This is a genomic window from Desulfovibrio mangrovi (assembly GCF_026230175.1).
GTDB classification, from domain to species: Bacteria; Desulfobacterota; Desulfovibrionia; order Desulfovibrionales; family Desulfovibrionaceae; genus Halodesulfovibrio; species Halodesulfovibrio mangrovi.
Genome location: NZ_CP104208.1, coordinates 1,205,717 through 1,321,059 on the forward strand (window position 1 = coordinate 1,205,717; position 115,343 = coordinate 1,321,059).

General features: G+C 55.8%; 107 protein-coding genes, 5 tRNA genes and 1 other RNA gene (2 of these 113 running past the window's edge). 66 read left to right on the forward strand and 47 right to left on the reverse strand.

The features are described 5' to 3' along the window. Nucleotides 1–342: the 3' portion of a hypothetical protein gene (locus N1030_RS05535; RefSeq protein ID WP_265828195.1), read on the forward strand. It extends 150 nt beyond the left edge of the window; 342 of the gene's 492 nt are visible here — the last part of the coding sequence; its start codon lies beyond the left edge, outside the window; it ends in the stop codon at nt 340–342. 93 nt (nt 343–435) lie between these two features. Here the strand turns inward: N1030_RS05535 and N1030_RS05540 are convergent, their stop codons facing one another. After that, nucleotides 436–1,008 (reverse strand): glycoside hydrolase family 108 protein, encoded by a 573-nt coding sequence (locus N1030_RS05540; RefSeq protein ID WP_265828197.1) that lies wholly within the window; start codon nt 1,006–1,008, stop codon nt 436–438. 322 nt (nt 1,009–1,330) lie between these two features. On the opposite strand from N1030_RS05540, the gene N1030_RS05545 reads away from it, so the two are divergent. Then, nucleotides 1,331–2,659 carry a Na+/H+ antiporter NhaC family protein gene (locus N1030_RS05545; RefSeq protein ID WP_265828198.1) on the forward strand — a complete coding sequence of 443 codons (1,329 nt, stop codon included), beginning with the start codon at nt 1,331–1,333 and terminating at the stop codon, nt 2,657–2,659. Between the two features lie 355 nt (nt 2,660–3,014). Beyond that, nucleotides 3,015–3,908, forward strand: coding sequence for a flagellin N-terminal helical domain-containing protein (locus N1030_RS05550; protein WP_265828199.1), 894 nt, complete (start codon nt 3,015–3,017; stop codon nt 3,906–3,908). 302 nt (nt 3,909–4,210) lie between these two features. Here N1030_RS05550 and N1030_RS05555 read toward each other — a convergent pair whose 3' ends face one another. After that, nucleotides 4,211–5,581: an amidohydrolase gene (locus N1030_RS05555; RefSeq protein WP_265828201.1), complete on the reverse strand. Its 1,371-nt coding sequence runs from the start codon at nt 5,579–5,581 to the stop codon at nt 4,211–4,213. 316 nt (nt 5,582–5,897) lie between these two features. Between N1030_RS05555 and N1030_RS05560 the strand changes: the two genes are divergently transcribed. Both N1030_RS05560 and N1030_RS05565 read left to right on the forward strand, forming a co-directional pair. Continuing rightward, complete coding sequence (locus N1030_RS05560) at nt 5,898–6,398, forward strand: hypothetical protein (protein ID WP_265828202.1); 501 nt, start codon at nt 5,898–5,900, stop codon at nt 6,396–6,398. Beyond that, on the forward strand, nt 6,395–7,468 hold the full coding sequence (locus N1030_RS05565; protein ID WP_265828203.1) for a hypothetical protein: 1,074 nt from the start codon (nt 6,395–6,397) through the stop codon (nt 7,466–7,468). The genes N1030_RS05560 and N1030_RS05565 overlap by 4 nt, the downstream gene beginning before the upstream one ends. A gap of 66 nt (nt 7,469–7,534) precedes the next feature. Here N1030_RS05565 and N1030_RS05570 read toward each other — a convergent pair whose 3' ends face one another. Then, nucleotides 7,535–9,688, reverse strand: a complete 2,154-nt coding sequence (locus N1030_RS05570; protein WP_265828204.1) for a RelA/SpoT family protein — start codon at nt 9,686–9,688, stop codon at nt 7,535–7,537. Nucleotides 9,689–9,692: 4 nt separating this feature from the next. Beyond that, the gene (locus tag N1030_RS05575; RefSeq protein WP_420842825.1) at nt 9,693–11,168 is read right to left on the reverse strand and encodes a peptide-binding protein; all 1,476 of its coding nucleotides are present in this window, start codon (nt 11,166–11,168) and stop codon (nt 9,693–9,695) included. On the opposite strand from N1030_RS05575, the gene N1030_RS17700 reads away from it, so the two are divergent. From N1030_RS17700 to N1030_RS05585, 3 genes are all read left to right on the forward strand, one after another. After that, nucleotides 11,167–11,523, forward strand: a complete 357-nt coding sequence (locus N1030_RS17700; RefSeq protein ID WP_420842826.1) for a hypothetical protein — start codon at nt 11,167–11,169, stop codon at nt 11,521–11,523. The two genes, N1030_RS05575 and N1030_RS17700, sit on opposite strands and share 2 nt — an antisense overlap. 112 nt (nt 11,524–11,635) lie before the next feature. Further along, nucleotides 11,636–14,839, forward strand: coding sequence for a DEAD/DEAH box helicase (locus N1030_RS05580; protein WP_265828206.1), 3,204 nt, complete (start codon nt 11,636–11,638; stop codon nt 14,837–14,839). 253 nt (nt 14,840–15,092) lie between these two features. After that, complete coding sequence (locus N1030_RS05585; protein ID WP_265828207.1) at nt 15,093–15,542, forward strand: hypothetical protein; 450 nt, start codon at nt 15,093–15,095, stop codon at nt 15,540–15,542. 107 nt (nt 15,543–15,649) lie between these two features. Here N1030_RS05585 and N1030_RS05590 read toward each other — a convergent pair whose 3' ends face one another. Both N1030_RS05590 and N1030_RS05595 read right to left on the reverse strand, forming a co-directional pair. Beyond that, entirely contained in the window at nt 15,650–16,159 is a 510-nt protein-coding gene (locus N1030_RS05590) for a 4Fe-4S dicluster domain-containing protein (protein ID WP_265828208.1), read from the reverse strand. A gap of 32 nt (nt 16,160–16,191) precedes the next feature. Beyond that, nucleotides 16,192–17,286, reverse strand: coding sequence for an FAD-dependent oxidoreductase (locus N1030_RS05595; protein ID WP_265828209.1), 1,095 nt, complete (start codon nt 17,284–17,286; stop codon nt 16,192–16,194). Between the two features lie 291 nt (nt 17,287–17,577). On the opposite strand from N1030_RS05595, the gene N1030_RS05600 reads away from it, so the two are divergent. From N1030_RS05600 to N1030_RS05615, 4 genes are all read left to right on the forward strand, one after another. Continuing rightward, the gene (locus N1030_RS05600) at nt 17,578–18,009 is read left to right on the forward strand and encodes an ACT domain-containing protein (protein ID WP_265828210.1); all 432 of its coding nucleotides are present in this window, start codon (nt 17,578–17,580) and stop codon (nt 18,007–18,009) included. A gap of 96 nt (nt 18,010–18,105) precedes the next feature. Then, nucleotides 18,106–19,581: an RtcB family protein gene (locus N1030_RS05605; RefSeq protein ID WP_265828212.1), complete on the forward strand. Its 1,476-nt coding sequence runs from the start codon at nt 18,106–18,108 to the stop codon at nt 19,579–19,581. 2 nt (nt 19,582–19,583) lie between these two features. Beyond that, on the forward strand, nt 19,584–21,488 hold the full coding sequence (locus N1030_RS05610; protein WP_265828213.1) for a molybdopterin-dependent oxidoreductase: 1,905 nt from the start codon (nt 19,584–19,586) through the stop codon (nt 21,486–21,488). 292 nt (nt 21,489–21,780) lie between these two features. Beyond that, nucleotides 21,781–23,040, forward strand: a complete 1,260-nt coding sequence (locus tag N1030_RS05615; RefSeq protein ID WP_265828214.1) for a (Fe-S)-binding protein — start codon at nt 21,781–21,783, stop codon at nt 23,038–23,040. 88 nt (nt 23,041–23,128) lie between these two features. Here N1030_RS05615 and N1030_RS05620 read toward each other — a convergent pair whose 3' ends face one another. The 6 genes from N1030_RS05620 to uvrB form a co-directional block, all read right to left on the reverse strand. After that, nucleotides 23,129–24,805 carry an NAD+ synthase gene (locus tag N1030_RS05620; RefSeq protein WP_265828216.1) on the reverse strand — a complete coding sequence of 559 codons (1,677 nt, stop codon included), beginning with the start codon at nt 24,803–24,805 and terminating at the stop codon, nt 23,129–23,131. Then, complete coding sequence (gene dapB, locus N1030_RS05625; protein WP_265828217.1) at nt 24,805–25,584, reverse strand: 4-hydroxy-tetrahydrodipicolinate reductase; 780 nt, start codon at nt 25,582–25,584, stop codon at nt 24,805–24,807. The genes N1030_RS05620 and dapB overlap by 1 nt, the downstream gene beginning before the upstream one ends. 134 nt (nt 25,585–25,718) lie before the next feature. Further along, nucleotides 25,719–28,208, reverse strand: a complete 2,490-nt coding sequence (gene ligA / locus N1030_RS05630) for an NAD-dependent DNA ligase LigA (RefSeq protein WP_265828218.1) — start codon at nt 28,206–28,208, stop codon at nt 25,719–25,721. Nucleotides 28,209–28,317: 109 nt separating this feature from the next. Next, nucleotides 28,318–29,055, reverse strand: a complete 738-nt coding sequence (locus N1030_RS05635; RefSeq protein WP_265828220.1) for a glycosyltransferase family 2 protein — start codon at nt 29,053–29,055, stop codon at nt 28,318–28,320. Between the two features lie 12 nt (nt 29,056–29,067). Then, nucleotides 29,068–30,123: a potassium channel family protein gene (locus N1030_RS05640; protein ID WP_265828221.1), complete on the reverse strand. Its 1,056-nt coding sequence runs from the start codon at nt 30,121–30,123 to the stop codon at nt 29,068–29,070. A 14-nt stretch (nt 30,124–30,137) separates the two neighbouring features. Then, nucleotides 30,138–32,156: an excinuclease ABC subunit UvrB gene (uvrB, locus tag N1030_RS05645; RefSeq protein WP_265828222.1), complete on the reverse strand. Its 2,019-nt coding sequence runs from the start codon at nt 32,154–32,156 to the stop codon at nt 30,138–30,140. A 166-nt stretch (nt 32,157–32,322) separates the two neighbouring features. Between uvrB and N1030_RS05650 the strand changes: the two genes are divergently transcribed. Continuing rightward, a complete protein-coding gene (locus N1030_RS05650) occupies nt 32,323–32,820 on the forward strand; it encodes a hypothetical protein (RefSeq protein ID WP_265828224.1) in 498 nt (165 codons plus the stop codon). A 71-nt stretch (nt 32,821–32,891) separates the two neighbouring features. On the opposite strand, the gene aat is transcribed toward N1030_RS05650, so the two are convergent. The 4 genes from aat to N1030_RS05670 all read right to left on the reverse strand — a co-directional run bounded on the left by aat (nt 32,892) and on the right by N1030_RS05670 (nt 36,964). Then, the gene (gene aat / locus N1030_RS05655; protein WP_265828225.1) at nt 32,892–33,596 is read right to left on the reverse strand and encodes a leucyl/phenylalanyl-tRNA--protein transferase; all 705 of its coding nucleotides are present in this window, start codon (nt 33,594–33,596) and stop codon (nt 32,892–32,894) included. A 94-nt stretch (nt 33,597–33,690) separates the two neighbouring features. Beyond that, on the reverse strand, nt 33,691–35,970 hold the full coding sequence (gene clpA, locus N1030_RS05660; protein ID WP_265828226.1) for an ATP-dependent Clp protease ATP-binding subunit ClpA: 2,280 nt from the start codon (nt 35,968–35,970) through the stop codon (nt 33,691–33,693). 2 nt (nt 35,971–35,972) lie between these two features. Beyond that, on the reverse strand, nt 35,973–36,287 hold the full coding sequence (locus N1030_RS05665) for an ATP-dependent Clp protease adaptor ClpS (protein ID WP_265828227.1): 315 nt from the start codon (nt 36,285–36,287) through the stop codon (nt 35,973–35,975). Nucleotides 36,288–36,364: 77 nt separating this feature from the next. Then, nucleotides 36,365–36,964 (reverse strand): class IV adenylate cyclase, encoded by a 600-nt coding sequence (locus N1030_RS05670; RefSeq protein ID WP_265828229.1) that lies wholly within the window; start codon nt 36,962–36,964, stop codon nt 36,365–36,367. 178 nt (nt 36,965–37,142) lie between these two features. Here N1030_RS05670 and crcB point away from each other — a divergent pair, with 178 nt between their 5' ends. Both crcB and N1030_RS05680 read left to right on the forward strand, forming a co-directional pair. After that, on the forward strand, nt 37,143–37,517 hold the full coding sequence (gene crcB, locus N1030_RS05675) for a fluoride efflux transporter CrcB (RefSeq protein ID WP_265828231.1): 375 nt from the start codon (nt 37,143–37,145) through the stop codon (nt 37,515–37,517). 58 nt (nt 37,518–37,575) lie between these two features. Next, the gene (locus tag N1030_RS05680; RefSeq protein WP_265828232.1) at nt 37,576–37,923 is read left to right on the forward strand and encodes a DUF190 domain-containing protein; all 348 of its coding nucleotides are present in this window, start codon (nt 37,576–37,578) and stop codon (nt 37,921–37,923) included. A 94-nt stretch (nt 37,924–38,017) separates the two neighbouring features. Here N1030_RS05680 and N1030_RS05685 read toward each other — a convergent pair whose 3' ends face one another. The 13 genes from N1030_RS05685 to N1030_RS05745 form a co-directional block, all read right to left on the reverse strand. After that, a complete protein-coding gene (locus tag N1030_RS05685) occupies nt 38,018–38,671 on the reverse strand; it encodes a nitrite/sulfite reductase domain-containing protein (RefSeq protein WP_265828233.1) in 654 nt (217 codons plus the stop codon). Nucleotides 38,672–38,696: 25 nt separating this feature from the next. Next, nucleotides 38,697–39,770: a protein-glutamate methylesterase/protein-glutamine glutaminase gene (locus N1030_RS05690; protein WP_265828234.1), complete on the reverse strand. Its 1,074-nt coding sequence runs from the start codon at nt 39,768–39,770 to the stop codon at nt 38,697–38,699. 4 nt (nt 39,771–39,774) lie between these two features. Further along, nucleotides 39,775–40,650 (reverse strand): CheR family methyltransferase, encoded by an 876-nt coding sequence (locus N1030_RS05695; protein ID WP_420842827.1) that lies wholly within the window; start codon nt 40,648–40,650, stop codon nt 39,775–39,777. A 50-nt stretch (nt 40,651–40,700) separates the two neighbouring features. After that, on the reverse strand, nt 40,701–42,824 hold the full coding sequence (locus tag N1030_RS05700; protein ID WP_265828235.1) for a chemotaxis protein CheA: 2,124 nt from the start codon (nt 42,822–42,824) through the stop codon (nt 40,701–40,703). 50 nt (nt 42,825–42,874) lie between these two features. After that, nucleotides 42,875–43,237, reverse strand: a complete 363-nt coding sequence (locus N1030_RS05705) for a response regulator (protein ID WP_265828236.1) — start codon at nt 43,235–43,237, stop codon at nt 42,875–42,877. A gap of 95 nt (nt 43,238–43,332) precedes the next feature. Next, nucleotides 43,333–45,057, reverse strand: coding sequence for a methyl-accepting chemotaxis protein (locus N1030_RS05710; protein WP_265828237.1), 1,725 nt, complete (start codon nt 45,055–45,057; stop codon nt 43,333–43,335). Between the two features lie 157 nt (nt 45,058–45,214). Continuing rightward, nucleotides 45,215–45,541, reverse strand: coding sequence for an FxLYD domain-containing protein (locus N1030_RS05715; RefSeq protein ID WP_265828239.1), 327 nt, complete (start codon nt 45,539–45,541; stop codon nt 45,215–45,217). A gap of 143 nt (nt 45,542–45,684) precedes the next feature. Further along, complete coding sequence (gene radA / locus N1030_RS05720) at nt 45,685–47,031, reverse strand: DNA repair protein RadA (RefSeq protein ID WP_265828240.1); 1,347 nt, start codon at nt 47,029–47,031, stop codon at nt 45,685–45,687. A 12-nt stretch (nt 47,032–47,043) separates the two neighbouring features. Further along, complete coding sequence (locus N1030_RS05725) at nt 47,044–47,838, reverse strand: DUF3426 domain-containing protein (RefSeq protein ID WP_265828241.1); 795 nt, start codon at nt 47,836–47,838, stop codon at nt 47,044–47,046. 60 nt (nt 47,839–47,898) lie between these two features. Beyond that, nucleotides 47,899–48,426, reverse strand: coding sequence for a hypoxanthine phosphoribosyltransferase (gene hpt, locus N1030_RS05730; RefSeq protein WP_265828242.1), 528 nt, complete (start codon nt 48,424–48,426; stop codon nt 47,899–47,901). A 28-nt stretch (nt 48,427–48,454) separates the two neighbouring features. Beyond that, nucleotides 48,455–48,922 (reverse strand): N-acetyltransferase, encoded by a 468-nt coding sequence (locus N1030_RS05735; RefSeq protein ID WP_265828243.1) that lies wholly within the window; start codon nt 48,920–48,922, stop codon nt 48,455–48,457. Beyond that, nucleotides 48,923–49,426, reverse strand: coding sequence for a TlpA family protein disulfide reductase (locus tag N1030_RS05740; protein ID WP_265828244.1), 504 nt, complete (start codon nt 49,424–49,426; stop codon nt 48,923–48,925). 19 nt (nt 49,427–49,445) lie between these two features. Continuing rightward, nucleotides 49,446–51,860, reverse strand: a complete 2,415-nt coding sequence (locus tag N1030_RS05745; protein ID WP_265828245.1) for a homocysteine S-methyltransferase family protein — start codon at nt 51,858–51,860, stop codon at nt 49,446–49,448. A 261-nt stretch (nt 51,861–52,121) separates the two neighbouring features. On the opposite strand from N1030_RS05745, the gene N1030_RS05750 reads away from it, so the two are divergent. From N1030_RS05750 to ispD, 37 genes are all read left to right on the forward strand, one after another. Next, nucleotides 52,122–53,192, forward strand: coding sequence for a sigma-70 family RNA polymerase sigma factor (locus N1030_RS05750; RefSeq protein WP_265828246.1), 1,071 nt, complete (start codon nt 52,122–52,124; stop codon nt 53,190–53,192). Between the two features lie 19 nt (nt 53,193–53,211). Continuing rightward, nucleotides 53,212–54,939 (forward strand): tetratricopeptide repeat protein, encoded by a 1,728-nt coding sequence (locus N1030_RS05755; protein ID WP_265828247.1) that lies wholly within the window; start codon nt 53,212–53,214, stop codon nt 54,937–54,939. A 1-nt stretch (nt 54,940) separates the two neighbouring features. After that, nucleotides 54,941–55,789 carry a hypothetical protein gene (locus tag N1030_RS05760; protein ID WP_265828249.1) on the forward strand — a complete coding sequence of 283 codons (849 nt, stop codon included), beginning with the start codon at nt 54,941–54,943 and terminating at the stop codon, nt 55,787–55,789. 33 nt (nt 55,790–55,822) lie between these two features. Continuing rightward, a complete protein-coding gene (locus N1030_RS05765) occupies nt 55,823–56,182 on the forward strand; it encodes a hypothetical protein (protein ID WP_265828250.1) in 360 nt (119 codons plus the stop codon). A gap of 22 nt (nt 56,183–56,204) precedes the next feature. Next, nucleotides 56,205–56,639 (forward strand): ribose 5-phosphate isomerase B, encoded by a 435-nt coding sequence (rpiB, locus tag N1030_RS05770; protein ID WP_265828251.1) that lies wholly within the window; start codon nt 56,205–56,207, stop codon nt 56,637–56,639. A gap of 9 nt (nt 56,640–56,648) precedes the next feature. Next, a complete protein-coding gene (cysS, locus tag N1030_RS05775; protein ID WP_265828252.1) occupies nt 56,649–58,106 on the forward strand; it encodes a cysteine--tRNA ligase in 1,458 nt (485 codons plus the stop codon). Nucleotides 58,107–58,113: 7 nt separating this feature from the next. Beyond that, complete coding sequence (locus N1030_RS05780; protein WP_265828253.1) at nt 58,114–59,580, forward strand: M48 family metallopeptidase; 1,467 nt, start codon at nt 58,114–58,116, stop codon at nt 59,578–59,580. A gap of 92 nt (nt 59,581–59,672) precedes the next feature. Then, nucleotides 59,673–60,212: an ATP-dependent protease subunit HslV gene (gene hslV / locus N1030_RS05785; RefSeq protein WP_265828254.1), complete on the forward strand. Its 540-nt coding sequence runs from the start codon at nt 59,673–59,675 to the stop codon at nt 60,210–60,212. A gap of 1 nt (nt 60,213) precedes the next feature. Then, nucleotides 60,214–61,134 carry a 4-(cytidine 5'-diphospho)-2-C-methyl-D-erythritol kinase gene (gene ispE / locus N1030_RS05790; protein ID WP_265828255.1) on the forward strand — a complete coding sequence of 307 codons (921 nt, stop codon included), beginning with the start codon at nt 60,214–60,216 and terminating at the stop codon, nt 61,132–61,134. 4 nt (nt 61,135–61,138) lie between these two features. Continuing rightward, nucleotides 61,139–61,214: transfer RNA gene (locus tag N1030_RS05795), tRNA-Gln, on the forward strand. A 50-nt stretch (nt 61,215–61,264) separates the two neighbouring features. Then, entirely contained in the window at nt 61,265–62,203 is a 939-nt protein-coding gene (locus N1030_RS05800) for a ribose-phosphate diphosphokinase (protein WP_265828256.1), read from the forward strand. Nucleotides 62,204–62,260: 57 nt separating this feature from the next. Continuing rightward, the gene (locus N1030_RS05805) at nt 62,261–62,866 is read left to right on the forward strand and encodes a 50S ribosomal protein L25 (protein WP_265828257.1); all 606 of its coding nucleotides are present in this window, start codon (nt 62,261–62,263) and stop codon (nt 62,864–62,866) included. 93 nt (nt 62,867–62,959) lie between these two features. Then, nucleotides 62,960–63,574: an aminoacyl-tRNA hydrolase gene (gene pth / locus N1030_RS05810; RefSeq protein ID WP_265828258.1), complete on the forward strand. Its 615-nt coding sequence runs from the start codon at nt 62,960–62,962 to the stop codon at nt 63,572–63,574. 84 nt (nt 63,575–63,658) lie between these two features. Further along, nucleotides 63,659–64,171, forward strand: a complete 513-nt coding sequence (locus tag N1030_RS05815) for a CarD family transcriptional regulator (protein ID WP_265828260.1) — start codon at nt 63,659–63,661, stop codon at nt 64,169–64,171. 240 nt (nt 64,172–64,411) lie between these two features. Next, nucleotides 64,412–65,881 (forward strand): transcription termination factor Rho, encoded by a 1,470-nt coding sequence (gene rho / locus N1030_RS05820; protein ID WP_265828262.1) that lies wholly within the window; start codon nt 64,412–64,414, stop codon nt 65,879–65,881. 435 nt (nt 65,882–66,316) lie between these two features. Beyond that, nucleotides 66,317–67,273, forward strand: a complete 957-nt coding sequence (hysB, locus tag N1030_RS05825) for a NiFeSe hydrogenase small subunit (protein WP_265828264.1) — start codon at nt 66,317–66,319, stop codon at nt 67,271–67,273. Between the two features lie 40 nt (nt 67,274–67,313). After that, nucleotides 67,314–68,792 (forward strand): NiFeSe hydrogenase large subunit HysA, encoded by a 1,479-nt coding sequence (gene hysA, locus N1030_RS05830; protein ID WP_338033327.1) that lies wholly within the window; start codon nt 67,314–67,316, stop codon nt 68,790–68,792. Between the two features lie 323 nt (nt 68,793–69,115). Then, complete coding sequence (gene hysD, locus N1030_RS05835) at nt 69,116–69,595, forward strand: NiFeSe hydrogenase maturation protease (RefSeq protein ID WP_265828267.1); 480 nt, start codon at nt 69,116–69,118, stop codon at nt 69,593–69,595. A gap of 617 nt (nt 69,596–70,212) precedes the next feature. Then, a complete protein-coding gene (locus N1030_RS05840; RefSeq protein ID WP_265828269.1) occupies nt 70,213–71,166 on the forward strand; it encodes a hydrogenase small subunit in 954 nt (317 codons plus the stop codon). A gap of 47 nt (nt 71,167–71,213) precedes the next feature. Continuing rightward, nucleotides 71,214–72,917: a nickel-dependent hydrogenase large subunit gene (locus tag N1030_RS05845; protein WP_265828270.1), complete on the forward strand. Its 1,704-nt coding sequence runs from the start codon at nt 71,214–71,216 to the stop codon at nt 72,915–72,917. A gap of 72 nt (nt 72,918–72,989) precedes the next feature. Next, on the forward strand, nt 72,990–73,484 hold the full coding sequence (locus N1030_RS05850) for a HyaD/HybD family hydrogenase maturation endopeptidase (protein ID WP_265828272.1): 495 nt from the start codon (nt 72,990–72,992) through the stop codon (nt 73,482–73,484). A 40-nt stretch (nt 73,485–73,524) separates the two neighbouring features. Then, the gene (locus N1030_RS05855) at nt 73,525–73,776 is read left to right on the forward strand and encodes a HypC/HybG/HupF family hydrogenase formation chaperone (RefSeq protein WP_265828273.1); all 252 of its coding nucleotides are present in this window, start codon (nt 73,525–73,527) and stop codon (nt 73,774–73,776) included. Between the two features lie 33 nt (nt 73,777–73,809). Next, the gene (locus N1030_RS05860; RefSeq protein WP_265828274.1) at nt 73,810–74,379 is read left to right on the forward strand and encodes an arylesterase; all 570 of its coding nucleotides are present in this window, start codon (nt 73,810–73,812) and stop codon (nt 74,377–74,379) included. A 15-nt stretch (nt 74,380–74,394) separates the two neighbouring features. Further along, on the forward strand, nt 74,395–74,871 hold the full coding sequence (locus tag N1030_RS05865; RefSeq protein WP_265828276.1) for a gamma-glutamylcyclotransferase family protein: 477 nt from the start codon (nt 74,395–74,397) through the stop codon (nt 74,869–74,871). A gap of 101 nt (nt 74,872–74,972) precedes the next feature. Then, a complete protein-coding gene (gene ileS / locus N1030_RS05870; RefSeq protein WP_265828278.1) occupies nt 74,973–77,795 on the forward strand; it encodes an isoleucine--tRNA ligase in 2,823 nt (940 codons plus the stop codon). 76 nt (nt 77,796–77,871) lie between these two features. Then, nucleotides 77,872–78,342 (forward strand): signal peptidase II, encoded by a 471-nt coding sequence (gene lspA, locus N1030_RS05875; protein WP_265828279.1) that lies wholly within the window; start codon nt 77,872–77,874, stop codon nt 78,340–78,342. Between the two features lie 24 nt (nt 78,343–78,366). Continuing rightward, nucleotides 78,367–78,636: a PLD nuclease N-terminal domain-containing protein gene (locus N1030_RS05880; protein WP_420842828.1), complete on the forward strand. Its 270-nt coding sequence runs from the start codon at nt 78,367–78,369 to the stop codon at nt 78,634–78,636. A gap of 10 nt (nt 78,637–78,646) precedes the next feature. Beyond that, the gene (ybgF, locus tag N1030_RS05885; RefSeq protein ID WP_265828280.1) at nt 78,647–79,708 is read left to right on the forward strand and encodes a tol-pal system protein YbgF; all 1,062 of its coding nucleotides are present in this window, start codon (nt 78,647–78,649) and stop codon (nt 79,706–79,708) included. A 26-nt stretch (nt 79,709–79,734) separates the two neighbouring features. Then, nucleotides 79,735–80,169: an NIL domain-containing protein gene (locus N1030_RS05890; RefSeq protein WP_265828282.1), complete on the forward strand. Its 435-nt coding sequence runs from the start codon at nt 79,735–79,737 to the stop codon at nt 80,167–80,169. A 21-nt stretch (nt 80,170–80,190) separates the two neighbouring features. Beyond that, complete coding sequence (locus N1030_RS05895; protein ID WP_265828283.1) at nt 80,191–80,721, forward strand: PilZ domain-containing protein; 531 nt, start codon at nt 80,191–80,193, stop codon at nt 80,719–80,721. Between the two features lie 51 nt (nt 80,722–80,772). Then, nucleotides 80,773–81,513 carry a protein phosphatase CheZ gene (locus tag N1030_RS05900; protein ID WP_265828284.1) on the forward strand — a complete coding sequence of 247 codons (741 nt, stop codon included), beginning with the start codon at nt 80,773–80,775 and terminating at the stop codon, nt 81,511–81,513. 160 nt (nt 81,514–81,673) lie between these two features. Beyond that, nucleotides 81,674–82,567: an NAD(P)/FAD-dependent oxidoreductase gene (locus tag N1030_RS05905; protein ID WP_265828286.1), complete on the forward strand. Its 894-nt coding sequence runs from the start codon at nt 81,674–81,676 to the stop codon at nt 82,565–82,567. 86 nt (nt 82,568–82,653) lie between these two features. Further along, nucleotides 82,654–82,729 (forward strand) — tRNA-Ile (locus N1030_RS05910). A gap of 109 nt (nt 82,730–82,838) precedes the next feature. Then, complete coding sequence (locus N1030_RS05915; RefSeq protein WP_265828287.1) at nt 82,839–83,840, forward strand: Nif3-like dinuclear metal center hexameric protein; 1,002 nt, start codon at nt 82,839–82,841, stop codon at nt 83,838–83,840. 59 nt (nt 83,841–83,899) lie between these two features. Beyond that, entirely contained in the window at nt 83,900–84,682 is a 783-nt protein-coding gene (locus N1030_RS05920) for a zinc ribbon domain-containing protein (protein ID WP_265828288.1), read from the forward strand. A gap of 9 nt (nt 84,683–84,691) precedes the next feature. Continuing rightward, an RNA gene (gene rnpB / locus N1030_RS05925) (RNase P RNA component class A) lies at nt 84,692–85,053 on the forward strand. A 190-nt stretch (nt 85,054–85,243) separates the two neighbouring features. Further along, nucleotides 85,244–86,437 (forward strand): 2-C-methyl-D-erythritol 4-phosphate cytidylyltransferase, encoded by a 1,194-nt coding sequence (gene ispD / locus N1030_RS05930; RefSeq protein ID WP_265828289.1) that lies wholly within the window; start codon nt 85,244–85,246, stop codon nt 86,435–86,437. A gap of 73 nt (nt 86,438–86,510) precedes the next feature. Here ispD and N1030_RS05935 read toward each other — a convergent pair whose 3' ends face one another. From N1030_RS05935 to N1030_RS05950, 4 genes are all read right to left on the reverse strand, one after another. Further along, nucleotides 86,511–86,858: a cytoplasmic protein gene (locus N1030_RS05935; RefSeq protein WP_265828290.1), complete on the reverse strand. Its 348-nt coding sequence runs from the start codon at nt 86,856–86,858 to the stop codon at nt 86,511–86,513. Nucleotides 86,859–86,901: 43 nt separating this feature from the next. Then, on the reverse strand, nt 86,902–87,756 hold the full coding sequence (locus tag N1030_RS05940) for a thiamine pyrophosphate-dependent enzyme (RefSeq protein WP_265828291.1): 855 nt from the start codon (nt 87,754–87,756) through the stop codon (nt 86,902–86,904). Between the two features lie 14 nt (nt 87,757–87,770). Beyond that, complete coding sequence (locus N1030_RS05945) at nt 87,771–89,456, reverse strand: 2-oxoacid:acceptor oxidoreductase subunit alpha (RefSeq protein WP_265828292.1); 1,686 nt, start codon at nt 89,454–89,456, stop codon at nt 87,771–87,773. Nucleotides 89,457–89,575: 119 nt separating this feature from the next. Further along, a complete protein-coding gene (locus N1030_RS05950; protein WP_265828293.1) occupies nt 89,576–90,085 on the reverse strand; it encodes a ferritin in 510 nt (169 codons plus the stop codon). Between the two features lie 260 nt (nt 90,086–90,345). Between N1030_RS05950 and N1030_RS05955 the strand changes: the two genes are divergently transcribed. Next, nucleotides 90,346–90,555: a dual CXXC motif small (seleno)protein gene (locus N1030_RS05955; RefSeq protein ID WP_265828294.1), complete on the forward strand. Its 210-nt coding sequence runs from the start codon at nt 90,346–90,348 to the stop codon at nt 90,553–90,555. A 67-nt stretch (nt 90,556–90,622) separates the two neighbouring features. Here N1030_RS05955 and N1030_RS05960 read toward each other — a convergent pair whose 3' ends face one another. Further along, nucleotides 90,623–91,291: a phosphoadenosine phosphosulfate reductase family protein gene (locus N1030_RS05960; protein WP_265828295.1), complete on the reverse strand. Its 669-nt coding sequence runs from the start codon at nt 91,289–91,291 to the stop codon at nt 90,623–90,625. Nucleotides 91,292–91,406: 115 nt separating this feature from the next. Between N1030_RS05960 and N1030_RS05965 the strand changes: the two genes are divergently transcribed. The 3 genes from N1030_RS05965 (at nt 91,407) to N1030_RS05975 (ending at nt 92,130) form a co-directional block, all read left to right on the forward strand. After that, entirely contained in the window at nt 91,407–91,838 is a 432-nt protein-coding gene (locus N1030_RS05965; protein WP_265828296.1) for a pyridoxamine 5'-phosphate oxidase family protein, read from the forward strand. An 85-nt stretch (nt 91,839–91,923) separates the two neighbouring features. Then, nucleotides 91,924–92,000 (forward strand) — tRNA-Arg (locus tag N1030_RS05970). A 53-nt stretch (nt 92,001–92,053) separates the two neighbouring features. Then, a tRNA-Arg gene (locus N1030_RS05975) sits at nt 92,054–92,130 on the forward strand. Nucleotides 92,131–92,246: 116 nt separating this feature from the next. Here the strand turns inward: N1030_RS05975 and N1030_RS05980 are convergent. From N1030_RS05980 to N1030_RS06020, 9 genes are all read right to left on the reverse strand, one after another. After that, complete coding sequence (locus N1030_RS05980) at nt 92,247–92,705, reverse strand: hypothetical protein (protein WP_265828297.1); 459 nt, start codon at nt 92,703–92,705, stop codon at nt 92,247–92,249. Between the two features lie 134 nt (nt 92,706–92,839). Further along, the gene (glpX, locus tag N1030_RS05985) at nt 92,840–93,823 is read right to left on the reverse strand and encodes a class II fructose-bisphosphatase (protein ID WP_265828298.1); all 984 of its coding nucleotides are present in this window, start codon (nt 93,821–93,823) and stop codon (nt 92,840–92,842) included. A 291-nt stretch (nt 93,824–94,114) separates the two neighbouring features. Beyond that, complete coding sequence (locus N1030_RS05990) at nt 94,115–94,669, reverse strand: OmpH family outer membrane protein (protein ID WP_265828299.1); 555 nt, start codon at nt 94,667–94,669, stop codon at nt 94,115–94,117. 141 nt (nt 94,670–94,810) lie between these two features. Next, nucleotides 94,811–95,992, reverse strand: a complete 1,182-nt coding sequence (locus N1030_RS05995) for a murein transglycosylase domain-containing protein (protein WP_265828301.1) — start codon at nt 95,990–95,992, stop codon at nt 94,811–94,813. A 23-nt stretch (nt 95,993–96,015) separates the two neighbouring features. After that, complete coding sequence (locus tag N1030_RS06000) at nt 96,016–97,668, reverse strand: SpoIID/LytB domain-containing protein (RefSeq protein WP_265828302.1); 1,653 nt, start codon at nt 97,666–97,668, stop codon at nt 96,016–96,018. An 84-nt stretch (nt 97,669–97,752) separates the two neighbouring features. Continuing rightward, a complete protein-coding gene (gene miaA, locus N1030_RS06005) occupies nt 97,753–98,676 on the reverse strand; it encodes a tRNA (adenosine(37)-N6)-dimethylallyltransferase MiaA (RefSeq protein WP_420842829.1) in 924 nt (307 codons plus the stop codon). A gap of 10 nt (nt 98,677–98,686) precedes the next feature. Continuing rightward, complete coding sequence (coaD, locus tag N1030_RS06010; RefSeq protein ID WP_265828303.1) at nt 98,687–99,199, reverse strand: pantetheine-phosphate adenylyltransferase; 513 nt, start codon at nt 99,197–99,199, stop codon at nt 98,687–98,689. Next, nucleotides 99,175–99,747 (reverse strand): 16S rRNA (guanine(966)-N(2))-methyltransferase RsmD, encoded by a 573-nt coding sequence (rsmD, locus tag N1030_RS06015; protein WP_265828304.1) that lies wholly within the window; start codon nt 99,745–99,747, stop codon nt 99,175–99,177. The genes coaD and rsmD overlap by 25 nt, the downstream gene beginning before the upstream one ends. Nucleotides 99,748–99,762: 15 nt before the next feature. Next, nucleotides 99,763–101,370 carry an MBL fold metallo-hydrolase RNA specificity domain-containing protein gene (locus tag N1030_RS06020; protein WP_265828306.1) on the reverse strand — a complete coding sequence of 536 codons (1,608 nt, stop codon included), beginning with the start codon at nt 101,368–101,370 and terminating at the stop codon, nt 99,763–99,765. A gap of 204 nt (nt 101,371–101,574) precedes the next feature. Between N1030_RS06020 and N1030_RS06025 the strand changes: the two genes are divergently transcribed. The 3 genes from N1030_RS06025 to N1030_RS06035 all read left to right on the forward strand — a co-directional run bounded on the left by N1030_RS06025 (nt 101,575) and on the right by N1030_RS06035 (nt 104,273). Then, a complete protein-coding gene (locus N1030_RS06025; RefSeq protein ID WP_265828307.1) occupies nt 101,575–102,231 on the forward strand; it encodes an LOG family protein in 657 nt (218 codons plus the stop codon). Nucleotides 102,232–102,235: 4 nt separating this feature from the next. Further along, entirely contained in the window at nt 102,236–102,787 is a 552-nt protein-coding gene (gene tadA / locus N1030_RS06030) for a tRNA adenosine(34) deaminase TadA (protein ID WP_265828308.1), read from the forward strand. A 193-nt stretch (nt 102,788–102,980) separates the two neighbouring features. Continuing rightward, the gene (locus N1030_RS06035) at nt 102,981–104,273 is read left to right on the forward strand and encodes an HD-GYP domain-containing protein (RefSeq protein WP_265828309.1); all 1,293 of its coding nucleotides are present in this window, start codon (nt 102,981–102,983) and stop codon (nt 104,271–104,273) included. 123 nt (nt 104,274–104,396) lie between these two features. Here the strand turns inward: N1030_RS06035 and N1030_RS06040 are convergent, their stop codons facing one another. Further along, entirely contained in the window at nt 104,397–104,972 is a 576-nt protein-coding gene (locus N1030_RS06040; protein WP_265828310.1) for a rhodanese-like domain-containing protein, read from the reverse strand. 406 nt (nt 104,973–105,378) lie between these two features. Between N1030_RS06040 and N1030_RS06045 the strand changes: the two genes are divergently transcribed. From N1030_RS06045 to N1030_RS06070, 6 genes are all read left to right on the forward strand, one after another. Next, nucleotides 105,379–105,474, forward strand: a tRNA-Ser gene (locus tag N1030_RS06045). 343 nt (nt 105,475–105,817) lie between these two features. Next, nucleotides 105,818–106,267: a GIY-YIG nuclease family protein gene (locus N1030_RS06050; protein WP_265828312.1), complete on the forward strand. Its 450-nt coding sequence runs from the start codon at nt 105,818–105,820 to the stop codon at nt 106,265–106,267. 306 nt (nt 106,268–106,573) lie between these two features. Next, the gene (locus tag N1030_RS06055; RefSeq protein ID WP_265828313.1) at nt 106,574–106,978 is read left to right on the forward strand and encodes a PPC domain-containing DNA-binding protein; all 405 of its coding nucleotides are present in this window, start codon (nt 106,574–106,576) and stop codon (nt 106,976–106,978) included. Nucleotides 106,979–106,983: 5 nt separating this feature from the next. Further along, nucleotides 106,984–107,577 carry an ECF transporter S component gene (locus N1030_RS06060; RefSeq protein ID WP_265828314.1) on the forward strand — a complete coding sequence of 198 codons (594 nt, stop codon included), beginning with the start codon at nt 106,984–106,986 and terminating at the stop codon, nt 107,575–107,577. A gap of 21 nt (nt 107,578–107,598) precedes the next feature. Next, nucleotides 107,599–108,399 (forward strand): energy-coupling factor transporter transmembrane component T family protein, encoded by an 801-nt coding sequence (locus tag N1030_RS06065; protein ID WP_265828315.1) that lies wholly within the window; start codon nt 107,599–107,601, stop codon nt 108,397–108,399. 72 nt (nt 108,400–108,471) lie between these two features. Continuing rightward, nucleotides 108,472–110,340 carry an ABC transporter ATP-binding protein gene (locus N1030_RS06070; protein WP_265828316.1) on the forward strand — a complete coding sequence of 623 codons (1,869 nt, stop codon included), beginning with the start codon at nt 108,472–108,474 and terminating at the stop codon, nt 110,338–110,340. 49 nt (nt 110,341–110,389) lie between these two features. Here the strand turns inward: N1030_RS06070 and N1030_RS06075 are convergent, their stop codons facing one another. Both N1030_RS06075 and N1030_RS06080 read right to left on the reverse strand, forming a co-directional pair. Continuing rightward, complete coding sequence (locus tag N1030_RS06075) at nt 110,390–111,466, reverse strand: hypothetical protein (RefSeq protein ID WP_265828317.1); 1,077 nt, start codon at nt 111,464–111,466, stop codon at nt 110,390–110,392. Nucleotides 111,467–111,942: 476 nt separating this feature from the next. Next, nucleotides 111,943–112,389: a Ros/MucR family transcriptional regulator gene (locus tag N1030_RS06080; protein ID WP_265828318.1), complete on the reverse strand. Its 447-nt coding sequence runs from the start codon at nt 112,387–112,389 to the stop codon at nt 111,943–111,945. Nucleotides 112,390–113,242: 853 nt separating this feature from the next. Between N1030_RS06080 and N1030_RS06085 the strand changes: the two genes are divergently transcribed. After that, nucleotides 113,243–113,509 (forward strand): hypothetical protein, encoded by a 267-nt coding sequence (locus N1030_RS06085; protein WP_265828319.1) that lies wholly within the window; start codon nt 113,243–113,245, stop codon nt 113,507–113,509. Between the two features lie 171 nt (nt 113,510–113,680). Here the strand turns inward: N1030_RS06085 and N1030_RS06090 are convergent, their stop codons facing one another. After that, a protein-coding gene (locus N1030_RS06090) for an ABC transporter substrate-binding protein (protein ID WP_265828321.1) crosses the window boundary here: on the reverse strand, nt 113,681–115,343 show its 3' portion. The gene runs 80 nt beyond the window's last position; only the last 1,663 of its 1,743 coding nucleotides appear in the window; the start codon falls outside the window, past its right edge — the gene reads right to left on this strand; it ends in the stop codon at nt 113,681–113,683.

Sequence of the window (115,343 nt, forward strand, 5' to 3'; positions counted from 1 at the left end):
TTTGCCGGACCGGAAGTCATGGTCATTGTCGATGCCGGCATCACAACCGAAGATAATGGCATTGCGTTTCAGGAATCCCAATTTGGCAGCCGCTCCACCATATTCGGCCTGCATGACGGCTATTCCGTCCTGACCGTTAATGGCGTCTCTTCGCTCTGTGACGGCAGCAATCCTTTCGCCCAGAAGCGCATTGCCACCAAATACTGCGAGACGCTGCCGCCTGACCAGGACAAGTGGGAATGGCGCAGGCTTGATCATGAAACCCTCATCAACGATGAAGGCAAAATCGGCATGCTGAACGCGCTAAGACAACGCAAGATGCAAACACTGAAGTTCCGCTAGACTATAAAAACGGCCCGACATATCGGGCCGTTTCTGTTTTCCGGACATCACTTCTATATCGCAACGGCTCCACGGCATGAATGAGGCGTAACGCTACCACCCCACCCGCTTTTCAAGCCAGCCGCGCACATACTTGCGCTTAACAGGATCTGTAAGCGCATTTTCCATGTACCTGACTCCCTGATAGCAGTTGAGACCGATGACCAAAGCCTGCCCGCGCCCTTTGTCCGTCAACGTCTTCATGGCTTCCACAGTCTTCGGGCCCAATTTGCCGTCTATGACCAGGTCGGGAAAATACTTCTGTCTGTCGTTCAACGCATTGCAAGCGGACTGCAAGTACCTGACAGTTGCCGAGAAAGGCAGGTTTACAGCCTGCTCAAAAAGCTCTGCAGCCAGATCCTGCGGGACCTTATCACAGGCCAACCTATCCCAGAACTCACGTTTGTAAAAATCGCGGCAGGCCGCATCCAGTTCTTCATTGACATCCAGCGATGCCGGGAAACCGGCCTTTCCCTTTGCTGCGTCAATAATACTCCAACCGCTCCAGCCGGCATGATAGCGTCTGGCAATTCCTTTATAGGTCTCACCACCAGCATCGTCCGGGTCGTCAACGTAGCCGCCTTCAATACCAATCAGCTTTACATATTCCTGATCAAAATCACTCATGGCTGCCCTCTCATATGATTACATAGTGTACCGGCATCAGGACCAAGCCCTCTGCACAACGATCTATATATCAGACCAGCAGGCTCCACTGTTATAATGACAAGTCGACTGAGTTCCGCACACACAACCGGGCGCGACAATCTAGCAGCACATTAGCGAAAATACGATTAATCCTTCACAAAATTCTTTCCAGAGGAAACAGACTCACAGTTTGCGCCCTGAAAAGTGCTGGACAACTCGAATATCAGGATATAAGGAAAACCGCATATACTTTTCCGGAGGCAAATTCCTCCATCAAGATCACTGCAACGGAGCGATACCCATGAACACCCCGTCACAAAACCAAAGCCCCAGCGGCATTGCGCTGCTGCCGCTGGCACTATTTCTTATCATATTCATCGGCACCGGTTCTCTGTTGACCATGCAAGGCGTGAGCATGGCCTTCTACCAGCTCTCCGCAGCGGTTGCCATTCTGCCCGCCATTGCGCTGTCCCTGATAATGGGCAAAGGCAAGCTGGAAAAGAAGATCGGCACATTCCTTTCCGGCGTTGGCGACATCAATATCATCACCATGTGCGTGATCTACTTGCTTGCCGGAGGCTTTGCCTCTGTAGCCAAGACCATTGGCGGGGTTGACGCCACGGTTAACATGGGCCTCTCCCTTGTTCCAGCTCAGCTGGTGCTGCCCGGTCTGTTTGTCATCTCCGCCTTTGTTTCCACGGCAATGGGCACCTCCATGGGAACCATTGCAGCCATTGCTCCCATTGCGGCCGGTGTAGGCGACCAGACCGGCATGTCCGCCGCCCTTCTCATGGGGGCGGTAGTTGGTGGCGCCATGTTCGGCGACAACCTCTCCATGATATCCGACACCACCATTGCGGCCACCCGCACACAGGGCTGCAACATGAGCGACAAGTTCCGCATGAACCTGCTCATTGCACTGCCTGCTGCCCTTGCGACGATTCTGCTTCTGGTCGTGACCGGCGCGACCGGCGCAACCGCCTCGCCCGCGGACTGGGATTTCATCCGCGTCATTCCCTACATTGCCATCCTTGGTCTTGCTGTGGCAGGCATCAACGTATTTGTCGTACTTGCGGCAGGCATTGTCATGTGCGGCGCTGTTGGACTTGCCGTACAGCCAGACTTCACCCTGCTCACCCTTGCACAGAGCATTTACAACGGCTTTTCAGGCATGCACGAAATTCTGGTGCTCTCCATGCTTGTGGGCGGTCTTGGCGAACTCATCCGCCAACAGGGCGGCCTGCTCTGGCTGCTCGAACGCATCAACCGACTCGCCCACCGGGCTGGCAAGGGCAACGCACGACGCTCCGGCGAGGTTAGCATTGCCGCGCTGGTATCGCTTGCCGACGTATGCACCGCCAACAACACTGTCGCCATCATCCTAAGCGGTGGTCTGGCCAAGGAAATCGCCGAAGACAGCGGTGTTGATCCCCGCCGCAGCGCAAGCCTGCTCGACATATTCTCCTGCATCGTGCAGGGGCTGGTCCCCTATGCTGCGCAAGTTCTGCTGGCAGGTTCCATCGCCAAGATTTCGCCCATCAATGTAGCCGCCAACAACTGGTACTGCCTCATCCTTGCGGTCGTATCCATTGGCGCCATTGTAACCGGCTTGCCGCGTACAAAGAAGTAACGCACACTCATAGCCTACCAAACTGACAAGCCCGCACCTGAAACTCAGGTGCGGGCTTTCTTCGTCTCGTCAAGCAACTACGAGAACGCGCGAAAAGACTGCCTGCGACAGTTTTTTTAAATTTTCGCTCACATTCACAGACAAAACAACACTGCTTAATGAAAAAATTTTATTATTTATAGATAGATATGAAAAATTATTAAAAAATCAAAATTCACCCTAAAGCTATCCAACCCTAAAGCCGATATGACCAGCGAGTGGGGAGGGGAGAATCTATGGTCAGAAGGAGGTTCATCGCACCTGACCGTATCCCCGTTTGGCAAGGAAGCCGTGACCTATTCAAGGAGGAATGGTCATGAGTCTTATCATCAATCACAACTTGATGGCCAACAACGCCGCCCGCAACCTGAGCACCTCGTACAACGGCCTTTCGACTTCGATCCGCCGTTTGTCTTCCGGTCTCCGGGTGGGAACTGCAGCCGATGACGCCGCCGGTCTCGCAATCCGCGAACTCATGCGCGCCGACATCGCCTCGCTGAACCAGGGCGTACGTAATGCCAACGACGCTATCTCGCTTATTCAGACCGCCGACGGCGCGCTCTCAGTAATCGACGAGAAGCTCATCCGAATGAAGGAACTGGCAGAACAGGCGGCAACGGGTACCTACACCTCTGACCAGCGTCTGATCATCGACTCCGAGTATCAGGCAATGGCCTCGGAAATTACCCGAATCGCCAACTCAACGGACTTCAACGGTGTGCATCTGCTGAACGGTCACCTGTCCGGTGACACGCATTCCGGCTCGGCCGTCCAGCCCACCGGTAAGATGAAGATCCACTTCGGCACCAAGAACGACTCCGCCGAAGACTATTACTACATCAAGATCGGTACGGCCACAGCCTCGGCCCTTGGCCTCGGCTCCCAGGCCTCAGCAACCAGCAAGGGTTACACGATCTCGACCCAGTCTGCCGCACAGGCAGCACTGGTTGGACTTGAAAACGCCATTGTTTCGAAGGACAAGATTCGCGCTGCTCTGGGTGCCATCCAGAACCGGTTGGAAAACACCATCTCCAACCTGCAGATTCAGGCTGAAAACCTTCAGGCCGCCGAATCCCGTATCTCCGACGTGGACGTATCGACTGAAATGACCGAATTTGTGCGCCAGCAGATTTTGTCGCAGTCCGCAATCGCCATGCTTTCGCAGGCAAACACCCTGCCCCGTCTCGCCCTGAACCTACTGGGCGGCTAACGGATACAGGCACGCGGACTTCAGTAAAACAGACGACCCATATTCAGGGCTTCTTAAAAATGCCCGGGCATATGGAGCGATGCAAACGACTTCATGGAACGACCAGATCCTCCTCACTCATTTCCAAGCGCCAGAAGAGCCCCCGAAAGGGGGCTCTTTATTTATTCCATTCGCGTCAGCGAAGTGAACGACCTACGGATTGGTCAAAGACATGATCGGGCGCAAGATTCAACACCGGCGCCAGAAACAAAAGCCTCGGCTTTTCACTGCACGAACACGATGCTGTGTTCACCTGCAGCCTTCTACCGCACCTGCACCACAGGGAAACGAGGCTTCAGTTCAATGCCTGCTCGCTTGCGGATATGCCCTGCCCGCTCCTGCGCTTCCGCAAGGATGGCCGCTTCATCAAGGCCCGTAACCACCCTGTCCTGCATGAGCCATTTGCCGTTACACATATTATGCGTCACGTTGCTGGAATGCATGCTGTACACAAGGCTGGACACAGGATCGTGAACCGGCACGGAACCGGGACCATTCATGGGATCAACAACAATAAGGTCGGCCTTCTTGCCGGGAGCCAGAGAGCCTATTTCGTCATCCCAGAGCACGGCGCGCGCGCCGTTCACAGTAGCCATTTCCAGCATGCTTTCAGCAGGGACGGTGGTGGGATCAAGAGTGCGCCCCTTATGGATAACGGCGGCAAGATACATCTCATCCATCATATCCATGCGGTTGTTGCAGGGAGCGCCATCCGTGCCAAGCGAAACGCATATGCCACGCGCCAGCATCTCCGGTACATGGGCAAAACCGAGCACCCGCATGGCCGCACCGGGATTATGGGAAACCTTCACGTCATGCAGGCGGAACAGATCAAGCTCACGCGGGGTAAGCCATACGGTATGCACAGCCAGCAGATTCGGCCCAAGCACGCCCAGATTATTCAGATGTTCCACAGTGGAAGACCCACGGGTCGCGCGGGCGAAATCTACCTCTTCCTTCACTTCAGAGACATGCATGTGCATGCCTATGCCCCGGGCATCGGCAATTTCCTTGGTTCGACACAACAGCTCATCGGAATTGTTGAAAATGGTACGTAGCCCCATCCAGTAACGAATGCGTCCCTCAGCGGTGTTGTGCCATCGATCATGCAATTCAAGCTGGATGACCAGCGCCTCATCCGTGGATTCCCTATGCTCGGGTAAAATGCCCTCACCGCAATCCATGGTGGAACGGGCCAGAATGCCACGAATACCAGCCTTCTGCACGGCACGCCCCATGGCGTCCACATGGCGACCGCCAGGCTCGGCGAAGCAGGTTACACCGGACTTGATCAACTCAAGGCAGCAGGCAAGCGCAGAGACATGCACGTCCTCTTCGGTCATGGAAAGCTCATAGGGCCACGTACGGTCATGCAGCCAGGTAAGCAGATCCACGTCATCGCCCAGACCGCGCCCCAGTTGCTGGCAAAGGTGCACATGGCTGTTCACCAGCCCCGGCAGCACGATACGGCCGGTCACGTCCAGCACCTCGGTTCCTTCGGGTATGCTCTCCTCCGGAATGCTCCCCACGGCCTTGATGGTATCGTTCTCCACCAATACATCGCCGTTGACGAACATTTCACGGCGTTCGTTCATGGAAAGAATCAACCCGTTACGCAACAATATATGGGACATACAGCCTCCTGAGTGATCAGATAATTCGTGAAGCCGTGGGGGTACAGACTCGGACAGAATGTGTCAATAAAACTGACACGATAGAAGTCAAATATGAAGCGCTATACCAACACAATAAAAAGAGATCGCCAACCGACAAAACCACAAATATATAATAAACAAACAGCAAAGCTATACGTACACTTCGCTAATGAAGTTATTGTTATCTAGCACAGATTAACTGGTCAGAATTCAGAACAATCTTCGTGACCAAAATAAAAAATACAATAACAATCATAGATTAAAGGATACTAGCCTTTTGGAGGAGAAGTTCCATATGCCAACCCAAGATAACGTCATTAAAACCATTTTTTACTTCATGTTCATACTGGCTATGACGTACAACTTCTACCCGCTTTGGATAGCGGCCTGTGAGTATTCTTACATCATCATTCTCAATGATCCTGAGCCACAACTACTTTTGAACATAACCACCATATACCTCAAGACAGCCCCGGTACGATCCACGCACATTCAGACAGCATCCAATGTAATCGCATCATTCATTGTGTACACCTGCTTCGCGAAAGACAAGAGCAAGCAACTCAACACAGCAGGTTACGTGCTTATGACAACACTTGGCTTGCACCTTGCCCTCGGAATCTTCATGTCGCATCAATTCGTCAGCATCCCGGAATACAAAAGATTCATGATATTCCCCCAATCCATACCAAGACTTATCGATGACGCCAATGAAGCTATTAAATTTTCGTCAACCTACCTCGTATTCATCCTTGGCTATCTTGGTTTCCTCCCTCTCAAAAAGGAGTTCGCATGATCCTACGCTTTGCCCTCATGTGCCTCGTTGTCCTCTGCGGAACCAGCCATGCAACAACGGTAATCTCGCGCGTTGCTGCCGACAATATGGCAAACATTACGCCGAAGGTCACGGCTGAAGACTGCAAGATCACATGTACACAAAACGAACCCGGCATGTGGAAATATGATGTGCCAATAACGGAACAACTGCTGACAACAGTCCACATCAACACCAGCGAACAATTGCCCCCAACCTTCGCATTCGCCCCCATGAAGCTGCAAATCCCCTTGCACGAACAGGACAGTATTATCAACATAGTCATTCATCCCGTCATCCGGCCCCAGAACTACGCGAACACCGTGCGAAAATTGTACAGCACCAGCCTTGATCCCCAAAGAATAACCACCAACCAACTGCAGTGCTTTTTCCAACAAGCCCGTACCGTCAGCCATGAGATGCTGAAGGAACACAAGAAAGGTAGCTCGACAGGCGTAGTCTGGACCATGCTGGGCGTGTACATGTTCCTTCAATCCTACAGCCAACTCGACAACCGCATGTACTTAACCCCTAAAGATGAAGAAGAAATTGTGGAGGCTGCGGCATGGCTGGAAAAGGCTATAGAAGACTACCCAGAAAAGGCGACAAGAAACCTACCCGGGAACGCAAACGTCAAGCAGCTACTGGAAGAAGTAAAATACGCAAAAGCGAAGCAGCAAAAGGTATTGTGGCAGTCCATAATATGTACCCAAGACACAGCCAAACGCCACAACCTGTTGCTGTCCTATGACAGGATGGTAAGGGAAGCCGCAGATAACAGCTTCTCCAAGACCACTTATTACAAACAACTGGGAATTGACGAATCGCATATACTGTCAGCACTAGCCAACACCATGTCCACTCTGATCAAAGAGGGAAAGTACAACGGCGACCCCATTCCTGCATTGCAAAGACATATTGACCAGATGATATTCTTTTCCACGAATATGGAGAAGAATTCAACCATGTTCAGCATGCTCATGTCAGACATCCACACACTTAAAAACCTGAAAGAGTACCTATCTAAAAAACATGGTATGCATCAGAACTGAAAAGGTAACGAACTGACAAAAAAGCCCTCTGAATGAGGGCTTTTTTGTCAATCCATATTTCAACTGCTAATCCGACGTAGAGAAACGCACCACCTCAATCATGCCGGGCAACGTGCGCAGCTTGTCGATGGTATGGTAAAGATGCGCCACGTCCTTGACCTCCACGGTCAGTTCGATTTCGGAATTGCCGTCCACGGTGGAATGGAACGTACCGGAATCGATATTCACGTTCTCGTTAGCAAGCATCGTGGATACGCGGGAAAGACCGCCCACCACGTTCTTGGAAATGATGCGGATTCGCGCCGGATAAGGCTTGTCCACAAACCCGTCCCAGAACACGGAGATAAGGCGCTCCGCTTCCAGATTCTGCACGTTGGCGCAATCCGAAGTGTGCACCGTAACGCCTCGGCCCCGGCTGATGAAACCTACAATGGCATCGCCCGGAACGGGGTTGCAGCACTTGGCAAAACGCACCAGCACGTCGTCCACGCCCTTAATGCTGATACTCTCCGCATGCTTGTTCTTTTTGGCAGCAATATCCTGCGGACGTTCTTCCTCAACCTGCGCCACCGGCTGCTCCTCCGGCTTGGGCAACAGCTTTCGCAACACCTTCTGAGGCGTGATGCGTGCATAGCCCACATGAGAGAGCAGGTCTTCCACGGTCTTGAGCGAGAAGTCCTCGGCAATGATCTCCAGCAGCCCTTCCTTCATCGCCTTATTGAAGTTGACCCCCAAACGGCGGCCCTGCTTCTCCAGCATTTCCTTGCCGAGCGAGATACTGCGGGTACGCTCTTCTGTACGGATATAGTGCCCGATTCGGGTGCGCGCCTTGGCCGTCTTGACGAACTTGAGCCAGTCCCGGCTGGGATGACGGTTGGCGTCGGTGATGATCTCAACAGTATCGCCGTTCTTGAGCGGCGTCGGCAGCGGTACGAGTTTGCCGTTCACCTTTGCGCCGGAACAGTGGTTACCCACCTCCGTATGGATGGAATAGGCAAAATCCACGGGCGACGCATCTTCCGGCAACTCCACGACCGTACCCTTGGGAGTGAAGACGTATACTTCATCCTTGAACAGGTCGAATTTGAGCGAACGCATGAACTCATGCGAATCGCTTTCCATCTTCTGCCAGTCCAGCAGCTCACGAAGCCACGTGAACTGCTTTGCGTCCTTGGCTTTGAGTTTTCCGCCTTCCTTGTACTGCCAGTGCGAGGCAAGACCATGCTCGGCGAGTTGATCCATTTCCGCGGTACGAATCTGAATCTCAATACGCTCAGCCTCAGGCCCGATCACCGTAGTGTGCAGACTCTGATACATGTTGGCCTTGGGCATGGATATATAATCCTTGAAGCGCCCGTGAACCGGCTTCCAGATGGCATGCACCAGACCAAGGATGGCATAACACTGCTTCACGTCGTCCACGATGACGCGGAAGGCGATGATGTCGTGCACCTGATCCAGCGTCAGGTTCTGCTGCACCATCTTGCGATAGATGGAATAACGGTGTTTGATACGGCTCTTGATAACGGCAGTCATGCCGTTTTCCACAAGCATGGCGCCGATCATTTCCTTGACGCGCTCCATGTATTCCGTACCGGACTGCCGGTTGTTATCCAACCATTCGCTGATGGAATTGAAGATATCCGGCTTGAGGTACTTGAAGCTCAGGTCTTCAAGCTCCAGCTTGATGCGGTGCAGGCCCAGACGGTTGGCCAGCGGCACATAGATATCCAACGTTTCCTGCGCAATGAGCTTCTGCTTGTGCGGCTTCTGGAAGTCCAGCGTGCTCATGTTGTGCATGCGGTCTGCCAGCTTCACCACCAGCACGCGGATATCTTCGGCCATGGCGAGAATCATCTTTCGGATATTCTCGGCCTGTGCCTGTTCCTTGCTGTCAAAGGTCATCAGGCTGATCTTGGTGACGCCATCCACGATATCCGCAACGTTTTCACCGAACTGAGCATCAAGGTCCTCGATGGTCGCGTTCGTGTCTTCCACGGTATCATGCAGCAGACCGGCGCAGATGGTTGCGTCGTCCATACGCAATTCCGCCAGCTTATAGGCTACGGAAAGCGGATGCGAAAGGTAAGGCTCACCCGAAAGCCGTGTCTGCCCCGCATGCGCCGCCGCAGAAAAGACGTATGCCTTCTGAATCAGCGCCACATCCGCAGAGGGACGGAACTCGGTAACCTTATCCAGTATTTCCTGTATCCGAATCATATGGTTAGTTTGCAACCTCGTACAACCGCTCATCCTTGGGAATCCACCAGCGGTCGATATTATGTGTAATGCCTGCGGGCGCGGGCTCTATACCCTTGATGCGGCCGTGTATGATGGGCAACGAATACGGCACGTACAGGAAAGAATAGGGCTGGTCTTCATGCAAAATGCGCTGCACGCCGTCATACGCCAGCTTACGGGCCTCGCGATCCAGCGTGGTACGACCCTGTTCCAGCAGGGCATCCAGCTCCGGATTACGATACTTGCCGTGGTTCAACCCTCCCGGAAACGCCTGCGAAGAGTGCCATACCTGAGCAATATCCGGATCCTGCAAGATATTCCAGCCCAGAATAAGCGCATCGAAACGGCCCTTGTCCACAAACTCTTTCAAGAAGGCGGCCCACTCCACCGTACGTATTTTCACGGAAACGCCCACATCCTTGAGCATGCTCTGGATAATGGTGGCGGTCTTGATACGCTGCTCGTTGCCCTGGTTGGTCAGAATGGTGAATTCAAAAGGCTGGCCGTCATTGTCGAGAATGCCGTCCCCGTTGGTATCCTTCCACCCCGCTTCAGCCAGCAATTCACGTGCTTTGACGGGGTCATAGGGATAATCCTGTATGGACTGGTTGTAAACCCAGGTGCCGGGCTTGTACGGACCGATGGTGGGTTCGCCCTGCCCCAGCAGAACGCCCTTTATGAGCCCCTGCCTGTCTATGGCCATGGTGAGCGCCTGACGAACCTTCTTGTCCTTGAACATGGGCTTTTCCAGATTATAACCGAGATAGCCGTAACCGAAGGCCAGATAGCGGAACTTGTTGTACTTGCCATCCCATTCCGGCCCTCTGGTCTGGAACAGGTATTGTTGCGGGGTCAGGCTCATCATGTCGAGCTTGCCCGCCTTGAGTTCAAGGAACATGGTGGAAAGGTCCGGAATGACGCGGTAAACAATCTCGCTGATATACGGCTTGCCCATGAAATAGGTATCGCTCGCCTCCAGCACCAGCTTTGAACCGCGTTCCCATTCCTTGAAACGATACGGCCCGGCTCCGACAGGCTTCGCCGTGAGAGGCGACGAGACCACGTCCTTGCCTTCCAGAAGATGACGGGGAAGGATGTCATGCATCCACGTTATGAGCGAACGCGCAAAAGGCTTTTCATACTCCACTTCGAACGTGTAATCATCCACCAGAGTAAACTGCTTTATCTGCAGATAATCGTCGGCATACGGAGTGGGGGTCTTGGGATCCACCATAAGCTTGTAGGTAAACTCCACATCACGCGCAGTCAGCGGTTCACCATCTTCCCACTTCACATCCTTGCGCATGACGATACGGATACGCTTGCCCTCATCCAGCACCTCGTAACGTTCCGCAGCCCATGTCTCAATCTCGAGATTCTTGTTATAGCGAAGGGGGGCTACATAGATGTAGCTCGCAATGTCATGCGAACCGGCATCCGATGTAAGGATGGGAATCATGTTGGCAAAATCGCCGATGGTTCCCAAAATGAGCCTGCCGCCATATTCAGGCTTGCTGACAGGAAATTTCTCAATTTTATTTTCATCAGTCGCAGCCTTGGCCGCAACGGGGATTTCGCCCTTATTCTGCGAGGAGGCGCTCTCTGTCCCGGAGTCACCACATCCACCGAGAAGAAGGAAAACACTCAACAAAAACAGAACACTACCGTTCTTTAAACCATTCACTTTCAACGCGCGCTTCATTCTTTCCTCATGGTATTGCCAATTCCGGCGGATAAGGTATTCTAACAAGCGTATGCTCAATATTGCGCTTAAAACCGCCAAGTTTCAAGCCAACAAGCACACACCCTATTGAAAATCAGGATGAAATCGAATAAATTCGCACTCCGCTTTACGTTTGGGGGCATCTGAAGCGGTCTGCACTCATCCGATCATATATCCAGTTTGCAAAGGAGCCTCGTACAGTTATGGACGAAGCATCAGCGAGACGGCTGCTTAACACACTCGTGGAAGACACAATCCCCGAATACATCATCGATGGTTCGCGGTACATTCTCGAATCAGGAGGCGTTCAGAAAATCAGCCTCAAGAAAAGCGAGGGGTACTGGGATATCGAAGGTACCGTTCAGGGAGAGGACTTCCAAATCTATTCGCCTAAACTCAGTGTCGACTTCGAAGAAGACTCCGTCAATTACATGTGTAATTGTCCGGAAGCTTTTTCCGGAGCCTGCCGTCACGTTGGGGCTGCAGCCATCAAATTTCTTGCGACCCTGGATACCAAACCCGGTGAAGATGCCGAGCCGCAGAAGCCCAAAACGGACTGGCGCCAGAATTTCCGTGCCTTCTTTGCCACGGACATAGAACCTGAGGCCGGTCGTCATTATCTTATCTACCGCTTCCATCCCGAACCGGGACGTTTGCAGGTTTCCTTCTTCCGTGCTCGCCAGAACAAGTCCGGTCTTTCCACCGTACACAACGAAGTGACGCTTGAACAGATCATCGAGAATCCGGACTGGTGCGAACTTTCCCCCAAGCTTCCCATTGTTGCACAGCAGATCGGCCGTTACAACGACTACTTCGGTCATCGTGTGGAAATTCCGGATGGCCTGCTCACGTGGTTCCTCTGGACCGTGCGCCGCGAATACTACCTTTTCTGGAAGGACACCGACTCGCCCTGCCGGGTGGAAATCGGCACCATGGACCTGAAGCTCAAGCCGCAGCTCACGGAAGAAGGCCTGACCTTCGACGTGATGATCCGCAGCGAAGGCAAGCCGCCGCAGTCCATTGTGGACAACGAAGTGACCTTCCACGGCCAGATTCCTCTATGGGTGTGCTGGAACAAGGGCTTCTACCCTGTTTATACCAGCCTGAGCTCAACACTGGTGCAGGACCTTGCCCTGCAGCCCCCTGTTGTGGAGAAGGAAGACATTCCTGAATTCCTTGACCGGGTCTGGACGCAGTTGCCAGCCACCGACCTGTACGGACAGGAAGAGTTCCTCAAACACATGGAACCCATTTTCATTCCTGCCACGTACAACCCCAAGCTCTTCCTTGATGAAGAAGGCTCGTTGCTCACGCTGGAAATCCAGAACCTGTATGAGACCGTGCACGGCGAATTCCTGCTGCCCGGCCCCAACCCCAGCTTCATGACCGGCAGCTATTCATTTGAAGGCAGCACCTACCTCATCCGACGCATGCAGGAAGAGGAAGCAAACCTGACCGACCTACTGCTTTCCATGAATTTCCAGCCCAGAAGCAACCGGATATGGTTCCTTGAACCGGAAGAAGCCATCACCTTCCTGCTGGATGCCTATCCCAAGCTTGTGGAGCAGTATCGCGTTTACGGCGAAAAAGCCCTGTCCAAATACAAGGTGCGTCTTGCCACGCCCGCTATCACCGCCACGGTGGAATCCAACGAGGAAGAAAAGTGGTTCTCGCTGGAAATCGAGGTGGAATACGACGGACAACGCGTTCCCATCGACACCATCTGGAAGGCATGGGTGCAGGGCAAGCGCTACGTACAGCTCAAGGACGGCTCCTACACCAGCCTGCCCGAGTCATGGCTGGAAAAGATCGCCCACAAGCTGCGCGCCATGGGACTTGATGCCGAAAAGCCGCCGAAGGACCGTTTCGAGCAATTCGAAGCTCCCGCACTGGACAACCTGCTGGAAGATCTGCCCGACGTGCATACGGACCCCTTCTGGAACAGCCTGCGCGAGAAAATTCATTCCTTCAAGGAAATCAGACAGATCGGCACACCAGATGGTCTGAACGCCACCTTGCGTGGCTATCAGGCGCAGGGGCTCAGCTATCTCAACTTCCTGCGCGAATATGGCTTCGGCGGTATTCTTGCGGACGAAATGGGTCTTGGTAAGACCATTCAGACCCTCTCGTTCATCCAGTACATGGTGGAAAAAGGTGCCGACGGCCCCAACCTTATCGTCGTGCCCACCTCCGTTCTGCCCAACTGGGACCGCGAAGCGGAAAAGTTCGTTCCCAGCCTGCGTCGCCTGATCATCTACGGCACCCGCCGCGAGAACATGTTCAAGCAGATCGAGGAATCGAACCTCGTCATCACGACGTACGCCCTGCTCCGCCGCGACCTTGAAGAACTGCAGAATTACGAGTTCAACTCCATCATTCTGGACGAAGCACAGAACATCAAGAACCCGAACACGATCACGGCGCGTTCCGTGCGCAAGATTCAGGCAAAGCAACGCCTGTGTCTCTCCGGTACGCCCATTGAGAACAACCTCTTTGAACTCTGGTCGCTCTTCGAGTTCCTCATGCCCGGTTTCCTCGGTTCGCAGCATTCCTTCCAGCGCGGCATCATCAAGCCCATCAAGGATGGCGATGCAGACACGCTCGATTACCTGCGCAACCGCGTCAAGCCGTTCATTCTGCGCCGTACCAAGTCTGAAGTGGCCAAGGACCTGCCGCCCAAGATCGAAAACATCCAGTACTGCGCCCTTGCGGACGAACAGGCCGACCTGTACGCCGCTCTGGCCACCAAGCTGCGCCAGCAGGTTCTGAACGACGTGGACGAGAAGGGTATGGCCAAGAGCCAGATGTCCATTCTGGACGCCCTGCTCAAGCTGCGCCAGATCTGCTGCCACCCGCGCCTGCTCAAACTGGATATGCCCGGCTTCTCCACGAACCTGCCTTCCGGCAAGTTCGACGCCTTCAAGGACATGATCACGGAAGTGGTGGAAGAAGGCCACAAAGTGCTGGTGTTCTCGCAGTTCGTATCCATGCTGCACATCATCCGCTCGTGGCTGCAGATTGCGGACATGCCCTTCGCCTATCTTGATGGTACCTCAAAGGACCGTTTCGAACAGGTGGACCGCTTCAACAACAGTAAGGACATTCCCATCTTCCTGATCTCTCTCAAGGCAGGCGGCACCGGTCTGAACCTGACCAGCGCCGACTACGTCATCCACTACGATCCGTGGTGGAACCCGGCCGTGGAAGATCAGGCAACCGACCGCGCGCACCGCATCGGCCAGACATCTCAGGTGTTCTCATACAAGATGATCTGCTCCAATACGGTGGAAGAAAAGATCCTCAAGCTGCAGGAAATGAAAAAGGGCGTTGCAGACGCCATCATTCCCGGGCAGGATTCCTGGAAGTCTCTCACCCGCTCCGACCTCGAAATGCTCTTTGAAGTCTAGAGCGATACGTTTACAACACGAAAGCCGCGACTCCGGTCGCGGCTTTTTCATTTTGGACAACAAACAAAATCCCGAAGGCTGGCCAACGCGAAAAGTGCAAGGCACAATGCATTTCACGCCCCCCCATCCCTTTTCACCTTGGCGGCAGTTACCCCTACACCCCACGCGGGACTTGCGCTTGCGGCAAAAACCACCTAAAACGCGCAACACGTAATGATCACATCGCATACAAACGGATGAACGAGGAAACGACATGTCTGACAAAGCCAAACAGCAAAAGAAATTGAAGAAACGCATTCAGGCCATCAAGGAGCGCAAGGCTTCCGGCGCACCGGATATCGCCGATGCCGTCCTCAAGTTCTGCCGTCCGCTTCTGCAGGAATCGCAGGCTCTGAACGGCGAAGACAATGCTGTAGGTCTTGGCGTATTCGCATGGAACGCCGCCTTTCTTACCAAGGATCGCTGGTCAGCCAACCTGAAGCAGTCCCTTTCGCGTTTCAGCCTTTCCGCCGATGCGCAGGGCGCACTGGAAGGCATCGTGGAAGAAATGATCCGTCAAAAGAAACTCATGCATCCCAATGACATGCGCGTCATCACCCACTATGACGTGAAGATCGAAGACGGCAAGCTGGAACTGACCGTGGACTCCAAGGTCGCCACCAAGCCTCAGATGCCCATGTTCAACGAAGTGCCGCAGATGTAGCACGCTGCACCAGTTGCAATCGGTTACAATCGGTTGCAATCGGTCTTTCATAAAAATTAAAGGCCCGTCCTGAGACGGGCCTTTCTTTTTGTCATAGGCAGTGACAGCTACTCTCTGCCGCATTTGGGCGGGCGAATATGATCCATGACCCGCTGATGCGCCTTCTGAGACTCGGCGGTCTCCTGCGCCTCAATGGCATCGCGCTCGATGTACAGAATGGCCCCGCAGGGGCACATATCCACACACGCGGGTCCAAGCCCGATATCGCGGCGCGAGGCGCACATATCGCACTTGGCAACGGCCACCCCGCTGCAGGTGGCAAAAAATGCCGCATACGGACAGGCCATGACGCAGTTGCGGGTCTCGCACCCCCGGCACAGCATGGGCTGCAGCACCACGGCGCCGTCACGGTCGCGGTTAAGCGCGCCACGGCTGCACACGTTCATGCAGGCCGCCTTCTCGCAATGCTTGCAGTACAGAGGGATCATGATGCCCTCCGTAGTGCGGGTCATGGTGATACGCGGCGTGTCATACAGGAATTTGCACACGGCTTCGCAGGTTTCGCAGCCGATGCATTTGGAATAATCTATGTGAAGAGTCTTGGTACCCTCAAGCATTGTTGTCTCCGGTATTCTGCGTCCGCAATATGCTAGCGGGTCATCTTGTCTGCTTCGAAGTTGTACTCGTCTTCGCGGTGCTGCGCCTTCAGGTCCAGCCAGTTGGAAAGCGAACGGGCCGCACGCAACCCACTGTACACCGCCTTGCCGATCTTGCTGGGGCCGGAGAGAACATCGCCCGCCACGAAAACGTTATCTATGGCCGTCATGTTCAGCCAGCGCACATCGCCGCGCCGCACGTTCTCAAGCCCCAGTTCCTTCTGGAACGGCGGCGTGGGAATCTCGCCGATGGCCCCCACCACGACATCCACGGGCAGCACTTCGTTTTCGCCCGTCATACCGTTGGCAACCTCAATGGCCTGCACAACACCTTCCCCATGGATGGCCACAGGGGTACGGCGCTCCATCCACTCGCAGCCCATCTCACGCATGCGATCGATTTCAAAGCTGCCGCAGGGCGCTTCCTTGGCGGTCTTGCGGTAGACGAGATACACCTTGGCCGCACCAAGGGAAATGGCGGAGTCCACCACATCCACGGCCGAATGCCCTGCCCCGATAACGGCCACGGCCTTGCCCTTCACGTCCGGTACGGAAACATTGGTGGAGGCGTATTTGATGGCGCGGATGGGAAAGAGGAACTCCAGCCCCGAATAGACCCCTTTGCAGTTCTCACCATGAATGCCCAGCTTGCGGGACTTCCACGAACCGGAACAGATCATCACGGCATCATAGTTATCCACCAGATCGTTCAGGCTGAGGATATCGCAGGCAAAGTGATCCCCCTCCTCTTCATGAAGCGGGGCGCTGCAACATATCTTGGTGTTGGTGCGGAACACCACGCCAAGACGACGCTCCAGATCGCGCACACCGCGCTGAATGCGGTCCGCGGGAATCCTGTGGCTGGGAATGCCGAATACCATCAGGCCGCCCGGCTTGGGCAGCTTGTCATACACGTGTACCTGATAGCCGAGACAGGCAAGGTAGCCAGCCGTGGCCAGGCCGGAAGGACCGGCACCGATCACAGCAACATCCCGTCCGTTCGGCGGAGCGCTCTCCGCCTTCATAAACCCGAAATTCATGGCTCCGGAGACAAGTCCGGAACGTACGTTCGACGGGGTATCTGACATACTTGCATCCTTCTCAAAAGTTCTTCCGTACTCCGTGCACCCATCGGATGCACCGACCATTCATACTGATCATACGAACAGGTTCAACGCACCAGCCCAACACTGGTCAGACGATCAATATACGCGTTATAATGCCTGATGCAAGCCGGAACAGTGTGAAAAAGTGAACAATCGCAGAGCATGCATGCGTAACGTCGGCTTGTCATCATGCGTGGCAGATGGTACAAGACTAATCGCAACGCAACACCCCGTTACAGCGCGGTGGCACGTATACCAAGAAGAGGTCGCACCATGAAAGTTGAACAAATCTCCGTATTTCTGGAAAACAAGGCTGGACGTCTGGCAGAAGTGACCCGCACGCTCACCGACGCGAACATCAACATCCGCGCCTTGTCCCTGGCAGACACCTCCGACTTCGGCATCCTGCGCCTCATCGTCAGCGATCATGAACGCGCCAAGGCAGTCCTCAAGGAAAACGGCTTCACCGTTGGTCGCACCACCGTTGTGGCTGTTGAAGTTGACGACAAGCCCGGCGGGCTGAACCACATTCTTTCCACTCTCAGCGCCAACGGCGTCAACGTGGAATACATGTACGCTTTCGTGCAGCAGGGCGGCCAGAACGCCACGCTTATCTTCCGCTTTGACCGCACCGATCAGGCGCTGGAGATTCTGCAGAAACACAACATTCCGATCGTACCGGGCGAAAAACTGTACGAAAACTAATAATAACACCAAGGGCCGGTCAAACCGGCCCTTTTGTGTTATATCCATGTCTCCTTCCCTGACTGTTATCGGGAACACCCGTTCCGGAGTCCAGCCATGGCCAAAAAGAAAAAACGCAGCCAGCATCATTTCGCCCCGCCACTCTTCAAGGATGTGAGTCTGATACGCCAGTCAGAGGCCGAGTGGCACGTCTTGCAGCAGGCCCCTATGCGCGTGCCCTGCCACGTTTTCGCCACGGATGCCATCCGTTCAACGCTGGACCTCACCACGCTCCGTCAGGCATGCAACGTGGCGACCCTGCCCGGCATTGTCACGGCCAGCATGGTGATGCCGGACGCCCACAGCGGATATGGTTTCCCCATAGGGGGCGTAGCGGCCTTTGATCCCGACGCAGGTGGCGTGGTCTCCGCCGGAGGCGTCGGTTTCGACATCGCCTGCGGCGTGCGCACGCTGGTTACCGGTCTTACCCCGGACGATGTGGCTTCCAAACGTACTGAACTGGCCGAAGCCCTGTTCCACGCCATTCCCTGCGGTGTCGGCACCGGAGGAGACATAATCCTGAATGCCACCTCGCTTGACGCCATGCTGGAAGGAGGGGCCAAATGGGCTGTGGCGCAGGGGTACGGCACACAGGCCGACCTTGATCATACCGAAGAAGGGGGGCACATGCGTGGAGCCCGCCCCGAATTCGTCTCGGCAGAAGCGCGCAAACGCTTCACTGACCAACTCGGCACGCTTGGATCCGGCAACCATTACATGGAGATACAGCGGGTAACCGACATCTACGACCCCGCTGCCGCGCAAGCATATGGCATTGCCGTTGACGACATACTGCTTTCCATCCATTGCGGTTCACGCGGGCTGGGCCACCAGATAGGAACTGATTTCCTCCCCCGCATGGCGGATAAGACGGAGTATTTCGGCATCGACCTTCCGGAAAAGGAACTTGCCTGCGCTCCCATCCTCTCCGACCTCGGACAGGAATATCTGGGGGCCATGCGTGCGGGCATCAATTGCGCCCTTGCCAACAGGCAGGTGCTGACCCATCTGGCACGTGACGTTTTCAACACCATGTTCCCGCATGCCCGCCTGCGACTCGTATACGACGTGTCGCACAATACTTGCAAAGAAGAAGAGCATGTGGTGAACGGCAAAAAACGCCGGCTTTTCGTCCACCGGAAAGGGGCAACCCGCGCCTTCGGTCCGGGACACCAGGAACTGCCAGGCTTCTATCGTTCAGTGGGACAGCCGGTCATAGTCGGCGGCAGTATGGGAACCCCGTCATACATCCTCGCCGGTTGCGAAAGCTCTACCAAGAGCTTCTGCTCGGCAAACCATGGCGCAGGCAGGTCCATGAGCCGCACTGCGGCCCGTAAGATCATCCACGGCAAGGACATGCTTTCCGTGCTGGAACGCATGGGCATAAGCATTCGCACTTCGGACATGCGGGGCATTGCCGAAGAAGCTCCGGATGCGTACAAGGACGTAAACGCCGTGGTAGAGGCCACGGAACTGGCAGGACTCGCCCGCCGCGTTGTGCGGGCCGTTCCTCTCATCTGCATCAAAGGCTAGCCATGAAACTGATTTCCGCCTGCACTCTCGATTGTCCCGACGCCTGTTCTGTCATCATAGAAAAGAAGGACGACGGCAGCGTTTCCATAACCGGCAACCCTGAGCACCCTTTCACCAAGGGATTCATCTGCTCCAAGGGCCGAAAGGCATACGAACGCCTGAGCAGCCCCGAACGCATTACCACTCCGCTCATGAAGGTGAACGGCGAGTTCGTGCCGACTGACTGGGAAACCGCCCTTGACCGCATTGCCGACAAGCTGAAAGCCCTGAAGGAAGAACCGGCCTCCATACTGCACGTCCGCTCCCACGGCTATCGTGGGGCCCTTGCGGAAGCGAGCCACTTCCTCTTCCGCAGTCTCGGTGCCAGTGCAACCCGCGGCGCGCTCTGCGATGACGCCGGCATTGAAGCAAGCATCATGGACTTCGGCGCACTGCACCACAATGACCCGCACGACCTGCTGAACGCAGGCTTCATCGTGAACTGGGGCAAGGATCTTTCCCGATCCTCGCTGCACATGGGGCAGATCATCAAAGAGGCACGCAAACTCGGCAGAAAGGTCATTTCCATATCCCCCGGCGGCGATGGCAATGCCGACTATTCCGATACGGTCATTCGCATCCGCCCCGGCACGGACCGCTTTCTGGCCGCCGCCATCATCCGTAAACTGCTGGTGCGCGGCTATGCGTCATCCTCTGCCCTGCTCAAATCCGCCAACTGGGATGGGTTCAAGGAACTCATTGCTGCACAGGATGAAGAAGACCTGCTCACGGCCTGCGACTGCTCGGCGGACGACATGCACATGCTGGCCAACATATACGCCAACATCGACATGAAGCCTGTGGCAAGCATCATCGGCTGGGGCATCCAGCGCCATGTGTACGGCGGTGAAAACGTCCGCTTCATCAACGCGCTCGCTTTCCTGTCCGGTCAGGTTGGCCGCAGGGGCGGCGGCGTATACTTCAACATTTCCTCCGGACGCAACCTGAACACAGCCTGGGCAAAGAATGCGGGCACTCCCGCGCGCCGTCTGCTGCTTCCGGCCATCGGCAGAGAGATTCTTGCAGCAACCCCGACCATCAAGTTCCTCTGGGCAGACGGCAGCAACTTCGTCAACCAGACGCCCGATGCCGCCTCCAATGTCGCGGCCATGGATTCCATTGATTTCAAGGTAGTTGTAGACGCCTTCATGACCGACACGGCCATGCGGGCAGACATCATTCTGCCCTGCGCCCTCAACCACGAGCGCGAAGAGATTCTGGGTTCCTGCCTGCACAACTGTGTTCAATATTCCGCAGCGGTATTCCCTCCCGCAGGTCAGGCCCGACATGACTTCGACATCATGACCGACCTTGCCGCCCGCCTCGGCATCACACCGCCTGCACGGGAATATGCGTTGCGGCAGGCGCTGGATGTTCCCCATCTTTCCACCACGCTGGAAGAATTGCGTGCACGCGGTTTCGCCGTTGCCGAGCATCCCTGCATAGCATGGGAGGATTACGATTTTGCCCATCCCGACGGCAAATACCGTCTGCCGGACGCGCTGCACACGGAACCCGCTCCGCCGCAAGGCTACCCCCTGAACCTCATGTCGCTGGTCCACCGCGACTACCTGCATTCGCAAATGCCGGAAAAGGAACAAAGCTCCAAGCCCACCGTTTGGGTCAATCCCGGCATTGCCATGCTGGGTGCGCTGGATCAGGCAAGGCCCATTTATCTTGCCACTCCGAAAGGGCGCATCAAGGTGCAGGTGGAGGTGCTGAAGGGGCTGCATCCGGAGTGCGTCATCATCCGCCGCGGCGGCTGGATGAAGTTCGGCAACTGCGCCAACCCCCTCATCGAACCACGCATCACCGACATTGGCGAAACCGCAGCGTATTACAGCCAGCACGCCCGACTGGAAAACTAGCGCGAAGCCACAATGAACACGACAAGCCCCCTGCATGCAGGGGGCTTGTATTATGAACAGGCGAAGTCCATCGGGGGGACCAATGGACTTCCCGTGTACATATCGACGACAACAACAGCTTCATCCGTTCCTTTGACAGTCCCTTGTCTTGCGGTATAGGTGCAGTCTGAATCAAACAGATGAAGTACGAAACATGAAGCCACATCGCCGCCCCCCAATCACACTACACAAGAAAGCTCAGCCCGCCCCCCATCCGATGGAGGCATCTACGGTCACGGCCACAGCTGCACCAGTGTGTGAAACAGCCACCACGCTGAGCAATGTTTCCGAGGCCTGTTCGGAATGCATGGCCTGCGTGCGGCAATGCGCCTTCCTGACCAAATACGGCACCCCCAAGGCGCTCGCGGCATCATATGAGTCGGCCCCGAGAACGCTTCGCGACCTTGCTTTCGAGTGCAGCCTGTGCGGCCTGTGCACCACCATATGCCCGGACAAGGCCGATCCGACGGCCATGTTTCTGGCTCTGCGCCGCGAGTCCACTACCGCCGGAGAAACACAGTTTCCGCGCTACAAGCCCATCCTAGGGTATGAGAAACTCGGCAACTCGCCCATCTTCTCCTGCTACAGTCTGCCGAAGGGATGCGACACCATATTCTTTCCCGGCTGCACACTGCCCGGCAAGCATGCACACGCGACCTCCGAACTGTTTGCCCATATGCGAGACGTGCTGCCAAGCATGGGCGTCGTGCTGGACTGCTGCAACAAGCCGTCGCATGATCTCGGCAGACAGAACCACTTCGCGACCATGTTCGGAGAGCTGCTGGCCTTCCTGCTGAAGCACGGCATCCGCAACATTCTTGTCGCCTGCCCCAACTGCCATAAGGTGTTCAGCCAGTACGCACCGTCCCTGAACATCCGGACCGTTTACGAATTCCTGTATGATCACGGACTGCAGCTCCCCACGTCCTCCACTACGGCAAAGGCTTCACGAGTTGCACAGGAATCCTTTGCGGAATACACCGTACACGATCCCTGTCCTCTGCGGTCGGAGAGCGGCATACATGCAGCCGTGCGTGCCCTGCTCACCGGTTCCGGCATTGCCATCACCGAAATGCGCCATAACAGAAGGAACACCCTGTGTTGCGGTGAAGGGGGCTCCGTCGGCTTCCGTGCGCCGGAGCTCGCGCTGTCATGGGGGAACTTGCGGGCAAAGGAAGCGCAGAACAGGAACGTGGCAACCTATTGCGCAGGATGCGTCAACTACCTCGGCAGGCACGTGAAGACGATGCACGTTCTCGACCTGCTCTTTCCCGCCACAGGCTCCAAGGCGCGGAAGAAGACAAGCGGCTTTCGTACCTACCTGGAACGCCTGCGCTTCAAGCGATACATCAAGTCTTTGCCTGCCGCAGTGTATCGCGACCGCCCCATACGCATTGGTGACCGATTCGTGCAGCTTCCGCAGCTTCCGCGTCTGCACGGCAAACGGGCACTTGCAGCGGCAACCGCAGCGGGCTGCGGGCTGCTCTGGTTTCTGCTCACCAGCTTCGCCTGAGTGCCAGACGTACTCCAATAAAAAAAACCGGAAGCCTCGGCTTCCGGTTTCAATCCATTCATCTCTGTTTTCGAGAATTCCCGAACGGCTACATCAAGCCTTCGGGCAGATTCACGCGACAGGCCACCGGCATACGCCAGCCTGTTCCAAAGGCACGGTCCGTAATCTTGAGTCCGGGCGGAGCCTGACGCCGCTTGAATTCGGAAATACGCACCAGATGCAGCACCCTGTCCACGTCCGCCTCGGCAAAGCCCATGGCGAGCAATGCCGCGCGGCTGTGTTTCTCTTCCACATAGGCCTTGAGAATGGCGTCCAGCACCTCGTATTCCGGAAGACTGTCCGTATCCTTCTGGTCGGGACGCAGTTCCGCAGAGGGAACCTTGTCGATGATGGCAACAGGAATCACTTCCCTGCCCTTGGCCGCATTCAACCAGCGTGAAATGGACCAGACAAGGGTCTTGGGCACGTCGGAAATGACGGCAAGCCCGCCAGCCATGTCACCGTAGATGGTACAGTAACCGACGGAAAGCTCCGACTTGTTCCCTGTGGTGAGCAGCATCGCCCCGAGCTTGTTGGAAATACCCATGAGCAGATTACCGCGAATACGTGACTGGATATTCTCTTCCGTCACGTCCGGGGGCCTGCCTGCAAACACGGGCTCCAGCGCAGTGCCGAAAGCCTGCATCATGGGCTCTATGGGAATGATCTCCGTACGAATCCCGAGATTGCGGCCAAGCTCCAGCGAATCATCCACGCTGCCCTTGCTGGAATACGGCGAGGGCATGAGCACGCCAAGCACATTCTCAGGCCCCAGCGCTTCCGCCGCAAGGGCAGCCACAAGGGCGGAGTCTATGCCACCGGAAAGGCCGAGCACCACACTGGAAAAACCACATTTTCGGGCGTAATCGCGGGTTCCCAGCACAAGGGCGTTCCATGCCTGCGCCTCGGGAGCAGGATCTTCAGACTGAACAGTACCAATCCCCTCAAAGGGGTCAACGATCACCACGTCTTCAACGAATCCGAGTCCACGCGCAACGAGTTCACCCGTTGCATCAAAGGCAATGCTCTTCCCCGCGAAAATCAGGTCGTCGTTGCCGCCCACCTGATTCACATAGACCAGCGGAACGCCATGGCGCGCTGCAAGCGAAGACAGCATCTTCTCACGGATGGCCTGCTTGCCCAGCGAGAAGGGAGAGGCAGACAGGTTCACGAGCAGATCGACCGATCCATCCAGCAACTCGGCCACAGGGTCGGTGTCATAGTACCTGTGGTCAGTCCAGAAGCTCTTGTCGTTCCACACGTCCTCACAGATGGTCACGCCAAGCCGCTTGCCCGCAACCACCACTCGACCGCAGCCCTTGCCGGGTTCAAAGTAGCGACGCTCGTCAAAGACGTCGTAGGAGGGCAAAAGGGTCTTGTGTGCCACCACAGTCGCCGTGCCGCCGTCCAGCAGCACGGCGCTGTTGAATACACTGTTCCCCACCGGCTCGAGGTTACGCACGGGCGCACCTATAAGCACGGCAGGCATGGGCGCAGCCGCAGCAGCCAGATCGCGGGCCAAGTCTTCCATAGCGGCCCAGCAGGCTTCCGCAAAGGATTCGCGGAGCAGAAGGTCGCGGGGCGGATAACCGCACACCGCCAGCTCGGGCGTGACGCACAGGTCAGCCCCCTGCTTCGCAGCTGTTTCTATGGCCTCACGGATGCGGCGGATATTGCCGACCACATCCCCCACAACGGGATTGCACTGCAGCAGAGCGATACGCATTAGAAAATGTCCGACATGGTGTAGAGCTTGCCGGGCTGCTGCTTCTCAATCCACTGAGCGGCACGCAGGGATCCGGCGGCAAAGGTTTCACGGGAATGGGCCTGATGGGTCACTTCGATGCGTTCGCCGGGGCCCATGCAGTAGATGGTGTGCACGCCGACAACGTCGCCGCCGCGAATGGTCTGCACGCCGATCTCTTCCTTGGGACGCTCGCCGATGATGCCTTCGCGATGATAGTTGGCAACATCCTTGAGGTCCCAGCCGCGAGCTTCGGCAAGACACTCGGCAAGACGGATGGCGGTGCCGCTGGGGGAGTCCTTCTTCTTGTTGTGGTGCAGTTCCACCATTTCAAGATCGTACAGTTCACCAAGGTGCTTGATCAGATCGGGCAGCACCTTGAGCAGCACGTTCACGCCCACGCTCATGTTGGGAGCCCAGAATACGCGGGTTGCCTTGGCAAGCTCTTCCAGCTTTGCCTTCTGTTCATCATTGAAGCCGGTGGTGCCGATGACAATGGCATTGCCATGGCGCGCGGCGGCTTCCGCATTGGCAATGCTCGCCTCGGGTGCGGTAAAATCGATGATAACGCCACCGGGAACCTTGGGCAGCACCTCGTCAAGATCAGTGCCGACAACGCAGCCCCACGAATCAAGACGCTGCGTGTTACCGGGACGCTCCACTACGGCTGCCAGCGTATGCTTGTCACTTGCCTGCACCAGGTTGGCAATGGTGTTCCCCATACGCCCATTGGCACCCATAACGATCACTAATACGCTCATACGTACTCCTTACAAGCTGCTGACAACGTCATTGTTATATATAGGCATGCTCTGCACAGGGTCGCCCCTGCCCGTCACATGCATGCGACCCTATCCCAAACCCGGTATGAATACGGCACACAAGCCCAACCGGACTACAAAAGACTGTGCTGGTCCTTTTTCAGGCCCTTGGCTGCCGCGCCCTTCTTCGTCTTTGCATCGGAACGGGCGGGCTCTGCAGATTCCGGTTCAGCAATTGATTCGGCCTGCTGAACAGCACCCTCCTCTCCGGCCACATCGGCCACATCGGCTGCGACGACTGCAGCGACTGCGGGAGCCTCGTCATATTGCCCAGCCTCCGCATGCTGCACGGACGGAAGAGACTCGGCGGGATTGCCGGATTCTACGGGTTCCGCTGAGTCACCCGATTCAGCCAGCTCGACAAAGACTTCTTCTACGACTTCTTCTGCGGCTTCTTCTACGGATTTTTCTACGGCTTCCTCAGCATCTTCATGCAAATCATCCACGGATTCAACCGGCATGACAGCCTCGCCGGAATTATCCGTCACGCCGCTACCGGCGTGCAGGCGCAGAAACTCCTCTTCCGTAATCACGGGTACTCCGAGTTGCTCGGCCTTGGCAAGCTTGCTGCCTGCATCCTCACCCGCAACGACGTAATCCACCTTGGCGGAGACACTACCCGCGATAAGGGCTCCGACCTCTTCCGCCATCTTCTGCGCAGCGGAGCGCTTGAGCGTAGGCAGGGAGCCTGTAAACACCATGCGTTTTCCGGCAAGGGGATGGTCTCCTGCTGCAGGTGCGGGCGCTGCCTCGTGCACGGGCCACAGGCCGATGCTGCGGAATTCTTCGAGCAAGGCAATGTTGCCTTCATTACCAAAGAAGGAACGGATGGAGGCTGCCACTTCCGGCCCCACATCCGGCAGGGCGGTCAGTTCTTCGGTCAGGGCAACCTTCAGGGCATCAAGGTGATGGAAGTGATTTGCCAGCACCCGAGCCGTCTGCTCGCCCACGTGACGAATACCCAGAGCGCAAAGCAAGCGCGGCAGGGTTGCGCTTGTCTTCACCGCTGCAAAGGCATCCACGAAATTCTTTGCCAGCTTGGGCCCCATACGTTCAAAGCCCATGAGCTGCAGGCGGGTGAGGGAGAACAGATCCACCGGCGTCTTCACCACGCCCCTGTCCACAAGCTGCTCTATCCACTTCTTGCCCACGCCCTGAATATCAAGACCGGCCTTGGAAACAAAATGGATAATGGACTGCCGCACAACGGCAGGACAGGACATGTTCATGCAGCGCCATGCGGCCTCGCCTTCCTCGCGGACAGCCTTGGAGCCGCATACGGGGCACTCGGTGGGGAACTCGAAAGGCAGCTCCTCGCCCGTGCGGTCTTCAACCACGGCGCGAACCACTTCGGGAATGACATCACCCGCACGCTGGATGATCACCGTATCGTTGATCATGAGATCCTTGGCGCGGATTTCGTCCTCATTGTGCAGGGTGGCGCGGGAAACCACAACACCGCCCACTTCGACAGGTTCAAGGTGCGCGACAGGCGTGAGCACGCCCGTACGCCCTACCTGAATCTGGATATCCAGCAGCCGCGTGCGGGCCTGCTGTGCGGGAAATTTGAAAGCTATTGCCCAGCGGGGGAATCGGGCAGTGAATCCGAGCGCGCCCTGCAGGGCAAGGTCGTTGATCTTTGCCACCATGCCGTCGATTTCAAAAGGCAGTTCCTCACGCATATTGCCGAGCAATTCATAATGCGCCAGCACATCCTGCGGAGCGGCGCACAGTCTGGTCTGCGGCGGAGTCTGGAATCCAAGCTCACCCAAGCCCTGCATGATCGCCTGCTGCGTATTCCAACGCGAATCGCCGTCCGCCCATTCCACCACGCCCACACCGTAGGCAAGGAACATGAGCGGGCGCGAGGCGGCCACGCGGGAATCAAGCTGACGCACGGAACCGGCTGCCGCGTTGCGCGGGTTGGCGAAAAGTTTGGCGCCTTCCTTGCGCTGACGGGCGTTCATGGCGGCAAAGTCCTTGCGGCTCATCACCACCTCGCCACGCACTTCCAACCGCACAGGCACATCGCCATGCTCATCGCGCAACCTGAGCGGCAGGTTGCCCACGGTGCGCATGGTGTGAGTCACCACTTCGCCCTCTTCCCCGTCGCCTCGGGTAACAGCCGCGGTAAACACCCCGTTCTCGTAAATAACCTCCATGGCGAGGCCATCCATCTTGGGGTCTACCCAGAACTGCAAGCCCGCCTCAGGCTCAAGCCGTACTATGCGCTGTACAAAGTCATTGAACTCGTCAGCATTGAAGGCGTTATCAAGGCTGTACATCTTCAGAGAGTGCTTACGGGACTCAAGGCCCGACATCACCTCGCCGCCGACCTTGCGGGTGGGGGAATCCGGAGTCGCCAATGCGGGATGGGCCTCTTCCAGAGTACGCAGCTCCTGGAACAGGACATCATATTCGGCGTCCGTTATCTGCGGGTCGTCCAGCACGTAATAACGATAGTTGTGATGCTCAAGCTGCCTGCGCAAGGCCGCAGCACGCTCCGCAACTTCGGGAGAAAGGGAGGAATCGGGCATGCCGGAAACGGAATCGGAAATAGTCACTCTCAACCTTGTCCTGTCTGCTTATCGTAAAAGGGAACCGTACGCGAAACGCAGTTCCGCGTACGGTCCTGAAAATTCAATATGTTGCCGAAACTGTTGCCGCCACCGGCTACAATCCGGCATGATCCTGCCAGAATTGCTTCAGGGAATCCATCTGCGCTTTGTAATCCACGCCGAGTCGTGCGGCAAGGTATGCCTGCTCTGCCTGCGCCGCGGTCTGCATGAAGCCGGAAACCTCGCGTGCCGTGGAATGATAGATATGCTTCACGGCTACATCATGGTCCACCACCACATGCCACCCTGCTCTGTGCGCACAGAGTGAGAACCACACGTCCACCCCGTACCCGTAAGGATTGCCGGCATAATCCAGCCCGCCCAGCGCCTTCCAGCAATCCAGACTGACAAGCGGCGCTATGCCGTCCACATAGGCAACAGTTCGGTATTGCAAGCCTTCCTTGCGGACCATCTGCGGATGATAAGGATTGGTAAGCACAGCGGGCGCATACACCCCCACCCCCTTGCCGCCGAGCACATCATTCATGCGCTTCAGGCGTCCGGCGGCACGCTTGATGAAAGGGGGCGTACTGGCAAACAGTACATCATTATTCAGGAACCACACATGGGAATAACCGGCTGCGTCCGCACGCTGCAGGGCGTATTCCAACGCTCCGGCCCAATAGAGATTGGCGTCGGTTCTCAACCATGCGTCGGGATACTGTTCAGGCGCACAGTTGTCCAGCACAAAGAGATGCTCGGCCACAGCGGGATCAGACTCCAGCAACTGGGCATGCAGCCGCCGCGTCAGCGCCGCTTTTCCGTAGTGCAGAATGACAACCGCAAGCTTCATGGGAATCGCCGGTTACAGAATCTCTTCAAACTGCTCGAAGCTGCTGGTGGAGCCGACTGCAATGACCGTATCCCCGGCGCTCAGCACGGTTTTGGGCTCGGGGTTGAAGGTCATGTCCTGACCGGCCTTCTTGATGGCGATGATAATCAGATTGAAACGCGGACGAATGCCGGACTCAATGAGATTCTTGCCCACCAGTTCCGATGTTTCGGAAATGGTGAGTTCTTCCATCTGAATGTCCTGCGTGGTCTTCTTGTGCGCCAATTCCATGAAGCTGGTCACGGTGGGACGCAGCACGGATTGCGCCATACGAACGCCCCCAATACGGTTGGGCATAAGCACCACGTTGGCCCCGGCCAATTTGAGCTTGCCTACATGCTCCTGCGCACCGGCACGGGCCACGATATTAATGTCCTTGTTGAGCTGACGGGCGCTGAGCACCACGTAGACGTTCTGGGAGTCTTCCGAAAGGCTGGCAATGAGGCTTTGGGCATGACCGATGCCCGCTTCCGCAAGCACCTCGTCAGACGTGGCATCACCGGAGATATGGAGCACCCCATCTTCTTCCAGTCTTTCAACAGCTTTGGGGTCATTTTCAATGACGACGATATCGTAGCCTTCATCCATGATTTCCTGAGCCACGACGCTGCCGATACGGCCATATCCGCAGATGATGCAATGTCCGCGAAGCTTGCTGATGGTCTTAAGCACCCTGCGCCTCCCAAGTAGTTTGAATAGCCTGCCTTCCACAATCAACTGAGAAAACGCACCGAGGATGAAGGCAAAGTTGCCCACGCCGGTGAGGATGACAAAGGTGGTGAGCACGCGCCCTTCCTGCGACAGAGGATGCACCTCGCCAAAGCCGATGGTGGAAAGCGTGATGACCACCATGTAGAACGAATCCCAGAAGTTCCATCCCTCAATAAGCATGTACCCGTAGATGGCACCCAAGGATACAGTGACCAGCGAAACCTGACTGAGCACAAGCGGCCAGAAAAAACCCAGCTGATTGCGCATGCGCAGAACCCGCGTAAGAAATGGAGTCTTCTTTTTGACGTTGTAGGCCATACCGCTTTGTCCCGTTAATCCGCCGCCATCAGCCGCTGACGCAACAGCTGAATACGGTCGCGAAGTTCCGCCGCCTTCTCAAATTCCAGATCCTTGGCAGCCTCGCGCATTTCGCGCTCAAGCTGCTGGATACGCTTGCCGATGTCTTCAGAGGAAAGGCCCCACTCTTCCGCGGGCATGGCCGGTGCAGCCTTGCCCCTGCCCTTGCCCTTGGTCTCGGCCGGAGAGTAAAGGGAATCAAAGGAGCTTTCCAACTTCTTGCGAATGGTGGCAGGCGTAATGCCATGCTCGGCATTAAACGCCTCCTGCTTTTCCCTGCGGCGCGCGGTTTCATCCATAGCCGCCCGCATGGACCGGGTTACGGCATCCGCATACAGTATCACGCGGCCTTCGGCATTACGCGCGGCGCGGCCAAAGGTCTGGATGAGCGAGCCAGTGGAGCGCAAAAAGCCCTCCTTGTCCGCATCAAGAATAGCTACCAGAGAAACTTCCGGTATATCAAGCCCTTCACGCAGGAGATTTATGCCAATGAGCACATCAAACTCCTTGCGTCTGAGCGCCTGCAGAATGGCCATGCGCTCCATGGTGTCTATGTCTGAATGCAGGTAGCGCGTGACCGTGCCCATATTGTTAAAGTATTCCGTGAGGTCTTCAGCCATGCGCTTGGTAAGGGTGGTCACTAGAACGCGTTCGTCACGTGCAGCGCGCTGCTTGCACTCGCCCAGCAGGTCGTCCATCTGCCCCTTGACGGGACGCACTTCCACCAGCGGATCAAGAAGGCCTGTGGGACGGATGATCTGTTCCACAACCAGGCCCTGAGAACGTTCCTGCTCCCATTTTCCCGGAGTTGCGGACACATAGACAACCTGTCCGATGCGTTCGAGAAACTCGTCAAAATTCAGCGGCCTGTTGTCCAGCGCGGATGGCAGACGGAAGCCGTAATCAACCAGCGTCTGCTTGCGGGAACGGTCGCCCTTGAACATGGCCCCCACCTGCGAAACAGTAATGTGGCTTTCGTCCACATACAGCACAAAGTCTTCCGGGAAGTAGTCCAGCAGACAGGAAGGCGGCGAGCCTTCCGCACGGTTGTCCAGATGGCGGGAATAGTTTTCGATGCCCGTGCAGAACCCCATCTCCTCGATCATCTCCAAATCAAGCATGGTTCGCTGTTCAAGGCGTTGCGCCTCTACCAGCTTCCCCGAATCACGGAAGTCCGCAAGCCTGTGCTGCAGTTCCACACGAATGTCGCCCACGGCACGATTCAGGTTGTCGCGGTCGGAAACATAGTGGCTTGCGGGATAGATGACCGTCTTGCCCACGCTGCCCAGCACATTGCCGGTAACGGGATCAATCTCGCTCATGGATTCTATCTCATCACCGAAGAATTCCAGTCTGAGCGCCCGCTCGTGGTGGTAGGCGGGAATGATTTCAAGCACATCGCCCCGCACACGGAAGGTGCCTCGGTGGAAGTCGTAATCGTTACGCTCGTACTGCACATTCACCAGGCGCTCGATAAGGGAGTCCATGCTCAGTTGCTGCCCTGTCTCCACAGGGATGACCAGCTTGGCGTAGTATTCCGGCGAACCGAGGCCGTAGATGCAGGAAACCGAGGCGATGATGATCACATCGCGCCGCGTAAGCAACGCATGCGTAGCCGCATGCCGCAGCTTGTCTATGTTATCGTTTATGGACGAGTCCTTCTCGATGTAGGTATCGGAAGAAGGAACATAGGCTTCAGGCTGGTAGTAGTCGTAATAACTGACGAAATATTCCACCGCATTATGCGGAAAGAGTTCCTTGAACTCGTTGTAGAGCTGCGCGGCAAGAGTCTTGTTGGGAGCAAGTACCAGCGCGGGACGCTGCGTGGCCGCGATGGTCTGGGCCACGGTAAAGGTCTTGCCGGTACCGGTCGCGCCAAGCAGGATCTGGTCGCGGATACCCGCATTCAGGTTCTCCACCAGTTCCGATATGGCCTGAGGCTGATCGCCTTGCGGCGTAAATTCCGTACTGAGCTTGAATTGATTGTCTTGCATGTGAACCTCGCTCGCCAGTGTACCCTGCCCCACATATGCGGTAAAGGGCGGAAATTGCGGACTCTTGAGAATAGGGAAGCTGCGTATGCATGTGCTGGGCGGTTGCGGAGTACGGGATTATGGACTAGGTAGAGGAATCCGCAGAACCAATTCTTCCGGAGGAAGCATGCAAACGTATATCATCCCTGCCGAGGAAGGCACCGCCATCGACAGGGTCTACAGTATCTCCATTACCATTCGCACCTTCAAGGGCCGTCGCAACGTGGAAGCACACGTGTTCCGTCACAATCCGGAGATGGCCGAAGCCGCAAACTACGACTGGAACTCGCTTGTGGGACCGCCCATGGACCCCGCCAATCCCGGTGAGCTCGAAGACGTGAAGCGAACCTTGCTGGAAACCTTTACCGCGGAAGAACGCGATGCCGTTGTGGCCTATCTTTCCGAACGCTATGGCAGCCGTCTGGAATGCATTACCGCATGTCCTGTGGAACTGCCCATTCCCCTTGGCGTCATGCCGCTCTCTTCCATCACGCCCGGTAAGGCTCTGGGCTTCATCCGCTTCGACAACGTGCTAAACTACCCGCTGCCCTTTGCAGTTCGCGGTTTCTATGATCTGGCCCAGCACGATCCTCTGGACCATCAGGGCGGAGAAGAGCAGGAATAGCCCTGTCCCCTGAAAGGACACGGCCAGCATTCAGACACTGCCGGGCCTAGCCCATGCGCAGCATCCCCTTGCTAGAGGGGAAAGAAATCTTCAGGAATCTCCCAAAGGCCCTGCCTCGTCGGTGAACGCAGGGCCTTTTTCAATTGGGCGAGAAAGTCGCTTCTGCGCACTTCCTGCGCACCAAAACGACGCAGGTTATGCGTCACCTGCTGGCAGTCCAGCAGAGTAAAGCCGTTCTGCTGCAGAAACCGCACAAGCCACACCAGCCCCACCTTGGAAGCATTAGGCTCGCGGTAGAACATGGATTCGCCGAAAAACACGCCCCCAAGGGAAACACCATACATCCCGCCCACCAGCCTGCCCTCCCGCCACACCTCCACAGAATGCGCGATGCCATGCAGATGCAGTTCGCAATAAGCAGAGATCATGTCGGGCACTATCCACGTTCCGCATTGATCGGGACGCGGTGAACAGGCGCAGTTTCGTATCACCTGCTCAAAGGCCGTATCCATGGTCACGGTAAACTGCCGCGCCTTGATGACCTTGCGCAGGCTGCGGGAGATATGCAGAGATTCAGGGTACAGAACGAAGCGGGGGTCGGGAGACCACCATAGAATGGGGCTTTCGTCATTGTACCACGGAAAAATGCCGCAGGCGTAAGAAGAGATGAGCCGCTCCACGGAAAGGTCGCCGCCAATGGCGAGCAGGCCTTCCGCGTCGGCCAGTTCAGGATTGGGAAAGTCCACCCCTTTTTCCGGCAGCCAGAATACGTTCATGGAGACAAAAAAAACGCGGCGGATAACTCCGCCGCGCTAAAGCTGTTAATATTGCAAAGAGCATGTCCGCACATCACGGACAGCCCCCCGGCGTTCAACTATCCTTGCCGGAAAACGGCGTGAAGGTAAAGGTCAAACCGGAAACATCCTTCCCTTCCGATGCCTTGAGTTTTCGGGCACCTACCTTGACAACCCCACCCCGCTGCAAAGCTCCGAAGAGCACTTCTCGGGCAAGGTCATCCTCAAGGCCACGCCGGATAGCCCTGCGCATGGGGCGGGCACCGAAGGCGGGATCATAGCCAAGTTTGGCCAGACGCTTGCGGGCGGCATCGGTCAACTCAATGCGCACACGCTTATCCTTCATCTGGGCTTCCAGTTCCGCCACGAACTTGTCCACAATGCTGAGCATGATCTCTTCGGAGAGACCATGGAAGGGCACCAGCGCATCCAACCTGTTACGGAATTCCGGCGAGAAGGTCTTTTCCACTTCCTTCAGGCCGCGGGCCGCCACATCCACCTCCACAGCGGAACCGAAACCGATGGGCTTGGCCGCCATCTCACGGGCACCGGCGTTGGAGGTCATGATGAGAATGACGTTACGGAAGTCCGCCTTGCGTCCCGTGTTGTCGGTAAGCGTGGCGTAGTCCATGACCTGCAGCAGGATATTGAAAATATCCGGATGCGCCTTTTCAATCTCGTCCATGAGCACCACGGCATAGGGATGCTTGCGAATGGCGTCGGTAAGCTGACCGCCCTGATCAAAGCCCACATACCCGGGAGGAGCGCCGATGAGACGCGACACGGCATGCTTTTCCATGTATTCGCTCATGTCGTAACGCAGGAACTGCACGCCGAGCGTCTGGGCAAGCTGCTTTGCCAGTTCGGTCTTGCCAACACCCGTAGGACCATAGAAGAGAAAGGAGCCCGTGGGCCTGTCGTCCCTGCCGAGTCCCGCTCGACTGCGCAAGATGGCGCGGCAAACCACGTTCACGGCTTCATCCTGTCCGAAAACCACGCCCTTGAGCGTAGGTTCCAGATTGGACAGCTTCAGCCTGTCGCCTGCGGAGACATGCTGCTCGGGAATACGGGCCATACGCGCCACCACACGTTCGATATCTCCCGCCGTAATGGTGTTGCGCTTGCGGTTGGCGCTCCGCAGACGATATGCGGCTCCGGCCTCGTCTATGACGTCTATGGCCTTGTCCGGCAGAAAGCGCTCGTTGATGTAACGGGCGGAAAGTTCCACCGCAGCCTTGATGGCCGGATGCGTGTAGCGGACTCCATGATGGTCTTCGTAATACGGCTTGAGCCCCTTCAGAATTTCAAGGCACTCCTCCGTGGAAGGCTCCGGCACGTCTATCTTCTGGAAACGCCGTGAAAGGGCGCGATCCTTTTCGAAATGGTTGCGGTATTCTTCGTAGGTTGTGGAACCGATGCAACGAATAGCACCGGATGCCAGCACAGGCTTGAGGATGTTGGAAGCATCCATCGAGCCTCCACTTGTTGCGCCAGCGCCCACTATGGTGTGAATCTCATCGATGAAGAGAATAGCCCCTTCAATGGACTTCAGCTCCTTGATGACACTCTTGAGACGCCCCTCGAAGTCCCCACGATACTTGGTGCCTGCGAGCAAAGCGCCAAGGTCCAATGCAAAGATGCTGGCTTCAAGAAAGCTGTCCGGCACATTGCCGTTGACGATGCGCAGGGCAAGTCCTTCGGCAAGAGCCGTCTTGCCCACGCCGGGTTCGCCGACAAACAGGGGATTGTTTTTGCGGCGACGGGCCAGCACCTGCACTGTGCGCTCCAGTTCCTCGGCACGTCCGATGAGCGGGTCGATCTGCCCTTCCCTCGCCTTCTCCGTAAGATTCACGCAGAACTGGCGCAAGGCATCCGGCTTGCCTGAGTTGTCCGAATCATCCTTCACGCCATCCTTCTCCACCCAGTCTTCAGACATGGAGTGGGAGATGAATTCAAGCACATCCAGGCGCGTCACGCCCTGGGAGCGGAGGAAGTATACAGCATAGGAATCCTCCTCCTCGAACAGGGCGGCGAGCAGGTCGCCCACGTCCACCTTGTCCTTGCTGGCGGACTGCATCTGCACCACAGCGCGCTGCAACACCCGCTGCACGCCCAGCGTCTGCACCACTTCCGTAGGGGTGTCTGCCGGCAGGGGCTCCAGATGGGAAGAGAAAAACACCTCAAGTCGATTGGCAAGTGCATCCGCATCCGCACCGCAGCCGATAAGAATATGCCTGCCATGTTCATCACGGGTGATGGCGAACAGAATGTGCTCAAGAGTCAGAAACTCATGGTTCCGCTTGCGAACCTCTGAAACAGCGTCAGAGAGCACGGCTTCAAGTCGTTTACCGAGCATATCTATACCTCTTCCATGCTGCACCGCAGGGGAAAGCCCTCCTTGCGGGCGCGCGCATGCACTATGGCTACCTTTGTTTCCGCCACCTCGGCGGTGTAGACGCCACACTCCCCTATCCCTTTCTCATGAACGCTCAGCATGATGGCCGTGGCCTGCTGAACAGTCTTGCGGAACACCTGCACGAGAATGGCGATGACGAACTCCATGGTCGTGTAGTCATCATTATGCAGAAGCACTTTGAATTTTCTGGGCTCCTGCAGGTCTTCATCCAGCAGGAGCTGGTCCTGTCTGTCCGGGTCGGAAAATCTGTGGGTCATGTGTCGATCCGTGTGGCCTGTATTTTTAATACCGCATTGTTACGGCAAGCATACACTGAGCATGCTGTCGGTATAGATTATAATCCCTCAAAAAGTTCATGCAACCGCGAAGAGGAGAAACAGAAATTATCATCGTGCGGCAATCCCTGCGCAACACGCCAGTCACGATTCACATCGTGGTAGGTGCCGGTGCTCGATGTCTCCATGGAAAGACCAAGTTTCTCCGCGCAGGCAATAATGGCCTCGCGTTCGCCTTCCAGTTCCGCCACGTTGCCGAACGGCATGGTATCTAGGCAAATCTCCACACCGTCCAATGTCCATTCTTCGCGCATCTTCTCGTAGCGGAAGGCGGCGTCATATCCCAGCCCTTCCAGAATGCCGCGCATGCCGTCAAAGTCCTGCACCACGGTCTCCAGCTCATCATACACCTTCACGTCGTCGGGAACAGGTCCCTTCGGCGGGCGCTTGAGCGTGAGCACGGCGGTTTCGCCATCCCTGCGAATCTTCGTACGCAGGCGCAACAGCATATCGCTGTTCTTGAACGTACGCTCCGGCGTATCAAAAACCAAATTACGTTCAACATGCCTGCCGCGATACACGGCACCAAGGGCAACGAGCCTCAGTCCAAGCGATTCGAAGTCGACATCCAAAAATTTCAATTCTATTTCCAAAGCCATGCTGCACCTGTAGAAGCCGCTGCCGGAAAGGGCTTTCCGCAGCTGCTGATTCGTTCTTGTTCTCGCTTCATACCAAGCGTATGATAACCTCATGTACTGGTAATCATTTCCTGCCGGTAATTCAATGCACTATCGGCACGAACCATGGGGTTTCATCCCCGAAATCAGGAGACGTACATTGCAGAAACTCTTTCTGCTGTTCATTGCCGGAGGATTGGGAAGCCTGAGCCGTTACGCGCTGGCGGGCTTGGTGCAACGCCTTTCCGGGTCATCCTTTCCGGCAGGCACATTTGCCGTAAACTGCATAGGCTGCCTTCTTTTCGGACTGGTCTGGAGTTTTTTTGAAGACCGGCTTTCCTTGCCGCCGGAAACCCGTGTGATCGTGCTGACAGGCTTCATGGGCGCATTCACCACGTTCTCAACCTATATTTTTGAAACAGCCAACCTCATCAGTGCATCGCAATGGGCCTATGCCGTTGCAAACTGCGTTGGCCAACTGCTTATCGGCCTGATCTTCCTCTGGATCGGCCTTTCACTGGGACGGCTGGTGTAAGGGCTGCTTCGTGCCCGCTCACCGTGCCGTGGCAAACGACGCGACAAGGAGACACAAGATGGTATCTCTGCCGGAACAGGCCCAACGCCTGTGCATTTATACCGGAGAACGCGACACCCACGCAGGGCGACCGCTATACGAAATCATTGTGGAGATGGCCCGCAAAAGAGGGCTTGCCGGGGCTACTGTCACGCGCGGCGTTTCCGGCTTCGGAGCAAACAGCCTTGTTCATACCGTCAAGGTGCTGCGCCTTTCGGAAGACCTGCCCCTGCTCATCCAGATTGTGGACACGGCTGAAAAGATTGAAGCGTTCCTGCCCGAACTGGATGCCGTGATCAAGGAAGGTCTGGTCACGGTTGAGCCAGTGCAGGTTATCTTCTACCGCCACAAGGGCGGGAGAAAGTAACCGCAAAGGATAATTCGCCTCATTACTTTACAGCGTTGCAACAAAAAAAGCCCCGCACCAATCCGGTACGGGGCTTTATGTTTTCAGCACACGATTACAGCACTGCGGCCTTTACTGCATCTATACCAACCTTCTCCAGGAACTTGGAGACGCGCAGGCGCTTGCCGGATTCGTTGCGGTAGAACTCCATGAACTTACGGACGAGCGCCTTGGCTTCGTCCGTGGTCAGGTTCTCGGCCAGCACGTCGCCGATGCGGGGACGGCCGCCGGAGTTACCGCCCACGATGACGGTCCAGCCGTTCTTGGTACCCATGAGGCCAACGTCACGCACGTAGCTTTCGCCACAGCACATGGGACAGCCGGATACGCCGAACTTGACCTTGGCGGGGAAAGGCTCTTCGTGGAACATTTTTTCAATTTCAAGACCGAAGCCCAGAGAATCCTGCAGACCCAGCTTGCAAACGGCAGTGCCGGGGCAAGCCTGCACATAGTGCACACAAAGTTCGGTGGCGCGGCCGACCTTCCACTTCAGTTCTTCCCAAATGGGCTCGACCTGATCTTCCCGCATTCCCACAAGCGCCATGCGCTGCCCGGAAGTGATCTTGATGATCGGCACTTCATACTTCTTGCATACGTAGGAAATGGTATCGAGAATCTCGGGAGTCAGCATGCCCGCAGGAGTACGGGGCACAATGGCATAAGTCTGCTTGTCGCGCTGCAGAATGGCGCCTTCAAGATGTCCAGGCATATTACAACCTCAAATATATGGTTTATCAGTTTCCGTTACACATGCGCAGAATCTCGGCGGGAATGCCTCCCAGCGGCATCACCTTATGCACGCCGCCCTGCTTGATGGCTTCCTGAGGCATTCCGAACACCACGCACGTAGCCTCATCCTGCGCAATGGTATAAGCGCCCGCGTCGAACATTTCCTTCATGCCCACCGCGCCGTCGTCGCCCATACCGGTAAGAATGGCTCCCACCACGTTCTTGCCGCCGTAACGGGCAGCAGAACGGAACAACACGTCAACCGAAGGACGATGCCGCCTGACGAGCGGCCCCTCCTTCAGCTCAACAAAGTAATGAGAACCATTACGCTTGAGCAACATATGCATATTGCCCGGTGCAATCAAGACCTTACCGGGCTCCATGCGGTCGTTGTCTTCGGCTTCTTTAACATGCATGGCGCACATGGCGTCAAGGCGCCGTGCAAATGCGTTGGTAAAATGCTCCGGCATATGCTGCACAATGGCCACCGGAGGACAGTTGGAGGGCAAGCTGAGCAGCAGGTTTGCCAACGCTTCCGTTCCGCCTGTAGACGCCCCCACAACCACAACCTTACTCGTAGCCCCAACGGTCCGGGTAACCTGAGAAATGGGTGGCAACACGGCATCAGCAGACAGTTTGGGTGCCACGGCCAGCTTTTCAGTCACCTTTTTCATACGAGCACGAGCAGCCGCCTTTACGGCATCGCAAATACGTATGGCCGACTCTTCAAGAAACTGCTTGGTGCTGATTCTGGGCTTGGTGATAATTTCAACCGCACCGTACTCCATGGCCTTGAAAGTGGCTTCCGCCCCTTTCTCCGTGACAGCGGAACAAATGACCACGGGAATGGGATGCTGCGTCATAATCTTCTTCAGGAAGGTAATGCCGTCCATACGCGGCATCTCCACATCCAGTGTGATGACGTCCGGTACGACATTTTCCAGGCGCTTGGCAGCCACGAAGGGGTCAGAGGCGGTTCCCACCACTTCCAGCTCCGGGTCAGCGCTGAAGATATCTGCCAGTGTCTGACGTACAAGCGCAGAGTCGTCGACGATAAGAACCTTAATTCGCTGAGGCATTCGTCTACACTCTCCTGTAAACCGTTGGTGCCGCTTGAACGAGCGGCAAATTCATGCCGGCGAGGCTTTCCGAGTGGCCGATGAACAGGAAGCCTCCGGGCCGGAGGCACTCGCAGAACTGTTTGAACAGCCGCTCCTGTGTTGGTTTATCGAAATAGATAATGACGTTTCGACAGAAAATGATGTCCAGAGGATTGGAAAAACTAAACTGTTCCATGAAATTGAGCCGCTGGAACTCGACCAGAGAACGAATCTCCGGGGCGATGCGTATGAGCTTTTTAGACCTGTCCTTGCTTCGCAACAGGTACTTCTTGCACAGGACATCAGGGATGCAGGAAATCCTGTCCTCATCATATACCGCCTTCACTGCGGTTTGCAGTGCGCGGGAAGAGATATCCGTCGCCAGAATATGAAAGGAGAAACCGCCGAACTGCTCTGCAAAGTTGCTGAGCACCATGGCAAGCGTATAGGGTTCCATACCGATGGAGCACCCTGCACTCCACAGCTTGAGACGCCGGGTGCCGTGTCTGCGGATCCAATCCGGCAATACGCCATTCACCAGATAGTCAAAGTGCTTGGGTTCACGGAAGAATTCCGTGGTATTGGTGGTGACCACATCAATCAGGTTGCGCAGTTCCTTCTCCATGCCGACATCAGAAAACACGTAATCTACGTAGCTTTCATAAGAAGGATGGTTCAGCAAACGCAGACGCTTCTGCAATCGGGCCTCAAGCATGGTTCGCTTGGAAGGAGGCAACTTTATGCCTACCCTTTCATGAATGAAGGAACTGAGGCGCTGAAACACCTTGTCGGACATGGGGGCCGGCCGGCCTACAGGGTCGACGTATTTCGATGAACCGTTATCAGGATGATTCTTCATGGCAACCCGTTCACATTCTACGAGCCTGTATCACTGAGTAAAACACGCGCTCAACACCAATGCCGCTGACTGACAATGGCAGACTGAACCAACCGCGGAATATCCAGAATCAACGCCATGGAGCCGTCTCCCTTGATGGTGGCGCCGGATATGCCCTCAACGTCTTTATAGACCTTGCCAAGAGACTTGATGACGGTCTGGTGCTCGCCGATGACATGGTCCACAACAATACCGTAGCGGGCACCGGAAGTGCTGACCACAACAATCTGCTCAATCTGAGGTTTGAAACCGGGCACCTCAAACTGCTCGCGGAGAGTAATATACGGCACGATTTCACCACGCAGATTGATAATGCGCTGCCTGTCTCCGTTGACGGAGGAACCGATATGTTCAACGCATTCTTCCACATGGTTCAGAGGGATGACGTAGAATTCGTTCCCCACCTGCACCTGCAGGCCATCAATAATGGCCAGCGTGAGCGGCAGACGGATGGTGATGGTGGTTCCAGCTCCGGGGCTGCTGTCCAGCTCAATGGTGCCCCGCAGTGCATCAATGGAACGTTTTACCACGTCCATGCCTACCCCACGGCCCGAAACACTGGTTATCTCAGCGGCGGTAGAGAATCCGGGAGCGAAGATGAGGTTGCAGATTTCCTTGTCAGTAAGTTCCGCTTCAGAATTAATGATACCCTTGGAAACGGCCGAAGCACGAATGCGGTCACGGTTCAGCCCTGCCCCATCGTCAACAATGGAGATAAGCACCTCCCCGCCTGAGTGCTCCGCCGCCAGCGTGATGGTTCCGCAACGGGACTTGCCGGCAGCAGCACGGACATCCGGCTTTTCAATGCCGTGATCAAGACTGTTACGCAGACAATGCACCAGCGGGTCGCCGAGTCGCTCGATAACAGTCTTGTCCAGTTCGGTTTCCGCACCATAGGTGACAAGCTCCACTTCCTTACCCAGTTCCGATGAAAGATCGCGGATAAGGCGACGGAATTTGCTGAACGTGGTACCGATGGGAAGCATGCGGATAGAAAGCGTCGAATCCCGCAACTCGTCGGAAAGACGTTCCAGTTCCTCTGAAAGGCTCATCAGAAGAGAATCATGCGATGAGTGCACGTATTGCGCGATCTGCGCCTGAACAATCACCAATTCGCCGACAAGATCCACCAATTTATCAAGCTTGTCTGCAGCGACTCTGATGCTTGCTGCGGCCGGCTCCGACTTATCTCCAACAACTTCTCTGGTCTTTCTCAATTCACGCACGGTCTGCTGTTCGGCAAGGGCTGACTCTATCTGCTCTTCCGTCACCAGTCCGGCCTCACGCAACGCACGCCCGATAGGCCGTTGCTCCTTGAGCACCTCAACAAGGTTCTCATGGGATATGTCGCCGCGCTCAAGCAGGATCTCGCCAAGCCGTTTGTACGTAACTTCGCTATCCTGCTGCTCATCACTGTCGATGGCTCGAATGGTGAGTTCGCAGTCGTCTTCCACAAAGAGAAAAACGTCGCGGATGGCTTCTTCCTGCTGATCGGTAAGCAGGAGGATATCCCACCAGACATAGCAGGATTCCACATCCAGCTCTTCAATACCGGGAAGCTGACCAAAATGCGGAAAGCACTGCATGGCCCCCATCTGGGACAAATCGTCAAGAAGATGCAAGGGGTTGGAGCCCGACAGGAAGATATCGCGAGCCGGCTTGAAGCGAATGCGATAAGCACACTGAACGCCGGGCTGCGCAGGTGCAGCGACAGGCCCGGGCATCTCCGTCTCCGGTTCTTCCGGCAGGTCAACGGCGCTCATCATAGCCTTGAGCTGTGCTGTCAGCTGCGCTTCGGTTTCCGTATCCACTTCAGCGCCGGTAGCACTGCACTCAAGCAGGTGCGCGATGTGATCCCGGGACTTGAGAGTCAAATCCAACAGTTCCCGAGTTACGGAAAGCTCCCCGTTCCGGACCTTATCGAAGACATTTTCAACATCGTGTGTAAAGGCGGCAATATCATCGAACCCGAACATGGCGCCGGATCCTTTGATCGTATGCATGGCCCGGAACACTCTGTCCACGATATCGGAATTATCCGGCGCCTCCTCAAGCTCCAGGAGTGCCGTTTCCAATTCGGCCAGCAGTTCCTGAGCCTCTTCGCGAAACGCCTGCGCATTTACGTCATCAAGCATAACCGTTTCCCTTTAACGACACTCAAGAGACAAAAAGGAACTACAACGCACTACCGCAGGACCTTCTTTACCACGTCTATCAGCTGCTCGGGCTTGAACGGCTTTACGATCCATCCGGTAGCGCCTGCCGCCTTGCCTTCCTGCTTCTTGGAAGCCTGCGATTCCGTTGTCAGCATAACAATGGGAATAAATTTATACGCCGGAACGGCACGGATATTCCTGATAAGAGAGATACCATCCATGTTCGGCATATTGAGGTCCGTAATAACCATGTGCACCGGTCCGGATAACTTGGCCATGGCATCCTGACCGTCTCGTGCTTCAACAACATTATATCCGGCCTTCTTCAGCGTAAAAGAAACCATCTGGCGCACACTGGCGGAATCGTCCACCGTCATTATAGTCTTAGTCACAGATCTCCCCTCGCAGCAATTATTTCATGAATTATATATAGATTTGACCAAGCAGCATCGCCCCTTCAGGCACAATGCAGCCCAATCTCCGCACCCTAAAACAATTCAATATTGCTGTCCGACGCATCGTCGAACAAATCAATTCCGCCGCATTCCCGGCTCCCCAGCATGGAACGATGAATAGCCCGCTCGCTTTCCATGGTATACCTGTCCAGAATGGCCTTGAGCGGCTCCGGCAACATTACTGCCGCTTCACCGTTGCCGCAGGGCAACGAGGCCAGCAGATCCTCAAGCTCACGCTGTGCACGCATCAGGTCGGCAGCAACAAGCACATCAACCTGGATCCCCTGAGACAGTTCCACAAGGATACCGGTCAACCTTTCTGCGTCACGCCGTATCCCCATGAGCAAACCGCCCCCCTTGCAATCAACAAACCGCAACTGCTCCATGAAACCGTCCAGCTCATCCGTCATGGCTTTGGCCTGGGACGTATCAAGATACCCTTCCGCATGGTCGCGCAACGTATCTGCAGAACCGGCTATGGCACGCAATTTGTCAGCAATGTCGACCGTCTGTATCCCCGCATCCTTTGAAAGAGTCTGGATGGAAGACGCAAGAACCCCGAGAGCCTTACCCATGTCGCCGGTATGCGCCGCTCTTATGCTGGCATTAAGGGCAATAAGTTCAATTTCTGCCCCCACCTCCTCAATATCTTCCAGAAACGAGGTCATTTCTGAAACGGTATTGACCACGGAGACCATGACGTTACCAACGTCTTCTCCGGCGCGGGCCAACTGGGCAAAATGATCGGAAAGCACAGCCACGGTTGTTCCCATGGCCTCAAGGGGAGACTGGGTTCCGTCCCCTGTATGAGCCTCTTCGACAATGCCGGAAACGCCTTCCACATACCCGCCCAGGGCATCAAGCTCAGTCCTGAGAGAGCCTACTGCCTCTGTAAAACTTTCACGGGCATGAACAAGTTGCGAAACCTGTATGGAGTTTACCGAGCGAATCCACTCCGCAACCTCACGATCATCGTGCCCTGCTGATTCAGCCTGAATAAAGGCAGTCACATCTTCCAACACTTCCTCGACATGCTCTACCTGTTGGCGGACAATATCGTGAAACTGCATGGAAGCGACAATGCCGCCCATGCTGTCCTGAATGCTGGAGAAGGATTGAGAAAGATCCAGTGAAACCCCGGAAAGGCGATGGCCGTACTCGTGAAGAGCCTCAAGGTTGCCCTTGATTCTCTCGGCAACCTCACCCGAATACTCCACCTGTTTGCGCTGGATGACATGCATCCGTTCACCGGCTGTTGCGGCCAGTGTATCCAGAGAGTTGACGTGCGCACGAATCGTGGAAGAATATTCCACAATCTTTACTGCAAGCTTCTCAACGTCATCCGCAAGGGTATTGAAGCCTCTGCCATCCGATCCTAGGCGGGCGCTTTCAATGCGGGTGGATATGGCCAGCATCTGGAGCGTACGGACAATACGTCCATAATTCTCCAGCAGCCTCAGGAGCTCGGCCAGATAACGGCGAATGGCAAGAAACTCTTCCGCATCGCCAGAGTCGGTCTTGCCGCTCATGGTCTGCAGAACAGCCAGTTTTTCATCCATCTGCCTTAGAACTTCTTCCAGAATCTCCCCGACAGTGGAATCCACAAGTTCTCTTGCGTCTTCGACCAGCTTATCGGCCCGGGAAGAAGCCTCGTGGAGATCTTCACCCAATTCAAGAAAATCTTTCTCACGGGATGAAACAACCTTGGCAAGACTTGCCCGCACCTTGCGCATCACAAAAAAGCAGGATTCAAGCATTCAAACTCCGTCGACACAAACACCCGCAGGCAGCACCTGCAATTCCCTTGCGTCGTCCCCTTACGACACCGTATGAAACAGGCAGCCCTGCTTCATCCAGTACCGAATAGCATCAATATGCAATACCCTGCCGCTCTGACCATCAAAGCTGCAAGAGCTATCTATCAGCCCCCAAATCCAAAACATATGCGGAAACACTAAACTCGTGCGGCCGCTCATTTCCAGAAAACACAATCATAAAAGGCACTGTTTCGTCCGATTTAACAGGAATATGCGTGCCGTGTAAATGAGGAGTTATTCTAAGACGAGATTGAATACCGACAGCCGAAAGCTTCCTGAGTTCATCTGCAGGAAGAATGTTGCCGCACAACTGACGCTCGGAGCCGATCACATCTCCTGAACTGTCGTAAAAAACAGCAGACACCCCTATATAAGACAGTGCATTGCCCGTCATATTCCGGACTTCACCTTCGATAACAATCACATCCGAACCATCTTGCAATGACACAAGATACTGGCGGACGTGTTGCAAGAGAAGGGTTTCACCTCCGGAAAAGGCACTCGAAGCACAAAGACACAGAAGAACAGGCAGGGCGCAGAGAGGTAAAAACCTGCAAAGGCGCATGATCAGGACCGCCTGAAAAGAGCTTCCTGCAAGGAAAGAATGGTATCCAGTCCGCCGCTGCCGTTGCCTGCCGGATGAAAGACCGGCCGGTAGCCGAGGCGCGACGCCTGAGAATGGCGGACATCCTGCCCGGCTACGGGACGCACCTGTCCGTTCAGGTCCACCTCGCCCCAGAAAACAGAACGCTCCGGCAGCGGAATGTCATAGAAAGATGAGAGCACAGCCGCCACAAGGGCAAGGTCCATGCCCGGATCCTGCAGGCGCATGCCTCCACCGACCTTGGCATAGATATCAACCTGCCCGAAATTGAGGCGGAGTCTCTTCTCCAGAACCGCCAGCAACAGGTGCAGCCGGTTCACGTCAAACCCCAGCCCAGTTCGGCGTGGAATGGCAAGATAACTGCGGCTGACCAAAGCCTGCACTTCCACCGCGAAGGGACGCTGCCCATCCATGGCCATGACCACGGCCGTACCGGACAGGGCGGGATCGCGCGCGCCGAGGAAATAGGTGGAAGGATCATCCACAATACACATGCCCTGCTGGGCCATTTCGAATACCAGCAGTTCCTGATTGGGACCGAAGCGGTTCTTGAACACGCGCAGCATGCGGTACATCTGCCGTCTGTCGCCTTCCAGCGAAATAACGGTGTCCACCATGTGCTCCAGCAACTTGGGGCCAGCCAACTGGCCGTCCTTGGTCACATGACCTACCAGCAACAGGGTGATGCCGCCACGCTTGCATATCTCGATCAATTCCGTAGCGACAGCGCGCACCTGACTCACGCTGCCGGGCAGCCCTTCGGCACGCAGGGAGGTCAAGGTCTGCACAGAGTCTACGATGATGAGGTCTGGCGGCGTATCGCTCTCAAGCACCGGGAGCACGTCATCAAGACGGGAGGTGGAGACGGCAGTGAGTTCCGGCGTCAATGCGCCAAGACGCTCTGCCCTGCCCTTGAGCTGGGCAAGAGTTTCTTCGCCAGAAAGGTAAAGAACCTGCTTGCCCGAGCATGCAACCGCACCGGCCACCTGCAGCAGCAACGTTGATTTGCCTATTCCCGGCTCTCCACCGATAAGCAGCGCCGCACCGGGAACAAGTCCGTTCCCGAGAATGCGGTCAAGCTGCTGCATGCCGGTACCAAACGGCTCGTCGCGCTCGTCGGTTACGTCCTGCAACGGCATAATGCGGGATGCCTGATACGACAAGGGAGCGGACACCCTCTGTCTGGCCTGATCCTTATGCACGACCCGGGCCTCAAGAGTATTCCACTCCCCGCATTTCGGACACTGTCCACGCCACTGCGGGGCATGAGCCCCGCAGGCGGAACAGTGGTATATTTCTTTGGTTTTCACGAGGAAACCGCTCTATTTCTTTGGCGGATCTTTGGCTTCAATGACCTTGACCCCAAACTCAGACACGGATGCCGGCGGATTATAGAAAACCACCATGAAAGGCACTTCACCGCCGGGGGCGATATTCGTGTTGTTGGTCAAGATCTCGATCTTGTTGTTGAGAGCGGATTCAAGCTCCTGCTGCCCCAGAACCTGCAACTGGAAAAGGGACACGGTAATACCGCAATACTGCTGCTTGCTGGTGATGGTCACGTTGTTCGTGTCAAACAGCGTCACCTCAACCTTCACCAGTTCCTTGGGCGTACTGAAGTTGTTGACGACCTTGCCTTCAACAACAAAGAGCTGGCCGACCTTTTCGTTGGGCTGATAGTACTGCCGAACATTTCTGAGGGCGAGGCTCTTGATGTTATCCGTAACGGCGACGTCTTCGGTTCCGTTCGGCGCAGGCGTTGGTGCTTCTTTCTCCCCGACCCCCAAAAGGTCGGGCATCATGAAGTATACGCCTGCTCCCGCTCCGCCAAGCAGTACAATCAGGAGCACAAGCACAAGCGCAAGCTTGCTCTTGCCTTTCTCCTTGGGCTTCTTCTTGGAAGGCGCATCCAGATTGAATCCGGAGTCGGAGGAACCGAGAAGATCGGCAATGGAGTCATCCCCCATGTCCTTTGGTGATGCAGCCCTGGGAGCCGCCTTCTCACCAGCCAGAGGGAACATGTGCTTGCAGACTGTGCAGCGAGCCTTGGCCCCCGGCTTGAACATTGAGTCGGGAAGATTATATTTAGTTGAACAATTAGGACAAGTTACATGCATTGTTTTTCCTGTGGTGCCTTGCCGCAGAATGGTCGCATTTGTCCGGGACCCTGATGCGCACTACTCGACAACAGCTTCGTAGATGGCACCAAGCTCACGATATTTTTCAGCATAGTCCAAGCCATAACCGACAATGAACCCTTTTTGCAACGTAAAGCCGGGATAATCTACTTTCACATCCACTTCACGGCGCTCAAACTTGTCCACAATGGCTGTCAGGCGAATGCTCTTGGCACCACGCGCTTCCAGCTGCTTGATAAGAAACGCCATGGTGTGACCGGTGTCCACGATGTCCTCGACGATGAGAACATGCTTGTCCTCAATGGACACTTCAAGGTCCTTTGTAAAGGAAATGGTCTTGGTGCTGCTCGTTCCCTTTCCGTAGCTGGCGCAACGGACAAAATCCACTTCGGGATTCACCGTGATCAGCTTGACCAGATCTGAGAAGAACATGAACGCGCCCTTGAGCACGCACACGACAACCAGCTCCTTTCCATCATAATCCTTGTTGATCTGTGCGGCAAGGTCGCGCAGTCTTTCGGCAATGGCTTCCTCGCTGTATACAACCTTCAACTCTTTGACTTGCATAATGGCTACATCCTTTAACCAGGCAGCATCATAACTCGATCTGCATGGCAATTTCATCACATTCCGGGAACTTCGGGCAATTGATGCAATCCGCCCAGACCTTCTGAGGCAACGTATCCTTTGTTACCTCGACAAAGCCCATCTTTCTGAAAAAGTTGTCCTGATAGGTGAGAGTGAAGACTTTGTAAATACCCAGCGTCACGGCTTCGCTCAAACAGGCTTCCACCAGCTTGCGACCGAATCCGGCGCCGCGCATGCGCTCATCCACGGCCAGAGAACGGACTTCCGCCAGATTATCCCAGGCAATGGCAAGACCACAACACCCAACAACAGGCGAGCCGTCGTCGGGGTCCACAACAAAGAATTCACGAAGATGGCCATACAGTTGGTTAAGCGGACGAGGCAACAGAAGCCCCTGACCGGAACATTCCATAAGCAGTTTGTGAATGGCTTTCACATCCTGCATGCGAGCCTTGCGTATATATGGTGCGGCCATCTAGTTTCCTTTCAATTCATCAATCTTCGCAGCCAGTGCCGAGGGTTCAGCCAGTCCCACATGGTCAATGACCAGCTTGCCGCTCTTGTCATAAATAAGCAAACGGGGGATGGAAGAAATGGCGAACACCTCCGGCAGATCCTTCACTCCCCTGTACACGGGGTAGTTGAAGGGAATGCTGCCGACCATGGCTTCCAACTGCTTGGGGTCCTCATCAACGGAAATACCAAGAAGCGTCATGTCTTCTGCCGCCACCTTGCTGCGCAATTCGATGAGGTCTGGAATCTCTTCCTTGCAGGGCGGACACCATGAGGCAAAGAAGTTGACGACCACCACCTTGCCCCGCTCCGCCCTGATCATCTTGAGCAGATCGGCTGCTGTAGCTTCCGGCACAGCACCGGCAACAGCCGCCCCCCTCATGGAGTCTGCGCCAAAGACCGCCAAGGTCATCAGCAGTATGAGAAAGCACAACCTACGGGAAATGCCGCAAAAAACATTATTCATATGAGTTCCTCGTAAGGACTTATTCTCCGGAAAGCGTCTGGGCGAGACGCACGGCGGCAACCGCATCCAGCGAGTAGCCATGAGCGCCAATGGCGTCCGCAAAAGCCTGCGTTACAACAGCGCCGCCCACCATGACCTTTACGTCATGCATGCCGCGTTCCTTGAGCAGATCGATGGTGTCCTGCATACGCACCATGGTGGTGGTCATAAGCGCGGAAAGGCCGATGATCTTGGCACCATGTTCGGCAGCGGCATCAACAATGCTCCGGGCTTTCACGTCCTTGCCAAGGTCCACCACGTTGAACCCGTGGTTGCTCAGCATGAGGCACACAATATTCTTGCCGATATCGTGAATATCCCCTTCCACGGTCGCCATGATAATGGTGGGCTTGACCTCGGAACCGCCCTCATCTTCCAGCATGGGCTTGAGGTGCGCAAAACCGTGCTGCATGGTCTCGGCAGAGCGCAACAGCTGCGGAAGAAAATATTCCTTCCTCTCATACTTGTCACCCACCTCCGTAATGGCGGGTATGAGCATGCGGTTTACCACTTCAAAAGGGGTAAGGCCTGCATCAAGCTCCTTGCGGATGAGGCCGACGACGTTGTCCTTGTCACCCTTTACAACAGCTTCATACGCAGAAGCCGCAGCTCCGCCGGAAACGACACCGCCGCCCACGACAGAACCATTGCCGGGCTTCCACTCGGCATAATCGGCAATGAATCTCTCGGCATTGGGGTCGCGGTTCAGAAGCACTTCGGCGGCAGCCAGCGCTTCACGGATGCGTGCGTTGCCGGGATGCGCGATACAGGAGGAAAGCCCCGCTGCCGCTGCCATGGTAAGGAACGTGCTATTCAGCAGGCCACGCGCGGGCAGACCGAAGGAAATGTTGGACAGACCGATGGTCGTGGGCAGGCCGAGCGTGTCCGTACAGTAACGCACGGTTTCAAGGCAGGCCTTGGCTGCTTCCGCCTTGGAGGAAACGGCAAGGGCCAGCACGTCCACCATGATGAGCCGACGAGGAATGCCCAGAGCTTCCGCCTGCGCCAGCAACTCTTCGATAATGGCGATGCGTTCGGATGCCGCCACAGGCAGCTTGCGCCCCTTGAGCGGCAGAAGAATGAAGGGAGCACCAAACTTGCGGCACAACGGACCAAGACGTTCCATGCGACCGGGCTCGCCGCTGATGGAGTTGACCAGCGGGGAAGCAGGATACACGGTCAGCGCCTTTTCAAGCGCGTCCATATTGGAAGTGTCCACTGCCAGCGGAACGGGATGCTGCGCCACGATGCGCTGGATGAGATCAGGCAGCAGCACGGTTTCATCCACCATGGGAGCGCCCACATTCACATCCAGAAGCGGTGCGTGGCTGTCCAACTGTTCCTGAACAAACATCATGCAGGTGGTGAACTGGCCGTTCTGCAATTCGGAAATAAGCTGTTTCTTGCCGGTGGGGTTGATGCGCTCGCCGATGATACGCACAGGATAGTCAACGCCGAAACGCACAAGGGAAGCACGGGACGTGACTACAAGGCCGGAAGAACGATCTTCCACGGGCTTGCAGGGCACATCGGCAACAGCTTTGCTCAAGGCTGCGATATGGTCCGGCGTGGTGCCGCAGCAACCGCCCATGCAACGCACGCCCATTTCGGCAAACTTTTTGGTCTGTTCGGCAAAGGAAACCGGATCAAGACGGAAAACGGTGTTGCCCGCCGCATCCAGTTCGGGAAGACCGGCGTTAGGCATGACCAGCACCGGCACGGAAGAGACGGCAAGCATCTTCTCCACCACAGGCACCATCTGCTCGGGACCCGCACTGCAGTTGGTGGCAACAAGGTCAACACCCATGTTCACTGCCGTCTCGACAAATACCTCTGGCGAAGTACCGGTCAAGCTTACCCCGTTTTCAAAAGTCATGGACGCGCCAACGGGCAGGGAGCACACCTCGCGGGCAGCAACAATGGCGGCACGCAGCTCGGCGATGTCAAAGTGGGTTTCCATGAGCACAAGATCCACACCGCCATCCACCAGACCGCGGATCTGTTCCTTGTAGGCGTCAACAAGCTCCTCAAAGGTCAGATCGCCGAGCGGCTTGAGAAAATGGCCGGTGGGGCCCACGCTGCCTGCAACAAAGACATTTCCCCCGGCTTCATCCGCAGCACGTCTGGCCGCATTGGCCATGGCGCGGTTGAAATCCGGTATGCTAATATCCGAGGGCATCTTGAAGCGCGTGCCGCCGAAGGTATTGGTCGTCAGTACGTTGGCACCCGCGCGGGCATAATCCAGATGGATTCCCTTGAGCACATCAGGATTGGACAGACACCATACTTCAGGGCTTACACCGGCCGTAAGTCCGCGGGCCTGCAGCATGGTTCCCATTCCACCATCAAAAAATACAAAACGGCCTTCATGCAAGGCTCTTCTGAAATCTGCCACCTGATGCTCCTGAAACAGAACGTTACAATGCGAAAAAGCGCCTGACGGCAAGGCCCCGACGGGCGCATGGAGTTCGGCCAAGTCCGCTCAGGTCTACTGAAAAACATTGAAAAGGACAAACAAAAACTATAGTATTAATAGTTGATACCTTGCCGGACTGCGTTTTTTCCGGCATTCTGACCAGCCTTTGACAGCCGGAATGAAAAAGCATTCCGCGACTGCCACATGAACAGACCCAAAGCTACCACATAAAGATATACAATGACTAAGAAAAGCGCATCCGACAAGGACGCCACCCCAAAGAAATATACCGAACAGGACATTGAAGTCCTGGACGAAGCCGAAGAGGAAGAGGAGGAGGAAAGTCTCGACCTTGACGACGACGTCATTGACCTTGATGACGACGAATCGGACGACTTTACTCTTGATGCTGCCCTTCCCGCCGTATCAAGCTCCTCCGCCCCGGGGAAATCCGCCAGCCGCGATTCTCTGCATCTCTACCTGCGCGAGATAAGCAAGTTCCCTCTGCTCAAGCCAGACGAAGAATTCCAGCTCGCCCGCAAAGTACAGGACGAAGGCGATCAGGACGCAGCCTTCCGTCTCGTTTCCTCCCATCTGAGACTGGTCGTGAAAATCGCCATGGATTTCCAGCGCCGCTGGATGCAGAATGTGCTCGACCTCGTACAGGAAGGCAACGTGGGCCTCATGCGTGCCGTGCACAAATTCGATCCCGACAAGGGCATCAAGTTCTCCTACTACGCCTCGTTCTGGATCAAGGCCTACATTCTCAAGTTCATCATGGACAACTGGCGGTTGGTGAAAATCGGCACCACACAGGCGCAGCGCAAGCTCTTCTACAACCTGAACAAGGAACGCCAGCGCCTCATGTCGCAAGGCTTCGTGCCGGATTCCGCCATGCTTTCCGAGCGTCTCAACGTTTCGGAAGAGCAAATTATCGAAATGGAGCAGCGCCTTGATGCCAGCGACATGTCGCTGGACCTGCCCGTGGGCGACGACGGTTCCACGGCCACGCGCATGGATTTTCTGCCCGCCCTCGGCCCCGGTGTTGAAGATATGCTTGCAAACAGCGAATTAGGCACTATGCTAAAGGAGCATATCAAGACCATAGAGCCGAAGCTCAATGACAAGGAACTGGAAATCCTGCACGGCAGACTGCTTTCAGAAGACCCGATAACCCTAAGGGAAATCGGCGAAAAGTACGATATCACCAGAGAACGTGTCCGCCAGATAGAAGCACGGCTTCTCCAGAAGATCCGAGACCACCTGTTCCGTGAGATCAAGGATTTTTCCAAGGATTGGATCAACCGCTAGAGCAAGGGTATCCCCTCATATGTCCTCCGCCTCAACAGCACAACGCGACAGCATTTTTCTCCATTCGCCGGGCCATGTTGCCCGCGTGGCCATTCTCATTTTCGCCTGCATTTTTCTGGCAGCCTGCGCAAAGCAACAGCCCGTTCAGGCTCCGGAAAAGCCAGCCAGCTACCCCATGACCCCTGAAGCGGCCAAGGTATACTATTACCTTGTACTCGCGGAAGCAGCCAAAACCAACGACTTGCGCATGGGCTCAGAAGCCATACGGCAACTGCTTGCGCTGAACCCCGTGGCGTCAGTCTATGTCGATGCCGCCCGCTTCTACACCCAGCGCAAGGAAAGTGTCCTTGCGCGCGATATCGTGAAGCGCGGACTGGAGGCATATCCGGAGCATTTCGAGCTGACCATGTTGCTTGCCGAGACCTATCTCAACGAAAAGCGCGTTGACGAGAGCATCGGCATCCTCAAGGACTTCATTGCCAAGCATCCGGAAGACGGCGCTGCCCGCCAGCAGCTCGGCCAGCTTCTGCTCTCCAACAACCTGTTTCAGGAAGCCGCAGACCTGCTTCGCCAGAAATCGCCTGTCAGAAACACCCCGGTTACGCGCTACTACCTTGCCAGAGCCTATGTTCAGCTCAAGAAGTACAAGGACGCTCAGGCGGAACTGAAAAAGGCGGTCCAGTCCGAGCCCGAATTCGTGGAGGCCTGGGCAGAGCTGGCCTATGTCTATGAGCTGATGAAGGATTACGTGGCAGCGGAAAAGACCTACGAGCATATTCTCGAACTGGGAGAAACAAGTCAGGAAGTCTGGCTCAGACTCATTGCGCTGAACCTCAAGCTCAATCATCCGGAAAAGGCGCTGACCATCGCCAAGGAAGGCCCTGAGGACATGGGCTTTGTGCTGCAGGCGGCGACCTTGTTCATTGACGAGAGCTTTCCGGAACAGGCCCGAGAGCTTCTGGAACCTCTGGCCGAAATGCCCTCCCCTCCTTCCGAGGTCTTCTTCCATCTCGCGCTTATCGCCTTCAATACGGACAAAGACCTTCCCCGCGCCATCGAGCTGCTTGAAAACATCCCCGACCATGACCGGCTGTGGGGCAAAAGCGTCCGCTTCCGTACCCACATGCTCTTTGAGCTCAAGCGCTATGACGAAGCGCTGGAGCTGCTCGAACAGGGCATCAAGGCCGACCCCTCGGAGCGAGAATTCTGGGATATGCGGATCGACCTGCTGGCAAGCCTGAAGCGTTTTGATGAAGCCCACGCGGCACTCGACAAGGCTCTCAAACGTTGGCCCAACGATACGGAACTGCTGTTCACCAGAGGTTCGGTGTACGATCTCGCAGGAGAAAGGGAACACGCGCTGGAACTCATGGAACAGGTCATTACCCACGACCCCGAACATCCGGAAGCCCTCAACTATGTAGGCTATTCGCTGGCGGACAAGGGCGTGGACCTTGACCGTGCGCTGGTTCTCATCGAGTCCGCGCTCAAGCTTGAGCCGGAAAAGGCCTTCATCATCGACTCCCTCGCATGGGTGCATTTCAAGCTCGGCAATCTTGAGCAAGCATGGGACGCCATCAACCGCACCATCGCCCTTGGCGCCAAGGACCCCATCATATGGGAACACTACGGCGATATTGCCAAGGCCATGGGCCGCAAGACGGACGCGCGAAAGGGCTACCGCGAAGCCCTGAAGCTCAACCCCAGCAATCCGGATCAACTGAAAAAGAAGCTTCAGGGATTATAGAATGACTTCAACCCGTGTGATGCTGCAGCGCATTCCCGCAATGCTGCTGCTCGCCGTTGTTATTCTTTCCGGCTGCGCCCCCCGTCAGCAGCAGGCTCCTTCGCATATCAGCGATCCCGCACTTCAGGCACAGGCCAAGGCCCTATGGAACCGCTACATCGCAGACGCCAAGGCACGTGAAGAAGCCGCAGGCCCATTCCGTATTAACGCCTCCCTGCGTTACTCCACGCCCAATTCAGGTCACAGACTCGTATTGCGGTCGTGGGGCAACGGCATAGCGCCCGTGCGCATGGACCTTGAGGCCGGAGTGGGCAAAACCCTTGCCCTCATCAGACAAGACAGCCACTCATTCGTGGCGTACGATCCGGGAGCGGGAAAGGCCTATGTAAACAGCAACAGCGCCAACGCCCTGCTCCGTCTGGGGCTGCCGGTCCCGTTCGGCATCAATGACCTTGGCCACCTTATGGCCGGACGTTTCAACCGTGTCTTTCCGGAAAAATACCTCTACGTGGACCTTGTGCCCGAAGGCGGCTTTGCCTACACTCTTTCCGCCCGCGGTCATGGAAGTGACGACGCAGAACCTGTGGAAGGGGTACTCAAGCTGAGTCCCGACGCCCAGCCCACGGAATGGAGTGTCGGTACCGGCGACAGACGCATGGTCCTGACCATGAACAACTTTGACGAAACCGACACGACCCTGCCCGGGAAGTATGCCATTTCCCTTGGTACGGACAAAAGCGCGGTGCTGCTCGTCAAGGAGCGCTCCGCACTTGCTGAGCCCTTTGCCGCTCAGCAACTCACACTGGATATGCCGGAAGGCACGCAGATCAAACCGCTGCCGAGCAACTGAGCCCGTAGCGCAAGACATAGCAGAGAGGATAGAATGGCCGCCGATTTTTCCGCCGACAAGGGACAGGCAAGCAATGCAGGGGTTATTGAAAACCTGCGTTTCGGATTCAGGGTGTGGCTTGGAGAAATCCGGCTCATGCTCGTTGGCATTGGCAGACGCTATGAAGTGCGTCAGCTCGAAAAACGCCTTGAACAGGAATGCGCCCTGCTTGGCCGCTACACGGCCGCCCATCTGGCCGAAGCCGGCGAAGAACCTGCCGCTCCTTCGTTCGACATGATTCGCTCCGCCCGTCAGGTCCAGTTCCTTGAGGAAGAAATCCTCCGCCTGCGTCAGGAGCAGGAACAGGCCGCTGACAGAGATCAGGCCTGCAAGCGCAATACATACTCCGCCTAGCGGTATTCATACAGAGGTTATCATGACCAAGACAGTCTGCATCGGTTCCGACCACGCCGGTTTCGCCCTGAAGGAAGTTCTCACCTCCTACCTGAGCGGCCTTGGCTATACTGTTGAAGATCTCGGCCCTGCGGCCGCTACCAGCTGCGATTACCCCGTCTTCGCACAGAAGGTATGCGAAAAGGTGCTGAACGATAATATTTTCGGCATCCTCGTCTGCGGCACCGGCATCGGCATGTCCATGGCGGCAAACCGCCATGAGGGCATCCGCGCCGCGCTGTGCACCAATGAATTTCACGCCCGCGCCACTCGCCAGCACAACAATGCCAACGTTCTGTGCCTTGGCGAGCGTGTAACCGGCCCCGGCGTAGCCATGGAACTGGCGCGCATTTTCATTGAAACTCCTTTCGAGGGCGGAAGGCATCAGCGCCGTATCGACCTCTTTGACGCCAAGTAAGAGCCGCTCATGCAACTGTACAATACGCTCACCCGCAAGAAGGAAGAATTCGTTCCTGCCGTTCCCGGTAAGGTCAACATGTATGTCTGCGGCATTACCGCCTACGACCTCTGCCATATCGGCCATGCCCGCTCAGCCGTAGTGTTCGACGTGCTCGTACGCTACCTGCGCAGCACCGGCCTTGATGTGACCTTTGCCCGCAACTTCACGGACGTGGATGACAAGATCATCAACCGCGCCAATCAGGAAGGCCTTTCCAGCACGGAAGTCGCCGAAAAATACATCCAGACCTTCTACGAGGACATGGACAGACTGAACGTGCTGCGCGCGGACATTGAACCCAAGTGCACCGAGCATATCGCCGAGATGATTCAGCTCTGCGAGGATCTCATCGCCAAGGGCAAGGCCTACTCCACCCCTTCCGGCGACGTATATTTCCGCGTCCGTTCCTTCCCCGAATACGGCAAGCTTTCCGGCCGCGATGTTGATGAGATGCGCTCCGGCGCACGCATCGCTCCCGGAGAAGAGAAGGAAGACCCGCTGGATTTTGCTCTGTGGAAGTCTGCCAAGCCCGGCGAACCCTTCTGGGAAAGCCCCTGGGGCAAAGGCCGTCCCGGCTGGCACATCGAGTGCTCCGCAATGAGCGAGAAGCACATGCCCCTGCCGCTGGACATTCACGGTGGCGGTCTTGACCTCATCTTCCCGCACCATGAAAACGAAATCGCCCAGACCGAAGCCGCCACGGACAACCACATGGCGCGCTACTGGGTGCATAACGGCTTCGTGCAGGTGGATTCCGAGAAGATGTCCAAGTCGCTCGGCAACTTCAAGACCATCCGTGACATTCTGGAAAACTATCTGCCGGAAACCCTGCGTTTCTTCCTGCTTACCAAGCATTACCGCAGCCCCATCGACTTTACCTTTGAAGTCATGGATGATGCGGAAAAGAACCTGAAGCGCATTTACGAAACCAAGGCCCAACTGGCCGAGGAGCTGAGTCGCGCCAAGTGGAGCAAGGCAGAGCTGCCCGCAGACATCACCACCGAATTCGCTGAAAGTCTGGCCGCATGGCATACCGCCATGGCCGACGACATGAACACGGCTGCGGCGCTCGGTCATGTTTTCACCATCGTGCGTCTCATCAACCGCGTGACTGAAGACAAGAACCTGCGCAAGTCCGAAGGGGCCCGCACCCTGTTCACTCAGGCGCAGGAGGCATTTGACCGGTGGGCTGGCATTCTCGGCCTGTTCTCGCTGGATGCAGGTGCCTTCCTCAACGATCTCAAACTGTGCAGAGCGGCACGCAAAGGCATTGACCCTGCCAAAGTGGAAGCTCTTATCGTGCAGCGACAGGAAGCCAGAAAGGCAAAGGATTTCGCCCTTTCAGACTCCCTGCGCGAAGAGCTGACCAACCTTGGCGTGGACGTGCGGGATACCCCCGCCGGTGCCGTATGGGACGTGCTCTAGGAAACACATGAAAAGCAAAAGGGCTTTAGCCTGTTCCCGTTGCCACCGGACACCGCTCCGGTGGCAACGGATACTGATCCAGCTTCTCGTGCTGGTTACGGTGACCCTCGCCCCCCTGCATGCCAGCCGTGCAGACATCTCCGAACTGTTCGGCGATTTTACGCTGAAGGACGAGCTTGAACTGGGACGCAAATTCAGCGTTCTCATCAAGTCGCGCATGCCCCTCATTGAAGATCCCGAAGTAGTCGCCTACATCAACGACATCATCGTGCGGCTGCAGACCGACATGAAACCGCAGCCCTACAAGTTCGAGGCAAATGTCATTCTGGACAATTCCATGAATGCCTTTGCCGTTCCGGGCGGCTACCTGTTCGTGCACACCGGCCTGCTGCTTGAATTGGAAAACGAGTCCGAACTTGCAGGTATTCTGGGCCACGAACTGGCGCACATAACCCAGCAGCACATCGCAGGGCGTATCGCCAAGGCAAAAAAGACGCAGGTAATGGGACTTGCCGGTGCTCTGGCAGGAATGTTCATCGGTGGCCCCAATACAAGCGCAGGTCTTGCCGTGGGCTCCCTTGCCGCCGCTCAGAGCGCCATGCTCAACTACAGCCGGCAGGATGAACGCGAGTCGGACCAGGTGGGACTCATCTATCTTGTGGGAGGCGGCTTCCCGCCCCAAGGAATGGTCGGCGGCTTTGAGGCCATCCGTAAAAAGCAGTGGCAGATGGGTGGCACCCTGCCTGCCTATCTCAGCACTCACCCTGACGTGGACGAGCGCATTCGGTCGCTCAGCGACCGCATACAGGCTCTGCCTGCAGATGTTCGCATACAGACGGAGAACAACGATCGGTTCAACAGAATCAAGGCGCTCATACGCGCCCGTTACACCGATCCCAAAATCGCCCTGCGCCATTTTGAAATCAACGACGCACCGCAGAACTGCATCAATATAATGGGACGGGGCATCGCCCTTGCCCGCCTCAACCGCATCACGGATGCAGCTGACAGCTTTGACCACGCACTGGCCTGCGGCTCCAAAGACTTCCTCATCAACCGCGAGGCTGGCAGCTTCCACTATATGAAAGGCGATCCGGACAGAGCCTCCAAGTTGCTGCAAAAGGCCATTCTGCTGAACCCCAGAGATTACATGGCGTTTTTCTATTATGCCAGACTCCTGGGAGACCGCGGAGACATACAGGGAGCCTCCAAGTATTTTGACGAACTGCTCCTCCACCTCCCCGAGGATCCGGAAATCCATTATTACTACGGGCGAATGCTCGGCGAGAACAAGCTCCTGTTCAAAGGATACCTGCACCTCGCCTACAGCTCCCTGTACAAGAACAACAAGAAAAAGACCGAATACCACTACGGTCTGGCCAAAAAAAACGCCAGAACTCCTGCCGAACAGGAGCAGCTTGAGCGATTTGAAATGAAACACAAGGAGAGAGCGGAATTCTGGGATAAGAACTGACGGGAGCAATCCCCTGCTGTTCAACAGATGCTGTGCGCATGGCCTTGGCCCTGCAGCGCCCCCCCCATTCCGCATGTCTTCAGGAGATAATAATGCAGCTGAGAGGAACCACCATTCTCGCGGTCAAGGACGCCAACGGCGTTGCCTTGGCAGGTGACGGTCAGGTCACCATGGGACAGAGCATCGTCATGAAGCACACCGCCCGCAAGGTGCGCCGCATATATAAAGATCGCATCATCGCCGGTTTTGCCGGTGCAACCGCCGATGCGTTCACGCTGTTCGAACGCTTTGAAGCGAAGCTGGAAGAATTTCGGGGTAACCTTGTGCGCGCCAGCGTGGAAATGGCCAAGGACTGGCGAAAGGACAAGTACCTGCGCAGGCTGGAAGCCATGCTTCTGGTAGCCGATGCGGATCATATCCTTATTATCAGCGGCACGGGTGATGTCATTGAACCCGATGACGGCCTCGCGGCCATAGGCAGCGGTGGTGCATATGCCCTTTCCGCAGCACGGGCCCTTTCTCGCAACACGGAGCTCGGTGCTGAGGAAATCTGCAGAAAATCCATGGAGATCGCCGGAGAACTCTGCGTCTTCACCAACAACAACCTTACCGTTGAAACCATCTCGCGCTAGTATGACCGATTCCGCATCCTTACCGCAGGATACACAGTCTGCTACGCGCCCCGCTCTGCCTGTCCGGCTCAAGGCGGGATGCAAGATCAATCTGTACTTGCGCATTACCGGAGTTCGCGAGAACGGCTACCATGAACTGGACACCCTGTTCTACCCGTTGTCCGAACCGTCAGATACACTTGATATCGAAGAAGGGGCCGCAGGCAGCGGCCTCACCCTTGTCTGCGAACGTGCCGACCTGTGCACGGAACGCAACACCCTGCACAAGGCGTGGCGCGTGTTCGCCGAAACGACAGGTTTCCGCCCCGACCTGCGCCTGACCCTGACCAAAGGAGTACCGGACGGTGCCGGTCTTGGCGGGGGCAGTGCCGATGCCGCCGCCTTTCTGAATTTTCTCAACGCGTCAGCGGGCAAGGTAGCCCTCAATGATGAAGAGCTTAACGAAGTTGCCGCCCGCATAGGTGCGGATGTGCCCTTCTTTCTGAAAAACGTGCCCGCCCGGGCAACGGGAATAGGCGAAATACTCGTGCCCTGCGAAGTGGACCTTTCCGGGTTTACGCTTCTGCTCGCCTGTCCGCCGGAACACGTCTCCACGCCATGGGCGTTCAAGGCGTGGGATGATAGATACGCAAATAAAATGGACATTGATGCAACAGAGCGGTTGACATTGTCCGCCCATATGTTTACAAGACCCTCCTCTCGTGCCTTGTGGCTTTTTAACAGCTTTGAATCGGTGGTATTTGCGGCCTTTCCGAAGCTGCGGGCGTACAAGGGATCACTCATCAGACATGGCGCCGCCGCGGTTGTGATGAGTGGAAGCGGCGCAAGCCTCTTCGCCTTGTACAGAGAGATGGAAAAGGCAATGCAAGCGTCTGAGTCCCTCATGCGAGAGGGAGTCAAGACCTTCATCCACCACCTGTAAGTGTTGGGGTGTCGCCAAGTCGGTAAGGCAACGGGTTTTGGTCCCGTCATTCGAGGGTTCGAGTCCTTCCGCCCCAGCCATATTATTCATTTACAGGTGAGTTACTGACCTCAAGCCCGGACTTGATACCATGCACGGCGACTTGAAGATACTCACTGGCTCTTCCAATCCGGAACTCGCAAAAGCCATCTGCAACCACCTTGGTTGCCAGCTCACCCCCGCTGTATGCGAAACCTTCAGCGACGGGGAAATCCGCATTGAAATCGGTGCAAATGTACGTGGCGACGACGTTTTTGTCGTTCAGTCCACCTGTGCGCCTGTCAACTACAACCTCATGCAGCTCTGCCTCATGCTCGACGCACTCAAGCGTGCCAGCGTAGGCCGCGTTACCGCAGTGGTTCCCTACTACGGCTACGCTCGACAGGACCGCAAAGTTGTACCCCGTGCACCCATCAGCGCAAAGGTCGTCGCAGACTTCCTTACCATGGCGGGCATGAACCGTCTGGTAACCGTTGACCTGCACGCCGGCCAGATTCAGGGCTTTTTCAACACCCCGGTAGACAACCTCTATGCCGCTCCGGTCATTCTTGAATACCTGCGCGACATCAAGGACGAAATCGTCATGGTTTCTCCCGATGCCGGCGGCGTAGAACGCGCCCGAGCCTTTGCAAAGCGCCTGAACGCAGGCCTTGCCATCATCGACAAGCGCCGCGACAAGCCCAATCAGGCTCAGGCAATGCATGTTATCGGTGATGTAAAGGGCAAGGTAGCCATCGTTGTCGACGACATGATCGACACCGCCGGCACCATGGTTGCCGCCGCAAATGTGCTCATGGAAAACGGCGCCAAGGAAGTCATGGCTTGTGCTACGCACCCCGTGCTCTCCGGCCCCGCCATTGATCGCCTCAACAATTCCGCCTTCTCCAAGGTGCTGGTTACCGACACCGTGCCGCTCGGCGACAAACTGGAGAACTGCGAAAAGCTGAAGGTGCTTTCCATTGCCGGTCTGCTGGCCCGTTCTATCCATAACATCCATACGGAATCTTCCGTTAGCGTACTGTTCGTCTAGTTTTTTTCATCTGCAGCGAGTGAAACACCTCGTGGTGGAACCCTAAAGGAGTAAACAATGTCCGAAAGAATTACGTATCCCGTCAAAAAGCGTGAAGGTCTGGGCAAGGGCGCTAACCGCCGCCTGCGTGAAGAAGGCCTGATCCCCGGTATCTTCTACAGCACGACCGGTGAAAATATTCCTGTTACGACTGAAACCCTTCCCTTCTCCAAGCTCTTCAAGAGCGTTGGCAAGACCACCGTTTTCAACCTCGACATCGAAGGCGAATCCAAGCCCTGCATGCTGTGGAAGGTTGAAATGCACCCCTTCAAAAACCGCGTTCAGCACATCGACTTCTACGGTGTGGACCTTGAAAAGGAAATTTCCGTCAAGGTTGAAGTAAAGCTCGCAGGTTCCTCCAAGGGCGTTAAGGCTGGTGGCCGTCTGGAGCACTACCGTAACACCGTAACCATCACCGGCAAGCCCGAACTGCTGCCCCCCTTCATTACCGTGGACATCACGGAAATGCAGATCGACAGCTCCGTGTTCGCCTCTGCCCTGCAGCTGCCTGAGGGCGTTCGCGTTGTTTACGACACCGACTTCGTAATCCTTCGCATCGTTCCCGGCCGCGCTGCTGCTACCGAAGAAGCTGCTGCAGACACCGGCAAGAAGAAGAAAAAGTAATTATTCTGTTTCGTTCCGGCCCCATACTCGACGGTATGGGGCCGTTTTCTTTTTTCAACCGCCAGAATACAAGCACAACGAGGTATCTCTCCCATGCAAGCCGCAGGTCTTATCGTCGGTCTGGGCAACCCAGGCAAGGAATACGAAAACACCCGCCACAATCTCGGCTTCATGGCCGTTGACCACCTCATGGATGACGCGCGCAGATTCAATCCGGATGCGGTTTCTCCCCTTTCAACCGGCAAGAAGAAGTACCTGCTCTGGAAATGCATGCCCGGTGGGCTGCGCAGCACATGGCTGGTAGCCAAGCCACAGACATACATGAACCTTTCCGGTGAAGCCGTGGCTCATATATGCGGCTTCTACAATCTCGATCCGGAACAGGTTCTGGTTGTGCATGACGAGCTTGATTTACCGCTCGGCCGAATGCGCTTCAAGACCGGCGGAGGGCTTGCCGGCCACAATGGCCTCAAGTCCATTGCCCAGCATCTGGGAACCAAGGATTTTCACCGGCTTCGCCTTGGCATCGGCAAGCCGGATCATCCCAATACTGCGGGCTTTGTTCTCAGCCGTTTTTCCGGTGAGGAAGTACGCATCGTGGAGCAGGTGCTGGATGGAGCTCTGAAGGGTATGCTCACCTTTGCAGAGAAGGGAGCTTCCGAAGCCATACATGTAGTGAACGCCTTTGATGCCTCCCCAAATAGTTAGTCAAATTGGCATGGACTACCGCATCGGAATAAGCTACTGTACTTTTTCGCGCTAAGAGAATTGAAGACTTTAAGGAGACGGACGTTGTTCACCCCGGATCAATTAGTGGTGTACCCTGCACAAGGTGTAGGCAAAGTGGAACGCATCGAACGGCAGACCATTGGTGGGGCCGAGGCAGAGTTCTACATTGTCCGCATTTTGAGCAACAATGTCACCCTCATGGTGCCGGTCAGGAATGCCGTCAACGTCGGTCTCCGCGCCGTATGCTCTGCCGAACAGGGCGCCAGCATTCTTGATAGCCTTGCAGACCGTTCCGGTTTCACCGGCTACACAGGCCAGAACTGGAACAGACGCTATCGCGAGTATTCTGAAAAGCTCAAAAGCGGCGAGCTTGCCGATGTCGCGTACGTGCTCAAGGAGCTCCTGCTCATCGGTAAGGATAAAGAACTTTCCTTTGGCGAACGCCGCCTGCTTGAGCAGGCCATGGGCCTGATTACGCTTGAACTGGCTCATGCTCTGGGTAAAAAGCAGCAGGATGTGCAAACGGAAATCGAAGAAATGTTTGCTGATGTCCTTGCCGTCCAGGAAAAAAGTTAGCACGCCCAGTTGCGTTCCGCATGGTAATACGCTAGGTTTTTACCAACGCACTTGTGGTGCACGGCATTACCGCCTCGCAGCACCAATCACTCGCATACATTTGAAGTCTTCCTGCCATGCCCCGTTGGGAGCATCTGACAGTACTTCCACGGACAGCATATACCTTCATGACATGCGGAAATTCATGTTTCCGATGTCCTACAGCCTTACATCATCACCCTACAACGCATTTGAGTCCTTATGGCCACAAAGAAAGACGTTGATGAGAGCAAGCAGGAATCAGCTCCGCGCACGCGCAGCCAGTCCAAACCCTCTCAGAAGAAACGCAAGCAATCTTCCCCGTCCAAGGGCGACAACAAGCAGTCCAAGCCCGCCTCCCGTCCCAACCGAAAAGTCGAATTTGACGACTACGAAGTTGATGCAACTGCCGCACAGACAGAAAGCAACGGTGACAACGGACTTCATCTCTCCGAACTGAAACTCAAGACCGCCGCAGAGCTCATGGAGCTCGCCGATCAGTATCAGATCGAGAACCCGAGCAACCTTCGCAAGCAGGAGCTGATCTTTGCCCTGCTGCAGCGCTGTGCAGCGCAGAACGGAGCCATCTTCGGAGACGGCGTTCTGGAAATCCTTCCGGACGGCTTCGGCTTCCTCCGCTCGCCTATGTACAGCTACATGCCCGGGCCGGACGATATTTACGTCTCTCCCTCGCAGATTCGCCGCTTCGGCCTGCGCAAAGGGGATGTGGTATACGGCCAGATTCGTCCCCCAAAGGAAGGCGAACGCTATTTCGCCCTGCTACGGGTAACCGAAATCGGCTTTGAACCGCCGGAACGCTCCAAAAATCTCGTCCTGTTTGACAACCTGACCCCCATTTACCCGCAGCGCCAGCTTAAAATGGAAAATGGTCAGGAGAACTACTCCGGTCGCGTTATCGACCTCATGGCCCCCATCGGCTGCGGACAACGCGGTCTGATTGTAGCCCCTCCCCGCACCGGCAAGACTATGCTTCTCCAGTCTCTTGCCAACTCCATCAACGCGAACAATCCGGACGTCTACCTTATCATTCTTCTCATCGACGAACGTCCTGAAGAAGTGACGGACATGGAGCGCACCGTAAAGAACGCGGAAGTTGTCAGCTCCACCTTCGACGAGCCGCCGCAGCGCCATGTTCAGGTTGCAGAAATGGTGCAGGAAAAGGCCAAGCGTCTTGTGGAGCGAGGCAAGGATGTCGTTATCCTCCTCGACTCCATCACACGCCTCGGCCGCGCATACAACGCCGTCACGCCCTCTTCCGGCCGCGTGCTTTCCGGCGGTCTGGATGCCAACGCCCTGCAACGCCCGAAGCGCTTCTTCGGTGCGGCCCGAAACCTTGAAGAAGGCGGCAGCCTTACCATTATTGCCACCGCCCTCATCGACACCGGCTCCCGCATGGACGAAGTCATCTTTGAAGAATTCAAGGGCACCGGCAACCTCGACATCTACCTTGACCGCCACCTCGCGGAAAAGCGCGTCTTCCCCGCCATCGACATCAATCGAACCGGCACCCGCAAGGAAGACCTGCTCCTCGACGACGAAGTGCTCAACAAGGTCTGGATCCTGCGCAAGATTCTCTCCCCCATGTCTTCCATCGACAGCATGGAATTCCTGCTCGGGAAAATGCGCGGCACCAAGAGCAACGCCGATTTCTTTGTCGCCATGACAAAGTAGTCCTTCCCCGGTCTCAAACATTGAGCCCGTGTTCGTCAGAACACGGGCTTTTTTCGTTTTTACGCTATATAGCACCCCAGTGACTCCTGCATACGCATTACAGGCATGAAAAACTTTTCACATACTCCAATCAATGGACTGTTCACACAAACAACTATTAATCACTCACAAAAGCGAAGTCACTGCACTCCAACGGCCTTGTCACATCTATATTCGACATGCAACACCTTACAACTGTATTGCCACATATTGAACATTCAATCACCACAGCACTGCCGTAACAATCAATAATTTCTATTGAAATCACCCCAAAAGATTTGCAATCCATTGACACAACACGAAAAGGGATTGTAACTATCTATGCGGTTACAACAAAGCTATAGGGTGTTATATAGCTAGGGGTTTTTCAAAACGCCAAAAAGTAAGGAGGCAGGGATGAGTCTCAGCAGGCGTGATTTTGTTAAAATGTGCACAGGCACGGTGGCAGGCATGGGTATTTCCCAGATGTTCCACCCCAGTGTCTGTGAAGCCATTTCCGGCACTCTGAACGGCAGCCGTCCGCCCGTTCTGTGGTTGCAGGGTTCTGGCTGCACCGGTTGTTCAGTATCGTTGCTGAACGCCGTTAACCCTCACATCAAGCAGGTACTGCTTGATGTCATCAGCCTTGAATTCCACCCCACCGTTATGGCTTGGGAAGGCGAACCCGCCATGGAGCACATGTTCAAGATTGCTGATGAATACAAGGGTGGCTTCTTCCTCGCAGTGGAAGGCTCCATCCCTGTTGCCGAAGACGGCAAGTTCTGCGTTATCGGTGAAGCCCATCACAAGGAAATCACCATGGTTGACGCAATGAAGGAACTCGCACCCAAGGCTGCCGCTGTGCTCGCACTCGGCACCTGTGCCGCTTACGGCGGCATTCCCGCTGCAGAAGGCAGCGAAACCGGTGCAATGTCCGTCAAGGCATTCTTCGAACAGGAAGGCATTTCCACCCCCGTAGTGAACATCCCCGGTTGCCCCCCCCATCCTGACTGGATCGTGGGTACCGTGGTTGTCGCCCTTGAGGCCATCAAGACCCACGGTCTTGCCGCTGGTCTGGGTGAAGTCGTCAAGCTGCTTGATGATCAGGGCCGCCCCACTCCCTTCTTCGGTGAGAACATTCACGACAACTGTCCCTACCTCCCCGATTTCGAGGCGGACAAGATGTGTGAAACTCTCAGCCAGAAGGACGGCTGCCGCATGAGCGTGGGCTGTAAGGGTCCCAACGCCATGGCAGACTGCTTCAAGCGCAAGTGGAACAACGGCATCAACTGGTGCGTTCAGAACGCTGTATGTATCGGTTGCGTAGAACCTGACTTCCCCGATGGGCAGTCTCCGTTCTACGAGTCCCTGTAAGCTGGCTTTGACGTCTTTCATCGTTTGAAGGAGGAACAATATGTCTTCTTGTGCACGCAAAGGTGCAGCCGGCCACGGTAAGACTGCGCACATTGCCATCGATCCGGTTACCCGAATCGAAGGTCACCTCAAGGCTGAAGTGACCGTTGAAGGTGGCAAGGTCGTAGATGCCAAGCTTTCCGGCGGCATGTATCGCGGTTTTGAAACCATTCTCCGCGGTCGCGACCCCCGCGACTCTTCCCAGATCGTACAGCGTATCTGTGGCGTGTGCCCCACCGCTCACGCTACTGCTTCCGTTATGGCTCAGGATGCAGCCATGGGCACCAAGGTGACCACCAACGGCCGCATCACCCGTAACCTTATCCTCGGCGCCAACTACCTGCAGTCTCACATTCTGCACTTCTATCACCTGGCCGCCCAGGACTTCGTTCAGGGTCCCGACAGCGCTCCCTTCGTGCCGCGCTACAAGAACTCTGACCTGCTTACCGACCGTAACAAGGGTCTCGCCGCTATCAACGCCGCTGCCGTTGACCAGTACGTGGAAGCCCTTGATGTTCGCCAGATCTGCCATGAAATGGTAGCCATGTTCGGCGGCAAGATGCCTCACGCTCAGGGCCTCGTGGCCGGTGGCGCATCCGAAATTCCCACCAAGGATCGCATCCTTGAGTACGCTGCCCGTTTCGACAAGGTTAAAGAATTTGTTCTCAACAAGTATCTGCCTGTCGTTTACACCGTTGGTTCCCAGTACAAGGATCTCTTCGCAGTAGGCCAGGGCCATCGCGCCTGTATCGCCTACGGCGTATTCCCGCTGAACGACGAAATGACCAAGTTCATGATGAAGCCCGGCGTATACTACGGCGGCAAGGACCATGAACTTGATCCTTCCAAGATTCACGAAGACGTGAAGTACTCCTGGTTCGACGACAGCACCACCGGTCTGCACTACTCCAAGGGCCAGACCAAGGTTTCTCCCCACAAGGAAGGCGCTTACTCCTTCGTTAAGGCTCCCCGTTACAACGGCGTTGCCTGCGAAGTGGGTCCGCTGGCCCGTATGTGGATTGAGAACCCGCCCCTGTCCCCCATCGGCCAGAAGGCTCTCAAGGAGCACTTCGGCCTCGACGCCAAGAACTTCCGCGATCTGGGCGAAGACGCAGCGTTCTCTCTCATGGGCCGCCACGTAGCCCGTGCTGAAGAAACCTGGTACATGCTCAGCTTCGTTGAGTCCTGGCTGAAGGAAGTAAAGCCCGGTGAAGAAACCTACGTGAAGCCCGAAATTCCGGCTTCCGGCGAAGGTACCGGTTTCACCGAAGCTCCCCGCGGCGCCCTGCTGCACTTCCTGAAGATCGAAGACAGCAAGATCGACAACTATCAGGTTGTTTCCGCTACCCTGTGGAACTGCAACCCCCGCGACGACAAGGGTCAGCGCGGTCCTGTCGAAGAAGCCCTCATCGGCATTCCCGTTCCGGACATTGAAAACCCCGTGAACGTGGCGCGTCTCATTCGCGCCTTTGACCCGTGACTGGGCTGTGCCGTGCACGTGATGCACGCAGAGTCCGGCAAGGTTTCTGTTGTTGAGTGCAAGTAACTCAATGTAGATTCCGCCAAGTCGAGAGGGCCGGTTTATCCGGCCCTCTTTTTACTGGAACCACCTGCATTAATGCGGTGCGTGCCTTCTGCCAGCCGGAGGGAGCAATCCCTCCGGACTGGTAAGGCGCTCGACTTTCCGCGCACGCCTTATGGCTGCGCATGCAATTTGCTGTATACTGCGGCTTGCGGCAAGCCGCCCCATCGGGGTATCGTCCACTCCGTCCAAAGAACTTTTGCCAACTGACAGGATTCACCATGGGAAAACTACTCGTACTGGGCATTGGCAACAGCCTGCTCACCGACGACGGCGTCGGCGTATTTGCCGCAGAAACTCTGCAAAAGGAAACGTGGCCTGAAGAAGTCACCATCATAGAAGGCGGCACCTTCACTCAGGACATTTTCTATCTCTTTGAAGGCTATGACAGATTGCTGGTTCTGGATGTTATCCATGCCGGACACGAGCCCGGCACACTGTATCAGTTGACCGAGGAAGACCTTGTATCCAACGAAAGCCAGCGTATTTCCATTCATGACATCGATATGCTGGATTCTTTGAAAATGTGTGAACTCAAATGCGGCAGCAGACCTCGCATGGAAATCATTGGAATGCAGCCCAAAGACATCACGACATGGAACATAGGTCTCTCAGAACCATGTCAGGCACGTTTTGACGAGTTTATCAGACTCGCGCGCAAGGAAATCGCACGCATTGTCGAAGAAATGCGTCAGGCATAGATAACAACAAGGCCCCGCTACCAAGCGGGGCCTTGTTGTTTCCTACCAGAAGAGTTGTCTTTCTTCTGAAAAAAAGTTTTCGAAACATTCTTTTTCCTCAGCAGAACTGATTGCACAACCAGCATCTCCCCTTATCCTAACTCTTCCGCACCTCACTCATCGACGACAGCGCCCGACAGCGCATTCGTCTGTCTTGCCCCCTCCACTCTGCATCAACACTTGCTCGCCGGACATTGCTCCCGATGTGCCGCGCTTCGGCTTTATTGCCTACCGCAAAGATAGTTTTTCCACCTTCTGCACTGCGCATCCGTTCAACAATACCTACTACAAAATTGAGAATATCTTTTTTTCAATCAAAAATTTCAATCGATACTCCTGCATTACATGCCCCAACTCTATCGTTACTGATATTTTTTATTAAACCCACTTTATCTTTTTGATATTTCTATTGTATAGTCCCTCCGACTCCCGTTTCTGGTTGCTGTTTGAAGCGGGAGGCTTGCGCATACCTATCCTGGCAGAAGGTAACGCACCATTCCGGACGTTCTGTCCGGTCACACTCCGGTGTTTGGGATGCACCGGAGAATGCAGACCCTGTTTTATTCAAGGAGGTTCCTATGAAGTTTTCCGTGGGTCTCGGCAAAGAAGGCGTGGAAGAGCGCCTGGAACGGAACGGCGTATCCCGTCGTGACTTCCTGAAGTTCTGCTCCGCCCTCGCTGTTGCCATGGGTATGGGACCGGCTTTCGGCACCGAAATTGCCAGAGCCATGACCGCTCCCGGTCGCCCTTCCGTGGTATACCTGCATAATGCCGAGTGCACCGGCTGTTCCGAATCGGTTCTGCGGGCTTTCCAGCCCTTCATTGACGAACTGATTCTGGACACCATCTCTCTCGACTACCATGAAACCATCATGGCGGCAGCCGGCGAAGCTGCTGAAGAAGCCCTGCACCACGCAGTGAACAGCCCCCACGGTTTCATCGCCGTGACGGAAGGCGCTCTGCCCACCAAAGACAACGGCATCTACGGTAAGGTTGCCGGTCGCACCATGCTGGAGATCAACAGCGAAATCCTGCCCAAGGCAAAGGCTGTGATCAACTACGGCACCTGCGCCACCTTCGGCGGCGTGCAGGCTGCGGCTCCCAACCCGACCGATGCCAAGGGCGTGAACGACGCACTCAAGCATCTGGGCGTGAACGGCATCAACATCTCCGGTTGTCCGCCAAACCCCTACAACCTTGTGGGCACCATCGTTTACTATCTGACCAAGCATGCCCTGCCTGAACTGGACAGCCTGAACCGGCCTACCATGTTCTTCGGCCAGACCGTTCATGAAAACTGCCCCCGCCTCAAGCACTTCGAGGCCGGCGAGTTTGCCACATCCTTCGGCTCCGAAGAAGCCCAAAAGGGCTGGTGCCTCTATGAACTGGGCTGCAAGGGACCTGATACCTACAACAACTGTCCCAAGATCAAATTCAACCAGACGAACTGGCCCGTTGAAGCGGGTCATCCCTGCATCGGCTGCTCCGAGCCCGATTTCTGGGATGCCATGAGTCCCTTCTACGAAAGCTAGGCCCGTTACACATTGATCTTGAACGAACATCCCAAGGAGGATGACATATGAGCGGTTGTAGAGCGCAGAAGGCCCCTGCCGGTATTCCGGTAACTCCTCAGAGCAATTACTCCGGTAAGGTGGTCGTAGACCCCATTACCCGTATTGAGGGGCATCTCCGTATCGAAGTTGAAGTTGATAACGGCAAGATCTCCAATGTTTGGAGTTCTTCTCAGCTGTTCCGCGGTCTGGAAATCATTCTGAAGGGCCGCGACCCGCGCGACGCACAGCACTTTACCCAGCGTTCCTGCGGCGTTTGTACCTATGTACATGCTCTTGCATCCACCCGCTGCGTGGATAATGCCATTGGTGTGCGTATTCCCAAGAACGCCACCCTGATCCGCAATATCGTACTTGGCGCACAGTACATGCACGACCACCTCGTGCATTTCTATCACCTGCACGCCCTTGACTGGGTGGACGTGACCAACGCCCTGAAGGCTGATCCGGTAAAGGCGGCCAAGATCGCCAACACCATCTCCGGACGGCCCACCAAGGCGGAAGACCTGAAGGCCGTGCAGACCAAGCTGAAGACCTTTGTGGAAAGCGGCCAGCTCGGCCCGTTCACCAACGCGTACTTCCTCGGCGGCCATCCTTCCTACTACCTGGAACCGGAAGTGGACCTCATTGCCACCGCACACTACCTTGAGGCACTGCGCCTGCAGGTAAAGGCTGCCCGCATGATGGCTGCCTTCGGCGGCAAGAACCCCCACACCCAGTTCACCGTTGCCGGCGGCGTTACCTGCTACGATGCCCTTACTCCCAAGCGCATCAAGGAATTCCGTGAACTGTGGAAGGAAACCAACGACTTCATCAATCAGGTATACATTCCCGACCTGTTGGCTGTTGCCGGCAACTACAAGGATTGGAGCCTGTATGGCGGAACCTCGAACTTCATCACCTTCGGCGAGTTCCCCACGGATGAATATGATCTCAACAGCCGCTTCCTGCCGCCCGGCGTCATCATGAAGCGTGACCTCGCCAACATGCAGGGCTTCAACCCTGACAAGATCGAAGAGCACGTCAAGTACAGCTGGTACGAAGGCGACAAGGCCCACCATCCCTATCAGGGCGTTACCGAGCCGCGCTACACCGACATGCACGGCGAAGGCCGCTACTCCTGGATGAAGGCTCCGCGCTACATGGAAGAAGCCATGGAAACCGGCCCTCTTGCTCAGGTGCTCGCCGCCTATGTAAAGGATCATCCGAAGATCAAGCCTCTGGTGGACATGGTTCTCGCCAAGCTTGGCGTTGGTCCTGAAGCCCTGTTCTCGACCTTGGGCCGTACCGCTGCCCGCGGCATTGAAACCGTCGTCATCGCCGAAGAAACCGGTCGCATGCTCGACGAACTGGAAGCCAACGTGGCCGCCGGCGACACGAAGATCTACGAAGAGATCGAAATGCCCCGCGATGCAGAAGGCGTCGGCTTCGTCACCGCTCCCCGTGGCGGCCTGTCCCACTGGATCAAGATTCGCGATCACAAGATCGAGAACTTCCAACTGGTTGTGCCCTCCACCTGGAGCCTCGGACCGCGCTGTGCAAAGGATAAGATCTCTCCCGTCGAGGAAGCTCTTATCGGCACGCCCGTTGCCGATCCCAAGCGCCCCGTGGAAATCCTGCGTACGGTCCACTCCTTCGACCCTTGCATCGCCTGCGGCGTGCACGTGATCGACAGCCAGACCAACGAAGTCCACAAGTTCAAGATCCTGTAATTTTGCAGGATAATCCAAAAAACTCGGGAACCCGGCCTTGCGCCGGGTTCCCTTTTTCAGATAAGGTGACGCATGAGCGAATCTAAACGAATTCTGGTACTTGGTGTCGGGAACATACTCTACACTGATGAGGGGCTGGGAGTCCGTGCTGTTGAACGACTGCAGCAATCATATGACTTTTCCGACAACGTCACCCTCATGGACGGCGGCACGCTGGGCATGAAACTCATGGATTCCATGATGGACAGCGATTATCTGATCGTAGTAGATGCCGTTCTTGGAGGGAGTGATCCCGCTTCCGTATACCGTCTTACAGGCGAAGACCTGCGGAAGAGTCTGGGGTTCAACGATTCCATGCACCAGACCGATCTTGTAGATACACTCATCTACTGCGAACTCGCCGGTAACAGGCCGGAAACAGTGGTCATAGGCATGGAACCTGTGGACTATCAGACCATGGGGATAGACGTCTCGCCTGAAGTGGCCGAACGAATTCCGGCCATGTGCGGATTCGTCCTTGACGAAATAGCTGCCGCTGGTGGAAGCTACAGCGCCAAGGCGCCCTAACGCGCCCACATCTTTCACATACGAACGCCCGGAGGTTGCCATGTGCCTTGCCATTCCTGCTGAAGTTGTTGAACTCACCCCCAACGACATGGCACGCTGTCGCGTCGGCAAAAGTGACACCTATGTCGACGTATCCACAATGCTGCTCGAATCTCCCGCCGAACTCGGCGATTACCTTATCGTCCATGCAGGCTTCGCACTGCGCAAGCTCGACTTTCAGGAAGCACAGGAAACCCTGAGACTGCTGCGTCAGATGGCGAATATCAACGAAGAAACCCCCGGGGCCTTCTAACCCTCATAACAGTCATTGCCATCAGGTGTCGTCGTGAAACGTCTGAAAACCATCGTAGCCCTCGGAGACTCGCTAACCGAGGGCTTTGGCATTCCGGCAGAGGCATCTTTCCCCGCAGTCCTGCAATCGCTGCTGCGTAGTAAGGGACACAATGTGTCCATCATCAATCAGGGACTGTCCGGCGACACGGCCTGGGGCGGCAAGAAACGTCTTGACCGCTACCTCGCCAACAAACCCCGCCCCGATGCGGTTATCGTGGAACTCGGCGCCAACGACGCCATCCAGTTCACGGATCCGTGGGATGTGGAAGCCACGCTGGACAGCATTCTGCAGCGCCTGACGGAGCTGGAGATCCCCTTCATGCTCACCGGCATGAAGATGCTGCTCCCTTCCGACGGCGACTATGCCGAAGCCTTCGAAAGCATTTACCTCAAGCTGGCGGAACGCTACGATCCCGTCTTCTATCCGTTCTTCCTCGAAGGCGTGTTCGGCAATCCGGCCCTGAACCTTGAAGACGGCATCCACCCCAATATTGCAGGAACGGCCCGTATAGCCGAGAGCGTTCTCCCCTTTGCGGAATCTCTGCTTGCGCGGGTGCCCTAGGACGACCCCCCCGTCATGTCATCCCCATTTCGCCTTTTCGTGTACGGCACGCTCAAGCTGGGCGGGGATAATCATGACCGTTACTGTCGTGATGCCGTGGCCATCACGCCCGCCTTGCTGAAGGGCAGGATCGTCGAACGGCCGGAGGGATACCCCACGCTTTTCGTTCCGCCGGATCTGATCATGGCGTATGGCAGTACGGCCTATGAAATGGATGCGGATCTTTGCGGCTCTTCCGTCCCGTCGCACATGTCGCCGCCCCAATACCTGAAGCCCTGTCTGCCATGGGGGCATGTCTTCGGTCACGTCCTGCTGTTCCACAAGGCCCGTCCCTATATGGAACATCTTGACATGCTGGAAGATTTCTTCCTCGACAGGCCCTGCATGTACGAACGCGTGCTTGTGCCCGTCTGGAGCATAGGCGACCTGCTTTCCTGCTGGACCTACATCTCGCCACATACGCACCGTTTCGCCAGTGAACACCGCAGCTGACCTGCCGCCCGCGGCATTGCCTCAGCCTTGACTTTAGGAATGTATTGCAGCATTCTTCCCCACTTGCATCTTTAACGACACCAAACAGGAAAGAGACTTCAATGAGCGACTACAAGAAGACGCTGCATCTGCCCCAGACCAAATTTCCCATGAAGGCCAACCTGACTCAGAAGGAGCCGGAAATGCTCAAGTTCTGGGAAGAATCCAAGGCCTACGACGCCATGATTGCAGCAAGTGGCACCAAAGGCGAATACGTCCTGCACGATGGCCCCCCTTATGCAAACGGCAGCATTCACCTCGGTCACGCTCTGAACAAGATTCTCAAGGATATCATCGTCAAGTCCAAGAATATGCAGGGCCTGAAGGCCGAATACATTCCCGGCTGGGACTGTCACGGTCTTCCCATTGAACTGAAGGTGGAAAAGCAGCTTGGTGAAAAGAAAAAGACCATTCCCGAGCATGTATTCCGCAAGCTCTGCCGTGAATATGCCGCAAAGTTCGTCGATATCCAGCGTAAGGAATTCAAACGCCTCGGCATCATGGGCATCTGGGATGAACCCTATCTGACCATGCATCCTTCCTACGAAGCTGCTACGGCCCGCGAGCTGGGCAACTTCATGAAGGACGACTATGTTGCGCGCAGCAAGAAGCCCATCTATTGGTGCTGCTCCTGCCAGACCGCGCTTGCGGAAGCGGAAGTGGAATACGCGGATCACACCTCGCCTTCCATCTACGTCCGTTTCCCGCTCAACGACGCCAAGCTGAAAGACATTTTCCCCGCGGCTGATCCTGCCAAGGCATTTGCCGTTATCTGGACGACCACTCCGTGGACCATTCCGGACAACATGGGTATCGCCCTGCATCCCGAGCTGGAATACTCCCTGCTCGAAAAGGACGGGGAGTTCTATCTGCTCGCCTCCGGCCTGGTTGAAACCTGTGCCAAGGCGTTCGGCTGGGAAAGCTGGAACGTTGCCGGAACCGCTCTGGGTACCGCCCTTGAAGGGCTGGTGGCAAAGCATCCCATCTACGACCGCGTCTCCCCCCTGTGCCTCGGCGACCACGTAACGCTTGAAGCCGGTACCGGCTGCGTTCACACCGCCCCCGGCCACGGCCGCGAAGACTTTGAAGTAGGCCAAAAGTACGGGCTGGAAATCTATTCCCCCATGAACAACGAAGGCCGTTTCCTCGATTCCGTGGAGTTCTTCGCCGGTTTGACCGTGTTCGAAGCCAACCCCAAGGTCATCGAAAAGCTTCAGGAAGTGGGCAACCTGCTTGGCCTGAGCAAGATCAAGCACTCCTACCCCCATTGCTGGCGCTGCAAAGAGCCGGTCATCTTCCGCGCAACCACCCAGTGGTTCATCACCATGGAAGCCAACGACCTGCGCAAGCGCGCCCTCAATGCCATCCGCAATGACGTGGCGTGGATTCCCGCATGGGGTGAGGAACGCATCCACCAGATGATCGAGAACCGTCCTGACTGGTGTATTTCCCGCCAGCGCATGTGGGGCGTGCCGATCATCGCCCTGCTCTGCGAAAGCTGCGACGAGGCATGGTATGACACCGAATGGGTCATGGACATCGTTTCCCGCTTCGAAAAGCACCCCCTCGGCTGCGACTACTGGTTCTCCACCCCGCTGGAAGAAATCGTTCCAGAAGGGCTCGCCTGCCCCAAGTGCGGCGGCAACCACTGGAAGCTCAGCAAGGACATTCTGGACGTGTGGTTTGACTCCGGCACCAGCTTTGCCGCTGTTGTCGAGCAGCGTAAGGAATTGCGCTACCCCGCCGACATGTATCTTGAAGGCTCCGACCAGCATCGCGGCTGGTTCCACAGCTCCCTGCTTGCCAGCATGGGCACCCGCGGCTGCGCTCCCTACAAGGAAGTGCTCACCCACGGCTACGTTGTGGACGGCAACGGCCACAAGATGTCCAAGTCTCTCGGCAACGGCATCGAGCCCCTGGAAGTCATCACCAAGCACGGCGCGGAAGTGCTGCGCATGTGGGCTTCCTCCGTTGACTACCGCGAAGACGTGCGCATTTCCGACGAGATTCTGAACCGACTCGTGGATGCCTACCGCCGTATCCGCAACACCTGCCGATACATCCTCGGCAACATCGACGACCTCACCGCCGACAAGCTGGTACCCGTTGAGGAAATGGAATCGCTGGACCGCTTTGCACTCGACGTGGCATCCCGCGCTCACGAGCGTGTGCAGGCAGCCTACAACGACTATGAATTCCACAAGGTCTACCACACGCTGCACAACCTGTGCGTCACCGACCTTTCCGCATTCTATCTGGACATCCTGAAGGACCGCCTCTACTCCTCCGGCAAGGACAGCCGCGAACGCCGCAGCGCGCAAACCGCCATGCTGCACATTCTGCGCCTGCTCATCCGCGATATGGCTCCCGTGCTAAGCTTCACCGCAGAAGAAGTGTTCCAGTTCCTGCCCGATGACCTGAAGAATGACGCCAAGACGGTCTTTGCCGTCTCTGCCGATGACGTGCCTGTTTATACCATGCCCGCAGAAGAACGCGCTGCATGGGAAAAGCTGTTGCTTGTCCGCTCCGAAATCACCAAGGCCATTGAACCGGTCCGCAAGTCCGGCGAAATCGGCCATGCGCTTGATACGCACGTGACCCTGTATCTGGACGATACGCTGGCTGCATCGCTTGAAAGTCTGAAGACCGACCTGCGCGCCAACTTCATCGTTTCCAAGCTGAGCACGGCTCCGCTGGCTGAAGCACCTGAGTCTGCCTTTACCGCTGAAGAGGTGGAAGGCCTGCGCATCGGTGTGGCCAAGGCCCCCGGAGATAAGTGCGAACGCTGCTGGATTTACAGCGAAGAGCTGGGCACGGATGCCAACCATCCTGCCATCTGCCCCCGCTGCACCGGCGTGCTGCAGAGCATGACTCTCGAAGACTAGAAAGAATACGGGCCCGCCGGACTGAACGGCGGGCCTTTTTCCCATTCACCCCGCACAGGGATTGCCACATTTCGCCATGCGAACCCGCTTTTACTATATCTACGGGCTTGGCCTGCTGACCGCCCTGCTCGACCAGTACACCAAGTATTGGGTAGTCACGACCATTCCCCGCTACATGACCGTCACGGTCATTCCCGGCTTCTTCAATCTCGTCAATGTGCGCAACAGCGGCGCTGCTTTCGGGTTTCTGAACGATCCCGACACGGAATGGCAGGTCTGGATGTTTGCCGCCGCCGCCGTCATAGCGGTAGGCATCATCAACTACCTCGCCAAAACCTCCGGCAAAAGCGCTGTCATGTTCACGGGCCTTGGCCTGGTGTTAGGCGGTGCCATAGGCAACCTCATAGACCGCATACGCCTGCAATCCGTCATCGACTTTCTGGACTTTCACGTAGCGGAATGGCACTGGCCCGCGTTCAACGTTGCCGACATAGGCATTTGCCTTGGTGCCGGCCTGATCATGCTGGCCATGTACAAACACAAGTAATAACAGGTATTGCAGGACCATTCCATGAACGAGCTGTTTCCCATATTAGACCTGTTCAGCAACGGCGACGCCTCTCCCCTGCTGATGATACTGGCCCTTGCGCTTCCCATTTTGCCCAATCTGTGGTGTATTTGGCACGCCTATGGTCATGAATTTTCCACTCCCGCCGAAAAATACGGATGGATGCTTGCGGGCGTCTTTGTTCCGGTTCTCGGCGGCGTTGTGTATCTTCTGTTTGGCTGGCGCCGGACACGCGGTCTGGCTGACTGGGCAAAACCTCGTAAACGAAAGTAAGGATTCTGCCATGCGCACTTTTCGTAACGTTCTTCTTTCTCTGACCTGCATCGCGCTGCTGACCGCCTGCGTGAAACGCGAGGACATGGATGCCCTCGAACTCAAGGTATACGAGCAGGATCAGCAGATTCAGCAGTTGAATCAAAAGATTGGCAAGACGACCAAGGAGCTTGAGGCAGCCCGCCCCGAGCAGGCCGATATGTGGTCTGACGTGCAGTCAATGCGCCCCCGCATGGCACGGATTGAATCCACTCTCGAAGAAATGCAGCACCGTTCCATGCAGTCTGAAGAAGACAGTTCTGCGCTGCAAAACGATGTCTCCTATCTCAAGAAAATGGTAGCCTATCTGGAAGCCAACCTGCGTGTCATGGCTTCCCAGTCAGGCATTGATCTTCCCGAGCCGCCTGCTGCTGCGCCAGCAGCCGCCCAGCCCGCTGCGACCGAGTCCGGAGCCCCCATGTCCGGCCCTGCCGGAGCTCCCATCCCGGCTACGGACACTGCCCCCGCTCCTTCTGCACAGACACCTGCTGCACAGGCCGCACCGACCGCACCGGCCGCACCGGCCGATCCCAATGTGCTTGTTGCCAAGGATGGCACGGAACTGGTTGTGAATCCGGGCAAGCCTCAGGCCGCACCCCCGGCAGCAAAGCCAGCCCCTGAAGCCCCTGCACAGCCCAAGGCTCAGGCCGAACCGGCTGTGACCGAACAGCAGCTGTATGACGCCGCCTTCACGGCCTTCAAGGAGCGCCGCTACAAGGATGCCCTGCGTATGTGGGAACAGTTCGAAAAGACCTATCCCAAACACACTCTCGTCCCCAACGCCATATTCTGGCAGGGCGAAAGCAATTATCAGATGAAGGAATATGCGCCCGCCATCCTCGCGTACCAGAAGGTCATCGACAAGTATTCCAAGAGTGACAAGTACCGTTCCGCCATGCTCAAGCAGGGCATTGCCTTCGGCAAACTGGGCAAAAAGCAGGCAGGCAGAGTACGCCTTGAAGAGCTGATCAAGAAGTTCCCCAAGACCCAGGAAGCTGACCGCGCCAGAAAAGCGCTTGCCGAAATGAAATAACCGCACGCTCTCGTGCGAGGAACGACATGACTGATAAAGCTTACAGAAAGAACATTCATCTGACTTTTCCGCCAGATCTCTCCGGCAACCCGCTTGTATGCAACCTGACGCGGCTCTTTGATCTTACCTTCAACATTCTGAAGGCACAGATCACCCCCCGAAAGGAAGGCTACATGACCCTTGAACTCATCGGTACTGAAGAAAACTACCACAAGGGCATCACCTACCTTAAGGAAAACCACATCAAGGTTTCCCCTGTTGCGCAACGCATTTCCAGAGACGAAGAATCGTGCATGCACTGCGGCATGTGCACGGCGATCTGTCCCACCAACTCTCTGTATAATGACAGAGAGGCCCGCATTGTCCTGTTCGACAAGGAACGCTGCACCGCCTGCGGCATGTGCGTACGCGTATGTCCGGTCAATGCCATGAACGTGGAAGTGGAAAACGGCCCCTGGTAGCAGGGAATTCCGGAGCGAAGTATGGAACAACGGGCATATTCAAGAATACGGCTCTTCATGAAAGGACGAGTGCGCCTTCTGGCGACAGAGTCCGAATCCCCCAGATTCACGGGATTCTCACTTCCTGAAGCTCCCGTGGACGGCAAGACGCTCGCCAATGCCCATATTCCCGAAGCGCTCGTATCTTTCCTGCTTGATATGGATGCCAAGCTCAACGCCGTACTGGCCCACCTCAAGCAGGACAGGCTTCAGGATGACTTCCCTCTCTGGACGGAAATCTATGAACTGAGTGGCGCCGGCATACGCTGTCTTGACACCGGCGACCTCAATGTCGGCGACCACGTTGAAATCATACTCTTTCTCAGCGAGTTTCCCCTGCGCGTCGCAGGCGCAATGGGGCGCGTGCTGAGAAAAGAGCAAGGTAATGACGGTAGACCTCAATGCGCCATAGAGTTCTACCGCATCCACGAGGATGACCTTGAAAAGGTCGTCCAGCATGTATTTGTTGAAGAGCGACGCAGGATCCGTACCATGCGGCTTGAAGAGAACTGATGCTGCCAACGACTCCAGCGGACATACTGAACTGAGAACGGGGAGGACTGCATGAAAACTCAAGAACAGATCATCGATTCCGTGATGGAACGCGTATCCACACAGGTTGCGGACAGCATCAAGGACGTTATTTCCAAAACCGTGGAAGAGGCCCTTACGAGCAACCTGACACGCGCCCTGCTTGAAAGCGAATTCTACCGCCGCCTCAGCGAAGACATGCGCGAAGGCCTGCAGAGCATCTACAAGGAAATCTCCACTGCCACCAAGAGCGAATGCAACAACGGTGCGGACATTTCCCCTCAGGCTGCCACCAACGAACTGTTCAGCGAAGCTTCAAAACAGCTGGAAGAAGTGCGCGTCACCCTTGAAGAAGCCACCGGCAAGATCATGGATATTCTTGAACTGCAGATGGTGCTGCGCAACAAGGCAACCTCTCACCTTGAAGACATGTCCAAGCGTCATAGCGACGACAAGGACGTGCAGGCCCTTCTCGGGTTGGAAGACCGCCTCAACAACAACCTGACCGACATCATGACCCACCTGAGCTTCCAGGATCTCACAGGGCAGCGCATCAAGCGCATCATCAAGGCCCTGCAGCGCATTGAGTCCACCGTTCTGGATCTCTATCTTTCCACCGGCCTCATCATCAAGGCCCGCGAAGAGAATCCGGAAGAAGATTTCGAAGCACTGGAGGCCAAGTCAAAACAGAAGGTCTCCGAGCTCAAAGGCCCCACCCGCGATGCCTCGCAGAACGACGTGGACGACCTGCTCGCACAGCTGGGACTTGGCTAAACCGATTGTAAAACGCATGCTGGCAACGCCCCTGACAGAGCTTGAACTGTCGGGGGCTTTTTCTTTTTCCGCTTGTCATTTCCACGAAAGTACTCATAGTTTTACAATCGCTTAGTTATAATGCGTATCATTCACATTCAGATAAAGGCAGGCCACTACCATGACCAATATCCCTCTCGCCATCATCGGCTCTGGCCCCGCAGGGCTCTCTGCCGCTATCTATACGGCCCGTGCAGGCATTGAAACCTTGATCATCGGCAGCGAACCAAAGATCGCCGGGGACTACGAAATCGACAACTACTTCGGATTCAGCGAAACAATTTCCGGCCGCGAACTGGTGATGCAAGGAAGGCGGCAGGCTGAACGTTTCGGCGCCACCATCATCGACAATCGTGTACTGGGACTGCACCACGCCGATTACGGCGGCTTCCATATCAAGACCGACAAGGGCGACTATCACGCCTGCGGACTTGTTCTTGCCACAGGCGTCACCCGCGTGCGCCCCGGCATAGACAACCTTGCCTTTTACGACGGGAAGGGCGTTTCCTACTGCGTAAGCTGTGATGGTTTCTTCTACCGTGGCCGCACCGTCATGGTGCTTGGCGAGGGCATCTATGCCGCCAATCAGGCGCTGGAACTGCTTAGCTACACACCCCATGTTTCCATCTGCACGCAGGGAGCCCCCGTCACAATGAACGACGAGTACAGGAACCGCCTCAAAGCCGCAGGCATTCCCGTCATCGAAACACGCATACGCACACTGAAGGGAGAAGGCGGCCTCTCTTCCGTCGTTTTTGACGACGGCAGCGAAAAGGCAACAGACGGCCTCTTCATTGCAATGGGCGAAGCTTCTTCTCTCGACTTCGCCTACACCTTGGGTGTGGAACGAAATGGCGTTTTTCTGGTGGCGGATAATGAGCAGAAAACCAACATCGAAGGCGTGTTCGCAGCTGGCGACTGCACCGGCGGTTTTCTGCAGATCAGTGTGGCTGTAGGCGAAGGAGCCAAAGCTGCAAAATCTGCTATTGCTCATGTGAAAAAGCTATGCAAATAATAGTGGCTAGGTGCCGATCCTCCCAAGGGAATTCTTGACAGGAATCCCCCTTGGCGGTATAGGAATCGGCTCATTGCCAATGAAGTGGGCCTATAGCTCAGTTGGCAGAGCCTCCGGCTCATAACCGGCAGGTCGCAGGTTCAAATCCTGCTGGGCCCACCATTTTTTTGCTGATCAGCACAGGTGCACCGCTTTGGTGCACAATGCAAACGGAATACAGGTGCTTTCATCGGATTGGTTCGCGGAAGCGCCTGTTTTTTTAAGGCAGACCATGAAAGCGCTGGAACTCATCTCCGCCATAGAGCACACCGCCATTCCCGCCGGGGCAGCCTCGTGGGACAAGTGCGGCGTACAGGTGGCGGGCAGACGCAATGCAGTGCGTTCCGTTGCTGTTGCGCTGGATCCTACGCTGGATACGATTGAACGTGCCCTTGCGCTGGGGGTGGATTTCATACTGACCCACCACCCCCTCTCCATGCAGCCCCGCCACCTCGACACCATCGACGATTACTACCGCACCGTGGCGGCGCTTATTGAAAGCAAGGTCTGGCTCTACAGCGCCCATACAACGCTGGACGCCAATCCTGCAGGTCCTGTCAGCTGGCTTGCCGACGAGCTTGCGCTGGAAGAGCGCAGACTCATTGAACCGACCCGTCTCTTTGAAATGGAATCTTTTGCCTTTGCGGTTCCTGCCGGTTTCGACATGCAACTTCTGACAGCATGGTCGGCACTTGAAGGAACGGATAACGCCAGCCGCACCGGCGAGATGATTCTCGTGACCTGCCGTCAGGACAAGGCCGCCCTGCTCAGGGCCCGCATTGCAAACGACCTTGGCGAAGCCCCGGTCTTTCTTGCATGCCCGGCACAGAAGCCTGCCGCCCTGCTCGGTTTCGGATGCATCGGCACCCTGCCGGAACCGATGACCTATGACAGGTTCTGTGATACGCTTGCCAATGCAGTGGAACGTGATTATTGGGTCACCAGCGGACACGTGCCCGGTACGGTTTCCACCGTCGCATACTGCACGGGTTCCGGAAGCAGCCTTGCCGACGCCGCCTTCCGCATGGGCGCAGACGTCTTCATCACCGGCGACGTGAAATACCACACCGCCCTTGATGCCATCGGCTGCCTTATCGACGTGGGCCACTTCAGCCTTGAAGAAGAGATGATGCGGCGGTTCGCCATGCAGCTTGGCGAAACGCTGCCTGACGTACAGATATTTTACCTGCCCGCGCAGGACCCCATGCGTCTCGCCGTACGAGACGCACGTTAACCGATTTTTACCCCTGCCCCGGCTGTGCCGGAAGGGTTACTGTTCAGGAGGAATGAACCTTGAGCCTGTATCTGAAGCAGATCGAACAGCTTGTAGCCCTGCAGAGGGTCGACGATGAAATTCTCGTAATCCAGCGTGAACTTCAGGACGCCCCCAACGAAGTCAAAGGCCTGCAGGAACGTTTCAACGTTCTGGACGAACAGCGTAACCGCATCCTTGAAAAGATCGAGCACCTCAAGGAGCAGGAAAAGCGCCTTGGCGGTGAAATCGAGAACGACGCCCTCAAGGTAAAGAAGAGCAAGTCCAAGCTGATGCTCGTGGGCAACACCAAGGAATACCATGCCATGATGCGCGAAATGGATAACCTTGAAAAGGTTAACCGTCTGCGCGAAGAAGAAAAGGTTGCCCTTGCCGAAGAACTGGCACGCCAGCAGAGCAGCCTGCAGGAACTGGACGAAAGCTACCTTTCGCTGAAGAGCGAGCTGGAAGTGAAGCAGGCAAGCCTGCAGGAACGCATCGATGAAGCCAACAAGGTCATCGCCCAGCTGAACGTGAAGCGTTCCGCAGCCAGCCAGGAAGTTCCCGCTCCAATCCTGAGCCGCTATGAATTCATCCGCGAACGTCTGGACAACCCCGTTATTGTTTCCGTGGATTCCGGCGTATGCAACGGCTGCCACATTGCCATTCCGCCCCAGAGCTTCATCGAACTGCAGAAGGGCCATCAGATTCTGAGCTGCCCCAACTGTCAGCGCCTGATCTACTGGTGTGAGCACTTCACTGAATGCCCCGCTCCCACTCCCGCTCCTGCGGTGAAGGAAATGGTCTTCGGCGAAGACGAATAACATTTTTCCGGAGTTGGACGGGTTATCGCTGCGGACCTTTTGGTCCGGAGAGGAAAGTCCGGGCTCCGTAGGGCAGAGCGCTGGGTAACCCCCAGGAAGAGTGATCTTCGGACAGTGCCACAGAAAGCAAACCGCCACAGGCTCGCCTGTGGTAAGGGTGAAACGGTGGGGTAAGAGCCCACCAGATGCCGCGGTGACGCGGCATGCTAGGTAAACCCCGTTCGGAGCAAGACCAAATAGGGAAGCATTTAAGGTCGGCCCGGCCGCTGCTTCCGGGTAGGTTGCTTGAGGTTATGGGTAACCATAATCCTAGACGAATGATAACCACCCTGCAAAGGGGACAAAACCCGGCTTACAGTCCGACTCCTTTTGGAATTAAAAAGGGCGCTATACGCGCCCTTTTTATTTGGTGCCGCTGCAACGCTTGAGCGGCAATCAGCGGTCGCAGGTTCACGACGGCGCATATCCGGCCTGTTCCGGTTTGGCCATCGCAGAGAAGAGGTTACGCCCTCACCATCCGTCATATACCGGCCGCGCACCACTTACCTTTTGAGGAAATTTATGAAGTGCTGGTCCATCATCCTTGCAGCAGGCAGCGGCAGCCGTCTTGCCGAGGCCGCAGGCGGCAAGAAGAAACAGTTCATTGAATGGAAAGGTGCCCCGCTGTTCTGGCACTCCGCGGTTGTGCTTTCGCGGGTAGCTCGCACGCAAGGCGTAGTTTTCGTCTTTCCTGAAGAAGATCTGGAAGATGCCCGTGAACAGCTCAAGGGGCTGGACAAGTTCCGCTATCTCGGCATGCCGTGGGTAGCAGTGGCAGGAGGCCCTCGCAGGCAGGACTCCGTCTACAACGGTCTTACCGCTCTTCCCCGTGAATGCGAAACCGTGCTGGTGCACGACGCAGCCCGCCCGTTCATGACGCCAGCCCTTGTAAACCGTCTTCTCGATGCCCTGAAGGGTGGCGCCAAAGGGGTCATTCCCGCCCTGCCCGTCACCGACACCATCAAGGCCGTGGATGGCAACACAGTTTCCGGCACGCCGGACCGGGCCACCCTCCGTGCCATACAGACGCCGCAGGGCTTTATCCGCTCCGTACTCCAGCAGGCGCACGATACCTGTCGCACCGAGAACTGGCAGGTAACGGACGACGCCTCCGTGCTTGAGCAGGCCGGCATTCCGGTCATGATCGTGGACGGCGAACCCGCCAATATCAAGATTACCCATCCTGAGGACCTTGCCATGCTTGAAAGCCAGTCTTCTTCCGCCCCTGCCATGGTTCCTGTCGTGGGCTGGGGATACGATGTGCACCGCTACGGCTCCGGACGTCCCATGAAACTGGGCGGCGTGCCTATTCCGGGCGGCCCTGAAGTCGTTGCCCACTCCGATGGCGACGTGCTGCTGCACGCCCTGACCGACGCCCTGCTCGGTTGCATCGGCGGGGGGGATATCGGTGAACATTTCCCTGATACCTCGGCCGAGTTCGACAACATTTCCAGCGGCATCCTGCTCAATGAAGTGGCCGATAAGGCCGCACAGGCCGGACTCGTCATCACCAACGTCGATGTGACAGTCATTGCGCAGATTCCCAAACTGGCTCCGTGGAAGGATCACATCAAGAAAAACATCTGCCGTCTGCTCAAGCTTGAACCGATTCAGGTCAACGTGAAGGCGACCACGGAAGAAAAGCTGGGATTCACCGGCGAGAAGAAAGGCATCAAGGCAGTGGCCACAGTCACGGCCCTGCGCCCAGCTGGTTAACAATCTCATCCCCGAAAAAACAAAAGCCGGAAGCTTGCGCCTCCGGCTTTTTCTTTTTTCATTACCATCAGAATCAGAAGGTCACCACTTCATAACCGGCATCCATGTACTGACTCATGGACGGATGCCCGTGCATGTCTCCGATAAGAGGAATTCCCTCTTCCTCGATGGCCTTGTCCACATTCTGTTTTACCGAGCAGGCATGGCAAGCCCCCACAAACAGGCCCGATTCCTTGGCCTGCATATACAGCCTGTGCATGAAATGATGCCTGTCCGCAATGGCGGGAATGATGGCGCAGGCCGCACCTTCCACAACAATTTTCACGCCGTAGCCCTTTTCATGCATGTCCAGAGCATTCAGCAGAACATGCACAAAGCACATCACCTCACCCGTGAAGGGAAACAAAGCTATCTTTCTCATGGCACTCTCCATTCAAGGGACTTGCCTCTGTCATTCACGCAACTCAGATATACGACTGCATAATACCTGCCAGCACCGCCATATCAACCGATTGCCGGCCAAGCGGGCCCTGCTTGCAAACGGCAACACGCTCATCCAAAGCCATGCGTTCGTTGTTGCGCCAGATAATGCCGACGGGAATGTGTTCGCCGAACTCATTGGCCTTGGCCATGGCCGCGTCCCAATTGCCGGGATCATGGTCGGGCCCGAGTTCATAGCAACGCTGCTTGTACCAACCGAATGTGTTCACCTTATTGAACGAAATGCATGGCGAGAGGATATCCACCATGGCGAAACCGGGATACCGTATCGCCTCCTGCATCATCGTCGCAAGATGCGAAATGTTCCCGGAAAACGCACGAGCCACGAAACCGGCCCGCATGGCCACGGCCACGGCAATGGGATTGAAGGACGCATTGGTTACCCCGTCAGGCTGAGACTTGGTCACATGCCCTTCAGAGGTCGTGGGACTGGCCTGCCCCTTCGTGAGCCCGTAAATCTGGTTATCATGCACCAGCAGGGTAATGTTCACATTACGCCGGATGGCGGCCAGAAAATGGTTGCCCCCCTCGCCATAGTTGCAGCCGTCGCCGCTTTCCGCAATTACGGTCAATGACGGATTGGCCAGCTTGACCGCCTGCGCCGGAGGCAGACAGCGGCCGTGCAACCCGTTGAAGCCGTTAAGCGTAATATAATGCGGTGCCTTGGCAGCCTGACCGATACCGGAAACATGAACCACCTGATGCGGCGCAAGATCTAGCCCGGCAAGCGCCTCCTTCAACGCCTTGAGAACATCATGATTCCCGCAGCCGGGGCACCAGGAAGTATGGTAGTCGCCGTAGATGCTGATATCGAGCATGGTACGCTCCTGAGCTAATCGGCCAGCTTGCCGATGATATAGGATGCGGTGAACGGACGTCCGTCGTAACGGAGTATATTCCTGTGGGGCCGGAAGCCCGTTTCCTGCCGCAGCAATCGGGCAAACTGGGCTGTCTTGTTGCCTTCCACACAAACAACCTTCGGTACGGTTTCCAACAACGGCAGAAACTGTTCCGGCGCAAGAGGCCACACCTGCGTGAAGCTCAGTACGCCCACGCGCTGCCCCTGTCCGTTCAGCACATTCGCGGCTTCACGTGCGGCCCCTTCGGTCGATCCCCAGCACAGCAGCAGCGTATCAGGCCTGTCTGCACCGAAGAATCTGGGGGGCACAACTTCAGAACGCATGCCCTCTTCCTTAAGCATGCGCTTATCATTCATGGCGATGCGCATATCAATATCTTCGGTAATATGCCCGTCTTCCGTATGCTCGTGGCAGTCCGCAAGCACGATGGATTCTCCGTACCCGGGAATTCGACGGGGCGAGAGCCCGTCCTTCGTCAACACATAGCGTTTGTATGCCTGTGCATCGGTGTCGGAAAGATCCGGTCCGGCCACGGGAGGCAGTGCATCAAGATCAAATGGCTCCACACCCATGTGCCTGTCCGCCAGCTCCTGATCGGTCAGCACGAACACGGGCGACTGATACTTCTCGGAAATATCAAAGGCCTTGCGGGTAAGGAAAAAGCAGTCTTCAATGGTGCCCGGGGCAAAGATGGCACGCGGAAATTCGCCATGACCCGCATACAGCACAAGATTGAAATCCGCCTGCTCGGTGCGTGTGGGCAAACCGGTTGCCGGTCCCGGACGTTGTGCGACCACGACGACCACAGGCTGCTCCATGACTCCGGCAAGACTTACGGCCTCCGTCATCAGGGCAAAGCCTCCGCCCGACGTCGGGATCAGAGTCGGGGCGCCTGCGTAGGAAGCTCCAAGCCCCATATTCAACGCGGCAATCTCGTCCTCGACTTGCTCGACATACACGCCCATCTTCCGCCCGTGCGTGATCAGATTCTGCGCAATGGAGGTAGCAGGGGTCATGGGATAGAAGGAGCAAAACTTCACACCGGCAGCCAACGCCCCCAACGCAAGGGACTCGTTCCCGTTAATGAACATGCGGGGGGCACGGCTGACTGCAGAGGGCAACTTTTCAAAGGAAGCAGCATTAGCCTCGCCCCATGCGTATGCTTCGTCCAGCACCTGCAGGTTCTGGGCTATCACGGCTTGGCCCTTCTTGCCGAAACTGTCATGCACCAGCGTTGCAGCATGGTCCTTGGAAAGGCCGAGAACACTGCACAAAACGCCCAACGCCGCAATATTCTGAAACACAGCCTTGGGAGCCAGTGAGGCAAAAGGAACATGAAGAGCTGCCAGCCCTTCTGCATCAAACCCTTCATCCAGAATCAGAATACCATCTGAGCCCAAAGCCCGCTTGTGCAGAGAGACGGTTTCCTGATTCAGTGCCACAAGAATGTCAATGGACTCCGCAGGACCGGTTAATGGCGTAACCCCGGTACGGATATTATAGGTATTGTGTCCGCCACGCACGCGCGACATGTAGTCCTGCGTGACCAACACCTCATACCCTGCCCTCACAAGTCCTTTGCTCAGCATCTGGCCAACGGTGACAAGCCCCTGTCCGGCTGCACCACCGATAACAATATGTCTGTTCTGAACACTCACAGCGACTCCCTTGAAACAATGTTCGCTCCACACAATTACGATGCAGAAGCATTTCAGCAACGTTGGGAAAACGCATGAAAACGGGCGCAACATAGTTTTGCAGCGCCCGTTCAAGAACCTTATTCAGCAACCGGCGGTGTAAACACGCGCGTACCAAGCTCGTTGTTCAACATGAGCATGCCCTGCCCTTCGCCGTTGATCATGCGCAACTTGCCCAGCACATCCTTCACGGAATCTTCCTCTTCCACCTGCTCGGAAATGAACCACTGCAGGAAGATGGAGGTGGCGTGATCGCGCTCATCCAACGCAAGGTTGGCGAGGTTATTGATGCGCGCCGTCACATGCTGCTCGTGCTTGAGGGTTTCCTCGAACACGTCGATGGTGTTCTTCCATGTATGCTGCGGCGCCTCAATGGGCTGCAACTGCACACGGCCGCCACGCTCGTTGATGTAGTCATAGAACTTCATGGCGTGGAAGAGTTCTTCCTGCGCCTGTGTCCGCATCCAGTGGGCAAAACCGGCCATTCCGAGGTCGGCAAAATAGGCGGACATGGAAAGATACAGGTAGCTGGAGTACATCTCCCACTTCACCTGATCGTTAAGGGCCTTGTTCATGGCATCACTGAGCATATGGTTCTCCTTAAAAAATCGTTTGTATGAGTAGCATCTGAAATGACGTTCTGTCCGGCAGCCAGTACCGCCTTTACGCAAGCGACTGGTCTGACCAGCTGATTCTAATCAGGAATCAATACTACACGATAGAAAGGAATATGCAAGAAAAACCCTGCACTGAGAGCGGTTGCCCGACGAGCTTATATCCTGTATGCCACCCGAGTAGAACGGGACAGCAATACTGCAGCCCTTCTGCCAAACCATTATCGGAGAAATCTATGTGGGGAAGCTATCGCTGGGCCCGAAGCGCCCAGACCACCATCCCCTGCAAGCATTGCGGGCAGCCGCTTACCGTGGTCCGCAGTTGTCAGGTGGTGTATATGCAGTGTGAGCACTGCAAGAAGAAAGGGGACTTGAACGACTATATCGCGCAGATGGACGATGCGCTCGAAGAGTTCATGGAAGGCGTTTACTGCGACAGAGTATAGCCTTCCTGTGCCGGATGTGTTCATCGGTACGAATAAATAAAGGCCGCCAACAGGCGGCCTTTTCTTATCAAAAATACCCGAGGCTTCTCAGGGTATCCAGCTTGGATTCCTTTTCCGGATCCCTCCCGGCTCTCTCGTCCCCTTCCAGCACCTTATGGGTGCAGGGAACGCAGCCAAGAGACCGGTATCCTTCCGTATACAACGTGCAATACGGCAATTGCTCCTGCATGATATAAGCCCACACGTCCACTTCGGTAAAATCAAGTAACGGGTGTACCATCAGGCAGTCGGGCTTTTCGCGGCGTTCGCTGTAGGGCCTGTCCCGATCCGGATGCTCATCCCTGCGAATGCCGGTAAGCAAAGCCTCCACGCCCATCTCCCCGACAGCGCGGGCCAGCGGCTCCACCTTCAGTGCAGCACAGCAAGACACCTTGTCCTGTGCCACGGGGAAAGTATCCATATCCACCTCGGGACGGGCGATGGTCAGGTCGATATCCCACGAGGACGCAATCTGATCGCGAAAGCCCATCACCTCAACAAACTTCACGCCGGTATCAAGATTCAGGGCTCTTACATGGGTCAGCCCCATATCGCCCATAACCTGACGCCACAAGTGCAGCAGAACCGTGGAGTCTTTGCCCCCGGTCCATGCCACGGCCACACTCTCCGGCCCGAATTCCAATGCTGTTTCTTCAAGCAGATCCTTCGCCTGCCGTACCTTTTCCTGAAGAGTCATTTCGATTACACTTACATCAAGACCGTCTCTGGAGGACGGGTATCATCCTTGTTAGGTATAAAAAGCCGCGCGACGGTTCGATTCATACGACCGCATTGTGGGCTGGGAGACCATCATGCTGGAACGCATGCAAGCCATACTCCGTGAAAACGATATCTGTGTACTGGCAACCACGGACAGTTGCAAGCCGCATACGTCCCTCATGACCTATTTCTGTGCCGAAGATGCCGAATCACTGTATATGCTGACCCGCCGCAACACCCGGAAATTCGAGAACATCCTCAAGAACCCCAATGTAAGCATTCTTATAGACACCCGCCTGCAACATTGCGGCTCTTCCCATGATAAAACCTGCGCTCTGACCGTCGCTGGTACGGCCAATGTCTTAGACGGCCCTGAACACAAAGACATCATACTGAAATTACTGAATAAAAATAAAGAACTAAACACTCTCACCGACGCAGGCGACACCGCCATTCTTCACATAAGCATCACTTCGTTACAGCTTTTGGAGGGCGTGGCGAATAGTCATCTGAAACAAATGTGATTTTTTTTTAAAAAACGTTTGACACTTCGCGAACTCCCCCTTATACCCTCCCTCGTTGGCGCGGCAACGACGCGACGACAAATGCGGGGCTGTAGCTCAGCTGGATAGAGTACCTGGCTACGAACCAGTTGGTCGGAGGTTCGAATCCTTCCAGCCCCGCCACTTTAACCCTCTCGGGTAACATCGCTTTAGCGAACTAGATTTGACAATTTTACGGGGCTGTAGCTCAGCTGGATAGAGTACCTGGCTACGAACCAGTTGGTCGGAGGTTCGAATCCTTCCAGCCCCGCCATTTTTAGAAACCCTCGCCGGAAACGGTGAGGGTTTCTTGTTTTGTTTGCCTTTGCAAGCAAAAGAAAAGCCCCGCCGTTCGGCGGGGCTTTCTGCTCTACTCTTCCTATCGAAAAACTACTGCTTCTTCCTGGTCTTGGTGCTCAACGAGTTCATCAAGGGTTTCTGGTACTGCCTGACCAGATTCATCTCATAGTCACTTATGAGCGGCATATCCGGCGGGCGGTTGGCTCCCTTGAACTCATCTTTGTGCAGAATGAGCGAGATACCTGCCGAACAATGGGTCATGACATAGAAAAAGCGCTCGGGAGTCCACTCCTTGCCTTCGAACCACCCCAACACGTTCTCATTCCAGACGAACGAGGGGTTTCCTTCCTTGTCCACCACAGGACGGGCAGAGGACGAGTTCAACTTGCTGTCATACATCCACTGCTTGAATTCGGGAAAATCCTTAACAAACCGCTCCACTTCGGCATTCGTCATGGGAGGCTGGTCATGAAAGGTCTTTGCCATTGCCTGTGCATGCACAAGCAAACCAAGAAACAACGCCAGTAAAAGATATCGGTGAATACGCATGCTGCCTCCCGTGCATGAACTGTTATCAGGGCCAATACGCCAGCGTAGCCTTGCGCGAGCTTTTAGCGCAATGACATTTACAAAAAAAGGCCGGCCCTTCACGGGCCGGCCTGACATATCACATACAGCCGGAACTAGTCGTACTTCACCGAGCTGATCTTCATCAGACGGTTGAAGTTGTGAATGGCTTCCATGTAGCGGATGGAACCGGTCTTGCCGCGGATAACCATGGAGTGGGTTACCGCGCCTTCGCCGGTGTACTGCACGCCGCGCAGGAAGGTGCCGCCGGAGATGCCGGTAGCGGCAAAGAGTACGTCGTCGCTCTTGATCAGGGAATCCACGGTGTGGATTTCACGCAGGTCGATGCCCGCTTCCTGAATGGCTTCCTTTTCCACATAGGACTGAGGATCGAGACGGGCAAAAATCTGACCACCGATACCCTTAATGGCGCAGGCAGCGAGAACGCCTTCGGGCGTGCCGCCGGTGCCCATCATCACGTCCACTTCGGAACGGGGATCAACAGCCATCAGCGCACCGGCCACGTCACCGTCGGTGTGCAGCTGGATACGCGCACCGGCCTGACGGATCTGGGAAATGAGCTTTTCATGACGGGGCTTGTCCAGAACGAACACGACGAGGTCGTCCACATCCTTGCCCAGCGCCTTGGCGATATTAACAAGGTTCTCCTTGACCGGAGCGTCAATATCAACGGCGTTGCGTGCTGCCGGAGGAACAACGAGCTTCTGCATGTAGAAGCTGGGACCGGGATTGTACATGGTACCGGCAGGTGCGGTGCCTACAACGGAAATGGCATTAGGACGACCATAGGCAAGCAGCTTGGTGCCTTCTACGGGGTCAATGGCCACGTCTACAGCAGGACCGTTGCCGGTGCCCACCTTCTCGCCGTTGTGCAGCATGGGAGCGTTGTCTTTCTCGCCCTCGCCGATGATGATGGTTCCCTTGATATTCAAAGAGTTGAAGCACAGACGCATGGCATCGACAGCAGCGCCGTCGCCTGCGTCGTTATTGCCCTTGCCAAGCCAGCGGGCAGAGGCCAGCGCGGCAGATTCCGTAACTCGGACGAGGTCTAGGGCAAGGTTCTTTTCCGGGGCTTCCATCAGTATTCCTCCAGCTTGAAAAACGGTTTCGGGTCACTCGAAACGTTCGAATGTATGCATGATATGAAAAAAACGAAACAAAGAAAAGGATCACCATGATCATTTTCGATACGTCGTGGCAATGCTCGTGCAGGCGCTTTCTCCACACGTAAAACGACGCCCCACAAGCCGCGGAATGTACCTCAGCCCTTGTCCGGCTTCAAGATAAAAGAGAGGGCCCCCGGAGAAAGGCATAAAAAAACCCGCCCTCCATACCGGAGGACGGGTTTACAACCGTTATTGCAAAAAGGATTATTCCTTCTTGGCTTCCGCAGGAGCCTTTTCGGCTTCCTTCTCGGCAGGAGCAACTGCCGGAGCGGCTTCGGCGGGCTTTTCAGCCTCATAGGTCACAGTCACCTTATCCATGGCGGCGATGATTTCCTTGGTGATATCGGCAGCCTGCGCAAAGGACATGACCTGCTCGGAAGGCAGAATCACTTCCAGCTTCTTCTCATCGCGGTAGGTGTCCAGAGTCTTGCGGAAGGCGTCGTTCAGCTTGCCGATGACCATCTGCTGTTCAGCATTCATGCGCTGCTGGATTTCGCCCAGTGCGCGCTGCATCTTCATCATGGATTCCTGAGACTTGTCCTGTTCAGCAGCAGCCTGCAGGCTCTTGAACTCTTCCTGCGCAGCAGCACTGATCTTTTCAAGGTAGGCTACGCCGGCCTTACCGGGAGCGGATTCCTGAAAAACCTTGCCGGCATCGACAACAGCCACCTTGGGAGCGGACTTCTCGGCTCCGTTGCAACCACCCAGAGCCAATACGGCAGAAAGCAGCAGAACAACAGACAACGCCAGTTTTTTCATACTATCTCCAAATGTTGCGTATTACACCGCCCGATCGGGCGGCCAGTTTCTACAATCATCAGCGGCCGTTCCTAAACGGCACACGAAAGAGCATCCATAAACCACCGTGCAGATATACACAATAGCCTGTATCAAGACTATCTACTTGAGTCCCACAAATTCCTTGCGTGCATTCACCACTTTCCAGAGATAGCGGCGGGTTTCCTGATACGGCAGATAGCGCGTCAGCTTGTCATACACAGCTTGTGGCGACATGCCGTTAATGACGTCTACAGCCTTTTTCCTGTCTGCATGGAAGGTACGCAGCACGTTGCCTGCTCCGCCGTTGTATCCCGCAATGACGCAGTATTCACGCGAAACAGGATTCTGCACGCCCCCGAGGTAGCGGGTATTGAGCAGGTGCAGGTAGGCCGAACCGTACTGGATGTTCTGTTCCGGCTGATACAGCAACTCGGACGAGGGGTAGCCCTCTTTTCCGTGCAAAAAGACGAACACGTCATGCCCCGCTGTCTTGGGCACAATCTGCATGAGCCCGTAGGCCGGCACATGGCTGACCGCCCACGGGTTGAAATCGCTCTCCGTCTTGATGACGGAATACACGAGGTTGGAACTGACGCCGAATTTGCGGGAGTATTTGTCCACGTGCACCTTGTACTTGAGAGCACGAATATGGCCATGATCCTTGACCATGGGAAATTCGACGGAATGCACCGTGCGCCATTCCCCGGCCACCTGCGTCTGCCGCATGGTGCGGTTGCGCCGGATGAGCATGTCCGCAAAACGCTCGGTGCGCCACATATAGCGCAGGCTCTGCCCTTCGTAGTCGTGCACTTCGCCCAGCAGAAACGGCGTACCCCCCAGCTTGACCTCGCCTGCGGACCAGAGGTCAAGCCCGCGTGGATCATAAGGGGTGAGCAGCGTGGTAACAATGGCGTTCTTCAGGCTCTGCTGGGGATCCTTGGCATCCACGGTCTCAACGGTGATGAGCCCCTTGTCGAAGTCGACCAGGGCGCGGCTGAGATAATTCTGCGTGTACTTCACGTACTTCTTGGGTTCCGGCTCCTTGACTTCCTTGTCGCCCCACACGCCGCCGACAGCCTTGCGGAAGGCTTCAAGCTGCTTGGCAAAACGCTTCAGGTCCGCCTCAAACTGTTTGGGATTCAGGGCATAGCGCGTTCCCTTTTCCGCAGCCCATACACCGGCTCCCTGCGCATCACCCGTGGCGATAAGCCTGCCAGCCCGCACAGCCTCCGAAGCCGTACAGCCGGACATGAATCCCGCAAGCAGCACACCTCCCATCACCAACACATCACGCCGATTCATCAAACCTTCCCGTCAGCTTGCACCTAATACAGACGGACCAGCCGCGTATCAGGATAGTATTTCTCAAGAATTCCTTCATAGGTCGCACCCGCCAGGGCCATTCCCTGTGCTCCCCACTGGCTCATGCCCACGCCATGTCCGTACCCCACACCGGAAAGAACAAGCGAACCTCCCTGCCACTCCATGGAGCACAGCGTGGACCGCATGCGTTCCGCCCCCAACATGAGCCTGAACGCATTGCCCTTCATTTCCACAGACCGGTCCGGCGTCTCGATGACCACCGTCCCCACCCTGCCGGAGCCCGTTCGCCGCCCGACGTGCACAGCCTGCACGCCGTCCACGTTAAAACCGCTTTCACGCATCCTCGCGGCTATGTCATTTGCCGCCACGACAAGCTCCCAACGCATGTCGCGGGCACGGTTCGAAATCTCGTCGTGTTGCACCCGATAGTACGGCATATCCGCCGTCCACACCTGACTATCATCCTCAAGCACCCCGCCGCTGTGCGAATGAAAATAGCTGAGCACCACCCTGCCGCCAAACTGCAGCGCCATGCCGCGGGTCTGCCGCACGGCAGCACGGGTTTGCCGGTTCCCCATGGCAAGGCCGCCGTATACCTGAAAGCCTGTGTCCGCCGCAACGTCATAGGCTTTTTCCTGTGATCTTCCTGCCAGATACAAGGCGTAGGATCGCGCCGCCACGGTCTGCGCCTGCAACGCCGCAGGAGAAAAAGACGCAGGCATCTCCGCTGGCAACACTCCCTCAAGATAGCTTTCCATTCCCAACGTATTGACCACGAGCACCTGCCCGCCTTGCGCAAGCAGAGAAAGGGCTCCGCCGTACTCCGCAGGAGAATTGCCCAGCTTCATGCGTTGGTTCTGCGCAAGGAGGAATGAAGCCGCCTTGCCCGCAGGCCGACCGTCAAGCAACAACGCTCCCTGCCTGACTGCGCAATGGTGCGAACCAGCCTGAAGCACCACACCACCCTGCTGAAGGGCAACCGGCGCGGAAAGATGAAACGTGAGATCAGAGGCGCGGGCAATGGCCACCCTGAGGACTGGCTCCCCTTTGAGGGGCTGCAGACTCCCTTCACCACCCTGCAAGGCGTCCTGCCCAACCTTGGGGGAAGTTTCTGTACGCATTCGTTCCAGCATGAAAAGAGCTGTCTCACGGCGATCTGCCTTGGGGTAGCGCAACAGGTAGGTCTGGAAGGTAGCGCGGGCTTCCGGCAGACGCTCCTGCTCGTACAGAATCATGCCCGCATTGAAATAGGCGTTCTCCAACACCGGAAGCGCGGGGTGCACACGCATGGCGGCACCATAGGCTGCAAGCGCCTCGTCCGGTTGTCCGAGAAACAAGGAGTAGATGTCTCCCATGCGGACAAGAGCCTCCGCACGGTCTTCGGGGCGCGTGCTGAACGTCTGGATCATATTCCACGTATCCACGCATTCCAGCAGATCACCGGAATCGAGCAGATGTGCCGCGCGAGTCTTGAGGGGGACAGGATCGAAGGAAAAGGCCAGAACAGGGGAGGCATTCAGAAGCGTGATGACCATCAGAACCGGGAGGCAAAACGGGACAAACAAGCACTGTTTGATAAAAGGGAGCAGAAGCGCAAGGCCGGAACGTCCGCCCTCACTCTGTTCATCTGATTGCCGCAGTTCAGATACCTTCATTGCCGCTCCTTTCCTGCCCTCACGACCCTCAGGGCTCACAGCCCATCAAGCGTCCGGACTACGCGCAACGCACCTGCAAGCCCCCTACCCGTGTTGCTCCAAAAATTTCTCCACCAGTTCATCCATGACGGCAAAATCCAAGGCCCCCACCCAGTTGATTTCCGCATCGCGCCGGAACCATGTCAGCTGCCGTTTTGCATACGCGCGCGTGTTCTTCAGCCAGAGCGCCTTGCATTCTTCCAAGGTCAGTTCGCCGGTCAGATGGCGGTAAACTTCCGCACAACCAATGCCGGACCACCCCGGAGCCTCAGGATTATCACAGTGCTGACGGGCAAGTCTCCCCTCTTCCAGCGCCCCGAGTTCCAGCATGATATCAATACGCCTGCCCAGCAACGGAGTCAGCTCATCCAACGTGGTATGAACGCCCAGCCGAAGCCCCACATAGGGCGTTGGCTCCATGGGCTGCGCGTGCCACCAGCTGAAGGTCTTCCCCGTTCCCTCATGGACTTCAAGGGCACGGCAGATACGCTGACGGTCATTGGGGTGAATTTTTGCGGCATAGTCAGGATCAATGGAGGCCAGACGGGCATGCAGCGCTTCCGGTCCGTGCAGATCGCACTCTTGTTCGAAACGCACCATGAGTTCGGGATCCACCTGCGGAATTGCGGCAAGGCCTTCCAGCAGCGCCTTCAGATACAGGCCGGTCCCACCCACGAGCAACGGCAGGCGGCCTTCCGCACGGGTCTGCGCAATGGCCTCGGAGGCCATATCCATGAAGCGTCCTGCGGAAATCTTCTCTTCCGTAGCCAGAAAGCCGTAGCCCCTGTGCGGGCAACGGGCCTGTTCCTCGGGAGAAGGCTGAGCCGTGATGATGGGAAAATCACGATAGACCTGACGGGAATCCAGGTTCACCACACTTCCGGCAAAGCGCTCTGCCAGATGCAATGAGGCCGCTGTCTTGCCGGCCCCGGTGGGGCCGACAAGGCATATAACGGGAATTTGTGTCATGATACTGAAACTACATATTCAACGGATAAGGATACCCGTACTTTTCGCGCAGCTTGCGATAGACATTGTCCGGCACCAGTCCCTTGATGTCTCCACCGAGCTTGGCCGCAGCCTTGACGATGGTGGAGCTGATGTAGAGCCACTGGTAGTCGGTCATGAGGAACACGGTCTGGATGTGCCGCTTGAGCTTGCGGTTCATGAGCGCAAGCTGGAATTCGTATTCGAAATCGGAAACAGCCCGCAACCCGCGCAGAATCACGCAGGCCCCGCGGCGTTCCACATAATCCACAAGCAGGCCGGAAAAAGGCTCGACGGTGATGTTGTCATCCCCCTTGAACACCTCTTCCGCCATGGCCACGCGCTCGGTAATGGAGAACAGCGGCGACTTGGGGGTATCATTGGCAACAGCGACAATGACCTTGTCGAATATACGACGGCCACGCTTGATCAAGCTCACGTGTCCGTTGGTCAACGGATCGAAGGTGCCGGGATAGACGGCTATCCGTTCTCCTTGGCGGTCCATAGCAATATCCTTGTCTGCCCGTAGGCCCTGTTGGCGATGAGTTCCAGATCTGGATGTTCGGCTTCCGGCGGCAGCGGGAGCTTGGACTCCACTTCCGCACAAATGAATCCGCCTTCGGCCAGCCAGCCGAAACGGAGCACAGCCTTGAGTGCCGGCGTCAGGAAGTTGAACCCGTACGGCGGGTCTATGAAAATGAGATCAAACGGTTCCGCGGCACGCTTGCTCACGACATTCTTCATGTCTTCCGCAAACACGCGGTAACGGTGCGGGGCAACGCCCAGCTTCACGGCATTTTCCGAGATGAGGGCCGCCGCCTTCTTGTTCATTTCCACAAACCAGCCCTCTTCCGCACCGCGGCTGAGCGCCTCGAAAGTCAGCGCGCCGCTTCCGGCAAAGAGGTCCAGTACACGTATGTCAGGCCAGTAGAGGCCCCGTGCCTCCAGCATGGAGAAAATGGCCTGCCGCACTTTTGATGTGGCAGGCCGATAGCCCGGCCCTTCCGTGGTTTTGAGGCTTCTGCCTCCATATTCACCAGCAATGATTCGCATGTAATCTGCAGTCCGCTATACCTGAGACAGGAAACTCAGGATTTCGCTATTCAGTTCAACAAGACGGTCGCGTATTTCGACCTGTTCCATCCAATCTTTCTCTTCAACCCTTTCAAGACGCTTGCGCAACTGAGCCATCTTGGCCTCGGTTTCCCCGATGAGGAACATCCAGTCCACTCTGGGCTGGGCGCGCAGCTTGTCCACCACGGCTTCCACAATCCTGCCGGGCTTCAGCGTAAGCTCTTCAAGGTAGTCGGGAATGTGCACGGTAAGGTTAAACTGCTCTTCGAGCAGGCCGCCAAGGGTCTGCTGCGACAATTCTTCACCATGCACCAAAAAAACTTCCATTTCGGGACGGGCGATGTTTTTGACCCAATCCAGAATCTGGCTCTGGCCCGCATGCCCCGAGAATCCGCCAATGGTAAACACCTTTGCGCGGATGGCAACATCTTCATTGAACAAACGCACTGTTTCAGCGCCATCAACGATCTTGCGGCCCGGAGTGCCTTGCCCCTGATAGCCCACGAACACGATGGAAGCGCCTTCTTTCCAGATGTTGTGACGCAGGTGGTGCTTCACACGACCGGCGTTACACATGCCGCTTGCGGAAATGATAATCGCAGGCCCTTCCATGGTGTTCAACGCCGTTGATTCATGTGTCTTCTGCGTGAAGCGCAGGTTAGGCAGATCAAGCGGGTCTTCGCCGGACTCGATGATCTTTTGCAAATCATCATCCATATATTTTGGATGCTTGCGGAAAATTTCCGTAGCACGGATGGCCAGAGGACTGTCCAGATAAATGGGCATATCCTTGGGCATCTTGCCTTCTTTTTCCAGCAGATAGAGCGTGTAGAGCACTTCCTGTGTACGTTCCACGGCAAATGCGGGAATGATGACCTTTTCACCGTGCCCGTAACTGTAGGCAATGGCTTCGGCCAGTTCCACACGGCTGGTGTTGCTATCCTTGTGATTGCGGTCGCCGTAGGTGGATTCGAGGAAAAGGTAATCGGCAATACCGGGCTGATCGGGATCATTCACCATCAGCTGATTGGGACGCCCGAGGTCGCCGGAGAAAATCATGCGCGTGCTGTCGCCGTTTTCCTTCACATGCACTTCAAGAAAGGCGGAACCGAGAATGTGTCCGGCGTCACGGTAGGTGACTTTAACGCCGGGGCAGGGTTCGAAGGACTTATTGTATTCCACCGTTTCAAAAAAACGGGAAACACGGGCAGCATCATCCTGCGTATAAAGCGGCTCAACGGGCTTTTTGCCCTTTCGGCTCTGCTTCTTGGTATTCCAGTCCGCTTCCATCTCCTGAATATGCGCGCTGTCCTGCAGCATAATTTCCAGAAGATCGCGGGTAGGCTCGGTGCAATACACCTTACCCTTGAAGCCCATGCGCGCCATGCGGGGCAGCAGGCCGGTGTGATCTATGTGAGCATGCGTTACCAGAAAGAAATCTACCCTCTCCGGTGCATATATATCAGTGTCAACGTTACGTTTTTCAATTTCCTTGTTGCCCTGATGCATACCGCAGTCAATGGCAAATCGCGCGTCGCCAGCCTCAATCATGTAGCAGGAGCCAGTAACAGTCTGTGCAGCTCCGAGAAACTGTATCTTCATGCACGTCTCACAGTAACAGGTTGGACAGTCGGGTTACTCCAGCATCGCAAATGGAGTTCACTATGGCTGCAGATTCCCCCAAGCGCAAGCAATTTCCACCCGTTGCGCCCGTTGCCGGAAACCCCTATACTTGTCGTGCGATCATGCTCTTACACCCTGTTCCGCCCATTCGCAGCAATCATTCGAGCACCTACAGGAGCCAATATGCCATCGTCCAAGCAGTATGTCATAGACAGTCTTTCCATCAAGGAATCGTGGCGACTCTTCAAGATCATGTCCGAACTGGTCGACGGATTCGAAACCCTGAGCGAACTTGAACAGTGCGTTTCCATTTTCGGCTCTGCCCGCGTCGCCCCGGACTCTCCGCTCTACAAGGAGACGGAAACGCTGGCCCGCATGCTTGTGGAAGCCGGTTACGGCGTCATCACCGGTGGCGGCCCCGGCCTCATGGAAGCAGGCAACAAGGGCGCCGCATCCGTGAATGGCACCTCCGTGGGCCTGCACATTCACCTGCCCATGGAACAGCACACCAACAACTACATGAACGTGCGCTGCAACTTCCGCTACTTCTTCGTACGCAAACTGATGTTCATCAAGTATGCCATGGCCTACGTGGTCATGCCCGGCGGCATCGGCACCCTTGACGAACTGACGGAAGCCTTTGTTCTCACCCAGACCAACCGCATAAAGCCCTTCCCCATCATCCTCTACAAGAGCGAATTCTGGAGCGGCCTGCTGGACTGGGTGAGGGACCAGATGGTCAGCGGCGGCTACATCAGTGAAAAGGAACTGGATCTGATCACCATCATGGACACTCCCGAAGAGGTGGTCGCCCACATCAAAAAGCACGTCATCATCTAACCGCATGACCACACGCAGGGAATTGGAACACCGCTTTTCGGAGCTCACCACGCTTCCTCAGGGATGGGATTCATGGGAAGCCCTGATGCGCCTCGCCATGGAGGAAGCCGACATGGCGGAAGCACTGGGCGAAGTGCCCGTGGGAGCTGTGCTGGTAGCGCCGGACGGCAGTGTCATTGCCAAGGGACACAACAGAACCATCACCGCCAACGACCCGACAGCGCACGCAGAGATTCTCGCCCTGCGCAGTGCTGCGACTGCCATGCAAAACTATCGGGTGGAAGATGCCGTGCTGGTGGTAACGCTGGAACCCTGTCTCATGTGTACCGGCGCCATGGTTCATGCGCGCGTCAGAGGCATTGTCTACGGCACCACCGACCCCAAGACCGGAGTGCTTTCCTCGCAGATGGCGGCACTGGAACTCCCCTTCCACAACCACGCCATCTGGCACAAGGGCGGTGTGCTGGCGGATGAATGCAGCGCGCAACTCTCGGCCTTTTTCAAAAGGCGACGAGAGGAACACCGGCAGCGCAAAAGCGAAATAGTCACAGAATGAACCAACGCCCTCCGGCACATCGCCAGAGGGCATTTTTCTATCCTGAACCGCCCCCCTCCATCTGCTGCAGCCTTCGATAATAAAAAGAATTCTCTCCAACATCATTGTCTATAATGGTCTCTGGCATCGTGATATGTATAAAAATGAGAGATTCTCCAGATTTCCTGTCACCATGTGCCGCATCGGAGGAGCAATGGACATTCAGATTTCACGCACCGAACTTGTCAGAACACTCGCTGCCACGCAGGATCTTGTCTGCCCTGTCGTTGCCGGACACGGCAAACGCGTCGCCGTTTTCTCATCGCTCATCGCCGAGGCACTGGGCTATTCGCAAGCCGAACGGGAACGGCTCATTCTCGCTGCCGAGCTGCACGACATCGGCTGTTTCACCCTGTCGATAAAGGAAAAACAGGACCTGCATGCCTTCGATGTCCTCGCTCCGGAAAAGCACTGCGCGGTCGGATACATCCTTCTCAGCCAAAGTGCCATGTTCAATGACATATCCCGGACGGTGCTGCACCATCACGCCCGATGGGATGCTACCAAGGGATTCGACATTGAGGGCAACCCCATTCCCCTGGATGCCTACATCATCCACCTCGCCGACAGAATCGACATAAGCATTACGGACAAGCATCAAATTCTATCCATCAAAGACAAGATCAGCGAAAACATCATCAGCCAGTCGGGAACGCTCTTTTCACCCCGCGTCGTCCGTGCCTTTGAAGACGCATCCGCACGGGACGCCTTCTGGCTGCTCGGCGTGCATTACGAGCACAGCAACCACACCATTCGGGAAACAGGCGAATTGCTCTCGAACAAAGAACTCATTGAGCTTGCGGACATTCTCACGCTTGCCATCGACTACAAGTCGCGATTTACCTCCACCCACTCATCAGGCGTAGCCGCCTCGGCTGTAAAACTCGGAACATTGGCCGGTCTGGAGGACACCCTGCCTCTGCGGCTTGCCGCCCAGTTGCATGATCTGGGCAAACTGGTTGTACCCAACGAGATTCTGGAAAAGAACGGCCCCCTTTCCGATGAAGAACGGGCAATCATAGAAACGCACCCCTTCTACACATACAGCATGCTGAACCAAGCCAAGGGGCTGAAAGAGATTGCCCGCACCGCTTCGCTGCATCAGGAAAAACTGAACGGAACCGGTTATCCTTTTAAACCAGTACCTGAAGAATATGATATCCCTGCGCGCATTCTCGCCATAAGCGACATCTTCACGGCACTCACGGAAGACCGCCCCTACCGTAGCGGGCTTTGCGAAGGCGAGGTGCTTGCAATCATGCGCAAGATGGCCGAAGAGCTGCATCTGGATCCTGAAATCTTCACTCTGGTGGAGAAGAACTTCCAGCAGCTGAACGCAGTTCGCAAGGCCGCCCAGATTGAAGCCACTAATCGATATGAAGAATTCTGGCAGGAGACCTCAGCCGTGATGGCATACATTCGCCCTGCATATCGACAGAACGCATGATAAACCGGACCGATCAACAGCGCTCATACAATTGAAAGGCGGGACACCCAAGTGCCCCGCCTTATCATTACCTCATCAAAAGCCAACGTCTCCTGTCCCGCTTGGCTCCTCGAACCCCGATCCCTATTGTTTTCTGCCCTCAGGCTCCGTCTTTACCGGGCACCCGCCGCCGCACAGGGGCACCCTGTTCCACGGCAACATGACCAGAACGCGCATCATGCCGCACACGCCGGTGAGTCCGGCAAAGACCATCCCGCCGCCCACAAACAACGGCAGGGCAAAGAAATACGGCGATGCCAGCAGGCCAAGCAAGGTAAAGAGCAGCACCATGGTTCCGGCAACCACAAGCACCTGCCGCTCAAGCGGAATGGCTTTGCGCCCCAACACCACAGGCAGACCTTCCTGCTTCCAAGCCACCATGCCGCCATCGAGCACGGCCACTTCCCCCACTTCACGCGCAAGCGCCGCAGCCGCATCTGCCGCCCGAATACCTGACCGGCACACCATGACAGGCAGCTTGCCCGCCCCGCCAAGCCCTTCCACGCGCTCGCGGCTCACTATGTCAAAGGGAAGGTACACGGAATCCGGCAGCCGTTCGGCAACCGCCTCGCCTGTAGTCCTCACATCAACCAGCACGGCCTTGCCCTGCTGAACCATATCGTACGCAGCCTTGGGGGATATTTTTGTTACAGTAGCCATATGATATCTCCTGCATCTTCGCCTGCGCGAAGCACGGGTTGCATATTGAAGAATGATAGAATTGCACCACCTTCAACATACCCCACCCGGGTCTTTTTTCAATATGTTTTGCATAGTGCAGATACGCCCACATAAGACCTTGCTGAAAGGCCTATATTGCAACAGAGGGAACGACATACGAAGATGAGAAAGAGACAAGCACCACCGCTCACAAACAGCAGGCCCCCATCGGGCATGGACAATGAACACTCCTTTCCGCCCCTCTACACACGCCCCGGACCAACGCTGTGTCGTAAGAGCTGTCGTCTCACCACACTTTTCCGCTTGCGTGTGGACGTAAAATATCTTAGAAACCAAGTCCCTTTTGGTGACAGCGCATTCATTACGCCAAACCGAAGGACCATACGGAGAGGTAGCGAAGTCCGGCCGTAACGCGCTCGACTCGAAATCGAGTTAGGGGTTAATAGCCTCTACGTGGGTTCGAATCCCACCCTCTCCGCCATTCAGAAATAATTTGAGCTACTTAGCACACAGCCAAGTAGCTCTTTTTTTATGCCCTGCGGTTCGGTTTTATGGTTCGTGGTTCGATTTGTGGTTCGATTTAGTAAAAACTGCAAAGTTGTGCCAACCGAAGCAAACCAGGCCACAGCTGACAACATCCTGATTTGACATTCATTTCTTCAGCTTCTTCTCTTCCCCCCCCAGAAACACCTCCCTACCCACCCCTGGGCGTGGCACGCAGATTCTCGGGCGGCAGATCATCCAGATAGGCGACACACATTATAGCCCAGCATTAGAGATTAGGCTAACGTGCTCCCATCACGAAGCAAACAGGAGAACCATCAATGTCCCAACTCCACCAACTTACCCAATTCGGATTCCGCCATGCTGGCTACTGGAGCATTGAAAGCCACACCCAAAAGATCAAATTCAACATATTATCTACTGACGACCTCAAGCTTACAAATGTAATATACGCTTTCACCTGCAGCAACGAGGTGCAGTACATTGGGAAAACCGTCAGAGACCTAAAAAGCCGCCTAAGCGGATACCGTAACCCCAAAGAGGGCAAAGGCGGCACAACCACAAACTACGGCATCAACCAAGAGATCAAGAAATCCCCGTCACAGTGGGATATTCATCTTCTCCACGTCACGAGCGAACAGCTTGGATACGGCATAATCGACAACAACACCCTGACGATCGAGCGATTTGGCAACATTCAAATCAACCTTGCCGAGGGGCTAGAACGCTCTCTTATCAGGGCCTTCACGCCTCGCCATAACAAATTATAACAAAAGCCCCGCCGAATCAGGCGGGGCTTCTTCATTTCTTTAAAAAGAACCAACATCCCCCACCAGCTACCTACACCTTTCCCAGCCCCACCACACTGCGTTTACCCCAAATCAATAGTCTGAGCCTATAGCAAAATACAAAAGACATTGATCCATTCAATTGGACAACACCTATCCAGAACAGTACATATCAATGATGGCACTACTCTATGTTACTGCCATAATGAACATTACAAGACCAAACACAATTGCTGGCAATCACAACAGCACGCAATACACAAGCCTTCCCATTCAAGGAATTGTTGAATGATACCCATCGCCATACGGCTTCACCCCGGACAGGACATTCTTGCTGAACTTGAAAGCATTGCCGAACTGCAAGAATACGAAGCGGCCTGCATTCTCACATGTGCAGGAAGCCTGACCAAGGCATGCCTGAGGTTGGCAAACTGCAATGAAGCAACAGAGCTGCATGGGCATTTTGAAATAGTATCATTAACTGGCACACTCTCCCGACACGGCTCCCATTTGCATATCGCCATTGCCGACGGCCAAGGCAAAACAATCGGAGCGCACCTGCTTGCAGGAAGCGCTGTATACACCACTGCCGAAATAGTGATCGGCATCCTTCCTGACATGCGCTTTCTGCGCACAATGGATACACAGACAGGGTTTCCAGAACTGGATATACAAACTATAGTCAAGGAGTAAGTGGCATGAGCTTTTTTGAACGGGTAAAACAGGATTTTTATACATTTACGTGGGTTCTTATTGCTGTTGCTATCGTATTGAATATTGTTGTCGGGCAACTTGTTTCACTTCTCAAGCTGCCCGTCTTTCTTGACTCCATAGGAACAGTGCTTGTGGGCGTGCTTGCCGGTCCTTGGGCTGGCGGTCTGGCGGGCCTGCTCACCAACCTCATCTGGGGCATGTTCACCTCTCCCGTTGCCGCAGCTTTTGCCCCCGTAGCCATGGTTATCGGCATAGCCGCCGGTTACACGGCCCGCTACAACCTGTTCCGCCACTGGTGGCTGGCCATTATCGCCGGTATTATCATCACTGTATTCAATGCCGTTGTCGCCGTGCCGATCCGCCTGTACATGTTCGGCGGCATCACCGGTAGCGGCGCGGACTTTGTCACCGCCTACATGCTCGCGCTGGGCAAGGATCTGTTCGGCTCCGTTGTCGTTACCGTGTTCACCTCGAACATTGTCGACAAGGTCGTCACTGCCGTTCTGGTATGCGGCATTATCAAGGCCCTGCCCGCAAGATTGCAAGCTCGCTTCACCCCCTGCCCCGTGGCTGGCTAGACGACACGGAGAGACACAAACTTGCAACCTGCCAGACTCACCCTCTATGTCGAGGGCACTTCTTGGCTGCATTCCCGCCACCCCTTCAGCAAACTGGCCTACATCCTGCTGACTGGGGTGGTGGTGTATTGCGCTCCCGGAGGATGGATTCCGGATGCAGCCATACTGACACTGAACATTATTCTGGCCGCGCATTGCAGAGTGCTTTTACCGCTCTGGAAGCTGAGCTGGCGCACACTGCTCCCGCTTTCCATATTCATGCTCCCCATACACGGCCTTCTGTTTCCGCATAATCACACGCCTGTCTGCACAGTGTTTACCGTTACGCTGTATGCGGAAGGTCTGCATTTCGCCGCAACCATCCTGCTGCAGCTGGCCGCCATTCTGACCGCCTCACTGCTGTTCGTATACACCACGCACCCCGCCGGCTACATAACAGCGCTCACGCAAGCTGGCTGGCCGCCCTTCGTTTCATACCTCTTGGGCAGCCCCCTGCTCATGCTTCCGGCAATGCGCGCCCGCACGGCAACCATTCAGGCTGCCCAGCGCGCACGGGGGCTGGATTCGGAGGCGGGCATTACAAGCCGGATTCGCGCCTTGGCTCCGCTGGTCACCCCGCTCGTGCTCGGTGCCTTTGCAGAAGTTGAACAACGGGCCATAGCTCTTGAACTACGAGGCTTCAGCAGTACCACCCTCAGAACAAGCCTGCGCGAAGTACAAGACTCTTCGCAGGAGCGTCTTGCCCGACGGCTCATGCTCGTCACATCCACAGGTCTCATTCTTTATGCCCTGACCAAACACTACCTCGAAGACTTCATATAGCGAGCAGCCCAGCAATCCGTACTCGCGCCAATGCGATCAGCTATACGGCGTTCCCCTGAAAGACAGACACCCATGACACGAAAGCCCATACTCGCTCCCCTGCCCTCCTCCGAGCCTCTCAGAGACGCCATAGAGATCGACGATCTCAACTTTACGTATGCCGGAGTCTCTGCGCCCTCGCTGAGCGGGATTACACTGCGCATACGTGCCGGTGAATTCGTCGGGCTTGCCGGGCGCAACAACGCGGGAAAATCCACCCTCTGCCACGCGCTTGCCGGAGTCATCCCCCATCTGGTCAGGGGTTCCATGCAGGGAGCAGTGCGCATTTGCGGAATCGATACAACCAGCATGAATATGCCCGATCTGTCCGCCCGCATCGCCTTCGTGATGCAAAAACCCGATCAACAACTCTCCGGCATGCGGTTCACCGTACGGGAGGAAGTCGCTTTCGGCTTGGAGAATCAGGGAATTGAACGCTCCGAAATGCTGCAGCGAATCAACGCCGCCCTTTGCATGACAGGACTTGAAGCGCTGGCTGACCATTCGCCCCACCATCTATCCGGCGGCCAACTGCAACGGCTGATGCTTGCGGCGGCCATAGCGGGAGACAGCCCCATTCTGGTGCTCGACGAACCCACAACATTTCTTGACCCCGCCGGAGAACTGGCCATGCTGGACCTGCTGCGCCAGCTTTGCGACACAGGACGCATTGTCATACTGACAAACCAGCGCCCCTGCAGCTTAGCCGCCCACGCCGACAGAATCCTCGTCCTGCACGAAGGAAAACTGGAGCTGGATGGCACGCCGCGCGAGGTTCTCACCTCTCAGCGTCTCCTCTCCACTGGATTGGGGGTTCCACGATATACCCAAATATCCCGGCTGGCCCAACAACACGGAATATGGGGAGTCCCCGCAGCCGCAGACGCCACAGAGCCTGCTCCGGCCATCACGCTTGAACAGACGCTGGCCGGACTGAAGCACCTCCGCCAAACGGCTGCCCAGCCGCCTACTCTGGTGCCTGATCTGATGCTTGCGGAAGAAAGCTTTCCTCCCCGCCCTGCTGGCGACACAAGGGGCATTTTCATGGAAAAGGTATGCTTCAGCTACGAAACCGGACCGGAAGTGCTTACGGACATCACCCTCAGCATAGGCAACACGCCGCAAGGAGCCGCTGGGGAAGCATGGGCTTTACTGGGACACAACGGCTCCGGCAAAAGCACACTTGTCCGGCACTTCAACGGCCTGCTCAAGCCCTTGCGCGGCACGGTCCATGTGAATGGCACCCCCACCTCACAACGCAGAGTGGCGCAGGTTGCGCAACACGTTGCCCTGCTGTTCCAGAATCCGGATGACCAGATATGTAAGAGCACCGTGCAGGACGAGGTGGCTTTAGGACCACGCAACCTTGGCTATCAGAAAGAGCAGGTACAGCGGCTGGTAGAAACATCGCTCCATGCAATGGGACTTACCGGCATGGAGCGCTATAATCCCTACGATCTGGGGCTGAGCGAGCGCAAACGCTTGGCCATAGCCTCCGTACTGGCGATGGATACGGACATTGTGGTGCTGGATGAACCGACTGCCGGTCTTGATGCAAGCGAAATAGCCCTGCTTGAAGCCGCCATACGCCATTTGACCGCATCCGGAAAAAGCGTCGTCGCAATCAGCCACGACATGGATTTTGTAGCGGAGAACTTCAGCCTCGCCATCTGCCTGGAGGCTGGACAAATTCGGTACCAGGGACCGGTAGCCAACTTGTTCACGACTCCTTCACTCTTGCAGCAATGCGGCCTGATGGCTCCGCAGGTGATACAGGCAGCCAACGGTTGCGGCGTAACGCTGGAAACCATCACACCGGAGGCGTTGGTTGAACGCCTGACAACCGGAAGCGCCCTAAGGGATCTGCCACCAGAACAGCCGACGCAGACATTCCCTGAATAAGAAACCCCGCCTGTTGGCGGGGTAGACTTTCTTTCCGGAACGCCGTCAGCTATCCGACCTTATAAATACACCTGCCTTCACGGTAGATGGAAACGGGCCCGTCTTCCGACACCTTTACGGCAACACCATACTTCGAGGCCGCTGCGGCCGCAGTGGAGCGCCCCCCGCCGCCGACTTCGTCCGTAGGAGCCTTGGAGGTGTCGACAATGGCGTTGATATCCAGCACCTGACTGAAATCGCTGGAAAAGACGACCATGCCGTCCGTGGTGAGAATGCGTAACAGTTCACCGGAATCGGCAACGACCCGGATGCCGCACATCTTCACGCTCCGCCGGATCGCCTCAAACACCCCACTCCCGCTGTCGATATGCTTCTTGACGAACCCTTCGTTCTCGATCTGGTCAAATCTGTCCGTAAACAGCACTACAGATCCTTTGCGAATCTTGGAAAGCGAGTAAAAACACTTCCACGGCTCAACATCATACGCACTGCCGCACACTGCCTTGTCGATGACGGAGCAATCGAAGATCCTCCACTTGCCACGCCTGTAAACAATCCTCGACTTATTACTCTTGAATATCTCAACATCGGAAAATGCATTGATGCCAATGTAAAACAGGGCATCCCTCTCCCCTTCCAGAATGGACAGAACCCGCTGGCCTGTAATCTTGTCAAAGGAGTTCATGATACTTGCATCAATATTATAGTACCCTTTCACAACGCCGTTCACGTCACACGCATAGCAGGAATCGTAACCGTCAACATACCTGTAGAAGGCTGCGTCGCGCATAACTGCATCGTTCAGCACAATCCCCTTGCTTTCCAAACCGGAAAAACTGATGAACTCGGCACCATAGCGGGAATAATCGAAATCCCCTCTGCCATCGAACACCAGCAAGCCCGTCTTAACCGAACTGCCCTCATATTTCTCGAAACTCAGGCTTTTGATGTTCTGGATTATCTTGAACACTCCGTGCCAGTGAATGCCGCCCACAAACTTGGCAATGGCAATATCAATAACGGACATGGTTGCCATGGCGCTGCTGTAAGCCGCATCAACTTCACAATGAAAGTCATCGCTGAACACACTGTCGAAAACGTCTACCACGTGATCCAGAAAACGCATTTCCAACTCAGAAAAACCAACCCCTCTGAAGAACTGCACCTCCTTATCACCACGCAAGATCGCATAAGAGGGCTCCCCCTCACTTTCCTGCCACACGTCAGCCACACTGCACTCGCATCCCAGGGCAATCTCAACATCATTCAATACAGAGCGGAATGTATCTGAACCCAAAAGCATTCTTCACCTCGGTCAAGACTGGAAAGCTTGTGAAGCCGAATCAGAAGCGGAAGAACAAAACCGACAAACCCTCTTTCGGCAATTCCGCACTTCTATCGCAGAGAAAGCCCAAGGGCAATCAAGGCTGTTTCATATAACCTGCAAACTGCAATAAACTTCGGAAAATCGAAGCAAAGCAATACAACACAACTATTCTGTTCCTCTTTCGGCACAACATATTCCTGCTGCCAAAAACAAAAACTCCCCGACACCGCAGCATCGGGGAGCACAAAACAATAACCAGAATTATCTGAAAAAGGTTAGGCCTTCTTTTCAGCCTTCTTGCCGCCCTTTTTACCGCGGCTTTCCACCTTTTCCCAAATCTTCATGGAAGCCATCTTTTCCTTACGCTGCTTGGCAAGGCTCTTACATACAAGAGCGGTGCCCTTCTTGTAGCCGTGCTTTTCACGATATTCGTTAGGAGTAAGACCATGGGTTGCAAGATGCTTCTTGCCGAGAATCTTGAAAGACTTACCGCATTCAACACAGATAATGGCGTTCTGCTTGATTGCTTTCTTGGGATCAACAACAGGACCTTCAGCTACTTCTTCTGCACACTCTTCAACTTCTTCGCATGCAGCAAGCTTGGCCAGGCCTTCGGCCAGTTCCTTTACCATGGAGATCATCTCGGCAGGGGTCATCTGCTTAACGCCGGCCTGAGCCTGAACCATGGACATGGCCTGATCAAAGAAAGGGCTAGAATTCATATGTGGCACCTCATTTTGGGGTTAATTGCTGCGCACATTTAAACACATTATTCTTAAATGTACATAACTTTTTTTTGTAAAAACACCAATAAATATTCACTTACATGATACTTATAAAGCATCTTGCAAGTAAACACTCCCATCATAAACCGTAGTTATGTGAATTATCCTGCACATCAGCCCCCCTTGCATAAATCGATATTACCTACAGAAATACAAGAAGTTACACCATGAAAACATAAAGAATTTGCCAACCTCTTCGAACGACTTAAAGACAGTAACCGATGCCTCTTCCCCATGAATGATACAACCCAGCCCCACACCACTTAGCGACAAACCAAACCGCCATCAATTCAAAGTGATACAACACCTATCCAACACCCGAAAAAGCGGCCATCAACCTGCATGACATCCATAGGTACAGCCATGAAATCCACACCTAAAAAGGCAGCAAAATGGCTATAGAATAACTAAAGCACACACACGCCCCAGCCCTCGAAAAATGGGAGCTTGCGGCGTTTTTCTTCGCTTTCCCCTTTGCCTTTCACAAGGCGGCGTGCTAGAGCATTTTTCAGCGACGGGCAAGCCAAACCGCCATGGAGCATGGCGCTACGGCCAAGGCAAAACAGCCCTCCTGCCGCGCTACAGTTCGTTCTTTTATCCGGGAGTCGGACATTGTCAGGACTCCCTGTTTTATTTGCCTGAGCGGTTGCTCTGCCACGCAACCACTGTCAAGGTATGTACGAGACGAGCAGAATTGCATATGATCGCTTTGCCCTCATAAGGTGGGCAGGTATGCACGCTTAACGTATGTACCTTTAGAAAACGACTTGCCAATTCGAGAGGAAATCACATGGTCGACCCTAGAGATGTAAACTACGTACTGGACTACTTGATATCGGGCACCCGAAACGCAACCACCCCCGGGGGCAAGAAGTCCTACAAGTTTAGCATCGCGGACCTTGCTGAAGATTTGGACTACGCCGACGACGAAGCCGCAAATATTCTGCAACACATCAATGCCAGCACCAAACTCTGGCCGGCGGACTTTGAAACGGCCGGTAAGAAGCTTGCCATTCCCAACTCCGCACTGGATGATCTGAAAAAACTGCGCGGATAAGGATAGTATCTTTTCCGACCTGAGCCCCTGCATACATGCGGGGGCTTTCTTTTTTGCCTTGCAACTGAACCGATCATCCAGCCCTTCAATCACAACCCGCAGCTCTTCATGCAAAAAGGGGCACCCTTTCGGGTGCCCCTGATCATCTTTCAGAAACGGAACGTCTGCGAACTATTTCGCGCGACCTTCCTTCCAAGCCTGAATGAGCTTGTCGTAGTCAAGGGTTTCACCCTTGGGCTTTTCGTTGGCAAGCTTGGCCTTGGGAGCGCCGGGCTGGTTCAGCCAGTAGGCATCGTCCTTTTCGGCATTCAGCTTGGGACCGCATTCACCCAGAACGTTGGAACGCTCAAGGCGCATGAGGATCTTGTCCTGTTCACGGGCAAGGTTATCCATGGCGGTATCAACGGTAACTTCACCGGCAACGGCTTCACCGATGTTCTGCCACCACAGCTGAGCGAGCTTGGGATAATCCGGAACGTTGGTACCGGTGGGGGTCCAGGCTACACGGGCGGGGCTGCGGTAGAATTCCACCAGACCACCCAGCTTGGGAGCGCGGTCGGTGAAGGACTGGTGACGGATGTCGCTGTCGCGGATGGGGGTCAGACCCACGTGGGTCTTCTTCAGAGAAGTGGTCTTGGCTACGCAGAACTGTGCGAAGAGCCAAGCGGCCTTACGACGATCAACAGGAGTGCTCTTCAGCAGAGTCCAGGAACCGCAGTCCTGATAACCGAGCTTCTGGCCTTCTTCCCAGTAAGGACCATGGGGAGAGGGAGCCATGCGCCACTTGGGAGTACCGTCGGCGTTAACAACAGGGGTACCTTCTTCAACCATGGAAGCGGTGAAGGCAGTGTACCAGAAAATCTGCTGGGCCACGTTACCCTTCGCAAGGCTGGGCAGGGACTGATAGAAGTCCATGCCAAGGGCACCGGGAGGTGCGTACAGACGCAGCCATTCCATGTACTTGCGCAGAGCGTACTTGGCAGCAGGGCCGTTGGTTGCGCCACCACGGGAAACGCTGGCACCTACGGGCTTGCAGCCATCAACACGGATGCCCCACTCGTCAACGGGCTTGCCGTTGGGCAGGCCCTTGTCGCCGGCACCGGCCATGGAGAGCCATGCGTCGGTGAAGCGCCAGCCGAGGTCGGGAGCCTTCTTGCCGTAATCCATGTGACCGTAAACGGCTACGCCGTCGATTTCACGAACCTGGTTGGTGAAGAATTCAGCGATGTCTTCATAAGCGGACCAGTTAACCGGCACGCCCAGTTCGTAACCATACTTTTCCTTGAAGGCCTTCTTCAGCTCAGGCTTCTGGAACCAGTCGTAGCGGAACCAGTACAGGTTCGCGAACTGCTGGTCGGGCAGCTGATACAGCTTGCCGTCAGGGCCGGTGGTGAAGGACTTGCCCATGAAGTCGTCGATATCCAGAGTAGGCAGGGTAACATCCTTGCCTTCGCCGGCCATCCAATCGGTCAGGTTCACAACGTGACCGGAACGGAAGTGGGTACCGATAAGGTCAGAGTCGTTAACATATGCATCAAATACGTTCTCGCCGGACTGCATCTGAACCTGCAGCTTTTCGATAACGTCACCTTCCTGAATCAAGTCATGGGTGATCTTGATACCGGTGATTTCGTAGAATGCCTTGGCGAGAACCTTGGATTCATACTCGTGGGTGGGAATGGTTTCGGAAACAACCTTGATTTCCATACCGCGGAAAGGTTTACCGGCTTTGATAAACCACTCCAGTTCCTTCATCTGATCAGCCTTGCTCAGCGTGGAAGGCTGAAACTCCTCATCAATCCATTTCTTAGCGGCAGCTTTGTAGTCTGCATCA

What these genes read in the sequence shown, in the direction of transcription:
- N1030_RS05540 (WP_265828197.1), bottom strand. Translation starts at nt 1,008, where the DNA reads ATGAGTGATTTTGATCAGGAATATGTAAAGCTGATTGGTATTGAAGGC.
- N1030_RS05545 (WP_265828198.1), top strand. Translation starts at nt 1,331, where the DNA reads ATGAACACCCCGTCACAAAACCAAAGCCCCAGCGGCATTGCGCTGCTG.
- N1030_RS05550 (WP_265828199.1), top strand. Translation starts at nt 3,015, where the DNA reads ATGAGTCTTATCATCAATCACAACTTGATGGCCAACAACGCCGCCCGC.
- N1030_RS05555 (WP_265828201.1), bottom strand. Translation starts at nt 5,581, where the DNA reads ATGTCCCATATATTGTTGCGTAACGGGTTGATTCTTTCCATGAACGAA.
- N1030_RS05560 (WP_265828202.1), top strand. Translation starts at nt 5,898, where the DNA reads ATGCCAACCCAAGATAACGTCATTAAAACCATTTTTTACTTCATGTTC.
- N1030_RS05565 (WP_265828203.1), top strand. Translation starts at nt 6,395, where the DNA reads ATGATCCTACGCTTTGCCCTCATGTGCCTCGTTGTCCTCTGCGGAACC.
- N1030_RS05570 (WP_265828204.1), bottom strand. Translation starts at nt 9,688, where the DNA reads ATGATTCGGATACAGGAAATACTGGATAAGGTTACCGAGTTCCGTCCC.
- N1030_RS17700 (WP_420842826.1), top strand. Translation starts at nt 11,167, where the DNA reads ATGTTGGCAAAATCGCCGATGGTTCCCAAAATGAGCCTGCCGCCATAT.
- N1030_RS05575 (WP_420842825.1), bottom strand. Translation starts at nt 11,168, where the DNA reads ATGATTCCCATCCTTACATCGGATGCCGGTTCGCATGACATTGCGAGC.
- N1030_RS05580 (WP_265828206.1), top strand. Translation starts at nt 11,636, where the DNA reads ATGGACGAAGCATCAGCGAGACGGCTGCTTAACACACTCGTGGAAGAC.
- N1030_RS05585 (WP_265828207.1), top strand. Translation starts at nt 15,093, where the DNA reads ATGTCTGACAAAGCCAAACAGCAAAAGAAATTGAAGAAACGCATTCAG.
- N1030_RS05590 (WP_265828208.1), bottom strand. Translation starts at nt 16,159, where the DNA reads ATGCTTGAGGGTACCAAGACTCTTCACATAGATTATTCCAAATGCATC.
- N1030_RS05595 (WP_265828209.1), bottom strand. Translation starts at nt 17,286, where the DNA reads ATGTCAGATACCCCGTCGAACGTACGTTCCGGACTTGTCTCCGGAGCC.
- N1030_RS05600 (WP_265828210.1), top strand. Translation starts at nt 17,578, where the DNA reads ATGAAAGTTGAACAAATCTCCGTATTTCTGGAAAACAAGGCTGGACGT.
- N1030_RS05605 (WP_265828212.1), top strand. Translation starts at nt 18,106, where the DNA reads ATGGCCAAAAAGAAAAAACGCAGCCAGCATCATTTCGCCCCGCCACTC.
- N1030_RS05610 (WP_265828213.1), top strand. Translation starts at nt 19,584, where the DNA reads ATGAAACTGATTTCCGCCTGCACTCTCGATTGTCCCGACGCCTGTTCT.
- N1030_RS05620 (WP_265828216.1), bottom strand. Translation starts at nt 24,805, where the DNA reads ATGCGTATCGCTCTGCTGCAGTGCAATCCCGTTGTGGGGGATGTGGTC.
- dapB (WP_265828217.1), bottom strand. Translation starts at nt 25,584, where the DNA reads ATGAGCGTATTAGTGATCGTTATGGGTGCCAATGGGCGTATGGGGAAC.
- N1030_RS05635 (WP_265828220.1), bottom strand. Translation starts at nt 29,055, where the DNA reads ATGAAGCTTGCGGTTGTCATTCTGCACTACGGAAAAGCGGCGCTGACG.
- N1030_RS05640 (WP_265828221.1), bottom strand. Translation starts at nt 30,123, where the DNA reads ATGGCCTACAACGTCAAAAAGAAGACTCCATTTCTTACGCGGGTTCTG.
- uvrB (WP_265828222.1), bottom strand. Translation starts at nt 32,156, where the DNA reads ATGCAAGACAATCAATTCAAGCTCAGTACGGAATTTACGCCGCAAGGC.
- N1030_RS05650 (WP_265828224.1), top strand. Translation starts at nt 32,323, where the DNA reads ATGCAAACGTATATCATCCCTGCCGAGGAAGGCACCGCCATCGACAGG.
- aat (WP_265828225.1), bottom strand. Translation starts at nt 33,596, where the DNA reads ATGAACGTATTCTGGCTGCCGGAAAAAGGGGTGGACTTTCCCAATCCT.
- clpA (WP_265828226.1), bottom strand. Translation starts at nt 35,970, where the DNA reads ATGCTCGGTAAACGACTTGAAGCCGTGCTCTCTGACGCTGTTTCAGAG.
- N1030_RS05665 (WP_265828227.1), bottom strand. Translation starts at nt 36,287, where the DNA reads ATGACCCACAGATTTTCCGACCCGGACAGACAGGACCAGCTCCTGCTG.
- N1030_RS05670 (WP_265828229.1), bottom strand. Translation starts at nt 36,964, where the DNA reads ATGGCTTTGGAAATAGAATTGAAATTTTTGGATGTCGACTTCGAATCG.
- N1030_RS05680 (WP_265828232.1), top strand. Translation starts at nt 37,576, where the DNA reads ATGGTATCTCTGCCGGAACAGGCCCAACGCCTGTGCATTTATACCGGA.
- N1030_RS05685 (WP_265828233.1), bottom strand. Translation starts at nt 38,671, where the DNA reads ATGCCTGGACATCTTGAAGGCGCCATTCTGCAGCGCGACAAGCAGACT.
- N1030_RS05690 (WP_265828234.1), bottom strand. Translation starts at nt 39,770, where the DNA reads ATGCCTCAGCGAATTAAGGTTCTTATCGTCGACGACTCTGCGCTTGTA.
- N1030_RS05695 (WP_420842827.1), bottom strand. Translation starts at nt 40,650, where the DNA reads ATGAAGAATCATCCTGATAACGGTTCATCGAAATACGTCGACCCTGTA.
- N1030_RS05700 (WP_265828235.1), bottom strand. Translation starts at nt 42,824, where the DNA reads ATGCTTGATGACGTAAATGCGCAGGCGTTTCGCGAAGAGGCTCAGGAA.
- N1030_RS05710 (WP_265828237.1), bottom strand. Translation starts at nt 45,057, where the DNA reads ATGCTTGAATCCTGCTTTTTTGTGATGCGCAAGGTGCGGGCAAGTCTT.
- N1030_RS05725 (WP_265828241.1), bottom strand. Translation starts at nt 47,838, where the DNA reads ATGCATGTAACTTGTCCTAATTGTTCAACTAAATATAATCTTCCCGAC.
- hpt (WP_265828242.1), bottom strand. Translation starts at nt 48,426, where the DNA reads ATGCAAGTCAAAGAGTTGAAGGTTGTATACAGCGAGGAAGCCATTGCC.
- N1030_RS05735 (WP_265828243.1), bottom strand. Translation starts at nt 48,922, where the DNA reads ATGGCCGCACCATATATACGCAAGGCTCGCATGCAGGATGTGAAAGCC.
- N1030_RS05740 (WP_265828244.1), bottom strand. Translation starts at nt 49,426, where the DNA reads ATGAATAATGTTTTTTGCGGCATTTCCCGTAGGTTGTGCTTTCTCATA.
- N1030_RS05750 (WP_265828246.1), top strand. Translation starts at nt 52,122, where the DNA reads ATGACTAAGAAAAGCGCATCCGACAAGGACGCCACCCCAAAGAAATAT.
- N1030_RS05755 (WP_265828247.1), top strand. Translation starts at nt 53,212, where the DNA reads ATGTCCTCCGCCTCAACAGCACAACGCGACAGCATTTTTCTCCATTCG.
- N1030_RS05760 (WP_265828249.1), top strand. Translation starts at nt 54,941, where the DNA reads ATGACTTCAACCCGTGTGATGCTGCAGCGCATTCCCGCAATGCTGCTG.
- N1030_RS05765 (WP_265828250.1), top strand. Translation starts at nt 55,823, where the DNA reads ATGGCCGCCGATTTTTCCGCCGACAAGGGACAGGCAAGCAATGCAGGG.
- rpiB (WP_265828251.1), top strand. Translation starts at nt 56,205, where the DNA reads ATGACCAAGACAGTCTGCATCGGTTCCGACCACGCCGGTTTCGCCCTG.
- cysS (WP_265828252.1), top strand. Translation starts at nt 56,649, where the DNA reads ATGCAACTGTACAATACGCTCACCCGCAAGAAGGAAGAATTCGTTCCT.
- N1030_RS05780 (WP_265828253.1), top strand. Translation starts at nt 58,114, where the DNA reads ATGAAAAGCAAAAGGGCTTTAGCCTGTTCCCGTTGCCACCGGACACCG.
- hslV (WP_265828254.1), top strand. Translation starts at nt 59,673, where the DNA reads ATGCAGCTGAGAGGAACCACCATTCTCGCGGTCAAGGACGCCAACGGC.
- ispE (WP_265828255.1), top strand. Translation starts at nt 60,214, where the DNA reads ATGACCGATTCCGCATCCTTACCGCAGGATACACAGTCTGCTACGCGC.
- N1030_RS05800 (WP_265828256.1), top strand. Translation starts at nt 61,265, where the DNA reads ATGCACGGCGACTTGAAGATACTCACTGGCTCTTCCAATCCGGAACTC.
- N1030_RS05805 (WP_265828257.1), top strand. Translation starts at nt 62,261, where the DNA reads ATGTCCGAAAGAATTACGTATCCCGTCAAAAAGCGTGAAGGTCTGGGC.
- pth (WP_265828258.1), top strand. Translation starts at nt 62,960, where the DNA reads ATGCAAGCCGCAGGTCTTATCGTCGGTCTGGGCAACCCAGGCAAGGAA.
- rho (WP_265828262.1), top strand. Translation starts at nt 64,412, where the DNA reads ATGGCCACAAAGAAAGACGTTGATGAGAGCAAGCAGGAATCAGCTCCG.
- hysB (WP_265828264.1), top strand. Translation starts at nt 66,317, where the DNA reads ATGAGTCTCAGCAGGCGTGATTTTGTTAAAATGTGCACAGGCACGGTG.
- hysA (WP_338033327.1), top strand. Translation starts at nt 67,314, where the DNA reads ATGTCTTCTTGTGCACGCAAAGGTGCAGCCGGCCACGGTAAGACTGCG.
- hysD (WP_265828267.1), top strand. Translation starts at nt 69,116, where the DNA reads ATGGGAAAACTACTCGTACTGGGCATTGGCAACAGCCTGCTCACCGAC.
- N1030_RS05840 (WP_265828269.1), top strand. Translation starts at nt 70,213, where the DNA reads ATGAAGTTTTCCGTGGGTCTCGGCAAAGAAGGCGTGGAAGAGCGCCTG.
- N1030_RS05845 (WP_265828270.1), top strand. Translation starts at nt 71,214, where the DNA reads ATGAGCGGTTGTAGAGCGCAGAAGGCCCCTGCCGGTATTCCGGTAACT.
- N1030_RS05850 (WP_265828272.1), top strand. Translation starts at nt 72,990, where the DNA reads ATGAGCGAATCTAAACGAATTCTGGTACTTGGTGTCGGGAACATACTC.
- N1030_RS05855 (WP_265828273.1), top strand. Translation starts at nt 73,525, where the DNA reads ATGTGCCTTGCCATTCCTGCTGAAGTTGTTGAACTCACCCCCAACGAC.
- N1030_RS05865 (WP_265828276.1), top strand. Translation starts at nt 74,395, where the DNA reads ATGTCATCCCCATTTCGCCTTTTCGTGTACGGCACGCTCAAGCTGGGC.
- ileS (WP_265828278.1), top strand. Translation starts at nt 74,973, where the DNA reads ATGAGCGACTACAAGAAGACGCTGCATCTGCCCCAGACCAAATTTCCC.
- lspA (WP_265828279.1), top strand. Translation starts at nt 77,872, where the DNA reads ATGCGAACCCGCTTTTACTATATCTACGGGCTTGGCCTGCTGACCGCC.
- N1030_RS05880 (WP_420842828.1), top strand. Translation starts at nt 78,367, where the DNA reads ATGAACGAGCTGTTTCCCATATTAGACCTGTTCAGCAACGGCGACGCC.
- ybgF (WP_265828280.1), top strand. Translation starts at nt 78,647, where the DNA reads ATGCGCACTTTTCGTAACGTTCTTCTTTCTCTGACCTGCATCGCGCTG.
- N1030_RS05890 (WP_265828282.1), top strand. Translation starts at nt 79,735, where the DNA reads ATGACTGATAAAGCTTACAGAAAGAACATTCATCTGACTTTTCCGCCA.
- N1030_RS05895 (WP_265828283.1), top strand. Translation starts at nt 80,191, where the DNA reads ATGGAACAACGGGCATATTCAAGAATACGGCTCTTCATGAAAGGACGA.
- N1030_RS05900 (WP_265828284.1), top strand. Translation starts at nt 80,773, where the DNA reads ATGAAAACTCAAGAACAGATCATCGATTCCGTGATGGAACGCGTATCC.
- N1030_RS05905 (WP_265828286.1), top strand. Translation starts at nt 81,674, where the DNA reads ATGACCAATATCCCTCTCGCCATCATCGGCTCTGGCCCCGCAGGGCTC.
- N1030_RS05915 (WP_265828287.1), top strand. Translation starts at nt 82,839, where the DNA reads ATGAAAGCGCTGGAACTCATCTCCGCCATAGAGCACACCGCCATTCCC.
- ispD (WP_265828289.1), top strand. Translation starts at nt 85,244, where the DNA reads ATGAAGTGCTGGTCCATCATCCTTGCAGCAGGCAGCGGCAGCCGTCTT.
- N1030_RS05935 (WP_265828290.1), bottom strand. Translation starts at nt 86,858, where the DNA reads ATGAGAAAGATAGCTTTGTTTCCCTTCACGGGTGAGGTGATGTGCTTT.
- N1030_RS05940 (WP_265828291.1), bottom strand. Translation starts at nt 87,756, where the DNA reads ATGCTCGATATCAGCATCTACGGCGACTACCATACTTCCTGGTGCCCC.
- N1030_RS05950 (WP_265828293.1), bottom strand. Translation starts at nt 90,085, where the DNA reads ATGCTCAGTGATGCCATGAACAAGGCCCTTAACGATCAGGTGAAGTGG.
- N1030_RS05955 (WP_265828294.1), top strand. Translation starts at nt 90,346, where the DNA reads ATGTGGGGAAGCTATCGCTGGGCCCGAAGCGCCCAGACCACCATCCCC.
- N1030_RS05960 (WP_265828295.1), bottom strand. Translation starts at nt 91,291, where the DNA reads ATGACTCTTCAGGAAAAGGTACGGCAGGCGAAGGATCTGCTTGAAGAA.
- N1030_RS05965 (WP_265828296.1), top strand. Translation starts at nt 91,407, where the DNA reads ATGCTGGAACGCATGCAAGCCATACTCCGTGAAAACGATATCTGTGTA.
- N1030_RS05980 (WP_265828297.1), bottom strand. Translation starts at nt 92,705, where the DNA reads ATGCGTATTCACCGATATCTTTTACTGGCGTTGTTTCTTGGTTTGCTT.
- glpX (WP_265828298.1), bottom strand. Translation starts at nt 93,823, where the DNA reads ATGGAAGCCCCGGAAAAGAACCTTGCCCTAGACCTCGTCCGAGTTACG.
- N1030_RS05990 (WP_265828299.1), bottom strand. Translation starts at nt 94,669, where the DNA reads ATGAAAAAACTGGCGTTGTCTGTTGTTCTGCTGCTTTCTGCCGTATTG.
- N1030_RS05995 (WP_265828301.1), bottom strand. Translation starts at nt 95,992, where the DNA reads ATGAATCGGCGTGATGTGTTGGTGATGGGAGGTGTGCTGCTTGCGGGA.
- N1030_RS06000 (WP_265828302.1), bottom strand. Translation starts at nt 97,668, where the DNA reads ATGAAGGTATCTGAACTGCGGCAATCAGATGAACAGAGTGAGGGCGGA.
- miaA (WP_420842829.1), bottom strand. Translation starts at nt 98,676, where the DNA reads ATGACACAAATTCCCGTTATATGCCTTGTCGGCCCCACCGGGGCCGGC.
- coaD (WP_265828303.1), bottom strand. Translation starts at nt 99,199, where the DNA reads ATGGACCGCCAAGGAGAACGGATAGCCGTCTATCCCGGCACCTTCGAT.
- rsmD (WP_265828304.1), bottom strand. Translation starts at nt 99,747, where the DNA reads ATGCGAATCATTGCTGGTGAATATGGAGGCAGAAGCCTCAAAACCACG.
- N1030_RS06020 (WP_265828306.1), bottom strand. Translation starts at nt 101,370, where the DNA reads ATGAAGATACAGTTTCTCGGAGCTGCACAGACTGTTACTGGCTCCTGC.
- N1030_RS06025 (WP_265828307.1), top strand. Translation starts at nt 101,575, where the DNA reads ATGCCATCGTCCAAGCAGTATGTCATAGACAGTCTTTCCATCAAGGAA.
- tadA (WP_265828308.1), top strand. Translation starts at nt 102,236, where the DNA reads ATGACCACACGCAGGGAATTGGAACACCGCTTTTCGGAGCTCACCACG.
- N1030_RS06035 (WP_265828309.1), top strand. Translation starts at nt 102,981, where the DNA reads ATGGACATTCAGATTTCACGCACCGAACTTGTCAGAACACTCGCTGCC.
- N1030_RS06040 (WP_265828310.1), bottom strand. Translation starts at nt 104,972, where the DNA reads ATGGCTACTGTAACAAAAATATCCCCCAAGGCTGCGTACGATATGGTT.
- N1030_RS06050 (WP_265828312.1), top strand. Translation starts at nt 105,818, where the DNA reads ATGTCCCAACTCCACCAACTTACCCAATTCGGATTCCGCCATGCTGGC.
- N1030_RS06055 (WP_265828313.1), top strand. Translation starts at nt 106,574, where the DNA reads ATGATACCCATCGCCATACGGCTTCACCCCGGACAGGACATTCTTGCT.
- N1030_RS06060 (WP_265828314.1), top strand. Translation starts at nt 106,984, where the DNA reads ATGAGCTTTTTTGAACGGGTAAAACAGGATTTTTATACATTTACGTGG.
- N1030_RS06070 (WP_265828316.1), top strand. Translation starts at nt 108,472, where the DNA reads ATGACACGAAAGCCCATACTCGCTCCCCTGCCCTCCTCCGAGCCTCTC.
- N1030_RS06075 (WP_265828317.1), bottom strand. Translation starts at nt 111,466, where the DNA reads ATGCGTTTTCTGGATCACGTGGTAGACGTTTTCGACAGTGTGTTCAGC.
- N1030_RS06080 (WP_265828318.1), bottom strand. Translation starts at nt 112,389, where the DNA reads ATGAATTCTAGCCCTTTCTTTGATCAGGCCATGTCCATGGTTCAGGCT.
- N1030_RS06085 (WP_265828319.1), top strand. Translation starts at nt 113,243, where the DNA reads ATGGTCGACCCTAGAGATGTAAACTACGTACTGGACTACTTGATATCG.